The organism is Haladaptatus sp. ZSTT2 (assembly GCF_037081775.1).
Classification (GTDB): Archaea; Halobacteriota; Halobacteria; order Halobacteriales; family Halococcaceae; genus QDMS2.
In genome coordinates this window covers 1979047-2091175 of the sequence record NZ_JBAMHQ010000001.1, presented here as the reverse complement: position 1 = coordinate 2091175, position 112129 = coordinate 1979047, and the positions used below count along the sequence as shown (strand labels likewise).

113 protein-coding genes, 8 tRNA genes and 1 pseudogene (2 of these 122 running past the window's edge) are annotated in these 112129 nt (G+C 61.4%); 69 read left to right on the top strand and 53 right to left on the bottom strand.

Features of this window, described 5'->3' with window-relative positions; all coding sequences use genetic code 11:
* From V5N13_RS11475 to nucS, 4 genes are all read left to right on the top strand, one after another.
* Nucleotides 1–148: the final stretch of a winged helix-turn-helix transcriptional regulator gene (locus V5N13_RS11475; protein WP_336360868.1), read on the top strand. The gene continues 212 nt to the left of window position 1, outside the view; 148 of the gene's 360 nt are visible here — the last part of the coding sequence; the start codon falls outside the window, past its left edge; it ends in the stop codon at nt 146–148.
* Between the two features lie 58 nt (nt 149–206).
* Entirely contained in the window at nt 207–551 is a 345-nt protein-coding gene (locus tag V5N13_RS11470) for a thioredoxin family protein (protein ID WP_332898051.1), read from the top strand.
* 102 nt (nt 552–653) lie between these two features.
* Nucleotides 654–1160 (top strand): DUF6735 family protein, encoded by a 507-nt coding sequence (locus tag V5N13_RS11465; RefSeq protein WP_336360867.1) that lies wholly within the window; start codon nt 654–656, stop codon nt 1158–1160.
* 44 nt (nt 1161–1204) lie between these two features.
* Entirely contained in the window at nt 1205–1942 is a 738-nt protein-coding gene (gene nucS / locus V5N13_RS11460; RefSeq protein ID WP_336360866.1) for an endonuclease NucS, read from the top strand.
* Here nucS and mutS (V5N13_RS11455) read toward each other — a convergent pair whose 3' ends face one another.
* From mutS (V5N13_RS11455) to V5N13_RS11425, 7 genes are all read right to left on the bottom strand, one after another.
* A complete protein-coding gene (gene mutS, locus V5N13_RS11455; protein WP_336360865.1) occupies nt 1943–4486 on the bottom strand; it encodes a DNA mismatch repair protein MutS in 2544 nt (847 codons plus the stop codon).
* Between the two features lie 40 nt (nt 4487–4526).
* Entirely contained in the window at nt 4527–5627 is a 1101-nt protein-coding gene (locus tag V5N13_RS11450) for a M24 family metallopeptidase (RefSeq protein ID WP_336360864.1), read from the bottom strand.
* Nucleotides 5628–5722: 95 nt separating this feature from the next.
* Nucleotides 5723–6346 carry an SOUL family heme-binding protein gene (locus tag V5N13_RS11445; RefSeq protein ID WP_336360863.1) on the bottom strand — a complete coding sequence of 208 codons (624 nt, stop codon included), beginning with the start codon at nt 6344–6346 and terminating at the stop codon, nt 5723–5725.
* Nucleotides 6347–6388: 42 nt separating this feature from the next.
* A complete protein-coding gene (locus V5N13_RS11440) occupies nt 6389–7018 on the bottom strand; it encodes a DsbA family oxidoreductase (protein ID WP_336360862.1) in 630 nt (209 codons plus the stop codon).
* A gap of 78 nt (nt 7019–7096) precedes the next feature.
* Entirely contained in the window at nt 7097–8422 is a 1326-nt protein-coding gene (locus tag V5N13_RS11435) for a permease (protein WP_336360861.1), read from the bottom strand.
* Nucleotides 8423–8528: 106 nt separating this feature from the next.
* Nucleotides 8529–8903 carry an SHOCT domain-containing protein gene (locus V5N13_RS11430; RefSeq protein WP_336360860.1) on the bottom strand — a complete coding sequence of 125 codons (375 nt, stop codon included), beginning with the start codon at nt 8901–8903 and terminating at the stop codon, nt 8529–8531.
* Nucleotides 8904–9054: 151 nt separating this feature from the next.
* Nucleotides 9055–10044: a bile acid:sodium symporter family protein gene (locus V5N13_RS11425; protein WP_336360859.1), complete on the bottom strand. Its 990-nt coding sequence runs from the start codon at nt 10042–10044 to the stop codon at nt 9055–9057.
* 139 nt (nt 10045–10183) lie between these two features.
* Here V5N13_RS11425 and V5N13_RS11420 point away from each other — a divergent pair, with 139 nt between their 5' ends.
* Genes V5N13_RS11420 through thiD form a run of 3 tightly spaced genes read left to right on the top strand, consistent with a single transcriptional unit; the run spans nt 10184 to nt 13626 of the window.
* Nucleotides 10184–11194, top strand: a complete 1011-nt coding sequence (locus tag V5N13_RS11420; RefSeq protein WP_336360858.1) for an AIR synthase family protein — start codon at nt 10184–10186, stop codon at nt 11192–11194.
* 48 nt (nt 11195–11242) lie between these two features.
* A complete protein-coding gene (locus V5N13_RS11415; RefSeq protein ID WP_336360857.1) occupies nt 11243–12271 on the top strand; it encodes an AIR synthase family protein in 1029 nt (342 codons plus the stop codon).
* Nucleotides 12268–13626, top strand: a complete 1359-nt coding sequence (gene thiD, locus V5N13_RS11410; RefSeq protein ID WP_336360856.1) for a bifunctional hydroxymethylpyrimidine kinase/phosphomethylpyrimidine kinase — start codon at nt 12268–12270, stop codon at nt 13624–13626. Before V5N13_RS11415 ends, thiD begins: the two co-directional genes overlap by 4 nt.
* Here the strand turns inward: thiD and V5N13_RS11405 are convergent.
* On the bottom strand, nt 13623–14045 hold the full coding sequence (locus V5N13_RS11405) for an arsenate-mycothiol transferase ArsC (RefSeq protein WP_336360855.1): 423 nt from the start codon (nt 14043–14045) through the stop codon (nt 13623–13625). The genes thiD and V5N13_RS11405 overlap by 4 nt on opposite strands.
* 356 nt (nt 14046–14401) lie before the next feature.
* Here V5N13_RS11405 and mutS (V5N13_RS11400) point away from each other — a divergent pair, with 356 nt between their 5' ends.
* On the top strand, nt 14402–17029 hold the full coding sequence (mutS, locus tag V5N13_RS11400) for a DNA mismatch repair protein MutS (protein ID WP_336360854.1): 2628 nt from the start codon (nt 14402–14404) through the stop codon (nt 17027–17029).
* An 84-nt stretch (nt 17030–17113) separates the two neighbouring features.
* On the opposite strand, the gene V5N13_RS11395 is transcribed toward mutS (V5N13_RS11400), so the two are convergent.
* Nucleotides 17114–18868: a GMC family oxidoreductase N-terminal domain-containing protein gene (locus V5N13_RS11395; RefSeq protein WP_336360853.1), complete on the bottom strand. Its 1755-nt coding sequence runs from the start codon at nt 18866–18868 to the stop codon at nt 17114–17116.
* Entirely contained in the window at nt 18868–19971 is a 1104-nt protein-coding gene (locus V5N13_RS11390) for a hypothetical protein (RefSeq protein WP_336360852.1), read from the bottom strand. Before V5N13_RS11390 ends, V5N13_RS11395 begins: the two co-directional genes overlap by 1 nt.
* A gap of 359 nt (nt 19972–20330) precedes the next feature.
* Here V5N13_RS11390 and V5N13_RS11385 point away from each other — a divergent pair, with 359 nt between their 5' ends.
* Both V5N13_RS11385 and V5N13_RS11380 read left to right on the top strand, forming a co-directional pair.
* Nucleotides 20331–21107 (top strand): IclR family transcriptional regulator, encoded by a 777-nt coding sequence (locus V5N13_RS11385; RefSeq protein ID WP_336360851.1) that lies wholly within the window; start codon nt 20331–20333, stop codon nt 21105–21107.
* Nucleotides 21108–21262: 155 nt separating this feature from the next.
* Entirely contained in the window at nt 21263–22774 is a 1512-nt protein-coding gene (locus V5N13_RS11380; protein WP_336360850.1) for a class I adenylate-forming enzyme family protein, read from the top strand.
* A 16-nt stretch (nt 22775–22790) separates the two neighbouring features.
* On the opposite strand, the gene V5N13_RS11375 is transcribed toward V5N13_RS11380, so the two are convergent.
* Both V5N13_RS11375 and glpK read right to left on the bottom strand, forming a co-directional pair.
* Nucleotides 22791–23894 (bottom strand): hypothetical protein, encoded by a 1104-nt coding sequence (locus tag V5N13_RS11375; protein WP_336360849.1) that lies wholly within the window; start codon nt 23892–23894, stop codon nt 22791–22793.
* Nucleotides 23895–25436, bottom strand: coding sequence for a glycerol kinase GlpK (gene glpK / locus V5N13_RS11370; protein ID WP_336360848.1), 1542 nt, complete (start codon nt 25434–25436; stop codon nt 23895–23897).
* Nucleotides 25437–25645: 209 nt separating this feature from the next.
* Between glpK and glpA the strand changes: the two genes are divergently transcribed.
* From glpA to V5N13_RS11345, 5 genes are all read left to right on the top strand, one after another.
* Nucleotides 25646–27295, top strand: a complete 1650-nt coding sequence (gene glpA / locus V5N13_RS11365) for an anaerobic glycerol-3-phosphate dehydrogenase subunit GlpA (protein WP_336360847.1) — start codon at nt 25646–25648, stop codon at nt 27293–27295.
* On the top strand, nt 27292–28533 hold the full coding sequence (gene glpB, locus V5N13_RS11360) for a glycerol-3-phosphate dehydrogenase subunit GlpB (protein ID WP_442905070.1): 1242 nt from the start codon (nt 27292–27294) through the stop codon (nt 28531–28533). Before glpA ends, glpB begins: the two co-directional genes overlap by 4 nt.
* Nucleotides 28530–29798 carry an anaerobic glycerol-3-phosphate dehydrogenase subunit C gene (locus tag V5N13_RS11355; protein ID WP_336360846.1) on the top strand — a complete coding sequence of 423 codons (1269 nt, stop codon included), beginning with the start codon at nt 28530–28532 and terminating at the stop codon, nt 29796–29798. Before glpB ends, V5N13_RS11355 begins: the two co-directional genes overlap by 4 nt.
* Nucleotides 29799–29865: 67 nt before the next feature.
* Entirely contained in the window at nt 29866–30720 is an 855-nt protein-coding gene (locus V5N13_RS11350) for a hypothetical protein (RefSeq protein WP_336360845.1), read from the top strand.
* 106 nt (nt 30721–30826) lie between these two features.
* Nucleotides 30827–32236 (top strand): FAD-binding oxidoreductase, encoded by a 1410-nt coding sequence (locus V5N13_RS11345; RefSeq protein ID WP_336360844.1) that lies wholly within the window; start codon nt 30827–30829, stop codon nt 32234–32236.
* 3 nt (nt 32237–32239) lie between these two features.
* On the opposite strand, the gene V5N13_RS11340 is transcribed toward V5N13_RS11345, so the two are convergent.
* Nucleotides 32240–33547, bottom strand: a complete 1308-nt coding sequence (locus V5N13_RS11340) for a sodium-dependent transporter (protein WP_336360843.1) — start codon at nt 33545–33547, stop codon at nt 32240–32242.
* A gap of 240 nt (nt 33548–33787) precedes the next feature.
* Between V5N13_RS11340 and V5N13_RS11335 the strand changes: the two genes are divergently transcribed.
* Nucleotides 33788–35284 carry an outer membrane protein assembly factor BamB family protein gene (locus tag V5N13_RS11335; protein ID WP_336360842.1) on the top strand — a complete coding sequence of 499 codons (1497 nt, stop codon included), beginning with the start codon at nt 33788–33790 and terminating at the stop codon, nt 35282–35284.
* Nucleotides 35285–35469: 185 nt separating this feature from the next.
* Here the strand turns inward: V5N13_RS11335 and V5N13_RS11330 are convergent, their stop codons facing one another.
* Both V5N13_RS11330 and V5N13_RS11325 read right to left on the bottom strand, forming a co-directional pair.
* Nucleotides 35470–36075 carry a TetR/AcrR family transcriptional regulator gene (locus V5N13_RS11330; protein ID WP_336360841.1) on the bottom strand — a complete coding sequence of 202 codons (606 nt, stop codon included), beginning with the start codon at nt 36073–36075 and terminating at the stop codon, nt 35470–35472.
* A gap of 44 nt (nt 36076–36119) precedes the next feature.
* On the bottom strand, nt 36120–36341 hold the full coding sequence (locus tag V5N13_RS11325) for a hypothetical protein (RefSeq protein WP_336360840.1): 222 nt from the start codon (nt 36339–36341) through the stop codon (nt 36120–36122).
* Between the two features lie 163 nt (nt 36342–36504).
* On the opposite strand from V5N13_RS11325, the gene mutL reads away from it, so the two are divergent.
* The 6 genes from mutL to bcp all read left to right on the top strand — a co-directional run bounded on the left by mutL (nt 36505) and on the right by bcp (nt 43280).
* Complete coding sequence (gene mutL, locus V5N13_RS11320; RefSeq protein ID WP_336360839.1) at nt 36505–38520, top strand: DNA mismatch repair endonuclease MutL; 2016 nt, start codon at nt 36505–36507, stop codon at nt 38518–38520.
* Between the two features lie 42 nt (nt 38521–38562).
* Nucleotides 38563–39945: a dihydrolipoyl dehydrogenase family protein gene (locus V5N13_RS11315; RefSeq protein ID WP_336360838.1), complete on the top strand. Its 1383-nt coding sequence runs from the start codon at nt 38563–38565 to the stop codon at nt 39943–39945.
* A 156-nt stretch (nt 39946–40101) separates the two neighbouring features.
* On the top strand, nt 40102–41307 hold the full coding sequence (locus V5N13_RS11310; protein ID WP_336360837.1) for a hypothetical protein: 1206 nt from the start codon (nt 40102–40104) through the stop codon (nt 41305–41307).
* A 47-nt stretch (nt 41308–41354) separates the two neighbouring features.
* Entirely contained in the window at nt 41355–41492 is a 138-nt protein-coding gene (locus tag V5N13_RS11305; RefSeq protein ID WP_332898018.1) for a hypothetical protein, read from the top strand.
* Between the two features lie 39 nt (nt 41493–41531).
* A complete protein-coding gene (locus tag V5N13_RS11300) occupies nt 41532–42800 on the top strand; it encodes an MFS transporter (protein WP_336360836.1) in 1269 nt (422 codons plus the stop codon).
* A 24-nt stretch (nt 42801–42824) separates the two neighbouring features.
* On the top strand, nt 42825–43280 hold the full coding sequence (gene bcp / locus V5N13_RS11295) for a thioredoxin-dependent thiol peroxidase (protein WP_336360835.1): 456 nt from the start codon (nt 42825–42827) through the stop codon (nt 43278–43280).
* Here the strand turns inward: bcp and V5N13_RS11290 are convergent.
* The 4 genes from V5N13_RS11290 to V5N13_RS11275 all read right to left on the bottom strand — a co-directional run bounded on the left by V5N13_RS11290 (nt 43277) and on the right by V5N13_RS11275 (nt 45617).
* Nucleotides 43277–44053 carry a helix-turn-helix transcriptional regulator gene (locus tag V5N13_RS11290; protein WP_336360834.1) on the bottom strand — a complete coding sequence of 259 codons (777 nt, stop codon included), beginning with the start codon at nt 44051–44053 and terminating at the stop codon, nt 43277–43279. The genes bcp and V5N13_RS11290 overlap by 4 nt on opposite strands.
* Nucleotides 44054–44348: 295 nt before the next feature.
* Nucleotides 44349–44762 (bottom strand): hypothetical protein, encoded by a 414-nt coding sequence (locus tag V5N13_RS11285; RefSeq protein WP_336360833.1) that lies wholly within the window; start codon nt 44760–44762, stop codon nt 44349–44351.
* A gap of 2 nt (nt 44763–44764) precedes the next feature.
* Entirely contained in the window at nt 44765–45097 is a 333-nt protein-coding gene (locus V5N13_RS11280) for a hypothetical protein (protein ID WP_332898013.1), read from the bottom strand.
* 34 nt (nt 45098–45131) lie between these two features.
* Nucleotides 45132–45617 carry an Lrp/AsnC family transcriptional regulator gene (locus V5N13_RS11275; RefSeq protein WP_336360832.1) on the bottom strand — a complete coding sequence of 162 codons (486 nt, stop codon included), beginning with the start codon at nt 45615–45617 and terminating at the stop codon, nt 45132–45134.
* Between the two features lie 187 nt (nt 45618–45804).
* Here V5N13_RS11275 and V5N13_RS11270 point away from each other — a divergent pair, with 187 nt between their 5' ends.
* Nucleotides 45805–46737: a DMT family transporter gene (locus V5N13_RS11270; protein WP_336360831.1), complete on the top strand. Its 933-nt coding sequence runs from the start codon at nt 45805–45807 to the stop codon at nt 46735–46737.
* Between the two features lie 21 nt (nt 46738–46758).
* Here the strand turns inward: V5N13_RS11270 and V5N13_RS11265 are convergent, their stop codons facing one another.
* Both V5N13_RS11265 and V5N13_RS11260 read right to left on the bottom strand, forming a co-directional pair.
* A complete protein-coding gene (locus V5N13_RS11265) occupies nt 46759–47067 on the bottom strand; it encodes a hypothetical protein (RefSeq protein ID WP_336360830.1) in 309 nt (102 codons plus the stop codon).
* Between the two features lie 42 nt (nt 47068–47109).
* Nucleotides 47110–47688, bottom strand: a complete 579-nt coding sequence (locus tag V5N13_RS11260) for a DUF6663 family protein (protein ID WP_336360829.1) — start codon at nt 47686–47688, stop codon at nt 47110–47112.
* Nucleotides 47689–47766: 78 nt separating this feature from the next.
* Between V5N13_RS11260 and V5N13_RS11255 the strand changes: the two genes are divergently transcribed.
* Together V5N13_RS11255 and V5N13_RS11250 are read left to right on the top strand one after the other, a co-directional pair.
* On the top strand, nt 47767–48687 hold the full coding sequence (locus tag V5N13_RS11255; RefSeq protein ID WP_336360828.1) for an ABC transporter substrate-binding protein: 921 nt from the start codon (nt 47767–47769) through the stop codon (nt 48685–48687).
* Nucleotides 48684–49097 (top strand): desampylase, encoded by a 414-nt coding sequence (locus V5N13_RS11250; protein WP_336360827.1) that lies wholly within the window; start codon nt 48684–48686, stop codon nt 49095–49097. Before V5N13_RS11255 ends, V5N13_RS11250 begins: the two co-directional genes overlap by 4 nt.
* Here the strand turns inward: V5N13_RS11250 and ubaA are convergent.
* Nucleotides 49080–49901: an SAMP-activating enzyme E1 gene (gene ubaA, locus V5N13_RS11245; protein ID WP_336360826.1), complete on the bottom strand. Its 822-nt coding sequence runs from the start codon at nt 49899–49901 to the stop codon at nt 49080–49082. The two genes, V5N13_RS11250 and ubaA, sit on opposite strands and share 18 nt — an antisense overlap.
* Nucleotides 49902–49978: 77 nt before the next feature.
* On the opposite strand from ubaA, the gene V5N13_RS11240 reads away from it, so the two are divergent.
* On the top strand, nt 49979–50632 hold the full coding sequence (locus V5N13_RS11240; RefSeq protein WP_336360825.1) for a type 1 glutamine amidotransferase: 654 nt from the start codon (nt 49979–49981) through the stop codon (nt 50630–50632).
* Here V5N13_RS11240 and V5N13_RS11235 read toward each other — a convergent pair.
* Complete coding sequence (locus V5N13_RS11235; protein ID WP_336360824.1) at nt 50617–51954, bottom strand: cobyrinic acid a,c-diamide synthase; 1338 nt, start codon at nt 51952–51954, stop codon at nt 50617–50619. The genes V5N13_RS11240 and V5N13_RS11235 overlap by 16 nt on opposite strands.
* A 122-nt stretch (nt 51955–52076) precedes the next feature.
* Here V5N13_RS11235 and V5N13_RS11230 point away from each other — a divergent pair, with 122 nt between their 5' ends.
* Both V5N13_RS11230 and V5N13_RS11225 read left to right on the top strand, forming a co-directional pair.
* On the top strand, nt 52077–53195 hold the full coding sequence (locus V5N13_RS11230; protein WP_336360823.1) for a PGF-CTERM-anchored ABC transporter substrate-binding protein: 1119 nt from the start codon (nt 52077–52079) through the stop codon (nt 53193–53195).
* On the top strand, nt 53192–54076 hold the full coding sequence (locus tag V5N13_RS11225) for an ABC transporter substrate-binding protein (RefSeq protein WP_336360822.1): 885 nt from the start codon (nt 53192–53194) through the stop codon (nt 54074–54076). Before V5N13_RS11230 ends, V5N13_RS11225 begins: the two co-directional genes overlap by 4 nt.
* A gap of 49 nt (nt 54077–54125) precedes the next feature.
* Here the strand turns inward: V5N13_RS11225 and V5N13_RS11220 are convergent, their stop codons facing one another.
* On the bottom strand, nt 54126–54602 hold the full coding sequence (locus tag V5N13_RS11220) for a dihydrofolate reductase (RefSeq protein WP_336360821.1): 477 nt from the start codon (nt 54600–54602) through the stop codon (nt 54126–54128).
* A gap of 181 nt (nt 54603–54783) precedes the next feature.
* Here V5N13_RS11220 and V5N13_RS11215 point away from each other — a divergent pair, with 181 nt between their 5' ends.
* Nucleotides 54784–55158, top strand: a complete 375-nt coding sequence (locus tag V5N13_RS11215) for a VOC family protein (protein ID WP_336360820.1) — start codon at nt 54784–54786, stop codon at nt 55156–55158.
* Nucleotides 55159–55273: 115 nt separating this feature from the next.
* The gene (locus tag V5N13_RS11210) at nt 55274–56227 is read left to right on the top strand and encodes a 3-hydroxyacyl-CoA dehydrogenase family protein (RefSeq protein WP_336360819.1); all 954 of its coding nucleotides are present in this window, start codon (nt 55274–55276) and stop codon (nt 56225–56227) included.
* 172 nt (nt 56228–56399) lie between these two features.
* On the opposite strand, the gene V5N13_RS11205 is transcribed toward V5N13_RS11210, so the two are convergent.
* Both V5N13_RS11205 and V5N13_RS11200 read right to left on the bottom strand, forming a co-directional pair.
* Nucleotides 56400–56474, bottom strand: a tRNA-Ile gene (locus V5N13_RS11205).
* 158 nt (nt 56475–56632) lie between these two features.
* Nucleotides 56633–56735 (bottom strand) — tRNA-Asn (locus V5N13_RS11200).
* A 99-nt stretch (nt 56736–56834) separates the two neighbouring features.
* On the opposite strand from V5N13_RS11200, the gene cca reads away from it, so the two are divergent.
* On the top strand, nt 56835–58196 hold the full coding sequence (gene cca / locus V5N13_RS11195) for a CCA tRNA nucleotidyltransferase (RefSeq protein ID WP_336360818.1): 1362 nt from the start codon (nt 56835–56837) through the stop codon (nt 58194–58196).
* On the opposite strand, the gene V5N13_RS11190 is transcribed toward cca, so the two are convergent.
* From V5N13_RS11190 to V5N13_RS11175, 4 genes are all read right to left on the bottom strand, one after another.
* The gene (locus V5N13_RS11190; protein WP_336360817.1) at nt 58175–59188 is read right to left on the bottom strand and encodes a histone deacetylase family protein; all 1014 of its coding nucleotides are present in this window, start codon (nt 59186–59188) and stop codon (nt 58175–58177) included. The genes cca and V5N13_RS11190 overlap by 22 nt on opposite strands.
* The gene (locus V5N13_RS11185; protein ID WP_332897996.1) at nt 59185–59616 is read right to left on the bottom strand and encodes a histone family protein; all 432 of its coding nucleotides are present in this window, start codon (nt 59614–59616) and stop codon (nt 59185–59187) included. Before V5N13_RS11185 ends, V5N13_RS11190 begins: the two co-directional genes overlap by 4 nt.
* Nucleotides 59617–59682: 66 nt before the next feature.
* Nucleotides 59683–61074: a single-stranded DNA binding protein gene (locus tag V5N13_RS11180; protein WP_336360816.1), complete on the bottom strand. Its 1392-nt coding sequence runs from the start codon at nt 61072–61074 to the stop codon at nt 59683–59685.
* A 133-nt stretch (nt 61075–61207) separates the two neighbouring features.
* Nucleotides 61208–61699, bottom strand: coding sequence for a twin-arginine translocation signal domain-containing protein (locus tag V5N13_RS11175; RefSeq protein WP_336360815.1), 492 nt, complete (start codon nt 61697–61699; stop codon nt 61208–61210).
* A gap of 166 nt (nt 61700–61865) precedes the next feature.
* Here V5N13_RS11175 and V5N13_RS11170 point away from each other — a divergent pair.
* Nucleotides 61866–61938, top strand: a tRNA-Arg gene (locus V5N13_RS11170).
* A 209-nt stretch (nt 61939–62147) separates the two neighbouring features.
* Here the strand turns inward: V5N13_RS11170 and V5N13_RS11165 are convergent.
* The gene (locus tag V5N13_RS11165; protein ID WP_336360814.1) at nt 62148–62531 is read right to left on the bottom strand and encodes a hypothetical protein; all 384 of its coding nucleotides are present in this window, start codon (nt 62529–62531) and stop codon (nt 62148–62150) included.
* A gap of 231 nt (nt 62532–62762) precedes the next feature.
* Here V5N13_RS11165 and V5N13_RS11160 point away from each other — a divergent pair, with 231 nt between their 5' ends.
* The gene (locus tag V5N13_RS11160) at nt 62763–63245 is read left to right on the top strand and encodes an HTH domain-containing protein (protein ID WP_336360813.1); all 483 of its coding nucleotides are present in this window, start codon (nt 62763–62765) and stop codon (nt 63243–63245) included.
* A 34-nt stretch (nt 63246–63279) separates the two neighbouring features.
* A complete protein-coding gene (locus tag V5N13_RS11155) occupies nt 63280–63894 on the top strand; it encodes a DUF309 domain-containing protein (RefSeq protein ID WP_336360812.1) in 615 nt (204 codons plus the stop codon).
* On the opposite strand, the gene azf is transcribed toward V5N13_RS11155, so the two are convergent.
* Both azf and V5N13_RS11145 read right to left on the bottom strand, forming a co-directional pair.
* Complete coding sequence (gene azf / locus V5N13_RS11150; RefSeq protein WP_336360811.1) at nt 63891–64637, bottom strand: NAD-dependent glucose-6-phosphate dehydrogenase Azf; 747 nt, start codon at nt 64635–64637, stop codon at nt 63891–63893. The genes V5N13_RS11155 and azf overlap by 4 nt on opposite strands.
* A 61-nt stretch (nt 64638–64698) precedes the next feature.
* Complete coding sequence (locus V5N13_RS11145; protein ID WP_332897989.1) at nt 64699–65307, bottom strand: translation initiation factor IF-2 subunit beta; 609 nt, start codon at nt 65305–65307, stop codon at nt 64699–64701.
* A 97-nt stretch (nt 65308–65404) separates the two neighbouring features.
* Here V5N13_RS11145 and V5N13_RS11140 point away from each other — a divergent pair, with 97 nt between their 5' ends.
* Together V5N13_RS11140 and V5N13_RS11135 are read left to right on the top strand one after the other, a co-directional pair.
* The gene (locus V5N13_RS11140; RefSeq protein ID WP_336360810.1) at nt 65405–65740 is read left to right on the top strand and encodes a dihydroneopterin aldolase family protein; all 336 of its coding nucleotides are present in this window, start codon (nt 65405–65407) and stop codon (nt 65738–65740) included.
* 76 nt (nt 65741–65816) lie between these two features.
* Nucleotides 65817–66254 carry a DUF5790 family protein gene (locus V5N13_RS11135; protein WP_336360809.1) on the top strand — a complete coding sequence of 146 codons (438 nt, stop codon included), beginning with the start codon at nt 65817–65819 and terminating at the stop codon, nt 66252–66254.
* Here V5N13_RS11135 and V5N13_RS11130 read toward each other — a convergent pair whose 3' ends face one another.
* From V5N13_RS11130 to V5N13_RS11120, 3 genes are read right to left on the bottom strand one after another with little or no spacing between them, the layout of a single operon-like run.
* Nucleotides 66255–66980 (bottom strand): creatininase family protein, encoded by a 726-nt coding sequence (locus V5N13_RS11130; protein ID WP_336360808.1) that lies wholly within the window; start codon nt 66978–66980, stop codon nt 66255–66257. It abuts the gene before it with no gap.
* A 33-nt stretch (nt 66981–67013) separates the two neighbouring features.
* On the bottom strand, nt 67014–68927 hold the full coding sequence (locus V5N13_RS11125) for an ABC transporter ATP-binding protein (protein ID WP_336360807.1): 1914 nt from the start codon (nt 68925–68927) through the stop codon (nt 67014–67016).
* A 42-nt stretch (nt 68928–68969) separates the two neighbouring features.
* Entirely contained in the window at nt 68970–69482 is a 513-nt protein-coding gene (locus V5N13_RS11120; protein WP_336360806.1) for a DUF192 domain-containing protein, read from the bottom strand.
* An 84-nt stretch (nt 69483–69566) separates the two neighbouring features.
* On the opposite strand from V5N13_RS11120, the gene V5N13_RS11115 reads away from it, so the two are divergent.
* The 3 genes from V5N13_RS11115 (at nt 69567) to V5N13_RS11105 (ending at nt 71972) form a co-directional block, all read left to right on the top strand.
* Nucleotides 69567–69640, top strand: a tRNA-Val gene (locus V5N13_RS11115).
* Nucleotides 69641–70163: 523 nt separating this feature from the next.
* Nucleotides 70164–71525: a right-handed parallel beta-helix repeat-containing protein gene (locus V5N13_RS11110; protein WP_336360805.1), complete on the top strand. Its 1362-nt coding sequence runs from the start codon at nt 70164–70166 to the stop codon at nt 71523–71525.
* Between the two features lie 373 nt (nt 71526–71898).
* Nucleotides 71899–71972, top strand: a tRNA-Phe gene (locus tag V5N13_RS11105).
* A 186-nt stretch (nt 71973–72158) separates the two neighbouring features.
* Here the strand turns inward: V5N13_RS11105 and V5N13_RS11100 are convergent.
* A complete protein-coding gene (locus V5N13_RS11100) occupies nt 72159–72734 on the bottom strand; it encodes a low temperature requirement protein A (RefSeq protein WP_336360804.1) in 576 nt (191 codons plus the stop codon).
* Complete coding sequence (locus V5N13_RS11095) at nt 72724–73455, bottom strand: low temperature requirement protein A (protein WP_336360803.1); 732 nt, start codon at nt 73453–73455, stop codon at nt 72724–72726. Before V5N13_RS11095 ends, V5N13_RS11100 begins: the two co-directional genes overlap by 11 nt.
* A 200-nt stretch (nt 73456–73655) precedes the next feature.
* On the opposite strand from V5N13_RS11095, the gene V5N13_RS11090 reads away from it, so the two are divergent.
* Nucleotides 73656–73781 (top strand): hypothetical protein, encoded by a 126-nt coding sequence (locus V5N13_RS11090; RefSeq protein ID WP_336360802.1) that lies wholly within the window; start codon nt 73656–73658, stop codon nt 73779–73781.
* Nucleotides 73782–73833: 52 nt separating this feature from the next.
* Here the strand turns inward: V5N13_RS11090 and V5N13_RS11085 are convergent, their stop codons facing one another.
* Nucleotides 73834–75354: an aldehyde dehydrogenase family protein gene (locus V5N13_RS11085; RefSeq protein WP_336360801.1), complete on the bottom strand. Its 1521-nt coding sequence runs from the start codon at nt 75352–75354 to the stop codon at nt 73834–73836.
* Between the two features lie 346 nt (nt 75355–75700).
* Between V5N13_RS11085 and V5N13_RS11080 the strand changes: the two genes are divergently transcribed.
* From V5N13_RS11080 to V5N13_RS11070, 3 genes are all read left to right on the top strand, one after another.
* Nucleotides 75701–75895, top strand: a complete 195-nt coding sequence (locus V5N13_RS11080; RefSeq protein ID WP_332897978.1) for a cold-shock protein — start codon at nt 75701–75703, stop codon at nt 75893–75895.
* Between the two features lie 2 nt (nt 75896–75897).
* Entirely contained in the window at nt 75898–76092 is a 195-nt protein-coding gene (locus tag V5N13_RS11075; RefSeq protein WP_332897977.1) for a cold-shock protein, read from the top strand.
* A gap of 151 nt (nt 76093–76243) precedes the next feature.
* On the top strand, nt 76244–76651 hold the full coding sequence (locus V5N13_RS11070) for a nuclear transport factor 2 family protein (protein WP_336360800.1): 408 nt from the start codon (nt 76244–76246) through the stop codon (nt 76649–76651).
* A gap of 20 nt (nt 76652–76671) precedes the next feature.
* On the opposite strand, the gene V5N13_RS11065 is transcribed toward V5N13_RS11070, so the two are convergent.
* Together V5N13_RS11065 and V5N13_RS11060 are read right to left on the bottom strand one after the other, a co-directional pair.
* Entirely contained in the window at nt 76672–77076 is a 405-nt protein-coding gene (locus V5N13_RS11065; RefSeq protein WP_332897975.1) for a carboxymuconolactone decarboxylase family protein, read from the bottom strand.
* Between the two features lie 180 nt (nt 77077–77256).
* Entirely contained in the window at nt 77257–77691 is a 435-nt protein-coding gene (locus V5N13_RS11060) for a universal stress protein (protein ID WP_336360799.1), read from the bottom strand.
* Nucleotides 77692–77854: 163 nt separating this feature from the next.
* Between V5N13_RS11060 and V5N13_RS11055 the strand changes: the two genes are divergently transcribed.
* Nucleotides 77855–78280 carry an Hsp20/alpha crystallin family protein gene (locus tag V5N13_RS11055; protein WP_332897973.1) on the top strand — a complete coding sequence of 142 codons (426 nt, stop codon included), beginning with the start codon at nt 77855–77857 and terminating at the stop codon, nt 78278–78280.
* Nucleotides 78281–78521: 241 nt separating this feature from the next.
* Here V5N13_RS11055 and V5N13_RS11050 read toward each other — a convergent pair whose 3' ends face one another.
* Both V5N13_RS11050 and V5N13_RS11045 read right to left on the bottom strand, forming a co-directional pair.
* Nucleotides 78522–78710 (bottom strand): hypothetical protein, encoded by a 189-nt coding sequence (locus tag V5N13_RS11050; RefSeq protein ID WP_332897972.1) that lies wholly within the window; start codon nt 78708–78710, stop codon nt 78522–78524.
* 71 nt (nt 78711–78781) lie between these two features.
* The gene (locus tag V5N13_RS11045) at nt 78782–79768 is read right to left on the bottom strand and encodes a glutathione S-transferase family protein (RefSeq protein WP_336360798.1); all 987 of its coding nucleotides are present in this window, start codon (nt 79766–79768) and stop codon (nt 78782–78784) included.
* A 141-nt stretch (nt 79769–79909) separates the two neighbouring features.
* Here V5N13_RS11045 and V5N13_RS11040 point away from each other — a divergent pair, with 141 nt between their 5' ends.
* Both V5N13_RS11040 and V5N13_RS11035 read left to right on the top strand, forming a co-directional pair.
* On the top strand, nt 79910–80440 hold the full coding sequence (locus tag V5N13_RS11040; RefSeq protein WP_332897970.1) for a 50S ribosomal protein L16: 531 nt from the start codon (nt 79910–79912) through the stop codon (nt 80438–80440).
* A gap of 44 nt (nt 80441–80484) precedes the next feature.
* Nucleotides 80485–81345, top strand: coding sequence for an ATP-grasp domain-containing protein (locus tag V5N13_RS11035; protein ID WP_336360797.1), 861 nt, complete (start codon nt 80485–80487; stop codon nt 81343–81345).
* Here the strand turns inward: V5N13_RS11035 and V5N13_RS11030 are convergent.
* The gene (locus V5N13_RS11030) at nt 81342–81722 is read right to left on the bottom strand and encodes an Hsp20/alpha crystallin family protein (protein WP_332897968.1); all 381 of its coding nucleotides are present in this window, start codon (nt 81720–81722) and stop codon (nt 81342–81344) included. The two genes, V5N13_RS11035 and V5N13_RS11030, sit on opposite strands and share 4 nt — an antisense overlap.
* Nucleotides 81723–81764: 42 nt before the next feature.
* Nucleotides 81765–82778, bottom strand: coding sequence for a type II glyceraldehyde-3-phosphate dehydrogenase (locus tag V5N13_RS11025; protein WP_336360796.1), 1014 nt, complete (start codon nt 82776–82778; stop codon nt 81765–81767).
* Between the two features lie 114 nt (nt 82779–82892).
* On the opposite strand from V5N13_RS11025, the gene V5N13_RS11020 reads away from it, so the two are divergent.
* Nucleotides 82893–83867 (top strand): aminopeptidase, encoded by a 975-nt coding sequence (locus V5N13_RS11020; RefSeq protein WP_336360795.1) that lies wholly within the window; start codon nt 82893–82895, stop codon nt 83865–83867.
* 54 nt (nt 83868–83921) lie between these two features.
* Nucleotides 83922–84575 (top strand): HVO_0476 family zinc finger protein, encoded by a 654-nt coding sequence (locus V5N13_RS11015; protein WP_336360794.1) that lies wholly within the window; start codon nt 83922–83924, stop codon nt 84573–84575.
* Nucleotides 84576–84660: 85 nt separating this feature from the next.
* Here the strand turns inward: V5N13_RS11015 and katG are convergent, their stop codons facing one another.
* Nucleotides 84661–86799, bottom strand: coding sequence for a catalase/peroxidase HPI (gene katG, locus V5N13_RS11010; RefSeq protein WP_336361429.1), 2139 nt, complete (start codon nt 86797–86799; stop codon nt 84661–84663).
* 316 nt (nt 86800–87115) lie between these two features.
* On the opposite strand from katG, the gene V5N13_RS11005 reads away from it, so the two are divergent.
* Together V5N13_RS11005 and V5N13_RS11000 are read left to right on the top strand one after the other, a co-directional pair.
* The gene (locus V5N13_RS11005; protein WP_336360793.1) at nt 87116–88054 is read left to right on the top strand and encodes a class I SAM-dependent methyltransferase; all 939 of its coding nucleotides are present in this window, start codon (nt 87116–87118) and stop codon (nt 88052–88054) included.
* 22 nt (nt 88055–88076) lie between these two features.
* Nucleotides 88077–88808, top strand: a complete 732-nt coding sequence (locus V5N13_RS11000; protein WP_336360792.1) for a protein-L-isoaspartate O-methyltransferase family protein — start codon at nt 88077–88079, stop codon at nt 88806–88808.
* Between the two features lie 2 nt (nt 88809–88810).
* Here the strand turns inward: V5N13_RS11000 and V5N13_RS10995 are convergent, their stop codons facing one another.
* Nucleotides 88811–89260: a DUF7382 domain-containing protein gene (locus tag V5N13_RS10995; protein ID WP_336360791.1), complete on the bottom strand. Its 450-nt coding sequence runs from the start codon at nt 89258–89260 to the stop codon at nt 88811–88813.
* Nucleotides 89261–89335: 75 nt separating this feature from the next.
* Between V5N13_RS10995 and V5N13_RS17175 the strand changes: the two are divergent.
* A pseudogene (locus V5N13_RS17175) lies at nt 89336–90364 on the top strand (ATP-binding protein).
* Nucleotides 90365–90781: 417 nt separating this feature from the next.
* On the opposite strand, the gene V5N13_RS10980 reads toward V5N13_RS17175, so the two are convergent.
* Nucleotides 90782–90854: transfer RNA gene (locus V5N13_RS10980), tRNA-Asp, on the bottom strand.
* A gap of 323 nt (nt 90855–91177) precedes the next feature.
* Nucleotides 91178–91250 (bottom strand) — tRNA-Asp (locus V5N13_RS10975).
* Between the two features lie 208 nt (nt 91251–91458).
* On the opposite strand from V5N13_RS10975, the gene V5N13_RS10970 reads away from it, so the two are divergent.
* Genes V5N13_RS10970 through V5N13_RS10945 form a run of 6 tightly spaced genes read left to right on the top strand, consistent with a single transcriptional unit; the run spans nt 91459 to nt 99608 of the window.
* Nucleotides 91459–91686, top strand: a complete 228-nt coding sequence (locus V5N13_RS10970; RefSeq protein WP_332897960.1) for a DNA-directed RNA polymerase subunit H — start codon at nt 91459–91461, stop codon at nt 91684–91686.
* Nucleotides 91686–93245 (top strand): DNA-directed RNA polymerase subunit B'', encoded by a 1560-nt coding sequence (locus V5N13_RS10965; RefSeq protein WP_336360788.1) that lies wholly within the window; start codon nt 91686–91688, stop codon nt 93243–93245. The genes V5N13_RS10970 and V5N13_RS10965 overlap by 1 nt, the downstream gene beginning before the upstream one ends.
* A 1-nt stretch (nt 93246) precedes the next feature.
* A complete protein-coding gene (gene rpoB / locus V5N13_RS10960; protein WP_336360787.1) occupies nt 93247–95073 on the top strand; it encodes a DNA-directed RNA polymerase subunit B in 1827 nt (608 codons plus the stop codon).
* Nucleotides 95070–98006 (top strand): DNA-directed RNA polymerase subunit A', encoded by a 2937-nt coding sequence (locus tag V5N13_RS10955; protein ID WP_336360786.1) that lies wholly within the window; start codon nt 95070–95072, stop codon nt 98004–98006. The genes rpoB and V5N13_RS10955 overlap by 4 nt, the downstream gene beginning before the upstream one ends.
* Nucleotides 97999–99183, top strand: a complete 1185-nt coding sequence (rpoA2, locus tag V5N13_RS10950) for a DNA-directed RNA polymerase subunit A'' (RefSeq protein WP_332897956.1) — start codon at nt 97999–98001, stop codon at nt 99181–99183. Before V5N13_RS10955 ends, rpoA2 begins: the two co-directional genes overlap by 8 nt.
* Nucleotides 99183–99608 (top strand): NusA-like transcription termination signal-binding factor, encoded by a 426-nt coding sequence (locus tag V5N13_RS10945; protein WP_336360785.1) that lies wholly within the window; start codon nt 99183–99185, stop codon nt 99606–99608. Before rpoA2 ends, V5N13_RS10945 begins: the two co-directional genes overlap by 1 nt.
* 94 nt (nt 99609–99702) lie before the next feature.
* Here the strand turns inward: V5N13_RS10945 and V5N13_RS10940 are convergent, their stop codons facing one another.
* On the bottom strand, nt 99703–99957 hold the full coding sequence (locus tag V5N13_RS10940) for a hypothetical protein (RefSeq protein ID WP_336360784.1): 255 nt from the start codon (nt 99955–99957) through the stop codon (nt 99703–99705).
* Nucleotides 99958–100100: 143 nt separating this feature from the next.
* On the opposite strand from V5N13_RS10940, the gene V5N13_RS10935 reads away from it, so the two are divergent.
* From V5N13_RS10935 to V5N13_RS10925, 3 genes are all read left to right on the top strand, one after another.
* On the top strand, nt 100101–100529 hold the full coding sequence (locus tag V5N13_RS10935) for a 30S ribosomal protein S12 (protein ID WP_276245555.1): 429 nt from the start codon (nt 100101–100103) through the stop codon (nt 100527–100529).
* Complete coding sequence (locus V5N13_RS10930; RefSeq protein ID WP_336360783.1) at nt 100526–101140, top strand: 30S ribosomal protein S7; 615 nt, start codon at nt 100526–100528, stop codon at nt 101138–101140. The genes V5N13_RS10935 and V5N13_RS10930 overlap by 4 nt, the downstream gene beginning before the upstream one ends.
* A 111-nt stretch (nt 101141–101251) precedes the next feature.
* The gene (locus tag V5N13_RS10925) at nt 101252–101728 is read left to right on the top strand and encodes a hypothetical protein (protein ID WP_336360782.1); all 477 of its coding nucleotides are present in this window, start codon (nt 101252–101254) and stop codon (nt 101726–101728) included.
* Between the two features lie 6 nt (nt 101729–101734).
* Here V5N13_RS10925 and V5N13_RS10920 read toward each other — a convergent pair whose 3' ends face one another.
* The gene (locus V5N13_RS10920) at nt 101735–102262 is read right to left on the bottom strand and encodes a hypothetical protein (RefSeq protein ID WP_336360781.1); all 528 of its coding nucleotides are present in this window, start codon (nt 102260–102262) and stop codon (nt 101735–101737) included.
* 341 nt (nt 102263–102603) lie between these two features.
* Between V5N13_RS10920 and V5N13_RS10915 the strand changes: the two genes are divergently transcribed.
* From V5N13_RS10915 to V5N13_RS10905, 3 genes are read left to right on the top strand one after another with little or no spacing between them, the layout of a single operon-like run.
* Nucleotides 102604–103227: a DUF6230 family protein gene (locus V5N13_RS10915; RefSeq protein WP_336360780.1), complete on the top strand. Its 624-nt coding sequence runs from the start codon at nt 102604–102606 to the stop codon at nt 103225–103227.
* A gap of 5 nt (nt 103228–103232) precedes the next feature.
* Nucleotides 103233–103670, top strand: coding sequence for a DUF6114 domain-containing protein (locus tag V5N13_RS10910; RefSeq protein WP_336360779.1), 438 nt, complete (start codon nt 103233–103235; stop codon nt 103668–103670).
* Complete coding sequence (locus V5N13_RS10905) at nt 103663–105081, top strand: hypothetical protein (protein ID WP_336360778.1); 1419 nt, start codon at nt 103663–103665, stop codon at nt 105079–105081. Before V5N13_RS10910 ends, V5N13_RS10905 begins: the two co-directional genes overlap by 8 nt.
* A 2-nt stretch (nt 105082–105083) precedes the next feature.
* Here the strand turns inward: V5N13_RS10905 and V5N13_RS10900 are convergent, their stop codons facing one another.
* Nucleotides 105084–105845, bottom strand: coding sequence for a DUF5781 family protein (locus V5N13_RS10900; protein ID WP_336360777.1), 762 nt, complete (start codon nt 105843–105845; stop codon nt 105084–105086).
* A 262-nt stretch (nt 105846–106107) separates the two neighbouring features.
* Here V5N13_RS10900 and V5N13_RS10895 point away from each other — a divergent pair, with 262 nt between their 5' ends.
* The 6 genes from V5N13_RS10895 (at nt 106108) to V5N13_RS10870 (ending at nt 112024) form a co-directional block, all read left to right on the top strand.
* A complete protein-coding gene (locus tag V5N13_RS10895) occupies nt 106108–108294 on the top strand; it encodes an elongation factor EF-2 (protein ID WP_336360776.1) in 2187 nt (728 codons plus the stop codon).
* A 312-nt stretch (nt 108295–108606) separates the two neighbouring features.
* The gene (locus V5N13_RS10890) at nt 108607–109155 is read left to right on the top strand and encodes an amino acid-binding protein (protein WP_332897945.1); all 549 of its coding nucleotides are present in this window, start codon (nt 108607–108609) and stop codon (nt 109153–109155) included.
* On the top strand, nt 109152–110099 hold the full coding sequence (locus V5N13_RS10885) for a homoserine dehydrogenase (protein ID WP_336360775.1): 948 nt from the start codon (nt 109152–109154) through the stop codon (nt 110097–110099). The genes V5N13_RS10890 and V5N13_RS10885 overlap by 4 nt, the downstream gene beginning before the upstream one ends.
* Before the next feature lie 130 nt (nt 110100–110229).
* On the top strand, nt 110230–111498 hold the full coding sequence (gene tuf, locus V5N13_RS10880) for a translation elongation factor EF-1 subunit alpha (RefSeq protein WP_332897943.1): 1269 nt from the start codon (nt 110230–110232) through the stop codon (nt 111496–111498).
* A 6-nt stretch (nt 111499–111504) separates the two neighbouring features.
* Entirely contained in the window at nt 111505–111813 is a 309-nt protein-coding gene (rpsJ, locus tag V5N13_RS10875; RefSeq protein ID WP_332897942.1) for a 30S ribosomal protein S10, read from the top strand.
* Between the two features lie 139 nt (nt 111814–111952).
* Nucleotides 111953–112024 (top strand) — tRNA-Ala (locus tag V5N13_RS10870).
* Between the two features lie 65 nt (nt 112025–112089).
* On the opposite strand, the gene V5N13_RS10865 is transcribed toward V5N13_RS10870, so the two are convergent.
* Nucleotides 112090–112129: the 3' portion of a hypothetical protein gene (locus tag V5N13_RS10865; protein ID WP_336360774.1), read on the bottom strand. It continues 356 nt past the right edge of the window; the window shows 40 of its 396 coding nt (coding positions 357–396); its start codon lies beyond the right edge, outside the window — the gene reads right to left on this strand; it ends in the stop codon at nt 112090–112092.

The window sequence follows — 112129 nt, the reverse complement described above, 5'->3', positions numbered from 1 at the left end:
AAACCGCCGACTCGAAGAGGACGCGCCTGTGGCGACCTACTACAGCCTGACCGAGAAGGGCGCGTCGCTGTTTCCCGTGTTCGAGGAAATCGAACGCTGGGCAAACGAGTGGCTCGACACCTCGATTATCGAACCGGCCGACGACTGATGGTGCCACAGTTCGACCCACCAGATTCCCTAAATAGCGCCAGCCCGAAACCCTGCCAGTGACGACAGACGTTCCCACCGAGAAACCGCCCCGTCCCGTCCACCTCGAACGCGCAGCAGACCTCGACGCGCTCGTCGCCGCACACGACCTCGTGCTCGTTGATTTCTACACCAAGGGCTGTACGCTCTGTCAGAGCATCGAGCCGGTGCTCGGGACCGTCCACCGCGCGGGCGACGCCGTCGTCGCGCTCATCAATCCAATCACCGACATCCAACTGGTCGAACAGTACAACGTGAGAAGCGTGCCAACCCTCCTGCTGTTCAAAGACGGCGAAGTGGTGGGCCGTCTCGCAGAGGGGTTTCAGGGCGCAGAACAGATACTCGAGTTCATCGACGCGGCCTAAATTTTTTATCGGAATCCAGGGCCAGCAGGCCATGCAATGGTCTCCGTCCAGCCCCCCGCACGTACCGTCCAACAGCCACCCCAGAACGCGAGGTGGTAGCTCGTGGGACACCGCGCCCTCGTCGCCTACGAACAGCCAGATGGCACCTACACCCTCCACTACTCCCAATGGGGTGCCCTCGGCTTTCGACTGGTCGAAGCGATTACAGAAGCGACGCCCTTTGGCCCCCAAGAGGCAGTCGAACCCGCCCCGCGCGAAACGGGGCTCTCGCTCGCAGACATCCTCACCGAGTATCTCGATTTCCTCGCGCACGAAGCGTGCTACCTCGTCAGCCCCGATTTCAAGGTGACCGCCTACCTTCCCGTCTGGTTCGGCCTCGAAACCGGCGACGAAGTGGTCGGAAACGGCGCGCTCATCCCCGTCGTCTTTCGAGACGGCGAACCCGTTGACGTGGGCTACGTCGAAGGCTGGGTCGACGGCGCGAAAGCCTGTCTGTGCGCCCACAGTGAGGAGTGTGAGTTCACCGCAGAAACCAGCCAGACCTTCTTCGAGGCTGCGCTCCCCGAGTGGTTCGGCGAGAACTGTATCTTTCCACAGAAACGAGCGTGATCGCAACAGGCGATTTTTATGCTACGGCGCGCAAATCACCCGCAGTGACGACGACAGACGAGGATACCACCCCCCGCACGCTCACCGCCCCGACCGCGACCGCGGCCCGCGATTTCCTCCGCGCCGCCATCGAGCGCGGCGAGTTGTTGACCGTCTTCGGTCGGTGTACGGTCGAGTACGACGGTCGCGCGTCGAGCTATCTCGGTCCCGGCGACCGCCACGTCATGCTCAAACCCGACGGCTCGTTGCTCGTCCACACCGCAACAGGCCAAAAGCCGGTCAACTGGCAGCCACCGGGCTGTACGCACGAACCGAGCGTCTGTGATGACTCGCTACAGATTCGAAGCCTCCGCACGACGCCCGCAGAAGAACTCTGTGTCACCTTCGAAGCCGTCGAGCAACTGTCCGCGTTCAGCCTCAGCGACGAAAGCGACCTCGATGTTTCGGGCACGGAAGCCGACTTGAAACAGCGCATCCTTGATGACCCGTCGCTCATCGAACCGGGCTTCCAACCGCTCGCCACAGAACGAGAGACGCCAGCAGGCGCGGTGGACATTTTTGGGAGAGCAGCAGACGGCACGACCGTCGTGGTAGAGCTAAAGCGGCGGCGCGTCGGCCCGGATGCGGTTGGCCAGTTGGCGCGCTACGTCGATGCACTCAGACGCGACCTACATACAGACGCGACGATTCGCGGGATTCTCGTCGCCCCGTCGGTGACCGACCGGGCGCGCGACTTACTCGACGAGAACGGACTCGAATTCGTTGCCCTCGAACCCGAGTAGTCAGTCGAGCTCGTTTTTGAGATTGTGGAGGACGGTCATCGCCTCAAGCGGCGTCGTGTTTGCGAGGTCAACGTCTCTGAGCAGGGCTTCGAGGCGGTCGTCTGCGTCGGCTACAGATGACTCCGGGTGCGCGTGCGCTGACGCAGCATCGAGGAGTTCTCGTGAGCGTTCGACAACCGAGTCGGGTAGCCCCGCCGCGGTTGCTACCTCGACGCCATACGAAGCCGTCGCCGCCCCCGGCGAGAGGTTGTGCTGGAACTCGACGTCGCCGTCCGTTTGGGTGGCCTCGAAGTGGAGGTTGTGCACGCCCGAAAAGTCCGCAGCGAGCGCCGTCAGGTCGTGATGGTGGGTGGCGAACAGCGTTCGCGCACCGAGTTCGTCGTGGAGATGCTCCGTTACCGCCTGCGCGATGGCGAGGCCGTCGGTCGTACTCGTCCCGCGGCCCACCTCGTCTAGGAGGACGAGCGAGGAGTCGGTCGCTTCGCGGAGAATATCTGCGACTTCGGTCATCTCGACCATGAACGTCGAACGACCGCCCGCGATGTCGTCAGACGCCCCGACGCGCGTGAAGATGCGGTCTGTGAGTTCGATTTCAGCACCCGCGGCGGGGACGAAACTCCCGATTTGCGTGAGGATGGTGATGAGCGCGACCTGGCGCATGTACGTCGATTTCCCGCTCATGTTCGGGCCGGTGAGGATGGCGAATCGGTTCTCGCTATCGAGGTGCGTGTCGTTCGGGACGAACGACGGCTTGGTTCGCTCGACAACCGGGTGGCGACCGCCCTCGATGTGAATCCCATCACTCCCGAGGTCGGGGCGCGTGTAGCCGTGTTTCGCCGCCACGTCCGCGAGCGAGACGAGCACGTCGAGAGTGGCAAGCGTGTCCGCAACCGCCTGAATCCGCGCCGATTCGGTGGCGATGTCGGTGCGAATCTCGCGGAACAGTTCGTGTTCAAGTTCGTCTGCGCGCTGTTCGGCGCGGAGAATCTCGTCTTCGCGCGCTTTCAGGTCGGGCGTGTAGAAGCGCTCTGAGTTTTTGAGCGTCTGACGACGCTGGTAGTTCTCTGGCACCTTTTCGAGGTTCGGATTCGTCACCTCAATGTAGTAGCCGTGTACCTGATTGAAGCCGACTTTGAGCGAGCCAATGCCGGTGCGCTCGCGCTCTTTCGCTTCGAGAGCGCGTATCCACTCTTTGCCCGAGTGTTCAGTGTCTCTGAGGTCGTCTAAATCGTCGTCGTAGCCGGGTTTGATGACGCGCCCTTCGGTGATCTCGACCGGCGGGTCTTCGCGGATGGCTCGCTCTACGAGATTGCGAATCTCGGGCAGGTCGTCGAGGCCGTCTCGGAGCGACCCGAGTTTGTCTGTCTCGCAGTCACGCAAGAGGTCGCGCAGGTGGGGAACCACGTCGAGGGTCTGTTTGAGCGAGCGAAGGTCGCGGGCGTTCGCGCGACCACGGGCGATTCTTCCGATGAGCCGCTCGATGTCGTACACGTCGCGGAGGTGGTCGTGGGCAGCTTCTCGCGTCTGGAGCGCCGTCGTCAATTCAGCCACCGCGTCCAATCTGGCTTCGATGCGTTCTTCGTCAACCAGCGGGCGGCGGAGCCACGCCTTCAGCTTGCGACTGCCGAGCGCACAGGCGGTTTCGTCGAGAATGCCGACGAGGGTCGCGTCGCGCGCGGCGTGGACGGCGCGCGGTTCGAACAGTTCGAGGCTGCGCAGGGCAACGGGGTCGAGCAGGAGGTACTCGCGCGGGTCGTAGCGCGTGAGGTGGTTGAGGTAATCGAGATGGCCGTCTTCGCCGCCGCGAGTGTATTCGGCGTAGGCGAGCAACGCGCCACACGCCTGAATCTCGGCGCTTCCGGCGAGCAGGGCGTCTGGCGGGCCAAAGTATTCGGAGACTCGTTCGCGGGCGGCGTCGGTCTCGAAAATATCGTCAGAAACCGGCGTCACCATGCAGTTTGCGTCGAACAGGGCTTCGTCGACGCCGGGGCCGACGATGGCCTCTGCGGGCGAAAAGCGGCCGAGTTCGTCGCGGATGGCTTCGAGCGACCGCGCGCTCGTGGCGAGGAACTCGCCGGTCGAAACGTCGAGGAGTGCGAGCCCGTAACCCGCCGTCAGACAGGCGACGTAGTTGTTGTCGTCGGTTCGCAGCAATTCGTCTTCGGTGAGGGTTCCCGGCGTGATGATGCGCGTGACCGCGCGGTCAACGATGCCGGAGGTTTCTGAAGGGTCTTGGACCTGGTCTGCGATGGCGACGCGAAAGCCCGCGTCGAGCAGTTTTACGACGTAGGAGGCCGCGTTGTCGATTGGCACGCCGGCCATCGGATACCGGCCGGTGCTGTCTTCGCGGGCAGTGAGGGTGATGTCGAGCAGCCGTGAGATGGTCTCCGCGGCGTCACAGAAGGCTTCGTAGAAGTCGCCGACTTGGAACAGGAGAAGACAGTCGTCGTACTGACCCGTTAGCTCGAAATATTGCGCCATCATCGGCGTCAGCTCGTCTTCGTTTGCGGCCATCTGTTCGGGTGGCCCAAGCGCCCCATCCATATACGAACGAGTCGTCCCGTGTGTCAAAAAGGCTCTCGGCTTAGAACTCGCGTGGAGAATGGTTCAGCCGTTCGTGGCCGTCTTCGGTGACGACCACGAGGTCTTCGATGCGGATGCCGAACTCGCCGTCGAGATACACGCCCGGTTCGACGCTGAACACCATGCCCGGCTCCAGTTCCGTCTCGTTTCCGGAGACGATGTACGGGTCTTCGTGGACGTTGAGGCCGACCCCATGGCCCGTTCGGTGGATGAACTGCTCGCCGTAGCCAGCCTCGGTGATGATGTCGCGGGCAACGCGGTCGATTGACGCCGCGGTGACGCCGGGTTCGACCGCTTCGACGGCGGCTTCTTGGGCGGCTTTGACCGCGGAAAAGGCGGCTTCGAAGCCTTCGGGTGGCTCGCCTGCGAACACGACGGTTCGCGTCTGGTCGCTCGGATAGTGGGCTGCGAACACGCCGAAGTCGAGGACGACGGGGTCGCCAGATTCGATTTTTCGGTCGCCGTGGCGGTGGTGTGGCTTCGCCCCGTTCGGTCCCGACCCGACGATAACGTCGAACGAGAGCGCGTCGCCGCCGGCGTCGATACACAGATTCTCGATGTGGCGGGCGAGTTCGGCTTCGGTCATGCCGAGGGCGTCGTCGCCCAGTTCTCGAACCTGTTCGCTCACCGTATCAGCGATTTGCCCGGCGTGGCGCATCGCGTCGAGTTCTGCCGCGTCTTTTCGCATTCTGAGCGGTGCGAGAACCGTGCTTGCGAGGCCGAACGTCGCGCCGGGAGCCGCCCTGCGGAGGTCTTGGGTGAAGCGTGCCCACAGCTGGTCGTCGACGAGGAGGTCTCCGGCGACGATGTCGAGATCGATGAGGACGTTTTCGACGAGCTTTCGCGGGTCGTCGCCGTCCGCCCACGTTCTCACGTCTTCGACCCACGAGGCATCTCGAATCTGGCCTTCATACAGCTCCGGGGCGATGAAGATGGGGTCGCCCTCGCGCGCGAGAATGAAAAAGAGGTGGCGCTCCATCGGTTCGGCGTGAAATCCGGAGAGGTAGTACATGTTCTCGGCGGGAAAACAGATGAGGGCGTCCGCGTCCGCGGCAGCGAGTGCGTCCTGACAGGCGCGTGTGCGTCGCTCGAAAACGTTCATACGCGGAGTTTGCGGCGAGGGGCCAAAGTCGTACGGACTATGCACGACCGACACACGTCGGTGCCCGGCGAGAGGTGAGAGAGAAAAAAGCCGAGCTAGTCTTGCGGCGCGATTTCGACGGCAACCTCGTTCGTCCGCATGAACGGCGGCGTCCACGGGTCGTTGTACTGGAGCAAGAACGGTTCGCCGCGAACCTCGACTTCGTGGGCGGCGAGCGTTTCGAGCAGTGCGCGCTTTTCGCGGGCCGTCCGTTTCTCGGTCGCGTACAACGAAAACGAGCGGACTGCAAGGCTTCGCGGCACTTCGACCACCAACGAAACGGTTGGATTCGTCGGCTTTGGCACGGCCGCAGGCGTGTATTCACGGGGCAGGTAGAACCCCATCGTCACTAACTCCTCGTCGGTTGCAGCACGCGGTGGCGTGGTCATCGAGAGGGCGCTGGTGTGGGTTCTCACCGGCGTGGTCATCGAGAGTTTCGCCGCGCCCTGATTCTCGCCGGAGATGTATTCGAACAGCCGACGAAACGCGATGGTTTCGTTCGGTGCTCTGGTCTCTGCGAGGATGACTTCGGGATAGGAGCGGAGTTCGACGCCATCGACGGTTCGCTGTACGGTATACGTGACGCGGTCAGCCGACCGCTTGCTGTAGATGCCCCACGCTGCCCAGAGCGTGAGTGCGCAGACTGCAGACGCCGCCGCGAGTTTCGCCGTTCGGTTCACGACTGCTGTAGGCGTGGGGAGGCGATAAGTGCAGATGCCGATTCAGACGCCTTCGACGAGGCGGTCTAACTGCTCTGGGGGCACCGCACCGCGGGCGGCGTACCCGTCGTAGGCGAACGTTGGCACGCCCGTGACGCCGTATTCGTGAGCTTCTGAGAATTTCGCAAACACCTGCTCGCGCAGCGTCTCGTCCTCAAAGGCGAGTTCGAGTTCCTCCGGGTCGATTCCCGCGTCTGCTGCGAGCGACAGGAGCACGTCGCGGTCGCCAATGTCCTTGCCCTCCTCCCAGAGTGCGGTGAAGATGGCTTCGTCGAAGCCGAGCCACAGGTCTGGATACTCCTGTTTGACGTAGAACGAGGCTAGCTGCGCGGGCAGCGAGTCGATGTCCGTCGCGAGGTCAAGGGTCATCTCAACGTCGTATTTTTCCTGGAGTCGGCGGACGTTCTCTTTCGCCTGTGCGTAGTAGTCCTCGTCCTTGCCGTCATCGACAGAGAAGTCGATGGTGCCGTCTGGATTGCGCTTTTGGCTGCGCAAGTCGAACGGGTGCCAGTCGATATCGAGCGGTTCCTCACGCGAGTCTTGATACTGGCTGAGCGAGTGGCGGCCGAGATAACAGAACGGACAGACGTAGTCCGAAAAGACGGTGATGGATTCTCCTTGTTGCTGGCTCATCGTGTTCGTGGTCTAGGGAGGCACGCAAAAGAGGCTTGCCCGACTGTGCGCTGTCTCAGTGGAATGAGTTGTGCAGGGTTAATCAGCGGTGTGGGCCATCTCTTGGCTGTCGCTCCCGACCGAGTCGCGGCTGTGCAGCCAGTACAACACGATGAAGAACGCCGTGGCGAGCACGTTCAACACCAGCTTGTAGTTCATCTCGATTTTCACCTCTGCGACCTGCGCACTCTGTGGGTCGGGGATGATGCCGAGTCCGAGGAACAGGAAGTGGATGACGACACCCACGACCACCGAGGTGAGGAAGATGAGCCCCGAGAGAATCGCGGCGAATTTGGTGCCGTAGTACTCGCGGTAGGCGTCCATGATGGGCGGGACGATGAGGTCTGCGTAGATGTACGAGAGCACCGACCCGAACGGCAGACCGTTCGTCCAGAGGACGGTGCCGAAGGGGACGTTCCCGACCGAGCAGACGAACGTTGCGACGCCGACGATGGCTCCGAGCGCGGCCGTCCAGACGATGAATACGGGGGCGCCGTTCGCGCCGCCGGAGAAGATGCTCGTCCAGACGCTCTGGGGGATGAACCCGGCGATGAGGCCGGCGAAGATGAAGCCAATCGCAATCTCGTTCCAGAGCATGCCCCACTCTTTCCACTGCTTGTCGGCGAGGGCTTTCCACCCCGCGAGCGACGTGGCTTGCTCTCGAATGGTCGTGTTCGCTTCTGCGGGGTCGAAGCTCTCCTTACACGACTGCGAGCAGAAGTAGTAGGTCGTCCCGTCGTGGGTTACGCTGTACTCCGTCTCCTCCGGGTTGACCTCCATGCCACAGACCGGGTCTTCGGCTGTCGGCTCGCCGTCTTGCTGTGCGTTCTCGCGCGCCGTTTCGATGACCTCGTCTGGGACGAAATAGACGAACGCGGCCGCCATGAGGCCGATGAGGAGGAAGCCGCCGAGGAAGTCTGCGACCAGAAACTCCCAGCCGAGGAGAATCCAGATGACGGCACCGATTTCGATGACGAGATTGGTGGAGGCGAACATGAACGCTCCGAGCGCGGCGGCCGCAGAAGCGCCTTTCTTAAACAGGTTTTTCGCGGTCGCAATGGCGCTGTAGGAGCACGACGAGGAGACGAAGCCGAAAAAGGCACCAGCGCCGATTTCGCGGGCACCGTGTCCGGCGAGCAGGTCTGCAATGTCGTCAGAGTTGACCCACGCCTCGACGCCACCTGCGATGGCGAAGCCGATGACGAGCGCCCACCACGTAATCCACGCCATGGCCACCGTCGTCGTCGCGGCTGTGGTCGCGCTTTCTATGAAGAACGTGTCCAAGGGTTGGTTCGTGGTGACGACACCGATTCCCACCACGGCCAGTGCGATTGCGGTCAAGAGGGCGTATTCCCAGCGGTCCATGGTAGCGGTGTATCCATATGTTGGGGAGACTACCCTAATGCGGTTGTGGCTTCGAAAATAAATTAGAAGGGGAGATGTATGCTAGGTTCTAAACCCGTGAGTTGGCTTAGGGGCGATCTGTTTCGAGCCGCCGTTTTCGCTCGTCGTACTCCTCATCGGTCAGGTCGCCCCGTGCGTAGGCAAGTCTGAGTTCATCGAGGGCACGGTCGCTTCCCTGCGTCCCGGTCACCGCCCGCACGAGCAGGTAGCCGCCGGCGAGGATGGCGACGAAGAACAGGAGCTGCATCAGGAAGCCAGCGGCCACCATCAAACCGGGAACCGTTCCGCTGTTCATGCCAAAGCCGCCACCCCAGACGCCGCCCATCATGGGGCCATAGCCCATCAGTCCAAAGCCCATGAGGAGGGCCGGAAGGATGAGAAACGCGGCGAGAATGACGAGCGCCACCCAGAGCAGTTGTCGTTGTGAAGATGTTGTGGTCATAGGAATCACCAGTGTATGGTCTACAAGAGAAGATACGCGCGGATATTTCAATAGACTTACCCCTTCGATACGACGGGATTGGTGCCTGCAAATCTCGGATTCGAAACTGCAGTGCGTAAAAATCAGCCCACACCCTGGGAGAACGGGGAGGTTACTCGCTCATGGCGTGCGTTCGAGCTGCCTCCACGTCCGACTCCCCGCGCGAGAAGTAGCTCGCGAGCGCTGGGCCGGTGACGTTGTGCCAGACGCTGAACAGCGCCGGGACGAGCGCGGCGGTCGGGCTGAAAAACGCCGTGGCGAGCGCGACGGCCAGCCCGCTGTTCTGGAGGCCGACTTCGAACGTACAGGTGCGCACCCGGTCTTCGTCCATGCCCGCGAGGCGGCCAACGCCGTAGCCCGCGCCGAGGCCGATGGCGTTGTGGGCGACGACGGCGACGAGGACGGCCGCGCCAGCAGTCAGAATGTTCTCGACGTTCAGGCCGACGACGGCCGCGACGATGGCGACGATGGTGGCGACGCTCACGAGCGGGAAGATGTCGAGTCCGGCTTCTGCGACCTCGGGAGCCTTCTCATCCAAAATGTAGCGCAGCGCGAACCCGAGGACGACGGGGATGAAGACGATTTGGACGATGCTCGTAAACAGACTCATAAACGTCACGTCGAGCGATTCGCCCGCGAGGAGGACGACCCACGCAGGCATGATGAGCGGCGCGGCGAGTGTCGTCACCGTCGTGATAGCGACCGAAAGGGCAACGTCGCCTTTTCCGAGATAGGCCATCACGTTGGACGCCGTGCCGCCGGGGGCCGCGCCGACGAGGATGACGCCGATGGCAAGCTCTGGAGGCAGTGAGAGGGCGATGGTCAGTGCGTAGGCCGCAAGCGGCATCACAATCCACTGGGCGAGCGCGCCGATGGCAACGTCGCGCGGCTCTTCGGCGAGTCTGCGGAAGTCAACCGGACGCAAGGTGAGGCCCATGCCGAGCATGATGAGGCCAAGTCCGGGGGCGATGAGGCCACGACTCGCAATCCACGTAAACAGCGACGGTTCTGCGAGCGCGACACCCGAAAAGAGGAGCACCCAGAGGACGAAGTAGTCGCTTGCGAGGCCACTGATTCGACGGATTGCACCGAGAGCGCTCATCTGTAAACCACCAGACCGAGTCGAGACATGGTATGTCGTGACATATACATGTATCCACCCAGTGAACGGGTTAGGTGTATCGATTTTCCGACGCGATCACAGGAGGACGCCTTTTACTCACCAGCCTCCAAGTGCGCATATGACCGACCTCGGCAAGGTAGACCGCGCGTTTTTCGACGCCCACATCTACCCGCATCTGGGCGCGCCGCGCGAGGACGTGGCCCTCGGCCCGAAACACGGCATTGACTTCGGCGTACTCTCCGTGGGCGAGAAGGCCGTCGTCATCGCCACCGACCCCGTCTCGATTCTCCCGCAACTCGGCTTCGAGCAGGCCGCTCGTTTCGCCCTCCACATCGTCCTCGCAGACGTTGCGGTGTCTGGAATTCCACCCACACATCTCGCCATCTCGTTTTCCCTCCCGCCGGAGATTACCGACGAACAGTTCGCGACCATCTGGGAAACCATCGACGCAGAAGCCAAAGAGCTCGGCGTGAGCGTCGTCACCGGCCATACCGCCCGGTATGCGGGCATCGAGTTCCCGTGGGTCGGCGCGGCGACGGTGCTCGGCGTCGGCGACCACGACGACCTGATTCGACCCGACGGCGCACGCCCCGGCGACCGCCTGCTCATCACGAAAGGCCCGGCTGCGGAGGCGGTTGGCCTGCTCACGACGCTGTTTGGCGACCAGATGACCCTCCCCGATGACGTGCTCGAACAGGCCCGGTCACGCATGGCGGATACGACCGTGGTCAAAGATGCGCTCATCGCCGGAGCCACGGGCGGCGTCACCGCGATGCACGACGCCACCGAGGGCGGTGTCCACGGCGGATTGGTCGAACTCGCGCGCGGGGCGGGCGTCCGCATCGACTTCGACCCCGACGCTGTGCCGATGCTCCCCGGCGTGGAAGCCGTCTGCGACTACCTCGACATGAACCCGTGGGCTTCGACCAGCTGTGGGACGTTGTTGATGACCGCCAAGCCGTCAGCCGCAAATGCAGTCATCACCGCCCTCGAAGCCGAAGGCATCCGCGTCGCAGACGTGGGTGAAGTGAGCGAGGGTGAGGGCGTGTTCGCGGCGGGCGAGCGCATCGAACACCCTGCAGTTGACCCGTCGTGGGCGGTGTACGCCGAGTACGCAGAGAAGACGTAATTCCACCAGACCATTACTGACTAATAGTAATTAGTTGTAATCCCCACTATGGCAGACTTGGGGAAAATTGACGGCGACTTTTTCGACGAGTACATCTACCCGAACTTGGGTGCAGACCGGGAGGATGAGATACTCTCACCGCAACACGGCGTCGACTTCGGCGTCATTGACGTGGGTGGGAAAGCGGTGGCGCTTGCGACCGACCCCGTGTTCATCATGCCCTCGCTTGGCTTCGAGCGCGCGGCGTGGTTCGCGTTTCACATCCTGATGAGCGACGTGGCGGTCTCGGGCATGACGCCGACGCACCTCTCGATTGACTTCAATCTCCCACCTGAAATCACCGACGAGGAGTTCGCCACCATCTGGGAGACGTTCGACGCCGAGGCGAAGGAACTCGGCGTGAGCGTCGTGACGGGTCACACTGCCCGCTATGCTGGCTGTAACTACCCGATGGTCGGCGGCGCGACGGCCATCGCCGTCGGCGAGTTCGACGACCTCGTGAAACCGAACGGCGCGCAGGTCGGTGACAAAGTCATCATCACGAAAGGACCCGCAGTCGAGGCGACCGGCCTGCTTTCGATTCAGTTCGAACCGCTGATGGAGGGTGAAATGGACGCCGAGGCGCTTTCTGCCGCAAAAGACCGCTTCTACGACATGAGTCCGGTACAGGACGCGCTCGTCGCGGCGGCCGCAGGGCCGGTCACCGCGATGCACGACGCCACCGAATGTGGCATCTACGGCGGGCTCTACGAAGTCGCGCGCTCCGCTGGCGTCGGCATCGAACTCGAAACTGACGCCGTGCCCGTCCTGCCGGGCGTCAGGGAGACCTGCGACTTCTTCGACATCGAGATGTGGCACGCCATCAGCGAGGGAACGCTTCTGGCCACCGTCTCGCCGGAGGGCGTCGATGACGTGCTCGCCGCGCTTGACGCAGAAGGCATTCCGGCCGCAGAGGTCGGGGAAGTGGTCTCTGGCTCCGGCCTCGTCGTTGATGGCGAGCCGACCGACCACCCCGGAATCGACCCATTCTGGGGTGCGTTTGAGGAGAACATGGGCAAGCTTGCAGACCTGCAATGACCCGAACGCCAGCCCCCGTTGCGCCGCCCGTGTGCCTGACCATCGCCGGGAGCGATTCGGGCGGTGGCGCGGGCATTCAGGCCGATATCAAGACGATGGAGGCCCACGGCGCGTTCGCCACGAGCGTCGTGACGAGCGTGACCTCCCAGAACACCCAAGGCGTGACCGCCGCGTTCACCCTGCCCGTCGCGGAAATCGAGTCGCAGTACGACGCCGTCGTCTCGGATTTCGACGTGCGCGCGGTGAAAACCGGCATGCTCGCCAGCGCCGATGTCGTCGCGGCCGTCACCGAGCGTGTGGCTGACCTCGACGCACCGCTTGTGGTTGACCCCGTGATGGTCGCCACCTCGGGTGACCGCCTGTTCGAGCGAGAAGGCGAAGCCGCCTACCAGGAACTGATTGCGAAGGCCACGCTCGTCACGCCGAACGCGGATGAAGCGACCGTTCTGACCGGCATTGAGATTGAGACGACCGAAGACGCCATCGCCGCTGGTGAACAGTTGGTCGAAATGGGCGCGGACGCCGCGCTCGTCAAAGGCGGCCACGTCTCCGGCAAGAAAGTCGTGGACGTACTCGTAGCCGACGAGGTGGCGCGTTTCACCCACCAGCGCGTTGAAACGGACGCCACCCACGGCTCCGGCTGCACCTTGTCGAGCGCGATTGCCGCCCGCCTCGCGCACGGCGACGCGCTCACTGACGCCGTCGGCGCGGGCATTTCATTCATGACGCGCGCGGTGCGCTATCCGCTGGATGTGGGTAAGGGACCAGGCGCGGTCCACCACCTTGTCGGCCTCAGAAACAAAGCCGCCCGCGAGGAGACCGCGGAGGCGGTCGAGGGCATCGTTCAGCAGTTCGTCGAAGCAGACGTGCGCGCGCTCGTACCCGAAATCGGCATGAACGTGGTCGGCGCGACACCGTACGCGGAAGCAGTGTCTGAAACAGCGGCCGTCGAAGGGCGCATCACTCGTACGCTTTCGGGCGTGAAACCGAATCGAGGCGTCCGATTCGGCGCGTCGAGCCACGTCGCGCGCTTCCTGCTCGGCGCCCGCGAAGCCGTCCCACAACTTCGATTCGCGGTGAACTGCCGCTTCGATGACGACGTGGAAGCCGCGCTGAACGAATTGGGCTGGTCGCTCGCAGAGTTCGACCGCGGCGAGGAGCCAGACGACGTGAAAGCAGAAGAAGGTAACACGATGGGGTGGGGCGCACGCCGTGCCTTTAGTGGGGATGGCGAGACGCCCGTCGCGGTCATTGATAGGGGAGAAGTCGGTAAGGAGCCAATCGTGAAACTCGTCGCGGAGGATGCAGATACGCTCGCGGCGCGGGCGCTTGACCTGCTCACGGCGCTCGATTAGGCGAGTTCGTCAAACAACTCGCCAACTCGCCGCTCGATTTCGTCTCTAATCTCTCGAACTTCTTCTGGCAATTTTCCGTGTGGGTCGTCCAACGCCCAGTCGCGGCTCTCACCGCCCCAGCCGAAAGGACACACGTCGTTTGCAGCACAGCCCATCGTGATGACGTAGTCGTACTCCGCGAGGTCGTCGGGCGTGACTTCCCGTGGGTCGCGGTCTGCGATGTCGAGGCCAACTTCGGCCATTACCTGCGCCACGGTCTCGTGGACGTGGACGGCGGGGTTCGTCCCGCCGGTGAGTAGGGTGATGTGGGTTGCGTTTCGGCGGGTGCGTTCGCGTTCTTCGAAGGCAAACGCCATCTGACTTCGCCCGGCGTTCTGGACGCAGACGAAGGCGATTTTTGTGGAGTTTGTAGAACGCATGTGTTGGTGTGGTTGTGGTATCGAAAGGAGAGAAAGATGGCGTACGCAGCCCGCGGTGCGGTTGGATGGACGATTTGGACGGCCGGTTTTACGGTATCGAACGGTTCGACACGGTCTTCGAACGGTATGGCTGCAACCGGTGGTTGACAGTAACTGCCACCTGGATTGACTGGTTCGTGTGGGCTGAATTGCTGATGCCTGTCTGTGTCGTACGCCATCTGCACATTGTGTCATCGGGGGCAAATAACTCGCTATGAACCCTACAGAGAGCTATTGTGGCAGGGAGACGACTCCCCGAAACGCGGTGTCCGGACGAACCCACAGCGTTTTACCCTGTTTCGCAGAGAGTGCAAGGTATGACTGAGGCGACGGGCATCGTTGGCGAATTTCTCTCGCTCAAGGAGTCTACGGATGCCGATATTCTGGCGATGCAGTGTGGCGACTTCTACGAGTTTTTCGCAGACGACGCCGAACTCGTCGGCGACGAACTCGACTTGAAAGTCTCGCAGAAATCGAGCCACGGGTCGTCGTATCCGATGGCAGGCGTCCCGCTCAAAGAACTCACCCCGTACCTCAAGGCACTCGTCGAACGCGGCTACCGCGTCGCCGTCGCAGACCAGTACGACACCGCAGACGGTGGACTCGCCCGCGAAATCGTCCGCGTCGTCACCCCCGGCACGCTCCTCGAAACCACCTCCGCAGACGCCCAGTACCTCGCCGCCGTCGTCCAAGGTGACGAGAGGTTCGGCCTCGCCTTTGCCGACGTGACCACCGGCCAGTTCCACGCCACGGAAGTCAAGGATGAAGCCGCCGCCCTCACTGAACTCTACCGCTTTGCGCCCGCAGAAATCCTGCCCGGTCCGACGATTCGCGGCAACGAATCGTTCCTCGATTCGCTGCGCTCTCGAACCGACGCCTCGCTCTCGCTGCACGCCGCAGACGCCTTCGCACCGGGTCGTGCCCGCCACACCGTCTCAGAGCAGTTCGGCGACGAAGCACTCGCAAGCGTCGGTCTCGCAGAGGCAACAGCCGGGATTCAGGCCGCCGGGGCCGTCCTTTCGTATGTCGAAGCCTCCGGCGTGGGCGTCCTCCAGTCGATGACGCGCTTGCACCCGTATCACGCGGACGACCACGTCGAACTCGACGCGACGACCCAACGCAACCTCGAACTCGCAGAGACGATGGGCCTCGGCGGCCAGTCGCTGTTCGAGACGGTTGACCACACGGTGACGAGTCCCGGCGGCCGCCTGCTCAAGGCGTGGCTCCAGCGCCCGCGTCGCTCGACGCAAGTGTTAGAAACTCGCCAGCAGTGTATCGCCGCGCTCGCAGATGCCGCTCTCGCGCGCGAAGAACTTAGGGAAATTCTCGGTGACGCATACGACGTCGAACGGCTGGCGAGTCGCGCGGCCTCCGGCAGTGCTGGCGCGAATCAGCTACTCCAAATTCGAGACACACTCGCGTTGCTTCCGGACGTAGAGCGCGCGATTTCCGCCGACCCGATTCTCAGCGACGCACCCCTTTCAGACATCGTCGGCGAGCCAGACCGGGCGGCCGCCGCGCGACTCCACGACCGCCTCGAAGACGCGCTCGCAGACGACCCGCCCGCGACCGTAACCCAAGGCGGCCTGTTTCGTTACGGCTACGACGAGGAGTTAGACGAACTCATCACCCGACACGACGACGCCCTCGACTGGATAGAGAGCGTAGCAAGCCGCGAGAAGTCGAAGTACGGTATCTCACACCTGCAGGTAGACCGCAATCGGACGGACGGCTACTACATTCAGGTCGGCAAGTCACAAGTCGAGAAGGTTCCCGAGGAGTACCGCGAGATAAAGACGCTCAAGAACTCGAAACGATACACGATTCCCGAGCTTGAGGAGAAAGAACGCGACATTCTGCAAGTCGAAGAACAGCGCGGCGAGTTGGAGTACGAACTGTTTCAGGAACTTCGCGCCGAGGTCGCCAGCGAAGCGCCGCTGTTGCAGGACGTGGGGCGTACGCTCGCGAAACTCGACGTGCTCGCCAGTTTCGCCGCCCACGCCGCGAAGTACCGATGGGTGCGCCCGGAGTTAGCCGAGAGTGGGGCAGTCGAAATCGAGGCAGGCCGTCACCCCGTGGTCGAACAGACCACCGAGTTCGTCCCGAACGACGCAAGCCTGGATGACGACCACGCGTTCCTTATCGTGACCGGGCCGAACATGAGCGGGAAATCGACGTATATGCGCCAAGTCGCGCTCATCGTCTTGCTCGCACAAGTGGGCAGTTTCGTCCCGGCGAAGGCGGCGCGAATCGGCCTCGTCGATGGTATCTTCACCCGCGTCGGCGCGCTCGACGAGTTGGCCCAAGGCCGGTCTACGTTCATGGTCGAGATGCAGGAGCTGGCGAACATTCTCCACTCCGCCTCCGAGGATTCGCTCGTCATCTTAGACGAGGTGGGCCGGGGTACCGCAACCTACGACGGCATCTCGATTGCGTGGGCCGCGACGGAGTATCTCGTGAACGAGATACGGGCGAAGACGCTGTTCGCCACGCACTATCACGAACTCACGAGCCTCGCCGGTCGCCTGCCGACGGTGCACAATGTCCACATGGGCGCAGACGAACGCGACGGCGACGTGACCTTCCTTCGGACGATTCGAGACGGCCCGGCAGACCGCTCGTATGGGGTGCACGTCGCAGAGTTAGCAGGCGTCCCGCGCCCGGTCGTGACCCGCGCAGACGACGTGCTCGACCGGTTGCGAAAGGACAAGGCAATCGACGTGCGCGGCGGCGCAGGCGGGACGAAACAGGTCGTGTTTGATTTGGGGTCGGGACAGTTGCGCGACGAGTCGGAACCAGAACAAGCGCCTGAAACCGAGCCAGCGCCGCGCGACCGGGCGACCGAGGCGGTGCTCGAAGAGTTGCGCGGAACGAACGTCAACGAGATTTCCCCGGTCGAATTGATGGGGTTGGTCGAGCGGTGGCAGTCGCGGTTAGGCGAGTAGGGTGGGAAGAAGTGTGGGAGGCCGGGAAGATAAGTGAGGGTGTGGGGAAGGGAGGGGGTTGGGAAAAGGGAGTGAGGGTGGAACTTAGAAATAGAGGCTAGCGATTTTGTCGGCCGTCCGCAGGGCGAGCGCCTGACCCGTGTTCGTCGGGTTCGGGCCGCCAAGCCCGTTCGCGAGCGCGGAGTGGTCTGCGACGAACAGGCGGTCTACGTTCTTCGCCTCGGCGTTCGAGTCGAGCACCTTGCCCATCCGCATCGACGACTGCATGTGGAGGAGCAACGGCGGCCAGTCACACCGGTGGACGTGCTCGGCGCCGGCTTCCTTGTGGATGCGCGCGGCGATGCGACAGAGTTCGTCGCGTTTGGCGTCGTCGTCAGGGTGAGGCGACCACTTGACCTTTGGCACGGCCCCGTGTTCGTCCGAGAAGGTGTTGTCGAGCGAAACGCCGTTGTCCTGGCGCGGCAGGTCGTCGGTGAGGATGAGCAGCGCCTTCGTCTGGCGGTAATCCGACATCCGACGTTTCAGTTCCTCGCCGACGACGTAGCCGCGGGTGTCCCACGGTTCGTCGGGGTCAACTGGGGTGTCGAAGCTGTAGCCGGCCTGGCTGAACAGGTAGTCGGCGTAGGAGACGAGACCGGGGGACATCCCGATGTCTTCCATCCCGCCGACGCCCGGCTTGTCGAAGCGGACGGCAGAGTTCTGGCCGACGTAGGGGTCCATGTGCTCGCCCTCGGGGTTGATCTCCGCGACGGTTTCGTCGTCGTAGACGCCGACGACCCAGTCGAACCAGTGGGTGGTGAGGCCCTTGCCAACCCAGCCGTCGTCCGGCAGCCCGGAGTTGAGGTAAAGGCGTGGCGACTCGATACAACCGCCCGCGAGGACGACGGTATCGGCTTCCACGGTCTGTGTCTGGCCCGACCAGCTATCCCGGAAGGTGACGCCGCTTGCTTCGATGCTGCCCGGCCCGCCCGTCGTCTCAATGTTGGTGACGTAGGCGTTTGGCCGGATGGCGACGTTACCCATCGTGGGGTCGTTGTTCGTGTCCAGTGCAGGAGGCACGTAGCTCACGTTGCTCGATTTGCGGGCCTTGTCGCGGACGGGCGCGTCAACCGGCGTCGAGGAGCCTTGGAAATGGTCGCCAACGAGCGTGTCGCCGCGGAAGCCGTCGTCGTAACTGAACGACCCTTCGTAGTCGGCGTCGAGCGGTTGGCCGTTCGAGGTTTCGCGACCCGGCACTTCGACGGCGTTCGCCTGTGGCCGCCACCCGGTTTCGGTGACGTTTTTCGTGTCGATGAGCGGGTAGCCCGCGTTGGTTGCGCCTTCGATGAAGACCTCTTCTTTGCCCGTCATGGGTGCCTGCTGAGTGCTCGTCATCTCCTCGTTGAGCTGGTAATAGGGGACGAGTTCCTCGTAGGAGATGGGCCAGTGGTCTTGGGTGTCGATGGCGTAGGGGTAGGCCCGTGGATGGTTTGCGAAGTAGTGCAGCGACGTGCCGCCGACGGCGCTAATCTGCCAGATGAACGCGTTCTGGTGGAGGTTGCGGAACCACGGGGCCCGGGAGTGGTCTGCGGGGCCAACTCTGAGATAGCCCCACGTCGGGTCGTTCGCGTCGGCTTCGCGGTGGGTGAACTGCTCGTCTAAGAGTTTCCCGTCTAAGTCAGCGGGGTCGGTGCTCACGGTCCCGCCCGCGTCGGCGTGTGGCTGTGGCCAGTTTTTGTTGCCGTGCCACGCGCCGGCTTCGAGGATGAGCACGTCTAAGCCGTGGTCGGTTGCGAGTTTCCACGCCGCTGCCGGGCCGTCGGCTCCTGCGCCGATGACGATAACGTCTGGGTCGTTCATTAGTTTCCACCTCCGAGACCGTCGATGACGTCATCGCCAGCGAGGTCGTCGGGTAAGTTCAGATTCTTCGCTTTCGGGTCTTTGAACCCGCCGGGCACCGCGTGTCGCCAGTTTGCGGCGTAGCCGGGTGCGGGGCCGGGGTAGTCGGTCTGTTGTCTGCTCTGTACCTCGCCTGCGGGCACCTCCATCTCACGGTCGTTCGGTGTGGCCGTTTTCGTGCTGCCGTAACCAGACCACTCGGTGTAGTAGCCAAACCCATGGAGGCCGTTCACCGCCATCACGACGAACTTCAGGATGCCAACGTCTGGGATCATGGGCGAGAGGAGGTCGTCGAGCGCGTCGAGGACGCCGCCATCGACGATGGTCCACAGACAGCGCAGTCGGTCTTTCGGCGCGAGTTGCGTGAACGTCCCGCCAGCGGGGAATTTGTCGTTGGGGGCAGGCGGTTCGTGATTCTTTCCGGTTGCGAGAAACTCCGCCGCAACGAGGTCGAACGCGAGGGTGAACACCGGCGCGTAGGGGTAGTTCTGGAGCACTTGGTGGTACACTTCACCATCAGATTCGACGGTCAGGTCGAACGCAGCGACGCCCTCACGCTCCGTATCGAGGTCGGCAAACGAAACGTCAATGCTATCGAGCGCGCCGAAGGTGAGGAAGTCTTCGAGGGCGTCGGCGTCGAGGCCGCGGTCGAGTAAGTCGAGCAACGAGAGGTCAGCGAGGTCGAGGAGTGCGTCTAAGTCCGAGCCGAGGCCACCGGTGTCGAGGGTGAACTCGAACATGGCGCGGGGCATCCCGACGCCGGAACCGTCGAGGTTCTCGGTGACCATCTCAGAGCGAATCTCCTGGAAGTGGTTGAAGTCCCAGATGAGGAACTTCTCCAACTCTGCGTCCAGCCCGCCCGGGACGTGTTCCGGGCCGAGTTCGGCTTCAAGCTCGGGGGTTCGGGGAATGATTGCGTCCACGATTGACCGATAGGTGTCTGCCGTGTGGGGGTCACTGGGAAGTGGGTCGGTCAGTGCGGCCTGTGCATCTGCAAGTGTCGCGTTCGACATCGAAAGTGCGGCGATACCGCCGATGCCTTTCATGACGCCTCTGCGCGTCATAGAGCGTTTTTTGGTCATGGTTGTCACTGTACGAGGGCAATACCAACAACCGGCTGCCAACTGCTGGCGTATCCCGTATCAGCCAATATTGGGGTGGTTAAATAAATCTTGGTATTGACTGGTAAATTATAAATTTGAGCTAGTAGGTGGGATCGGCCCAATGGGTAACACGGCCAAATAGCCCTTCAAACACCAATTATTGGCAAATTAGCCAACAAGTGATGGTGAGAATATCTCGCAGAAGTAAATGCGTATTTTCTGGTAAGAACGCGCTTTCGAGAGGGTTCCGCGGGTCTGTCGAACCACGTTTGTCCCACATTATCGAACAGAACTAAGTGCACACACTGTGACACAGTGACATGGACGACCCGGCCGTACCCATCAACTCGGTGAAGCGCTCGTACGCAATCGTCGATGAGATTCGAGAGCGAGAAATCGCCGGGACAACTGAACTAGCCAACGCACTCTCGCTCCCGAAAAGCACCGTCCACAACCACCTTCGGACGCTAGAAGCACTTGGCTACCTCGTAAAACGCGGCGGTAGCTACCAGCTTAGTACACAGTTTCTCCGTCTCGGCCGGGAGTCGCGCAACAGCAACGACCTGTTCTTACACGGGCGCCAGGCGGCAAAATCGCTCGCAGACCAGACGAACACCTACAGTCAACTCGTCATCGAGGAAAACGGCCGAGGAGCAATCTTGCTCGCAACCCGCTGGGACTACGAGAGGCTCCCACCCTCGTCTCGACACGTCTATCCGACGCACGAACACCTCCACACGAATGCCCCGGGGAAAGCGATTCTCGCCCAATTCACAGCAAAGAGAGTGCACGAAATCGTAGCCCACCACGGACTGCCAGCACGCACAGACCGGACGCTCACGACCGAAGAAACCCTCACAGCTGAGTTAACGACCATCCGTGAGAGGGGCTATGCGGTCGATACCGGCGAGATGATTCAGGGCATCGTCGGCGTCGCGGCTCCCGTCGCCACCGACGAACAGGTGTACGGCGCAATCGCCGCCTACGGCCCCGCGAGCGACCTGCGGTCTGAACTGGACGGCGACCTCGCAACCATCGTCCGTGAGAAAGCGGAGAGCATCCGCGAGGACATCGTCTTTGCTACACTCTCTGACTGATCCTCGTGTCCCACATTATGGGACAGTTGGTGACGGCGAGCGTCGGCGAGGCGACCGGTTCAGCAGTCAGCCACCGCGGCGACCCCGTTGTGTCTCGTTGTTGATAACAAACAATCGTGGGAAACACAGATGGGCAACGAAACGAATCGTCGCGCATGAACTTCGCAAACGTCGTTGACCGCGCCGCTGGGAACGCCCCGGTCAAACCGGCGGTGAGCGATACGGAGTCGCTCCTCACCTACGCGACGCTGGCAGACCGGACGGGCGCGGCTGCGAACGCCTTCGAAACACTCGGCGTCTCCCCCGGTGAGCGCGTTGCCATCTGCCTGCAAAACAGCCTTGAGCTGCTGACCGCGCATCTCGGCGCGATGAAGTGCGGCGCGATTCCCGTCCCCATCAACACCCGGTTTCCTCCCTCAAAGATTCGCCACATCCTCGACGTGAGCGACGTATCGGTGTTCGTTACCGACGAATCGTTCACAGAAGTCGCAACATCCGTGGCCACGCCGATTTCCGTCGATGGAAGCGTTGGACACGCGTTTCCCGACCTGCTCGAAGCGGCGGAGACCGAATACGCGGTTCATCCACGGCGAAACGACGAACTCGCGGAGGTGTTCTACACCTCGGGGACGACCGGCCAACCAAAAGGCGTCCACCACACCCACGGGAACATCCTCGCAAACGCCCACGGCATCACCAACGCACTCGGCTTGACGCGCCAGACCGTCGGCCTCACCGTGTGTCAGTGCTTCCATGTGACCGGCCTCAACGTCACGACGACGCCACTCCTCCTCGCTGAGGCGACGAACCACCTTCTGTCTGAATTCGACACAGAGCGCGTCCTCGCCACCATCGAAAACGCCCGAGTGACCTACACCTTCCTGACCCCGAGCATGCTCATCGACCTCATCGACGACCCGCGCCTCGACCACTACGACAGCTCATCGCTCGAACTCGTCGGCGTCGGCGGGGCACCCCTCCCGAGAGGTCGATTCAACGAGGCTGAGTCGGTGCTCGACTGCGCCGTCCTCGAAGGCTACGGCATGACCGAAACGACGCCACTGGCCGCGTTCAACCGACCAGACCCCCACGAGCGAAAGGCCGGAAGCGTCGGTCCGCCGACGCGTGAAGTCGTTTCGCTACGCATCGAGGATTTGGAAACCGGCGAGCGCGTCGCGCAGGGAGAGCGCGGCGAGTTGCTATGGGCCGGCGACACCGTGACACCGGGCTACGAGCGCCCGCAAAACGACCGGAAATCCTTCGTCGAACGCGACGGCACGCGGTGGCTGCGCTCTGGAGACATCGGCTGGCTCGACGACGACGGCCACCTGTTCATCGTGGACCGACGCGAAGACATGTTCACGACGGGGTGTGCGAACATCTACCCGCGCGAAATCGAAGACGTCCTCTACGACATCGAGGGCGTGTCGGGAGCGGCCATCATCGACGCCCGAGACGACCTTCGAGGGGCCGTCGTGACTGCGATCATCACCCGGTCGAGCGACGACGTGACCCGTGAAGATGTGAGAGAAACCTGCCTGTCGAATCTCGAAGAACACGAAGTGCCCCAGCGAATCGAGTTCGTCGACGAGATTCCGAAAACGGTGACGGGTAAAATCAATCGAGTGTCACTGCGAGAAACGTTCGGGACAGAGTCGCGCAACTAGAAACGGTGTCTCGTCGCTACGGGTGGGGAATCCACCCGAACTGCGGGAACACACCCACAAAGGCGAGCACTGCGATGGCAAACGAGTTGACGACGATGGCGGCCGCGGGCGGGTCGAAGTGCGTGTCTGCGTGCGCGTAGAAGACACGCTGGATGACTTCGCCCGTGAGCGCGCCGCTTACGCCGAACAGCGCGCCAATCGCGAGCGCAGGCAGGATTGGCACCGTCGCAGCAGTCTCGGGGACGATGACCAGCGCGGCCGTACTCGCCGGAAGCGCGATGTGGTGAGTCACGGGAATCTGTTCGATACCGAGGGCGAGGAAAACGAGCGACGCCGCGCTGATGCCGAAAGCGAGGAAGAAACTCCCCGTTTTGACCGCGGTGTAGGCAGCTAGAATGCCCACGACGAGGCCAATCATCGCCACGTTCGTCCACTCGTACTGGTGGGGGAGCCATGGTTCGACTTTAAAGCGTCTCGTCGCGCCGCCCTCTGCGACCGGCTGGCCGCCGTCAGCGATGACTTTGCCGCCCTCTGCGGTCTGGCGCATCTCCTCGCGCTCGAACGGCGACATGTCGAGGAGCCCCCTGCCGCGGGCGTCTCCGATGACTGGGAAGCCGAGGACGAGGCGGTGGAAAATCGCCGAAAGGACGACGCCCATGGCGATGGGGTCCCACGGGAGGCCGAGGCCACCCGAGAGCTGGCGGATGACCATTCCCAAGATGCCGAACGCGCCACCGACGACGAGCACGTCGGGTTTCGTCCCGAGCGCGTGGGCGATGTTTTTCGCCTCGAAGTAGTCGAACCCGGTGTCCATGTAGCCTTTCCGCGCAGCGTAGGCGGCGGCTGCTGCCCCGCCCGCAAACGAGATGTGTGGACCGAACACCGGGCCGAAGGCAATCGACCCAGTGATGCCCACGTTGATGGCATCGGCCGAGGCGACGCCCGCCGCGCCGAGTTCGGCCTTGAGAATGTTCGCGGCCTCGCCGACCATGACCATGAAGCCGGTGAAGATGAATGCCGGGAGCGCACCGAGCGCCGCGCCGAACGCGCCGCCCGCGAACGCGGCGATGGCGAGGACGAGCCACGCTTCGAGTGAGTTGCCGAGCAGTTCGACCGCCATCTAGCTACCTCCGTCCCGCGCCCAGTCAAGCGAGCGTTCGACGGCGTCGTGCCAGCGGTCGTATTTCTTGTCGGCGTCCGCCGTTGCCATCTCCGGGGTGAATTCGCGGTCTACGTGCCAGTTGTCCCTGAGTTCGTCTACCGTCTCCCAGTAGCCAACGGCGAGTCCGGCGGCGTAGGCCGCCCCAAGTGCGGTGGTTTCGTCAACCTCGGGACGAACGATGTCCGTCTGGATGATGTCGGACTGGAGTTGGCAGAGGAAGTTGTTCTTCACCGCCCCGCCATCGACGCGGAGGTAGTTCATCTCGATGCCGGAATCGCTCTCCATCGCTTCGGCCACGTCGCGGGTCTGGTAGGCGATGGATTCGAGGGTGGCGCGCACGAGGTGTTCGCGCTTCGTCCCGCGGGTGATGCCGACGATGGTTCCGCGCGCGCGGCCGTCCCAGTGGGGCGCACCGAGGCCGGTGAACGCAGGGACGACGTACACATCGTCGGTGGAATCGACCGACCGGGCGAGTTCTGCGGTTTGGGCGGGGTCTGCGATGAGTTCGACGTCTTCTAGCCACTCGATTGCCGCGCCGGTGATGAAGATTGAGCCTTCGAGGGCGTACTGGACGGGTTCACCCGCACGCTGAAAGCCAATCGTCGTGAGCAGACCGTGGTCACTTTTCACGGCCTCCTCGCCGGTGTTCATGAGGAAGAACGACCCCGTTCCGTAGGTGTTCTTCGCGTCGCCCTCATCGAAACACGTCTGGCCGAACAGGGCGGCTTGCTGGTCGCCAAGCGCACCCGCGACCGGGATTTCCGCGCCGAGGAAGCCCTCCGCATCGGTGTACCCATAATACTCGTCGTCGCTGGAGGGGCGCACGTCGGGGAGGAGACTGCGCGGGATGTCGAACTCCGCGAGGAGTTCTGCGTCCCACGTCAAATCCCGGATGTTGTAGAGCATCGTCCGCGAGGCGTTTGTCACGTCGGTAACGTGCTGGCCGGTGAGTTTGTAGATGAGCCACGTATCCATCGTACCCATGCGGAGTTCGCCCGCTTCGGCGCGGTCGCGCACGTCCTCGGGGCGGGTGCGCTGAATCTTGATGGGGTCTGCGTTGTCGAGCAGCCACTCGGCTTTCGTCGCAGAGAAGTAGGCGTCGGCTTCGAGGCCGGTTTTCTCACGAATCCACTCGACTTTCTCGTCGGCTTCGAGGCGTTCGACGCGGTCGGTCGTCCGGCGGTCTTGCCAAACCAGCGCGTTGTGTACCGGCGTGCCGGTTTCTGCGTCCCAGATGACCGTCGTTTCACGCTGATTCGTGATGCCGAGGGCGGCGAGTTGGGTGGGTTCGATGTCGGCCTCACGGAGCGCTCGTGAGACGACGAGTTTGGTGTTCTCCCAGATTTCGACCGGGTCGTGTTCGACCCAGCCGGGATTCGGGTAGTGCTGTTCGTGGGTCTCGTAGGCGTTCGAGACGACCTGTCCGGCGTGGTCAAAGACCATGAATCGCGTGCCGGTCGTTCCTTGGTCGATTGCACCGACGTAGGTGTGTGCTGTCATTGGTAGAGGGGGAGACGACGAGTTGAGGAATTTCGCCGCCGATTGTGACTGAACAATAGTGACCCATTGGCCAGCCTATTGCCATAGGCTGGTCACGAACTGGCGATAAATCTTCGGGGCGAGTGACAGCTGGCCGATACGAATCGGCGCACATCCCACCAGAACGGCGAAAAACCTGAAGTCATCTCACTCGACAGGTGTACCATTGGATGGAGTCACAAACTGCGGTTCTCGTTATCGGCGGTGGTTCGACGGGCTGTGGCATCGCGCGCGACCTCGCCATGCGCGGGGTCGATGTCACCCTCGTAGAACAGGGCAACTTGACCCACGGCACGACCGGCCGGATGCACGGCTTGCTCCACAGCGGCGGGCGCTACGCCGTCTCAGACCAGAAATCCGCCCGCGAGTGTATCGAGGAAAACCGCGTCCTCCGCGACATCGCCGCCCACTGCGTCGAGGAGACGGGTGGGCTGTTCGTGAAACGGCCAGAGGACACAGAAGCGTACTTTCAAGAAAAGCTCGCCGGGTGTCGGGCCTGTGACATCCCCGCAGAGGTGCTCACGGCCGAGGAAGCCCGCGAGGTCGAACCGTATCTCGCGCCCGACATAGAGAAGGCGATTTGGGTTCCTGATGGGGCGGTTGACCCCTTCCGGCTGTGCGTCGCAAACGCCGCGAGCGCAGAGCAACACGGCGGGCGCGTCCTCACCCACGCCCCGGTCACCGACCTGGTGGTCGAAGCCGGTGAGGTCGTCGGCGCGAAAATCCGTCACGAGCGCAGTTCAGCGAAAAAAACCGAGACCATCTACGCAGACCACGTCGTGAACGCCACGGGCGCGTGGGCCGGTCGGCTTGGCGACATGGCGGGCGTGGACATTGAAGTCCGCCCCTCGAAGGGCGTCATGACCATCATGAACGTCCGGCAAGTGGACACAGTCGTCAATCGCTGTCGGCCAAAGGGCGACGCGGACATCGTCGTGCCTCACGAGACGACGTGCATTCTCGGCACCACTGACGAGGAAGTGAGCGACCCCGAAGACTATCCTGAAGAGCAATGGGAGGTCGATTTGGTCATCGACGAACTAACCAAACTCGTCCCGATTCTCGGCGAGGCGCGGACGATTCGCTCGTTTTGGGGCGTTCGCCCGTTGTACGAACCGCCGGAAGTCGGGAGCGACGACCCGACCGATATCACGCGCGATTTCTTCCTCTTAGACCACGCAGAGCGCGACGGCCTGCCCGGCATGACGAGCATCGTCGGCGGGAAGTTCACGACCTACCGGATGATGGCCGAGTCCATCACCGACCACGTCTGTGAGAAACTCGGCGTCCGCGCCGCCTGTGAGACGGCGGACGTGCCCCTCCCCGGAAGCGAGGATTTCTCCGTGCTCCGCGACTACATGGACGAGTTCGGGCTTCGCTCGCCGGTTGGCCGCCGGTCGGTCCAACGCCTCGGGTCGCGGGCCGACGACGTGCTCTCAACCGACGTGCCGAATCCCGTGCTCTGTGAGTGTGAGGCCGTCACCCGAGCCGAGGTGCAAGACGCACTCTCTGCGGTGGGCACTGACCTGAACGCCCTCCGCATCCGCACGCGGGCGTCGATGGGCAACTGTCAGGGCGGGTTTTGCTGTCACCGACTGGCGAGCGAACTGCACCCCGACCACGACGAGGAAGTCGCCCGCGGCGCACTCGATGAGCTGTATCAAGAGCGCTGGAAGGGCGAACGACATGCGCTCTGGGGCGAACAGCTTTCGCAGGCCGCGCTGAACCACGCGCTCCACGCGGCGACGCTGAACCGCGACGGCGACCCGGCGAAAACAGGGACACCAAACTGGGACGCCTTCGACGGGGGCAAGCCGTGATAGAAAGCGACGTCCTCGTCATCGGCGGCGGCCTCGCCGGAGCGACATCCGCGCTGGCCGCCGCCCGCGAGGGCGCATCGGTGCGCCTCGTCTCGCACAAAGAATCGACGCTCCGCCACGCGTCGGGCCTTATTGACATACTTGGCTATCACGACGGCGACCTGCTCGCAGACCCCTTTGCCGCGCTCGATGACTTGCCGGAGGGCCACCCCTACGAGCGCGTTGGCGAGAGGGCACTCAGAGAGGGGCTGGCGCTGTTCGACGAGGTGACGGGCGACCTGTACGCGGGCGACCACACCGAGAAAAACGCGCTCGTCCCGACCACCGGCGGGACGGTGAAACCGACCGCACGATACCCGAACAGCGTGGCCCCGGGGCTTGCGAGCGACACCAGCGAAATGCTCCTCGTCGGCTTCGAGACGCTCACCGATTTCGGCGCGCCACTCGCTGCCGCCCACCTTGAAAACGCGGGCGTCCCCTTTTCGGTTCGTGGCATCACCGCCCGCTTCCCGATGCTTCGAGCCGACGCGAAGGTGACGCGCTACGCGAAAGTGCTCGACACCGACGAGACGGGCATTCGCGGCCAACTTGTCAAGGCCATCGAACCCCACGTCGGCGACGCAGAACGAGTTGGCTTCCCGGCGGTGCTCGGCCACGACCATCCCCAACGCGTGCGCGAGGAACTCGCAGATGAACTCGGTGTGGACGTGTTCGAAGTGCCCGGCGGCCCGCCCTCGTTGCCCGGCATTCGCCTCGAAGCCGCGCTGTTCGACGCCCTTCGCGAGGCGGGAGTCGCCGTCGAAACGGGTAACCCTGTAGTTGGGTTCGAAGCAGCCGAAGGGTACATCGACCACGTCGAAGTCGAGCGCACCCACCAGCACATTCCCTACTACGCTGAGGAGTTCGTGCTGGCGACGGGCGGCCTCGTCGGGAAGGGACTCACTTCCTCGCGTGCAGGCGTGCGCGAACCGGTGTTTTCGTTACCCATCTCGCAGCCCGAAGACCGCTACGATTGGTTCGAAGACGAAGCGTTTGGCAACCACGCCTTCGCTCGGTTTGGCGTGGACGTGGATACGGAACTGCAGCCCTGCGACGAGACGGGTGCGGTGGCGTACGAGAATCTCCGTGCGGCCGGGGGCGTCCTCGGCGGTGCGGACTTTGCAGTGGAGAAATCAGGCAGCGGCAGCTCGCTTGCGACCGGTTGGGCTGCCGGACGCGGCGCAGGAGCAGACCTATGAGTGATTCAGAAAAGTTCCCCATCGACGTGTTTCCCGAGGCGGAGGAGATGGACCTCCGGCCCGGGGCGGACAGTTGCTATAAGTGCTCGACCTGCGACACCTCGTGTCCGGTCGCAGAAGTTGACGACGACTTCCCCGGCCCGAAATTTCAGGGGCCAGAGCAGTGGCGGCTCAAACGCAAAGACGACGTGAGCGTTGACGAATCGGTGATGAAGTGCTCGAACTGTATGCGCTGTGACGGGGCGTGTCCCTCCGAAGTGCCCCTCTCGCAGATGCACAACACCGCTCGCGGCGAGTACGTCACAGAGGAGATGTCGATGTTAAGCCGCGAATACTGGCGCAATCGCATCCTCGCAAACTACGGGACGCTCGCTCGCGTTGGCTCGAAAGTCCCGCGACTCACCAACTTCGTCATGGGCAATTCGGTGGTTCAACAGCTAAACGAGAAATTCCTCGGCATCACCGCAGAGCGTGAGTTCCCCGAATTTGCGACCGAGACGTTCGTGGACTGGTTTGAGGAGCGAGGCGGTGCAAAGATTCAGTCAGACGAAAAGCGCGTCGCCTACTTCCACGGCGATTACGCGAACTACAACACCCCGGAGGTGGCGAAGGCGCTCGTCCGCGTGTTCGAACACTACGGCTACGAAGTCGCCGTCCCCGACCAGCGGTGTTCGGGGACGCCGATGTTTGCAAACGGGATGCTCGACGACGCCCGGCGGGCGGCGAAGTTCAACGTCGAAACCTTCCACGACCTCGTGTCTGCGGGCTACGACATCGTCTGTTCGTGTACGTCGTGTTCGATGGCGCTGCGCCAAGAGTACCCTGAGTTGTTCAGCTTCGAGGGAACCGCTGAAGTCGCCGCCCACACCTACGAGGCGCTCGAATACCTCCGCATCTACGAAGACGTGGAAGGTGACCTGAAGGGGTCGAAACCGGACTTTCCCGACCTCGCCTATCACGCGCCGTGTCACGCCCGCAATCAGGGCTTAGACGGGCAGGCGGTGAACCTGTTTGCAGACTTAGACGGCGTCTCCGTCACGGACGTTGGCGATTCGTGTTCCGGCATCTCCGGAACCTACGGCTGGAAGGAGGAAAATTACGATACGTCAATGAAGATCGGCGAGGAGATGTTCGAGCACATGGACGACGCACCGGGGGAAACCGGCCTCACCGAGTGTCCGACCTGTGCGATGCAGATGGGCCACGGTTCTGGCTACGAGATTCGCCATCCGCTCGAAGTCGTCGAATCGGCGCTCGTGGAGTAGGCGAGCGCGGTCAGCGTGCAATTTAAAGACAAATATTTAACAAGTGTCGGCGGGAACAGCAGGAGCGATGCCCTCCTTTGGAACCCGTGTCATGGCTGGCTTGGGACGTGCACAGAAACACCTCTTGTTGGCGCTCGTCCCGCTCACTATGGCGTTGATGGAGATAGAGAAGATTCAGCAAATCGTTGCGCATCACGGCATGCACGTCAGTTTCAGAGTCAGTTTCCCCTCGGGCGTCATCACCCTCTGGACGTTCGTCGAAGGCCCCACGCAAGGACTTACCGTCGATTCGATAGCGCCGACGGTTAGCCCCATGGCCCTCGTGTTGCCTGGCTACATCGTGATACAAGCCGCCTTGACAGCCGGATACTTCGGTAGTCTCGCAGACGCGCTCGAAACAGGAGCGTACGACTTTTTCGCAAACGTCCGGCGGTACTTCGTCCAATTTCTCGTCTACACACTGCTTCCAATGGTTCTCATCGCGCCGCTCCTCGTATTCGATGGGCAACCGCTCAGTTCGTCGCTCACACTCTTCTTTGTGCTCTTCATCCCCATCTTTTTCGCCCTCACCTACCTCTTCTACGCGACGCCCTATCTCGTCGTGCTCCGGGAGACGGACATCATCTCTGCCGCCAAAGGAGCGTACGGACTCGCGCTCGACGGCGGCGCATTCTGGCGGTACACGCTGGGGTTCGTCGCGTTGTCGCTCCTCGCCTCCGCGTTCATTTCAGCGTTCGTCGTCAACCTCGGACTCGGTGGCATCATCTTCGGCGTCCTAATCCTCTCACCCGTGGGACTTGGGCTGAATTTCGCCACCATGCACCTCATCGCAGACATCGACCCACACTCTCCCTCGTATGGCTCGTGGGACGCTGCTGACGCCGGAGCGCGTTCGAAATCGGCAGACACGAATCCGAACTGAGCCGGGATCGCGTCTCGACTATTCAGCGACGGCGGACAGTCCGCCAAAATATCAGTTTGCATACTATTTCATTCTCTTCCCTCGCGTAGTCAGTAGGGGTGATAGCATGGCACTTACAGAGCGGCAGCCGTTTCCACTGGAGGCCGTAGATGAGTTACGAGGACTCGTCAGGGGAGGTGTTCTCCTGCCCGGGGAGACCGGGTACGACGATGCCCGCCGGATATGGAACGGGCTAATAGACTGCTATCCAGCGATTATTCTCAGAGCCCGCGGCGCAAACGACGTGATGCAGGGGGTTCGCTTCGCGCGCGAGTACGACCTCGAAATCGCCGTCAAAGGCGGCGGGCACAACGTCTCGGGGAGTGCGGTGTGCGACGGGGGACTGGTACTCGACTGCGCTGAGATGCAGTCGGTCAGAATCGACCCCGTGGCGAAAACTGCGCGCGTCGAACCCGGCGCGGTGCTCCACGACTTCGACGTCGAAGCGCAAGCCTACGGGCTGGTAACCCCCCTCGGGTTCATCTCGACTACGGGTGTCGCTGGACTCACGCTCGGGGGCGGTTTTGGCTACCTTTCGCGAAAGTGGGGGCTCACCGTAGACAATCTGCGATCGGTTGACCTCGTGACGGCCACTGGCGAACTCGTCCACGCGAGCGAAACCGAGAACCCAGCTCTGTTCTGGGCGATTCGCGGGGGTGGGGGCAACTTCGGCGTCGTGACCTCGTTCGAGTTCAGCCTCCACAAACTCGCCGGGCCGGTGCTCTGTGGGCCGATAATGTACGACCTGAAAGACGCCCCTGCAGTGGTGCGCGACGTGGTGGCGTTCATGGCGGACGCCCCCGACGAGGTGTCGTGTCTGGTCGGCCTGCGAAACGCGCCACCGGCACCCTTCTTGCCGCTTGCGTGGCACGGCAAGCCGGTGTTGGCCGTCACGCCGATTTACGTGGGCGATCCCGATACGGGGGAAGCCGCACTCGCCCCGTTGCGGGCGATTGGCGACCCAATCGTCGACGCGGTTGCGCCGCGACCGTACACCGTGTTCCAGTCGCTGTTCGACGCCGCTGGCCTGCCGGGCGTGCGTAACTACTGGCAGTCACACTACTTCGAGGAACTCACGGAGGAAGCCATCGACAGCATCTGTGCGCACGCAGCGCGCATTTCGACCCCCGAGAGCACCATCGGACTGCTCACGCTCGGCGGTGCCGTGGCTGACGTGCCTGCCGATGCGACGTCGTATCCACACCGCGAGGCGGCGTGGGTGGTGAACATCCAATCGCGGTGGAACGACCCCGAAACGGACGAGGCGCAGATGGACTGGGCGCGGTCGCTCTCTCTTGCCCTCGAACCTCACGCGACCGGCGGCGTCTACGTCAACTTCATCAGCGAACGCGATGACGAAACGCAGGTGCGCGCCGCCTACGGCGCAGACACTTACGACCGACTGGTCGACGTGAAGACAACGTGGGACCCAGACAACGTGTTCCACCTGAATCAGAATATCCCGCCTCGAACGTGACCGCTACAGGCTGCCGAAGAACTCGGTGAAACTCAACACGAGCGTCATGAGGACGGCGGCGAGCAGGCTGATTCTGACGTGCCAGAGCCAGAGGACGGGAAGGCGCTCTTTCGTGCCGCGGCTGAGTTCGACGATGGCCTCGCGGCCGTACACCCAACCAACGTAGAGGGTGGCGAGGAACACGCCGAGTGGGAGGAGCACGGAGCTGGCGATGCTGTCGTAGGTGCCGAGCGTGCCCGTGTTAAGCGCCGTTGGGATGCCAATGAGGAAGCTCGCAAACCCGAGTCCCGCAGACAACACCCGCCGGTCTACGTCGTAGTTGTCCACGAAGTAGGAGACGACGACTTCGAGCAAGCTGATGGCAGAAGAGATGGCCGCGATGAGCACGACGGCGTAGAACAGTGCGCCGAGCAGGTTGCCTGCAGGCAGCGATTCGAACGCGGTGGCGACGCTGATGAAAATCGCGCCGGGACCGGGGTCGCCGGGGTCGATGCCCTGCGCGAACAGAAGCGGGAACACGACGAGCCCGGCGAGGACGCCGATGAAGGTGTTCACCGTGACGATGGCGAGGCCGTCGGTAACGAGGCTCTCGTCGCCGTCAATGTACGACGAGTAGGTGATCATCGCACCCATCCCGAGCGAGAGGGTGAACAGCACTTCACCGACCGCCGCAGGAACGATAGACTGCCAGTTCGCCGCGAGGTGGCCAAAGTCGGGCTGGAGGAAGAATTCGTAGCCCGCACCCGCGCCGGGGAGGGTGGCCGCCCAAATTGCAAGCCCGACCATCATCAACACGACGGATGGAACCATGACGCGATTCCCGAGTTCGATGCCGCGTTCGACGCCGAGCGCGACGATGCCGATGACGATGGCGAGAAACAGTCCGGCGAAGGCGAGTGCGTCGTAGCCTGCTGCCACCGCACCGAAGTAGCCCGATGGATCTGTGAAGTACGCACCCGTGAGGCTCCCGACCAGATAGCGAATCACCCAGCCGCCGACGACCGAGTAGTACGATAAAATCCAGAAACCGGTGAACAGGGCGAGTGCGCCCGCGAGTTTCCACGCCCGGTGGCCGTCCAAGCCGTAGGCGTCGACCACGTTCTTGCGCGCCCGGCGACCGATGGAGAACTCGACCAGCATCGCCGGAAGGCCGATAGCGAGGATGGCGATGATGTCTACGAGGAGGAAGGCCGCGCCGCCGTTTGCGGCCGCCTCGTAGGGGAATCGCCAGATGTTCCCAAGCCCGACCGCGCTGCCGACGGCCGCGAGAATGAATCCGAGTCGTGACTTCCATTGCTCTCGTTCTGCCATTGCTGCCTGCTACTCGGCAAATATTGCTTATAGCAATTTTGGCCAAGGGATTGACAATCATGATGAATGTCACACAGTAGCACAGAACACAGTCGATACCGACGATACGATGGGCGAAGTTGGTATTAGTTCACACGGTTTTCCCAGTTCGACCGCGAAGAACTACCAGCACGCATAGTGTTAGCGAGGCCACAAGACTGTTACCCGGCTATTCTGAATTCGATTTCGAGGAACCCTCCAATGTCGAATCACAGCCGCCGCGACGTACTCAAAGCCGCGGGAATCGCAACCGGAATCGGGCTTTCTGGATATGGACTTTCGACCGTTGAAAATGGAACCGTCAGAGCCGCGGAAGCCGGCACATCTGGAACTTGGCCGATGGCTCGAAACAACGCACAGGGAACGAGATTCAACGACGGTGCAGTCAGTCCGGTCACGGAGTTAGAAACCGTTTGGACGTGGAACGGCGATGAGCAGGGTCTCGAAGCGCCACCGATTGTTGACGACGACACGGTGTACGTCGTCGAAGTCATCGATGACATGGATAGCGGTGTGACGCAGTTGCGCGCGCTCGATGCCGACGACGGTACGGAACGGTGGAGCTACGAATCGACGTTCAGCCGCGGCCCGCCAGCCGTCGCGGGCGACCTCGTGTATCATCAAACCGACACGCTCGCCGCGCTCGATAAAGCCGATGGGAGCGTCAGGTGGGAAGCGCCAGTCTACCTCGGCAACGACCCGATTCTCGACGGCGAAACGCTGTACGTAGATGGGTACGACACTGAGATGGAGACGAACGTCCTTCGCGCCTACGACCGGCGCAGTGGTGACGTGCAGTGGGAAATCGAAACCGAATACCAACCCAACACAACGCTGGTCGTCTCGAATGACACCCTCTACGTCCCGTGGGAGGACGGCCTGCGTGTGCACGATGGGGCGACTGGAGACGAACAGACCCTCATCGACCAGTACGGTGCTATCGATACAGTCGCAGTGTATGAGGGAAGCCTATTCCTCAACTCGGACAACGGACTCGTCGCCCTTGACGAAGCCAACCGCGAAGAACGCTGGACGCTCCCGGGCGAATACTTCGAAGCCATCGGCGAAGGACTCGTTTTCGGAAACCGCGAGGCAGACATCACTGCCTACGATGCGGAAACCGGTGAGGAGGTATGGGCGTTCGAGGGGATTTCTCGCAATGAGGGCGGTGAACCGACGGTTGCGAACGGCGCCGTCTATCTCACCGGTATGTATCCAAACGGTGGCCCCGACAATCTCCTGCTCTTAGTCCTCGAAGCGACCACCGGAACCGTCTACTCGAAAACGCCGGTCGGGAACCGAGAGGCGTTCGCCACCAGTGCAATCCCCGTCGATGACCGCGTCTACTTCGGTGAACACCACATCGGCTGGTCAGTTCGCGGTGGAAAAGACCTCTACGTGCTCGAAGGTCCCGCGGCGGAGAACATGCATGCTATCGAAATCGACAGCACGCCTAACCTCGACTCGACGGACTTCGACGAAGGCGATTCAGTCACGCTCGACGCCTCTGGGTCGGTTGACCCGAACGGCGAGATTGTGAAATTCGAATGGGACACCACCGGCGACGGCGAGTTCAATAGAAGCGGGCCGAAAATCGAGATGGACCTCTCCTACTGTGGCTACCAAGACGTGACCGTCCGTACCACCGACAACGACGGCGATTCGTTCACGAAGACTATTCGTATCTCTACGAAGTAATCCATCGTCACTGATGATTTTTCTAGCGTGACCGGGACGAAGAAACAACAAAAACAACAATTCTGAATGAACAGTCATTCAATACTGGGGCTGGCCACGCGTCATCTGCAGCGCTGAAAGCAACTGAAGGCAAGCCGAGTTCACTCGCAACCGCCAACTGACGCAGAAAGGTGAGAGCAGCCCGGTTAGTCTTGAAGGAGTTGGCTGTCGATGTACTCGTTCAACGCAGCCATCGTGGCATCTAACGCCTCTTCGTCCCCGGTGACGCGTTGGGTCATCGTGCCGATGAACATCGTCTGGAGGAGTGCGGCCGTCTCGTTCGCATCGACGTCTTGAAACACGCCTTGTTCGATACCGGAGCGAATGGTGTGGGCGATGTGTTTTCTGAAAAACTGGTCGCTTCGGGTGAAGTGCTCGCGGTAGGCGTCGTCGTGGGCGGCCTGCGCTCGCAGTTCGACCATCGCCCGCGAGAACGCCCCCTCTCCGTCCTCACCAGTTGGTGCGAACATGCGCTCGACAATCGCCCGGAGGTGGTCGCCCGCCCCGCCGTTTGCGTGGACGGGAAGCTGTTCGTCGAGGCTGTCGAGCATGAATGAGAGAAAGTCGAGCAACAGCTCGTCTTTGCTGTCGTAGTGGTGATAGAGCAGCGACTTGCTCTTCGAGAACTCGTCACCGATGCGCTGGATAGTGAGGTCTGCGTACCCGTGGGTACAGAGTGCGCGGTAGGTCGCGAGCATGATCGCCTCCCGGGTGTCCGCCGGGTCGATAGCGAACGGTGGCGTGTGGGTCATAGTTACTGAAATCGATGGTGGATAGTGATTCTTTCTTCGTGGCGTCAGTCGGCATCGCCATGGGCGAACGCACCCGACTGGCGCCAGAGTGAGAGACAAGTCTGACACCACTCGCGGTGGGCAGGCGGGTAGACCGAAAGCGGCTTTTCCGAAAAGTCGCCGGACATCGCACAGCGTGGGCCGCCATCGGCCGTGAGGTGGAGTCGGCCGCCACTCTTGCCGACCAGGACGGTCGTGGTCTCATCCACCGAGGGAGTTTGCCCCATGCAAAGAGAGTAGACACACCATCTAATAAAGCTGATTGAATGTTCAGTCAGAGGCGGTGCGACCAACACCGGATTGATAGGGTGGTATCGCGTCGATGTGGACAATGACCGACTGTCTCTGTACGCGGCGCGTTCGAACAGTCACCACACAGCCGGAGGGACGATGAGCGACCGGCCCGCCATCCGCCAGCTCGACGCGACCACCATCGAGCGAATCGCGGCGGGCGAGGTTGTCGAACGCCCGGCGTCCGTGGTGAAAGAACTGGTCGAAAACAGCATCGACGCAGACGCCACGCGCATCACCGTCGCCGTCGAACGCGGTGGCAAAGATGGCATCAAAATCACCGACGACGGCGTTGGAATGAGCCGCGACGACGTGGAACTGGCAATTCAAAAACACACCACGAGCAAGATTCGAGACGTTTCTGACCTCGAAGCTGGCATCGGCACGCTCGGCTTTCGCGGCGAGGCACTCCACGTCATCGGCGCGGTCTCGCGGCTTTCCATCCGCACGAAACCGCGCGGTGGCGACACCGGCACGGAACTGCGCTACGAAGGCGGGAGCGTCGAGCACGTAAAGCCCGCCGGGTGTCCGGCCGGGACGACCATCGAAGTCGAAGACCTCTTTTTCAACACGCCCGCTCGAAAGAAGTACCTTAAACAAGACGGGACGGAGTTCGCCCACGTGAACGCCGTCGTCACCCAGTACGCCCTCGCCAACCCCGACATCGCGGTGACGCTCACCCACAACGACCGGGAGGTGTTTTCGACCACCGGGCAAGGGTCGCTCGAAGCAACAATTCTCTCGGTGTACGGCCGCGAGGTGGCGTCGTCGATGATGGCGGTCGAACAGGTGCCGCCCGGCCCACTCGCAGACCTCTCAGGCGTCGTAAGCCACCCCGAAACCACCCGGAGCAGTTCTGAGTACGTCTCGACCTACGTCAACGGCCGGTACGTTACCTCGAAACCCGTCCGCAACGCGGTGGTCGAAGCCTACGGCTCGCAGATTGCCCCCGACCGCTACCCGTTCGCGGTACTGTTTCTCGACGTTCCCGCAGACACCGTGGACGTGAATGTCCACCCACGAAAGATGGAGGTGCGATTCGGTGACGACGCGGCGGTTCACGACCAGGTGAAACACGCCGTCGAAGGTGTGCTCATGCGCGAAGGGTTGGTCAGAACGTCGGCCCCACGCGGTCGCTCAGCACCCGAACAGACCGAAATCGTACCCGAGACTGAGCGTGAGGAAGCAACAGAGGAGGCTGCGGCCGACGCAACCGATGAACCGAGCACGTCTATTTCGCATCCCGCAACCCGCAGACGCACTCGGCGGCATTCTGACTCGCGCCCCGAACGACGGCGACGGTCGCGGCCTGCGGCGGCGTCACGACCGTCGGCCGAGCAGCCATCCGAAAGTGAGGAAGTCGCGAATCAGCCACAGCCCACGCCGGAAACAGCGCAGGGAAAAACACAACACAAAAACCCGGAACCACGCCGAAAATTCCGCTCCCAACCCGAACAGCAGACGCTGACCGGCGAGCCGACGAGCGAGGAAACCGGATACGACCGGTTGCCGTCGTTGCGGGTGCTTGGCCAGATCTCTGATACCTACATCGTCGCGGAGACGCCGGACGGGATGGTGCTCGTAGATCAGCATGCAGCCGACGAGCGCGTGAACTACGAACGTCTCAAACAGCAGTTTTTGGGCGACGTGCCCGCCCAAGAACTCGCTACGCCCGTCGCGCTCGAACTCACCGCTCGCGAGGCTGAGTTGTTCTCAGCGTACCGTGAAGCACTTGCAGAACTCGGGTTCGAGGCGACGCTCGAAGCAGAGCGCATGGTCGAACTGACCGCGGTTCCGGCGGTGGTGGCGGGGGCCGCAGACCCGGCGTTGCTCCGGGATGTGCTCTCCGAGTTCGTCTCCGCTGAGCGCCCCGCGGAGACGGTCGATGCCGTTCGCGAACATCTCCTCGGAGACTTGGCGTGCTATCCGTCGATTACCGGCAACACGTCGCTCACCGAAGGGTCGGTGGTTGACCTGCTCGCCGCGCTCGATGCGTGTGAGAATCCCTACGCCTGCCCTCACGGCCGTCCGGTCATCATCGAGTTTTCGCGCGAGGAAATCGAATCGCGCTTCGAGCGCGACTACCCGGGGCACGCGGGTCGGCGCGCCGAGTGAACGGGCCAAACGACTAACCGAGTCGCTTGCCTCGGGTAGGACATGACGCACGTCGCAATCATCGGCGCGTACGGGAGCGCCGGGGTCGCCGTCGCCCAGTCGCTCGCAGACGAGGCTGTAGACCTCACGCTCGTAGACGACGGCGAGCCGGGCGGCGGCCTCTGTATTCTCCGTGGCTGTATGCCCTCGAAGGAAGTGCTGTCTGCGGCTGCCCACCGCTTTCAAGCTCGCCACGACGACCGGCTTTCCGGCGTCCCCGAAGTGAACCTCGACCGAGTGGTCGAAACCAAAGACGTGCACATCTCGAACTTCGCCAAACACCGTCGAGAGGCCGTCCACCGGCTTGCGAAACGAGAGAACGTCGAGTTCATTCACGACACCGCAACCCTCCTCGGAGACCGCGTGGTCGAAGTCGGTGACAGAACCATCGAACCGGACTACCTCGTAATTGCCACTGGTTCGACCGTCAACGTGCCCGATATCGAGGGGATAGACGAGGTTGACTTTTGGACGAGCGACGACGTGCTCGATACACCCTCGCTCCCCGATTCGGGAATCGTGATGGGCTTTGGCGTCATCGGCCTCGAACTCGCGCCGTATCTGAGCGAGTGTGGCGTCTCGGTTACGGTCATCGAGCACGACGCCCGCCCGCTCGACGACGCGCCAGCCGAGTACGGCGACTGGATTCTCGATCTCTACCGCAACCAGTTCGACATCGAGATTCTGACGCACACCCACGAGCAGTCGGTCGAACAGACGGCCGAGGGCGTTCGGCTGACCGTCGAACGCGACGGTGAGGAGGAAATTATCGAGGCCGACGACCTGTTCGTGTTCACGGGACGGCGTCCGAACGTGGATGGTCTCGGGCTCGAAAACACCAGTCTCACGGTCGAACGCGGGTGGGTGAGCGAGACGATGCAAGCTGTTGAAGACGAGCGAACCTACGTCGTGGGCGACGCGAACGACAAAGAGCCGCTGTTGCACGTCGCCAAAGAACAGGGGTTCAAAGCCGCAGAAAACATCCTCGCAGACCGCGCGGGCGAGCCGGTCGAAGCGTACGAAAACTACCGCCACCTCGTCGTGTTCTCGGGGCTCGGCGTGTATCCCTACGCTCGGGTGGGCCACACCGAAAAATCGGCGCGCGAGGCGGGCTTCGACCCCATCACCGTCACCCGCGAGGCGTCGAGCGACGGCGTGTTCAAGACAAAAAATCACCCGGAAGGAACCGCCTCACTCGTTTGCGCGCGCGATGGCACCGTCCTCGGGTATCAGGGACTGCACTACCACGCGGACGTGATGGCGAAGACGATGCAAGTCGTCGTGGCGAACGAGATGGACGTACGCACGCTTCCCGACCGGGCGTACCACCCGACAACGCCGGAGATTCTCGATGGGCTGTTTCGCGCGGCAAAAGACGACCTATAGCGGCGTCAGACACCTCTTTGCGGTCAAACAGGTGGCCGGAAAATGGGATTTTCAACAGCCTCCGTTTGCGCAAAGATTCAGCCGACTGCACCCGTATCGGACACGGATGCGACAGTATAACAGAGATTTATAGTCTTCGGACATGAAGGGTACCCTATGAGAATTCGTGCGTTAATCGTCGCCCTCGTCATGCTTTTCTCAATTGTCGCAGGGCCAGTCGCCGCACAAGAAACCGTGACACTCACCGTAAGCGTCGTGGATGACTCGGGCAACGCCGTCGGCGGGGCGGAACTCACCGCGTCGTGGGACGGGGGAGAGACCACACGAACCACCGCCGGGAACGGCAAAGCGTTCCTCGACGTTCCCGAAGACGAGACCGTCACCGTCACCGTGTCGCACCCCGATTTTATCCGTAATCGTCCATTCGTCATCGAAGACGTGAGCGAACAGGAAGTCACCATCAACGTGGCGAAAAAAGGGTCTGCTGACATCAGCGTCATAGACGAAAACGGCCCCGTAGAGGGCGCGCGCGTCATCCTGTCGCAAAACGGCCGTGAGGTCGTCCGTGCGAACACCGACAGCGACGGGCTGGTCGAGACGGACACCATCGAACGCGGCGAGTACCGCATCAGCGTGTTCAAAGCGGGCTACTACACCGGCGGCGGGCCGCTTTCGGTGACCGGCGACATCAACCGCGAGTACGAACTCGAACGCGGTTCGGTGACCGTCCAGTTCGTCGTGGCAGACGACCACTTCGACCCGGCGCGCCCCATTGAGGATGCGCGCGTGACGGTCGGCGGCTCGACGGTCACGACGCTTGGAAACGGCGAGGCCACCCTACAGATTCCCGTGAACACGGCCATCAGCGCAACCGTTACCAAGGACGGCTACACAGAACGCACGGTCGATGTGACCATCCCCGAGCGCTCGCGGACGTACGACGTGAACATCAGACGCGAACCGTCGCTCCACGTCGAAGCCGCACAGAGCCGCATCGTCGTCGGTGAAAACGTGCGCCTCGAAGTCACCGACGAGTACGGCGACCTCGTCTCAGGGGCCACCATCACCCTCGATGGCGAAGCCGTCGGCGAGACGAACGAGCAAGGCGTGCTCGTGACGGCCATCGAAAGTGCGGGCGACCACGAACTGGTGGCGACGACCGACGGCCTCGAATCGGACCCAATCACCGTCGAAGGTATCGAAGCCAGCGAGCAGACGACGACGGCGCAGACGACGACCGAACAGATGACGACCGAGACCACAGAACAGACGACCACGAACGTCGGCCTACCGGGATTCACGGTGCTCACGGCCGTGCTCTCGGTGCTCGTGGTGTCGTTCCTGCTCCGCCGGCGCGTCTGACCTGTCTCAGAAGCTAGCTTTAGGACGTCCCGGCCCGTCTTTCACCCATGGACCTGAGCCTACTGGTCGTGGGGGCGTTTTTCGCCATTCTCGCCGTCCACCAGTGGCTTCGCTGGCGGTGGCGGGCAGCGTGGTTCGACCGCATCTGGCTCGAAGCGGACGACGAAGAGACGAGACGCCAGTAGCGTGAAAACCGCTATCGTGCTTGCGGCCTGACCTGTCGTATGGCAGGTGACGGCGTCCGTGAGACGCTCCGTGAGGTTGCAGGACTCGAACGCGACGTGCTCGTGTTGTCGGTTGCGATGCTCGCGTTCAGCCTTTCATACCAGATGACCGACCGCTACATCGCCGCCTACTTGCAGGCGCTCGGCGCGGGTGCGGGCGTCATCGGCGTGTTCGGGAGTTTCAAGCAGTTCATTGCGGCCGTCTATCCCTACCCCGGCGGGGCGATTTCCGACCGCATCGGGACGCGCCGCGCGCTCACGCTGTTCGGCGTGCTCTCAGTTGGTGGCTTCGTACTCTGGTTTCTCGCGCCCGGCCTCGGCGGCCCGCTTCCGGCATGGGCGTGGCTGTTCGTCGGCCTCGTGCTCGTCCAAGCGTGGAACTCACTCGGCCTCGGCGCGACGTTCGCGCTCGTCAAACAGAGCGTCGATGCGGCCCACCTCGCTCGCGGTTTTGCGGCCACCGAAGTGGTGCGCCGCGTCGGCTTCCTGCTTGGCCCGCTCATTGCAACGGCCATTTTCGCGGCCACGGTCGGTCTCCTCGACGGCTTTCAGGCGGTGTTGGTCGTCGCCATCGGCTTCGCCGTCCTTGCGACGGTTGCCCAGCGCGTCCTCTACGACCCGACTGGCGACACGATTGGCAAGGCGTGGGGCGGGCTTGCCTCGGTCCGTGAAGACCTCGCGGCGCTCCCGAAACCACTCCGGCCGCTGCTCGTCGGGGATACGCTCGTCCGGTTCGCAAACGGCATGGTCCACGTGTTTTTCGTCCTCGTCGTCGTCGACCAGTTGCAGGTGAGCGTGAGGCTCCCCGTCATCGGATTCTTGCGCCCGGAAGCCTTCTTCGGCGTCCTGCTCGCCGTCGAGATGGCGGTTGCCCTGCTCGTGATGCTCCCGAGCGCGTGGGTGGCAGACCGTCGCGGACTGAAACCGGTCGTTGCGACCGGGTTTTCGGTGTACGCGCTCACCCCGATACTCCTGATTTCGGTGCCCGCAGACGCCGCGCTCGTCGCGCTTGTGTTCGCCTTTTCGGGGCTGCGCTTTGCCGGACTCCCCGCGCACAAGGCGCTCATCGTTGGTCCCGCGAAAACGGGCGCAGGCGGGCGAGTGACCGGCGCCTACTACTTACTCAGAAACGCTCTCACCGTGCCCGGTGCGGCGGTTGGCGGGCTCCTCTACAGCCAGTCGCCAACGCTCGCATTCACGAGTGCAACCGTGGTTGGCCTCCTCGGAACGGGCTACTTCCTCGTCTTTGGCGTGGAGCCAACAGCATAATGTCGTGGCACCCGAAGCGACGGTATGCTCGAAATCGGCGACGACGCTCCGGACTTCACGCTCAAAAACCAAGATGGCGACGACGTTTCGCTCGCTGACTACGCTGGCAAGCACGTCGTGGTCTACTTCTACCCGCGGGCGGACACCCCCGGCTGTACCACCGAAGCGTGTGGGTTTCGGGACGCGTGGGACGCCTACGAGGAACGCGACGTGGCGGTGCTCGCCATCAGCGACGACCCGGTCTCCGACCTGAAGAAGTTCGAGGAGAAATACGACCTCCCCATTGAACTGCTGAGCGACGAGGACGGCGCGGTGGCCCGCGCCTACGACTCCTACGGCGAGAAGAACATGTTCGGCAAGACGTTCGATGGGGTGTTTCGCAACACGTACATCGTCGGGCCGGAGGGAACCATCGTCGAGGCGTATGAAAAGGTGTCGCCGGAGGGACACGCAGACGAACTCCTCTCCGCGCTCACCTAGGCGTTTACGAGGGTCGCGTTTTCTCGGTAGCGGTCGAACTGCGCGCGCCCCCACGCGATAGCCTCGGGGTCGTCGTTCGTGAGGAATGCGCGCATGTGATTTTGTTCGTCGTAGAGGCTCACAGTGAGGAACTCACGCGGCGCTTCGACGACCATGAGTTCGAACGGGAGTGGGTCGGTGGTTGCAAAAAAGCGGAACTCTTCGACGGTGAACACGTCCGTGAGCAACGCATCGTATTCGCTGAGCATGTACTCAACGACCTCGTCGGTAGTGAGGAGGTCTGCGGTGAGGTTTCCCGCGAGCAGTTCGTCAGAAAAGAGGTCGATGTAGCGCGACCGCGAGATGGGTGAAAATCCGAGGAGGTGGTCTGCGTCGTGGACAGTGCGTTCGAAAGCCGCGACGGGGCGGTCTGGGTCGTGTTCGGTGGCATGGACAACGGTTGCACCCGTGAGAACGTGCGTCGGAATGTCGACGTCGCGCGAGAGGGCAGAAAGCGACGGCTGGAGGTCACAGAGCCTTTCGAGGTCGTCGTAAAACGAAAAATAGGACTCAGCGACGGCCCGCCCAAACGTCGTCAACACGTACGACCCACCCACCTGTTTGATGAGACTGAGCGCCTCAAGCTCGCGCGTCCCCCGGTAGATGGTCGAGCGAGAGGCACCGAGTGCATCCACGAGGTCGCGCGTATCGTGTGGGTCGTCTTTGAGGCAGGTAACAATCCCACGCCGCTTCTCGATGGCAGTTATCGCTTCACGTGGAGTTGGCGGGCCCATTCCAAGTCAGTCAACTCTCGTCAGATGAATAAAGCGTTCGGATACCTGTTACTCGACTTCCAGCCGGGCGATTTCGGCTTGGCCACAATAGGGACACTCACTGAACGCAGACTCCACGGTTGTTCCACACTCTCGGCACTCGTAGACGACCGGATCGTCGTTGACGGTAAACACGGTTTTTACTCGATTAAACACTGATAATCTCCCCTGACCGTTATTCAGCTATTACAGGCATACCACTATAATTATGAGGTCACTATACAGGAAAATCAGTCGAAATGAACAGTCGCAATATTTATCTATAATCAACGGAGAGCGCATCGTCTGACGATGTTTCTGTTCGAGAGTAGGAAGGAGGCGACCGGCCAGCGACGCGGAATGCCTCGATGCGGATGACGAGTCGGCCCTCCGGGAGGGTCGCACGCAACACTGGCCCCGTACTGGTCACGATAACGTAGGGTGGGGCGGCAACCGACGGGGCTTGCAGGCGCTCACCACCGGCTTCGACGGCTCCGGCGAGCAATGTGGGATACTGGTCGAGGAGGCCGCGCTTTCCCAAGAGCGCGCGAAACGGTTTCACCACCTGCGCGCGGTCGGTCACCGTCTCGCCATCCCACGCCGCACGCACGGCGTCCGCACACCGGAGCGTCTCTGTGATGGTGTCGCCGTGGGTGTCGAGCAGGAAGCGTCGAACCGCTGCCGTATCCATCGTCAGTCCTCTACGGTGTTCAGGACGTACGTAGAGAAGCCGACTTCCGTGATGTCTTCTGCGTCTAACGCTTCGAGCCAGCCTTTTTCCACGTGCCACGTCCCGCGGAGGTCGCCGTCGGTGTCCGTGACGCGCGCCTCGATACGGCGTGGACGCTCGCTGTGTTCGCGGTAGACGGTGATGACCTGCCCGACGCTCTGTTGGGGGACGCCGGTTCCTGGCGCGACCGTCTCGTATTCGAGAGTGAGGGTGTCTGTGGTGACTGTGGCGTCGGTGACGTACACGCCAAAGCTCATCAGGTGGGTTTCGAGGGCGTCTGCGAGGGCCTCGCTCATGGCCGGATGGAGGGCGGGCAGACACATAATTTCCCTACTCTTCTGCGAGTTCTTCGAGGAGGGTTTCTAAGGTGTAGCTCTCAAGGGCGCGCTTGCTGTCGCGGAGCGTCGAGATGACGAACGTCGAGTTCGTGCGCTCGACTTCTGTTAAGGATTCGAAGTCCGTGATGAGCCGTTCGACCTTATCGGAGTCAGAGAGCTGGGCGATGACGATGAAGTCCGTCTCACCCATCGTGAAGTACGCCTTCGTCACGCCCTCGATGGCGAGAATCTTCTCTTCTACGTCCTGATGGGGGCCGTGGTAGTCGGTGAGCACTTCCGCGAGCACAGTGACGCCGAGACCGAGCGCCTCCAAATTGAGGTCGTAGAGGTCGTTCGTGATAACGCCGTTTTCCTTTAACTTGTTCAGTCGGTAGTGAATCGTTGAGACAGGGATGTCCGTCTCCGCGTGTAATTTCTCTGGACTCCCGGTTTCTAAGTCTGCGATTGCCTTCAAGAGCGTAATATCGCGCTCATCCATTGCTCTCACCGAGGTGAGCGAGCGGGTTGAATCTACCCCATCCCAAACGACCGTCCTTACACTCAAATTATCAGGATTAATCACCCGTGAAAAACAACTTTTCCAAATTCTATCAAATTTTTCTCTAACTCATTTCCCATTGTTTGTAGAAGAGTTTAAGAACGGCGAGCTTTTTGCTAGAGTTAACATGAACAAACGCATCCTCGCAATGTTCGCTCTCTTGGCGACGTTCTGGGGCACCTCCTTCGTCGCCATCGAAGTGGGGCTCCACGCGTTTCCGCCACTGCTGTTCGCCGCCCTGCGCTACGACGTCGCCGGGCTGATTATCCTCGGTTACGCACTCTGGACCACCGACCGGTGGCTCCCGCGGGCGAAAACCGAGTGGCTGCTCGTCGTCATCACGGGCGCGTTCATCATCGCTGCCTACCACGGCCTGCTCTACCTCGGTGAACAACACGTCCCCGGCGCGATTGCCGCAGCCATCATCAGCCTCTCGCCCATCCTGACGGCCGTCTTCGCAAGCGCGCTGCTTCCGAACGAGCGCCTGCGCCCGCTTGGGGTGGCTGGCCTGCTCGCCGGACTCGTCGGCGTCGTCATCATCGCAGACCCGAACCCGAACAACCTGCTGTCTGCGAGCATGCTCGGCATCGTCCTCATCTTCCTCGGCGGCGCGAGTTTCGCCCTCGGTTCGGTGCTCACCCGCCCGTTCAAAACGTCGCTCCCGCTTGCCACCCTTGAGGGGTGGGCCATGCTCGTTGGCTCTGGCATCCTCCACGTCGTCAGCTTCGCGCGCGGGGAGTCGTTCGCTGCCATCGAGTGGACGCTTCCCGCCGTCACGTCGCTCGCCTACCTGACGCTCATCTCAGGGGTCGTCGCGTTCTTGCTCTACTTCGAACTGCTCGACATCCTCGGGCCAATCGAAATCAACCTGATTGGCTACGCAGAACCCGTCGTCGCCACGGTGATGAGCTTCGTCCTCCTCGGCCACGTCATCGGGACGACGACCCTCACGGGCTTCGTCGCTATCTTCATCGGCTTCGCGCTCATCAAACGCGACGCCCTGCACGCGGTGATCACGGTTGCATCGACGCGGGCGCGACAGACGGCCCAGCGGTTCTAAGCCGTAAAAATCAGTGTGACACTACTCGAGTGACGCTTCTTCTTCGCCGTGTTCTGAATAGGCGGCGTAGCGAAGCAGGTTTAGGCTCCACTCCTCGGGGAGGTCTTCGATGAGGGCGGTCACGTCCTGTGATTCGTAGTCGCCGGAGAGGATTTCTGCGACGAAATCGGCGGCTTTGCCGTACGCGATGGACTTCCCGAGGGCTTCGCCCTCTTCTTCCGGCGTCCATTCGTCTGCGTGCTCAATAGTTTCGAGTTTGTGCGCCCCCGAGAGAATGCGCAAGCGAAGTCTGAGATTTTCGAGCGCCTTGCGGTCGGATGAATCTTGCATGGGTGTTGGCGTGTCGTAAGGCGTCCGGTGGTATAAAATCCGCTACCGCCGAGGGCAGTCGTAGGTGTCCCGAACCGTGTTTGCGAGCATCCCACCCTTGTCGAGACAGAGGTAGACCACGACGAACGGCTCGACTTCTGGATTGAGGACGAACACCTCGTAGGGCGGCGACGTCTGCTGTTCTAAGCGTTCGACGAGCGGTTCGAGCGGCGTGATGCCGTCTCTGAACTCGGAGAAGATGTCGCGTTCGCCCGCCTGTTTAGCGAAGGTGTAGACGACGCCGTTCGGATCGTTGTCGGTGCTGTAGGTGACGGTCGAGTTCATCCCCTCGCCCATGGATTCACCCTCCTGCCACGTGTCCTGTGCGGCCTCGAAAATGTTGGTCGCGCCGTCTACGAACTCGAACAGCGTTTCTGTGAGTACGGACACGTCCGTCACCCGCGGCGTGCCGTCGTCCCACTCGACTGTCGCCTCGATGGTGTAGCCCGGTTCGAGGGTTTCGACAGTCGCGTCAGCGGTCACGTAGGTCGGGTCATAGGAGTCCACGTCGAGGAGGAGCAGTTCTCCCTCAGCGCGCGTACTTTCGAGGACGCGAAACGTGCCGTTCGTCGTCACCTGCATGTCCGGCGGTAGGCCGGGGAGCCTCTTGAACCGCCCGTCTCGGGGATGGTTTACAAGTGCGCACGCTAAACCACCCACATGCGCATCGTCTCGTTGCTCCCCGCGGCCACCGAATGCTGTTACGCCCTCGGCGTCGAACCCGTCGGCGTCAGCCACGAGTGTGACTTTCCGCCCGCCGCGCGCGAACAGCCGAGCGTCGTCCGCTCTCAGGTTGACCCCGATGCCGACAGCGAAACCATCGACGCACAGGTACAGGCCGCCCTCGAAACCCACGGGAGCGTCTACGAACTCGACAGAGATACACTCCGCGAACTCGACCCGGACTACATCCTCACGCAGGGCGTCTGTGATGTGTGCGCGGTGGATACCGAACTCGTCGCAGACACCATCCGTGACCTCGAACTGGACGCCGAACTCATCACGACGGACGTTCACTCGCTCGCGGATTTGTACGGCGACCTGCGAAAAATGGGAGACACAATCGGCAAAGAACAGACGGCAGCGCGAGTCGTTGCAGACCTCAAAGCCCGTGTCTCCGAAGTCGAACGACGAGCCAGTGAGTGCGCTGAAACGCCCTCGGTCGCCGTTCTCGACTGGCTCTCACCGGTGATGGTCGCGGGCCACTGGATGCCAGAACTCATCGACCTCGCCGGCGGGACGTACCCACTTGCAGCCCCCCGCGACCAGTCCACACCCCGCGAATGGCAGGAGATTCGCGCCTGCGACCCGGACGTACTCGTCGCCGCACCGTGTGGATTCGGTTTGGCACAGGCACGAGAGGATGCACAGCTTCTTGCGGAAAAGCCGGGGTGGAGCGACCTCACCGCCGTCGCCACAAATCGTGCCTACGCCATGGACGGCCACCACCTCGTGAACCGTCCCGGCCCGCGCCTCGTGGACACGCTCGAACACCTCGCGTGCGTGCTTCATCCCGAGGAGTTTGGGGAGCCAGACCGTGCTTTCGTCGCAAATCTTTCGCACCCGACGCCGACCCAATGATACAGTTCACCCCCGAGAGCTACGACGCGCTCGTAGACCACGCTGAGAGGGGCGTACCAGAAGAAATCTGTGGCCTCCTCGAAGGAACTCGGGAGGATGGAACGGCGCAGGTGACGGCGATACACCCGATAGAAAACGTCGCCACCCACCGCGAGACGCGCTACACGCTCGAACCGGAGGCACAGCTCGCGGTGATGGAGGCAATCGAAGGGAAGGGGACTGACGTCGTTGGCTTCTATCACTCACATCCCACAGGGCCGCCGCATCCAAGTGCGACCGACGAAGCGCAGGCGACGTGGGCTGGCTATTCGTACGTCATTGTCTCACTTTCCGGCCGACCTTTCGTGGGGTCGTGGGAGTGGACTGGTGAAAAATTCGAGCAAGAACTCGTCTCAGTCGGCCGAGATTGAGCAGGTCTCTGCGTACTCCACGTCGTGGATGGACTCGATGGCCGGGTCGTCGCCGCAGACGGGGCAGCCAGGATTTTTCTGGATGGTGACTTCCTCGAAGGTCATGTCCATCGCGTCGTAAAAGAGGAGTCGCCCGGAGAGCGTCTTGCCCTTTCCCATCAGGTGTTTGACTGTCTCGGTGGCTTGGATGCAGCCCACAGTTCCGGGAAGCACACCGAGAACGCCTGTCGTCGCGCAGTCGGGAACCGTCCCGGCGGGTGGTGCTTCGGGGAAGATACACCGATAGCACGGTGCGTCGTCCTCACTGGAGAAGGTCGTCACCTGCCCTTCGAACCGGTAGATTGCGCCGTGGGAGAACGGTTTGCCCGCGAGCGTGCAGGCGTCGTTCACGAGATAGCGCGTCTGGAAGTTGTCGGAGCCATCGACGACGAAATCGTAGTCGGCGATGAGTTCTTCGACGTTTTCCGGCGAGACGCGAAGTTGGTGGGTTTCGACCGTCACGTCGGGGTTGAGGCGGGCGACGAATTCGGCCGCACTTTCTGCTTTTGGTTTGCCAATATCGGCGTCGGCGTGGATGACCTGGCGCTGGAGGTTGCTTCGTTCGACCACGTCGTCGTCTGCGATGCCGAGCGTGCCGACGCCCGCGGCGGCGAGATACTGGATAATCGGTGCACCAAGGCCGCCCGCGCCGATGACGAGGACGCGCGAGTCGAGCAGGCGCTGTTGGCCCTCTGGCCCGACTTCGTCCATGATGATGTGTCTGGAGTAGCGGTCGAGTTGCGTGGCGTCGAGGTCCAATCCCATGGCTGTCGGTTGGCGTGGGTGACGAATAAACGCCCGGGTGGTACACGCTTATTTTCCGGTGGTGCAAACTGCCGACAATGATTCTCATCCTCGAAAACGAGGTTGATCCGGCCTATCGCTACTTCGGGGAGGCGCTCGTCTCTCACCTTCCCGACGAGGTCGAAGTGTATGACTACCCCGCACGCGGCGGAACACCCCCGCTCGACGGCGTGGAGGCGGTCATCATCGGCGGCAGCACGGCCGGCGTGTACGAGGCCGACGACCACCCGTGGATGGACGACGAGAAGGCGTTCATCCGCAAACTCGTCGCAGAAAACGTCCCCACGCTCGGCATCTGCTTTGGTCATCAGATAATCAACGAAGCCCTCGGCGGGCGCGTCGAACACCGCACCACGCACAAGGAACTCGAACGGATAGCCCTCGCAGACGACCCGCTGTTCGAGGACGTAAACGACGTGATTCCGGCGGTACACGGCGACTACGTCGTCGAGCCCGGCGAGGGGATGGTGGGACTTGCCGCCGCAAACTACTACGAGTATTTCGGTACCCGCCACCGCGACGCGCCTGTGTGGACGGTGCAGTTCCACCCCGAGTTCACCGAGGAGTTGCGCGCACCCATCGAGCGAGACTTCGGGTGGGACGAGAACGACCGGTCGTTTGCAGACGTGAACGCGGTCAAAACGCTCGGCAATTTTCTCGCGCTGGCCACGAGCCGTCAGGTACGAAACTGACGCGCGTCCACTGCATCGAGAAATCGGTCGAATGCGCCGCTTTCTGCGTGAACGTGGGCGTACGTCCCGAGCGTCCGGTACTCCGTCAGGCCCTCGTTGCCGTCGATGCCGGTACCGCGTTCGACGTCGAAGGCAAATCGGGCGTCCGCGGCGGGCGTGGCAGCCGAGTAGTGGAACTCGTGGCCGCGGAGCGTGTCCCCTCGATTCGCCGTCAGTGTGTCTCCGGTCGCCCGTAACTCGACGTGGTCGAGCGCCTGATAGCGCTCGTGCATCGTCACGGCTGCAGGGAGGATGCCCGCCATCTCGTGGGTGGTCCCGTCGGTGGTGGTGAGCGACTCGGTGAGTGCCATGAAGCCGCCACACTCACCGAAAATCGGAAGCCCCGCTGTGGCTTGCGCGGCGAGCGCAGCAAGCGTGTCACTTTCTGAGAGCGGATCGGCGTGGCGCTCGGGATAGCCCCCGGGCAGATAGACGCCATCACACGGCGGCAGCGGGTCGCCGTCGGTGGGAGAGAACGTGACGACGGTCGCCCGCTGGCGGAGGCGTTCGAGCGTCGCCGGATAGGTGAAACAGAACGACCGGTCGCGGGCGACGGCGACGGTTGGCGCGTCGGAAGGGGTGGAGGGCGCTGGCTCTTGGTCGTGTGCCGAACGTTCTGCGTCGTACCACGTCGGTTCGCGGGCAATCTCCGCCAGCTGTTCGGTGCGAATACCGGCTGCGGCGGCCGAAAGTGCGTCTGCAGAAAGCGGCGCTTCCTCGCCCAGATACAGCCCGAGGTGGCGCTCAGGGATTGTGAGGTCGTCGCGTGGCGGGATGAAACCGAGAAACGCGAGAGAGTCGGGAAGCGCCTCTCGGATGCCCTCGACGTGGCGGCCGGGATGGGCACGGGTTGCGAGGATGCCGACCACCTCAATCGGTGTGCCCGCCTGTTCGGCGTACTCCTTAAACCCGAGAGCGGTGGCGGCGACGCTCTGCATCCCAGCGCTCGCGTCCACCACGAGTACAACGGGCAGGTCGAGGTCGGCGGCGACCCGTGCGGTCGAGGTGTCGCCGTCGTAAAGGCCCATCATGCCTTCGACGACGCAGATGTCGCCCGTCCCGCGTACGTAGTTTCGGCGCATTCCTGAACGACCCTGTAACCAAGAATCGAGCGTCCGTGAGGGGACGCCGAGCGTGGCGTGGTGTGACGGGTCGATGAAGTCCGGCCCTGCTTTCGCCGGTTGGACGGCGTAGCCCGCCTGCGAAAGCGCCCGGCACACCGCGAGGGTAGCGACCGTCTTCCCGACGCTCGACGCCGTTCCAGCGAGAACGACCCCGCGCATCAGCGCCGCCTCGGCTCGTTCGACCGTCGTCTCTGGTGGCAACCGACACAGATGTAGCTCATCGTGAACAAATTCAATTTCATTAGATAAAGTTTTATTGTATTACGCACGACGGCGTACTCGTGAACGAACGCTTTGCGACAACCGTTGCCCTCGCGCTTCTCGTGACCGTGACGCTGGTTCCAGCCGGTGTGACGGGGCAAACCACGAATCCGGGCGCGATGACCGCCGACGAATGTAGCTTCCCGGTGACAGTCACCGATGCAACCGGGACGGACGTGACGCTCTCTGCAGAACCGGAGCGCGTCGTCACGCTCAGCCCGAGTGCCGCCCAGACGATGTGGGAGATTGGCGAGCGCGAGAAAGTCGTTGGCCTCACCAAGTACGCGGCGAACCTCAACGGTGCAGAAACCCGCACGAACGTCTCGACCAGCGAGAGCATCGTCAACATCGAGACGGTCGTTGGCCTCGAACCCGACCTCGTGCTCGCCCCGAACGCGACCTCGAAGGACACGATTCGGGCCCTGCGCGCCGCCGACGTGACGGTGTACCACATTCACCGTGCAGAAACGCTCGCTGACATCGAACAGAAGGTGACGAACGTGGGTCGACTCGTCGGCGCCTGTGACGGTGCCGCGGACACGGTGGCGACGATGCAACAGAACCTCTCGATTGTTGACGCGGCGACCGAAGGCGAAGACCGGCCAAAAGTGCTCTACAGTTTCTACGGTTACACCGCCGGGAAAGACACCTTCATCAACACGATAATCGAGCGCGCAGGCGGCAGAAACGTGGCCGCAGAAGCCGGAATCGAAGGCTATCAGGTGGTGAATCCGGAGTTCATCGTCGGCGCGAACCCCGACTGGATTATTCGGAACACGGACACGCCAGACGTCCCGAAAACCGACGCCTACAACCAGACGATCGCGGTGAAAGAAGGCAACGTCGTCGTGATTCAACTCGAATATCTGAATCGCCCGGCTCCACGCACCGTCAGAGCGGTGTCGACGCTTGCTGAAACGCTCCATCCAGACACCTACGCCGAAGCCAAGGCGAACGCGAGCGCCGAGTCGGCGGTGAACACGACCACGGCGGCCACTGAGCAATCGAACACAACGCAGGCCACAACGACGGCCACGGAAACGACCGAAACCTCCGGCCCCGGATTTGGGTTCGTGAGTGCGTTTGCCGCGCTCGCAGTGCTCTCAGTTGGCGCACTGTTCCGTCGAGGGCGGAGATGAGCGACGCGCTCTTTCCGGACGAGCCGACCGCTGAACCGAGAGTGGTTTCGACGTCGCCCTCTGGAACCGAGATTTGCTACGCGCTCGGCATCGAGCCGGTCGCCGTCTCCCACGCTTGTGATTTTCCCAAGCAAGTCGAGTCCGTGCCGATCATCGACCGCTCGCGGGTGACGGGCGAATCGAGTGCCGCACGACACGACTCGGTCGCCACCGCACGACGCGGCGGCGGCGTGTACGAGCTAGACGAACAACTGCTCGAAGCCTGTAACCCAGACCTCATCCTCAGCCAGTCGGTGTGTGGCGTCTGTGCCGTCGACGAAACGGTCGTCCGCGACACGCTCGATGAGTCTGCAGCCACCGTCCTCGGCCTCAGCGCGAGTACCCTCTCCGACGTGTTCGAGTGTGTGGCACAGGTCGGCAGAGAGACGGGAACCGAAGCGAGAGCAATCGAGGTGGTCAGCCAGTGCCAGCGGCGGCTTGCAGAGATTGCAGCGTCAGCGCCAGACAGCCGACCGCGGGTCGTCGTCATCGAGTGGATGGAACCGCTCCACGTCGCGGCGAACTGGGTGCCAGAAATCGTCGCGGCTGCTGGCGGTGAATACGGGCTCGCAGCCTCCGGCGACCGAAGCGTCACCGTAGACTGGGCGAAGATACGCGAGTACGACCCGGACGTGCTCATCGTCGCACCCTGTAGCTTCGAGCCAGCCGAAACCCGTTCACGGTTGGGTGAACTGACGAACCGACCCGGCTGGGAGTCGCTCTCTGCCGTCCAGAAAGACCGAGTTCACGTCATGGACGGCACGGTACTCAACCGCTGGACGCCGCGGCTCGTTTCGCTCACCGAGGAGCTTCAAGCACGCCTGCATCCACCGTCGAACTGACCGAGTGGCCGCCCACCTGAGTGCAGGTGACTGCGCGGACGGGACGCGACTACACTCGAACCCACTCTTGGAGCGTGAAGTCATCGTACGCCGTCTCAGATTCGAGCGTCCACTCGTCTTCGTCCCACTCGGGATAGTACGCATCGCCCTCGTACTCGCCGGGTACGTGGCTCAGCACCATCCGGTTGAGGTGGGGTTGGAACAGCTCGTAGATTTTCCCGCCGCCGATGACGTACACCGTCTCGTCACCGAGCGATTCTGCGATGTCGATGGCTTCCTCGACCGTGAACGCGTGGTGAGCTGTTTCGACATCGAACTCGCGCTCGCTTCGGCTCAACACGATTTGGGCCGTGCCCGGCAAGTCCTCGCGCATCGAGTCGAACGTCTTGCGCCCGAGGATGATGGGATGGGCTGCGATGCGGGCTCGATACTGCTGTTTGTCTTCGGGGATGCTCTCCCACGGAATCTCGCCATCCTTCCCGATGACGCGGTTCTCTGCGAGGGCGGCGACCGAAACGAGTTCCATACGGGGAGTGGAACAGCATGGCAAAAAAGCGTATGCGAAGCCCTCCGACGGTCTCTCACCGGACGAATGGAGGTATGTTATTCACGTAAACCGGTTGCACCCATACCTAGGATAGCCATCCCAGCGAGGCAGTTCCTACTGGTATACTGAGTTTTAAGCCCGCCAATGGTAATCGAAGGAAATGGACGTTATCCACACAGCAATCTGGGTTTCTGACCTCGAAGAAACACGAGCCTTCTTCGTAGACGCACTCGGGCTCGAAGAGAACTGGTCGTTCACACTCGACGGCATCGAGAACGTCTATATCGGAGGCGAACATGGGGAAATCCAATTCCGCTATGCCCCAGACCACGCCACGCCTTCCACGGATCGCGAGACCATCGACCACATCGCGGTTGCCGTCGACGACGTTGACGCCGAAACAGCGCGAATGGTAGATGAGACCGGTTGTGCGGTCATCGACGGCCCACTGACCGTGGACGTGGCAGACGCCCGCGTCTCATTCATAGAAGGCCCCGACGGCTACGTTGTCGAACTTGTCGAAGACATAAGCTGACCGGGCAAATCGGGTTCTCTCCGGTGGCTCATACCAAGCCAGAATTTCACGAACACCAACCCGCAGTACTACGGTTCACCCGTATCTTTATCGTCCGTCTGCGACAGTGAGTGGCATGGCAAATCCACCGTCACACGTGGCAATCGTTGGTGCGGGCAATATGGGCGCTGGGCTCGCGGTTCAATTCGCACGTCATGGGACGTCGACAACGCTCATCGACCATCGGCAATCGAATCTCGACACGGCCCGCGAGTCGGTCACGGATGCACTCACCTTCCTGCAAAAAGAGGACTTGTTGGCAGGAGACCACGCGACCATCCGTGAATTGATTGACTACACACTTGAGACAGCCACTGGCGTTGCCGACGCAGACCTCGTGTTGGAGACGGTATCCGAAAGTCGCGAGGTCAAGCGGGAGGTGCTTGAAACCGTCGCCTCAGCCACGCCCGACGATACAATTCTCGCGTCCAACACATCCGGGATTCCAATTACCGAACTCGGTGAGTTCGTTCCCAATCCCGAGCGACTTGTCGGCTGCCACTGGTGGAACCCACCCTACTTGCTCCCGCTCGTCGAGGTTGTTCGAGGCGAGCAGACAGCCGCTGAAACCGTCGCTCGAACAGTGGACTACGTTGAAGCAGTCGGACGCGACCCAATCGTCGTCGAGCGGGACGTTCCCGGCTTCGTCTGGAACCGAATCCAGTTCGCGGTTCTCCGAGAGTGCACCCATCTGGTCGCAGAAGGGGTCGCCTCGCTCGATGACGTAGAGCGTGCGGTACGAGATGGCTACGCCCTCAGAACCGCCGCCGTTGGCCCGTTCGAGACCGCAGATCTCTCTGGAGTAGACCTGTTCCGCGATATTGCCAATAACCTGTACCCAGAGCTATCCACTGCCACTGAAGCCGGGCCCGTGTTCGAAGACCGCATTGCAACGGGCGCTACCGGTGTCGCTTCTGGCGCTGGCTTCCACACCTACGAAGAATCACTCGCCGAAGCAATCTTGCGCCGTGACGAACGCGTTGCAGCCATTCAGCGTGCACGTAACGAAACCAGCGGACGCAAGGACTAGACGAACGGGTGAAGGTTTGAACGGGTAATCCGAGAACAATGTTCGCCTCACCGTCGTTGCAAAATTGATGGGCTCTGCAGGATTTGAACCCCAGTCGCTCACTGCGTTCGCTCCTTACTGCAAATCCTTCGGGATAGATGATTCTCCGCTCACAGTGTTCGCGGAAGAATCATGGGCCCTGCAGGATTTGAACCAGCGCTCACCCGGTTATGAGCCGGGCGCTTTAACCAGACTAAGCTAAGGGCCCTCTGTTGGCCAATTTTCTCGTCTGCGTATTTAGACTATCGCTTGCGATGGCAGGATTGGTTGTAACCACGAGAGTTGAAACCCCGTGTCGAATTTTTCAAAAGCAACTCTCTGTAGTGTTCGGAACAGGAGTTCCTCACGGGTTGAGAGTTGAAGAAGCGCCGTCGCCAGGGCTCGAACCTGGGACCACCTCGTGTCTGCGGCCCACAGAAGAACTGCGAACCTTAACAGCGAGGTGCTCTACCATCTGAGCTACGACGGCTTACGACTGCGTTTTCTGGTAGTGGGAGTTGCATGATATGGCTTTCGTTTTTTCCCTCGCATCGACACGCTTTCACTACCCCGCCGTCAATCCATTTCAATGACCGAGCGAGACGAATACGAGCGGGTGTTCAAGGGCGTCCGGGAGTGGGTCGAACCCGACGCAGACGAACAGACCCGGCTTCGGGCTGCAGCCGACGCACTCCTCGACCGCACGCAGGACGCCATCGACGACCTCGCCGTCGAGGCCGACACCGTCCTCGTCGGGAGCACCGCCCGCGGGACGTGGATTAGTGGCGACCGAGACATCGACGTGTTCGTCCGTTTCCCTGCCGACCTCCCCCGCGAGAAGCTCGAACGACTGGGGCTTCAGATTGGCTCGGAGGTGCTCCCGGACGGCCACGAGGAGTACGCAGAACATCCCTACACGAAAGGTGAGTTCAACGGCTTCAGCGTCGACCTCGTTCCGTGTTACGACGTGCCGACGGCGTCTGATATCAAGTCGGCCGTTGACCGAACGCCGTTTCACACCGCGTATCTCAACGACCACCTGACGCCAGAACTCGCGGGCGACGTGCGCCTTGCAAAACAGTTTCTGAAGGGCATCGGCGTCTACGGCAGCGATTTGCGGACGGAGGGCTTCTCCGGGTATCTCACCGAGCTCTTGATTCTCGAATACGGGAGTTTACTCGCGTTGCTCGAAGCGGCCGCCGACTGGAAGCCGCCGGTGAAATTCGACCCCGAGAGCCACGGCCACCGGAGTTTCACCGACCCGCTCGTCGTCATCGACCCGACCGACCCACTTCGCAACGTCGCGGCGGCCGTCTCGCCCGACAACGTCGCCCGCCTCCAACACTATGCTCGGGCGTTCCTTGCTGACCCGAGCGAAGCGTTGTTCGTCGCCACCGCGCCCGACCCGTTCACGGAAGACCAGGTTCGAACGGCCATCGAGCACCGCGAAACCGTCCCGGTCGCCGTCCGTTTCGAGACGCCAGATATCGTCGAAGACCAACTCTATCCACAGCTACGCAAGTCTGTAGACGGCATGGCCAGCGAGTTGAACCGCCGCGGATTCGACGTCCTCCGGTCGGCCACGTTCGCAGCCGACACGGCAGTGTTGTTCGTTGAACTCGAAGTCGCAACCCGACCCGCTGTCGAACGCCACGAAGGCCCACCCGTCCACGTCAAAGCGCACGCAGCGGGCTTCTTCGAGAAGTACGCAGACGACCCAGCCGTGTTCGGGCCGTTCGTAGACGGCGACCGCTACGTCGTCGAACGCGACCGGGAGTTTACGACGGCGAAAGCGTTTCTAGAGAGTGACGCGCTCTTCGACGTGGCCCTTGGGGCAAGCGTCCAACGACACATAGAACAGGAGTACGACGTGCTCGTTGGCGACGAGGTGGCCACGCTCGCCGCCGAGTTTGGCGAAGTGCTTGCGCGCTACTTCTCGCCAAGACCGTGAGCTTTCACGGCCTGGTCGATGATGAGTTGGGCGCGCTCTGACGCGTCGCCCTCGGGTTCGACCGGTTCGCGCCCGTCGAACACCTCGTGTACCATCGTGATGCTTTCTGCGAGCGTGTCGAGCCCGTAGCCACCTTCGAGGACGAAACCGAGTGCGGCATCCAAATCAGAGGCAAGCGTTCGAACCCGGTCGGTGAGCACGCCGTAGCCTTCCGTCGAGACGCGCATTCGGGAGATGGGGTCGTGTTCGTGGGCGTCGAATCCCGCACTCACGAGCAGTAGGTCTGGTTCGAACTCGGTGAGGGCGGGGACGAGCAGTTGCTCGAATGCACCGGCGTACTCTGCATCGCCGCTTCCAGACGGAAGCGGAGCGTTGAGGGTCATGCCCTTCCCGTCGCCTTCACCGACTTCTTCGACTTCGCCAGTGCCGGGGTACAATCCGGCTTCGTGAAACGACGAGTAGTGGACATCGCCGCGGTCGTAGAAGATGTCCTGGGTGCCGTTGCCGTGGTGGACGTCCCAGTCGAAGATAGCCACCCGGGAGGCGTCACCGCTGTCGAGTGCCGCCTGGGCGGCGACGGCGGCGTTGTTGATGAAACAAAAGCCCATCGCGTTGTCGTAGACGGCGTGGTGACCCGGTGGGCGGCCAATCGAGAACGGCGTGTTCCGGCCGTCTTCGCCGTTGAGGGCGGCGCGCGCGGACCATTCTGCGAGGCCGGCGCTCTCGAGGGCGGCGTCCCACGTCGCTTCGACGGCGATGGTGTCGGGGTCCCACTCGCCGCCGCCATCGGCACAAAACTGCTTGACGCGGTCTATGTAGTCGTCGTCGTGGACGGCGCGGACGGTGGCTTCTGAGGCGGGGTCAGCCTCGATGTACGAGACGCCGTGTTGTTTTGCGAGCCCGCGGCGAATCGCGCGGAGACGGTCTGGACTCTCGGGATGGCGAACCCCCGTGTCGTGGTCCAGACAGACCTCGCTGTAGCCAAATTTCATTCAAAGAGTTCGAAATAGGTCTGGATGTCTTCTGCCTTGATGGTGCGGCGGTTTGCGTGGCGGGCGAGCGTCGCGGCGGCGAGCGCGATGTTCTCTGCGTAGTCTTCGAGGATGTCGGCAAGCGCGATGCGCGCGTCCATCGCCACGCGATATTTGTTGTCGATGCGGAGGCGTGCAATGCGGTCTACGGGCGCAATCGGCAGGGTCAGCGAATCCTTATCGATGGCCTGTTCGACACCAAAATCCTGTGCCATCAGGGTTTTTCGACCATCCGCCGTCGCGTGCTCTGCCGCGTCAATCGCGAGCATCGCGCCGTGTCCTTGAATCCGGCGCGCAAGCTCTTCTGCGGCGTCAGCGCTCACGCGAAGGGAGCCAGCATTGCGGCGTATGATGGTGTCTACCGGGGCGAACGGTAGCTCTACACTCATACCACAGAAGGGGTTTGAGTGCCCCATAAGAGTTTCCGTCGGTCACGCTACAGGGCGTTGCGTCGCTTAGAAGATGTCTGTGGCGTTGAGACGGCCGTCTTGCAATTGGCCACGAACTGTAATCTCTTGGCCGAGCTGGACGGTCTGGGAGGTTTCGACGCTCATCGTCTCTTTGCCATCGTCGAGGACGACCGGGTTCCCGGCTTGGACGACCGTCCCGGTGAACTCGACCGTTTCGCCGTCTGTGTCGTCAGACTCGCCGTCGTCAGTGTCGGGTTTGTTACCGTTTGCGAACGCAGAGAGGCCCGTGTCTTTGGCGTCGTCTAAAGAGCTGGTTTCGACCTCGCGGTCGGTGTCTTGTGTGACTGAGATGGTCGTCCGCCAGCCAGCCGAGGCCTCCATGTCCTCTTGCCAACCGTCTTTGATTTCCACGTCCGCGAGGTGAACCTCGTCGCCGGGGCCAATCTCGTAATCTGCTTTGTCGCCCCAGAGTGCGACGCGGATGTCGCCGGTCGAATCCTGGACGCGGATGTTTCGAACCTGCCCCTCGGAGCCGTCGTCGCGGTCGAACGTGCGCTTTGGGTCCGCAGACCGAACGACACCGCCGATGTCCGCGTTCATGCCGATTTCGAGGTCAGCGATTGGCGTGGACTCGGGGACGTACTCAATGTCTTCGTCGATTTCTTCGACCTTGCCGCGGCTGCCGACGTGGAGTTCTAAGCTGCCGTCGCGCTCGCGGACGTAGCCATCGACGATTTCGACCGACACGCCAGCGCTGAGTTCTTCGGCGCGATTGGCTTGCTCGTCCCAGAGCGTGATGCGGATACGGCCGGTCGGGTCGCCAAGCGTGAGGTTCGAGACGCGTCCCTCGGAGCCATCGTCGCGCGAGAACGTGCGGACGGTGCCGGTGTCGAGCACTTTACCCTGCAGGTTCACGTCGGAGAGGCCGAGTGAGAGTTTCTCGATGGTATGGGTGTCGAGCACCTCAACGTCGATATCGACCTCGTCGTCGGGTTCTGCTTGGTCGACGCTGACTTCGACGCCGTTGAAGCCCTCTTTCGGACGGCCTTTGATGCGCAACACGGTGCCGACTTCGAGCTGGTCGCTCGCGATGGCCTCTGCCTGCTCGTCCCAGAAGCTGATGCGGATGCTCCCGGTTTCGTCTGCGACTTCGACGTTGATGACGCGGCCGTCTTCGTCCTCGCCGTCGCGCTCGAAGGTGCGCAGGTCCCCGATTTTCATGACCTTCGCGAGGAACTTGACCTCGTCTTGGCCGGGCTTGATGTCCGCGATGCCCTCGACCTCGCCGTCCGCGAGTTCGTGCGCGATGAGCATGGCTGCCGTTTCCTCGTCTGCAAGCCCGCCCATCTGCTCGACCTTTGCAGCCACTGCTTCTCGAAACTCCTCCTCTGAGACGTCGGCCTCAAGGTCCCCATAGATGTCCTCAATATCGCCCATAATCGTACAATTCACCAAGTTATGGCCGCGCTTAAGCGTTGTCGTTGGCCGAGTAGACGCCTCTCGTCTGCCGATTTCGTTTGGTCACAGTTCGGATGCATGACGCACACTTGTGCCGCCTTCTGTCTTGAACCTACGCCGACTGCGATGCGCGGGCGACTTCGTGGTCTTCGCCGCCCGTGGTGTGGGTCACGACCACAGTTTCCGGCAACCCATTTTCGAAGCCAATCGACGCTTGGTACTGAATCTCCTGAATGCACTGGGCGCACATCGCGTCCTCGTCCGGTTGCTCGGTAACGACGTGGATGTTCAGAGTATCGGACTCGCCGTCGTAGGTTGCGGAATCAAGTTTCCCGGTATAACACGCGCTCGGGCCGAAGATGGTGCCCGAGACCTGCACCTGTGACTGGTCTGGCTGAAACGAAACAGATGCCTCGCTCACCTCGTTGCCACAGTCTTCAGACACCACCGTGAACGACTTGTTCGTGAGCGTGGGTGACTGTTCGGTCGGCGAGTCGTCGGTCGTCGTCTCGCCACCAGTTCCGGGATTCGTCGAACTTACACAACCTGCAACCCCTGCAACGCCGCCAACCGCGACGGCCGTGAGGAATGTTCGCCGGTTCATACCAGCTCGTAATCCGCATGTAATAAAGGTCGTTTGGTAGGTTCAAACGGCTCTTTCACCTATCGGACAACCGGGCGCGCGAGTGAGTCACACCCGCGAAATCGACGGACGGGAGAAGGGCGAGAATCGTAACCCCTTTAACTCCGCCGGGGGTACGTGTAGATGAGTCCTGATAGGGTAGTGGACTATCCTCCTGGCTTGCGGAGCCAGGGACCGGAGTTCAAATCTCCGTCAGGACGTTTCTGTCGAGCACAACACCGAGGAGCGGAGCGAGTCGTCAGTTCTGAAAAAACGAGTACACGGAGATTTGAGCAGGGAGCGATAGCGACCGAGTTCAAATTTCCGTGAGAACGCAATTCTCACGTGCCTCACACTGGCGTGTGAGACTCCGTCAGGACGCTTCATTTCAACATCCGAGACATAGTCGCCAATTTTCATTGGCTGCCGTTCAACTCGAAACCGCCGAATCCCGCGTATAGAGTAGGTACCCAAGCGCGACGAGGAGGAGCACTTGGACGGCCTTATCGAACACGCCAATGGTTAAGTACGGCATTCCAGCAAGTAGCCAGATGGCGATTTGTCCGGCGACGAAGGGGATGCCGATTGCGTAGACGAGGCGGCGATAGATGTTCAGGAACATGGCGAGAATCGCGGCGAAGAAGATGATTCCCCCGAACAGGAACGGCAGCGTTCCGTTGAGCGTGTAGATGTAGACGTGGACGAGACCGGTTATCGCGGCGAGGGCGGCGGTGGCCCAGTGAAGCCAAGTGAGCGAGTCCATGCGGAAGCCAAAGCCCTCCTGTGAGAGGGTACGAGATGGTTGGGTTGCCATGCGGTGTCTGAAGTAGATTCTCTCGCCCAGCACATTGCTATAGTAGCGTTAATCGCGAACGACCGGGCGACTCTGGCTGCCCACTCGGCGTGACGATGACCCGGCAAATCGCCTGCAGCGCGCCCGATTGGAAGTAGTATCACGCCAATGTTGCAAAGTCTGAATGTCTGGGCAGAGGCCACACATCTATTTGTAACGGAAGTGCCTACTCCCGGCCACGGGGAAGGGGATATGACCAACCAATCAGAGACGCGACTCGAATTATACGTCCGCTCGCTCGCACCCGGTGTCGCACGCGAGCAACAAGACCGCGTTATCGCGCAGTTAAAGAACCTCAAAGACGCCGCCGCCATCGACGACTACACCATCGAAGTCTGGGGCAAGGAAGTGTGTGCCACCACCGAAGCCGCCCGCACCGACACGGGCAAGCAGGTGCTCGAAAAAATCGCGGAGTTAGAGCAGTGGGCAGCGCAAAACGACCGGTCGCTGTCGTCGGTGTTCGAAGTCCAAGAAATTGATTCAACCATCACGGGCGACCAGTACACGAGCATCGTCCTCCCACTCATGGTGCTTGCAGAGTATCACGACGACGACCTCGTAGGGGTTGCACCGTGTGCCTACGAAGGTGCACCCGTGACGATAGACGAAATTCTGGCGACGCTCGATGAGCAAACCGACCGTCCCTTAATCGCAGCCGGGCACGCGGGTCAGTAGCGACACTTTTCCGTCTCGCTCGCGTCTTTTGCGTATGGATGACAGCCTCAGAGCAGGCATCGCCATCTACAACGCAGGCGAGTTCCACGCCGCCCACGACGCCTGGGAGGACGAATGGCTCGAACTCGAACCCGGCAGCGACGACGAGCGCCTGCTCCACGGGCTGATTCAATTCACCGCCGCCGTTCACCACGCCACACGCGAGAACTGGGAGGGAATGGCGGGGCTGGTCGCAAGCGCACGCGAGTATCTCACGGCCCTCCCTGCAGACTACCGCCGCGTGAACGTCGGGGAGGTTCGAGCCTATCTTGCAAAATTAGAGACGTCACCGAGAAGCATCGACCTCGATGCGCCGTTGGTGGTGACCTACGACGGGGAGCCGTGTCAGCTCCACCACCTCGACTTCCCCGCCGCCGCCATCGCCGCTCGTATCCTGGCCGACGAGTTGGGGTACGATGACGACATCGTCGCACAGGCCGTCGCCTACGCGAGCGAAGCAATCGAGAAAAACGAGACGAATCAGTTCATCACGCTCGTCATGGACTTCGCTGCAAACGAGACGAATCGGCCTCTCGTGTTCGAGCGGCTCAGCCAGCACGTCGCCCAGCGGAACGCAAAAGTACGCGACGTCGAAGGCCTGTTCGATTAGTCGTCGAAGTGCGCGGAGTTGTCCTGTGGGTCGTAGCCGAGCACCTCTTTCGCGCGCTCGATGGAGTAGTATTTTCGGTCGTTGTCGGAGATACCGTAGACGATTTCGTAGTCGTAGTCGGCCTCGACACACCGGTCGAACAGGTGCGCACAGTCACGGTACGAGAGCCACATCGCCTGCCCACGCTCGTAGTCGATTGGCGGGTGGTCTTTGGTGAGATTGCCGATGCGCACGCACACCACGTCGATGTCGTAGTGGTCGTGATAGTACCGGCCGAGCACCTCGCCAGAGGCCTTGCTGACGCCGTAGAGGTTGCTCGGACGGGGGAGTTCCGTCCCGTCGAGGCGGAACTCGTCGTGGGTGCGGTAGATGTCGGGTTTTCGCTCGTCGGTCTCGAATGCGCCGACCGCGTGGTTCGAGGAGGCGAAGGCGAACTTCTCTACGCCCGCGTCCACGGCCGCTTCGAGGATTGTCTGTGTGCCGTCGATGTTGTTCTGTAAGACGCTGTCCCAAGGAGCCTCGGGGCGGGGGTCGCCCGCGAGATGGATGATTGCGCCGACGCCCTCGACTGCCTCGCGGATAGCCTCTTCATCCGTGATGTCGGCGACGACGTACTCGTGGTCAACCTCGCCGGTAGGGGGTTCGCGGTCGAGGAGTCGCCACTCGTACTTGTCGGCAATGCCGCCCAGGATGGCCGTGCCGACGCGGCCCGCAGCGCCCGTGAGTAAGACCGGGTCGTCCATTCAGATGCATCTCCGGGCGGGGACAGTAAGTAACGTGCGATTCAGAAAAGCCGTCTGCAGATTAGGCGAGCCGCGCGAACGCCAGCGTGCCGGAGATGTTTTCGATGTAGATGTTCACCACGTCACCCTCCTGTGCGCCGGGGACGAAGATGGTGTACTTGCCTTTCTCAGCGACACCGTCGCCCTTGCGGCCGGTGTCGGTGATTTTGACTTCGTACGTCTTGCCCTCTTCTAAGACGGCACGATTCTGCGTCGTGGTAGTCTTCGTGCGCTTTGCGACCGGACGGAAGGCACCACAGGCCTCACAGCGGAGCATCTGCGTGCGTCCTTCCATCGTCAGGCGGGTGTCGGGGAGGCCACACTCAGAGCAGATGACGAACTCTTCCATGTAGCTCTCGATGGCTGCCTCGAAGTCAGAGGCCGAAAACGACCCGTTGTAACGCGCCCAGTTCTCGTCGATTTGGCCGTTGGTACCGAACTCGCGCTGGATGGCGCTGTGGAGGTGTTCTGGCTTGCGCGAAAGGGCGTCCGCAATCGCATTCAGGTTTGTCAGGCGGGTGAATGCCCCGTCTTTTTGCGCCTGCGCGTCTGGCACGCGAAGTCGGTCTTCGCTGCCCCGGAAGTCGGGCACAGACTCCATGGCCCGATCTAAGCTGGCTTCGTAGTCCATGGTCGGAAAAGGAGTTGGGGGCGTAAAGGAGTTGCGTGATTGGTTATCGCGCAGTGGCACACGAAGAGGTAAACTGCTCGCACGTCGAGACACAGCTATGGAACCGACCGACGCAGAGACGGCCTGTTTCGAGGCGGGCATCAAGTTCGGCACGCTGTACCACCAGTTCGCGGGCACCCCAATCAGCCCCGAGAGCGCAGACAGCCTCGCACGCGCGATGGAGGAAGCTATCTTGAACCAGCCTCACTGCGAGGACGTGACGGTCGACATCCGCAAAGACGACCTCGAAGCGGCCATCGATCACGGCTACACCGAACTCACGGGCAAGTTCATGGATGTGGAGATGCGCATCGCCTACGAGGGTGTCACCGTGCACACGCGTATGGCGATGGAAGACGGCTATCCAATGATGCGCGTCGTCGATGTCGAGTGAAACCCCCAGCCTGCACGCGATTTTCACTTTCAGTTTCGGGCAATAGTATAAAAGGAATGCCAACGAATACCGTGCTATGAGTCAAGCGACGCTCAACGATGACGAACTGTTCGGCGAAGCGGCAAGCGAAATGCGGGCCGACGTCGAGTCGCATCTCCAGCAAGCATACGAGTCGCTCCCCGCCGCAGACGACGTGTGGGACGTGGAAGCCGAGAACACCCTCGGCGTGCTCAACTCCCTGCGCTCTGCGCTGAACCCCGGCGACGCAGAAGAACACCTGCGTAACGCCAAAAAGTGGTACACGATGGGCGTGCGTGCCGACGCCTTCGAGGACGCAGACGACTTAGAAGAGCAAATCGAGGAACTCACCGAACTCATCGAGGACATCGAAGACGCCCACGAGAAAGTCGGCGGCCTCACCTCGACGATTCCAAAGCTCCGCAAATCGCTCGAAGCGATGGGCGAGGAAGCCGAGGCTGACGACGAGGAAGAAGACGAAGAAGAGGAAGAATAACTATCGGTGGGCGGGCCGCGACACGTCTCGCTCGCTGACTGCCTCTAACAGCTTTGCAAGCGCCGTGCCAGCGTCCGCGAGCAGCGCCTCGCCGCGTTTTGCGTCGCCTGCACTCGGGTCGCCGACCACGCCGTTTTCCGTGAACTCAGCCGAATCCACCGCGAGGTTTACGCGACTCGTCCAGTCGCCCCACCGCTCTGCTGCGCCCTCGCGGGCCTCCTCGATGCGGTTTTCGTGGACGAGGTCGGGGTTCGTGTGGCGGAGCAGGGCGGTTTCGAGCGGCCCGCCGTGGCCCATCTCGCTGTTTCCGGTGAACCACGTGAAGGGGACGGCGAAAGCGTCGTCGTGGCGGGTGATGGTCTGGCAGATTTCTGCGAGCGCGTTGATGTTGCCGCCATGGCCGTTCACAATGACGACGCGATCCCACCCGTGAGAGGCGAGGCTCTGGACGGTTTCGCGCACGTACTGGCGGAAGGTGTCGTCTGAGACCCAGAGCGTGCCCGTGAACTGGCGGTGTTCTTCGGCGATACCGACGGGGATGGTCGGGGCGACGACCACCTCATCGTCGTAGGCGTCGTGTCCGGCGGCGGCGACGGCTTCTGCGGTGAGGATGTCGGTTCCGAGCGGGGCGTGTGGCCCGTGCTGTTCGGTGCTTCCGACGGGGAGCAATGCGAGCGACGTGTCGAGGGCGTCCGCGTCCGTCCACGATTCCTCGGCGAGGTACATGGCAGACCCATGTGCCTGCCTGACCTTAATGTGTCAGTCTGTGGATTCGGTTCGCGCCTGTCTGCGGGCGGCGCGCTCGATGAACTCCTCGGGGAGTGAGTCGATTTCACCGGCTTGGACGCCCCAGAGGTGGGCGTAGAGGCCGTCCGCGGCGAGCAGGTCGTCGTGGGTGCCGCGTTCGACGATTTTCCCGGCTTCGAGCACCACGATTTGGTCTGCGTCCTTGATGGTCGAGAGGCGGTGGGCGATGGCGAACGTCGTCCGGTCTGCGGTGAGTTTGTCGAGGCTGCGCTGGATGAGCATCTCCGTCTCGGTGTCCACGTCGCTCGTTGCCTCGTCTAAGATGAGGATGTCCGGGTCGCGGAGGATGGCACGGGCGATGGCGATGCGCTGGCGTTGGCCGCCCGAGAGTTTCACGCCGCGTTCGCCGACCATCGTATTGTAGCCCTCCGAGAGGTTCTGGATGAAGTCGTGGGCTTCTGCGGCTTTCGCGGCTTCGATTATTTCCTCGTCAGTCGCGTCGAAGGTGCCGTAGGCGATGTTCTCCATGACAGTCCCGTAGAACAGGAACGTGTCCTGACTGACGTAGCCAATCGAGTTGCGGAGACTGGAGAGGGTCACGTCGCGGATGTCGGTGTCGTCCACCGTGATGGCTCCCTCGTCTACGTCGTACATCCGGAGGAGGAGTTTGAGGAAGGTCGATTTGCCTGCACCGGTTGGGCCGACGAGTGCGAGGGTTTCGCCGCCCGCCACGTCCACGGACACGTCTTCGAGGATGGTGTCCTCGCCGTAGCCAAAGGTGACGTGGTCGTAGGCGACGCTGCCGTCTTCGACGTTGAGGTCGATGGCGTCGGGTGCCTGTTCGATGCGCGCGGGTTCGTCCATCAGCCCGAAGATGCGGGCGCTGGAGGCGCGAGCGCGCTGGTACATATTGATGATCTGGCCGAACTGCGCCATCGGCCAGATGAACCGCTGGGTGTAGATGATGAACGCGACGAATTGGCCTGCGCTCAGCGTGCCAGAGAGCGGGCCCGGCGGGCCGTTGAGCACCCAGAGGCCGCCAACGGTGAACGTGATGACGAAGCCGATGCCGGCGAGGACGCGAAGCGCGGGGAAGAACTTGATTCGCGTCGTGATGGCGTCCCAGTTGGCGTCGAAGTAGTCCATCGACACGTCATCGACGCGGTCGGATTCGTAGGGTTCGGTGTTGCTCGCCTTGATGACTTGGATGCCACCGAGATTGTTTTCGAGCCGTGAGTTCACTTTCCCGACCGACGAGCGCACGTCTGCGTATTTCGGCTGGATGATGTTGACGAACTTGTAGGTGAAAAACGCGATTGCGGGCACCGGAACGAGCGCGATGACGGCGAGTTGCCAGTTCATCGCAAACAGGATGATGGCGATGCCGACGACCATCACCGAGAGGCGGAACGCGGAGTTCATCCCGTCGTTCAAGAATCGCTCTAATCGGTTGACGTCGTTCGAGAGGATAGACATCATCTCGCCGGTCTGTTTGTCGGCGAAGAAGTCCATGTTCAGCCGCTGCATCTTGTCGTAGGTGTCTGTGCGGATGGCGTGCTGGATGTTCTGGGCGAAGTCGTTCCACCCCCAGTTGCGGAGCCAGTGGAAGCCAGCGCCGCCGAAGAAGGAGACGCCGATGATCCCAGCCGAAAACCACAATTGGCCAGTTCGGGTGGTCGGCAGCCACGCCTCGGGGACGAGCCAGAGGCTAAACGACGCCGTCTGGAAGAAGATGGCGTCGATGGCAACGGCGAGGATGAGCGGGGGCAAGAGGTCTAAAACACGAGCGACAACACTTCCGAAAAGGCCGACGGCAAACGAGCGTTTGTTAGAACTACCGTACTGCGTGAACAGACGCAACATCGGGTTCTCGACGCGTTCGCGCTGGGCTTCGAAGGGGTCGTCCTCGTCTGCGGGGACGTCCATTGCCCTGAATCATGGGAGGGAGACGGAAAAGGATATTCCCAGTCACTCAGTGACAGTGACCGTATCACCGACCGAAACGCCGTGGTCGGTCGTCCAGCCCCGGTTCACTTCAAGGATGTACTGCCCCGTGCCGGGATAGCGCGTGAGGTCGCTGTTGTTGGTTCCCTCAGGTGGGACGGGCGCGTGGTAGATTTTGGTAATCGTCCCGTTCGCATCGACGAAAATGATGTCGAGCGGGAAGTCCATATCCCGCATGACAAAGGTGTGTTCCCCCTCCGAGTCGTAGGTGAACAACATTCCCTCATCTGCGGGCATCGAGGTGGTGTTCGAGAGTCCGGTGTAGCGTTTGGCTGGCGTATCTGCGATGCGGGCGGTGACGACGCCGAGCTGCTGGCCGGTTTCGTCGGTGACCGTCACTTCCGTCCAGTTGTAGTCGCCGTCTGCGGGCGGGGCGGGTGGGCCGATGAGCCCGAAATTGAACGCGAGAAGGGCGACAACCCCGATGATGAGAAACGGGATTGGGCCTTTGAGGAGGGTTCGAGCCGAGAGGTCCATGGCTGTGAGGAGGCGCGGCCACCCGGTAAGGGTTCCGGACGAGAAAGTAACTGTTATTCTTGGGCAGTGGTTTGGTTGGGGTGCGGGCTCGTGGTCTAGTTGGTTATGACGTGGCCTTTACAAGGCCGAGGTCGGTGGTTCGAATCCGCCCGAGCCCACTAATTCTGTGCGAGCGACAGCGAGCACGAATTCGTGCCGAGAGGCCGATTCGAAGTAGGGAACGAACGAGCGAAGCGAGTGAAGTTCGCGTGGTTCGAATCCGCCCGATTCGACACACACCAGCCCAATCCCACTCAAAAAACAAGTTCTGCACATCTGTCCCAAACCTGTGTGTTAACAATTAACTCTTACTTTCGTGATAGACAAGGTAAAAGATTATGTCCTCGGAGAGGGTATGGTAAGGTGGCCTAACTGGAGGGCCCCCAAAATCCAGTGTGGAGTCATTTGTAAGCGAATGAGTCCACTTTCCCCCAGGGTCGCTGATGCTCCCCCACTTGCATCAGCGGTCCCCCATCTGTTTACTACTCAAGAGAGAAATCGCTACGCTCAAAGGGTGTGGCGGTGAATTTTCTGTTGTTTCACACGTTGATTGAGTGATGTTTTTGCCCAATTTCTGTTGTTTTATCGCCTTAGCGCGTTCATAATAAACACACTCAGCCACTGAGTTGTGCCTACACCGCTATGTCAACACAGGCTGCAGTGTTTGGAACTTTACTCGTCCTCCTTTCTACAACAGCGGGTGGGACCGTGATCGGGGGCGCGCAGGCTGAGGTCGTTACAATCGACGAATGTCAGACGATTTCTGCCGGTGGGGAGTACCGACTTGGACAAAACATCTCGAACGAGGGCCGCGAGGCGTGTATGCAGGTGACCGCGAGCGACGTGTCCATCGACGGGGCGGGGTACACGATTGACGGCCCGGCACAGGGTGCGGCAATCCTCGTTGAGGGCGAGGGGACGCTCACCGACGTGACCATTGAGAACCTCTCGGTCCAACGGCGCAGTGGTGGCATCCAGCTCCACGGCGTCGATGGCGGGGCCGTGCAGGACCTCACACTCAAACATGGTGACGTGACCGGAGCAATCTACCTCGATAACACGACGGACGTGACGGTTGGGAACAACGACATCTCCCACAGTATGTTCGGCATCGTGCTCAACAACGCAGACGAGAACACGGTGGTCGGAAACGACTTCAGCGAGAACCACCTCGCTCAGGAGACGCTCGTCGTCGACGATTCGTCGGACAACGACATCAAGAACAACGTGTTCGTGGAGGGAACGGTCGACGTGCGGCCCGATGCCCCCGGGAACACCATCGTCGGGAACACCTTCCGGACGGACGGCAGAATCTACCAGAGCACGGCGTTTCTCATCCGGAGCGATAACAACGTAGTTGCAGACAACAGCATCAAGAACGTCGAAACCGGGATTGCCGTCACTGGTTCGAACAACAACGTCCACGACAACCACATCATCGGCGCGACCGAGTTTGCCATCACCGCGAGTGCAACCGGCCAGACCATAGAAGAGAACACGCTGGTCGGAAGCGGCGAGGGCATAGACATGGCGGGCGGGGGCATCCAGCTCAACGGCGGCGACCACGTCGTGATGCGAAACATCCTCACCGACAACGTCCACGGCATCGAAGTGCGTTCGGTCAGTGATTCGATGACCATTGAGCGCAACCGATTTGCCAGTAACAACATCGGCATCGAAATCCACGAGACGGCACTCTGTGGCGCGGGCGGCGAGGGCGCAGAACTCGTCGAGATTCACGAGAACGATCTCGTCAACAGCCACGCCTACGGTGTCGTGAACCACGACAGCGACGTGGTCGATGCGACGAACAACTACTGGGGGTCATCTGATGGCGTCTCCTCGCACGAAAGTGCCGCAGGAACGGTCGTCGACCCCGTGAGCGGCACGGAAGCAGACGGCTCCGGTGACGCCGTCTCCGCGCGCCGTGGGACGAACACCGCCAGTGTGCAGTTCGACGGGTGGCTCGACTCGCCCGTGTTCGAAGCCACGGCAGACGCATAACGGAAATGAACAGGCGAGAGACGGGTGCCGTGTCTGTCAATTTAGTAACTGGATAATACAGTATTCTGGGCGAATGTTTCTGCGTGGTTACTGATGCCACGAAGTACACGGCACACGGTTCTGAAAGCACTTGGCCTCACCGCCGGTGTCGCCGGAAGCGATATGTGCCACCACACCCCATTCTGTGCAATGGCAAAATCGTGTCCGAAGTGCAGCGGCTACGTCAAATCCGCGGGCGGGACTGACTATGAGTGCGTAGACTGTGGAACAACGTTCGACGTGGCCGACCTGTTTTTGCCCTGACTCTGCCGCCGCCTTTCGAAATCCTTTTTTGTGCCGTCACCCTCCGTCCGATTGCACACAAGCGACGTGCGCCGCCTTAGCTCAGCCTGGGAGAGCACTCGACTGAAGATCGGGCTGTCCCCGGTTCAAATCCGGGAGGCGGCATTTTCTGATTTCAACACCTCCAGCGAGGCGTCTCGTCGCCGAGCAACTCGGTTGAGATCTGTAACTGCGAACCGAGCGGATTTGAGCCAGACGAGTCGCAGCGCCGAGTGAAACGAGGCGACCGTCTCGGCGTGGTTCAATATCCGGGAGGCGGCACCACAGTTCCGAAAGTCCACCCCCTCGGCGTCACGTTTCCATCGCAACCGCCTGTTCTTGAAGATACGCCCGAAAGCCCTCGAAGGCGCTCAATCCAACCAACAGCACGGCGACTAGCCCGACAAGCGTGAGCGGGCCGATTTCAGGCGCGAGAAACGCCACGAGTATCAATAGAGCGGTTGCAGTCAATCGCACGGCGAGTACGTGGTTGTGGGGTGGTTCGGGTGTGGTTCGGTGGACGAGGCTGGTGCCGAGGAGGAAGATGGCGACACCACCGGCGACGGCGGCGGTGGCGCTCGGTTCGAGTGTGTGACTCTCGATTGCGGCTTCGATGGCGAGTGCGATGCCGACGCCGGTCGTGATGATGCCAATGAACACGACGATGTGGCCGATGACGTGGGCGAACGACACTTCGCGCTCGCGCGACCACGCGCCCGAGTTCGTCCGGTACATCCGGTCTACGAACCACTCGTCTACGTGGCGGAAGTAGGTCCACCAGAACGAGACGGCGATGAGAAAGCCAGCGATTGCAGTGAGCGCAGAGCCGACGGCCCAGTCGGTGCCGGAGGTGCCAACGGCGACGGCGAGGACGGTTTCACCGAGCACGAGGATGGTAAACAGGCCAAGCCGTTCTGAGAAGTGCGAGGTGGGTCGGGGGATGGTTTCGAGGCCGACGGTAGCCTCGGACGGTCAAGACGATGCTCACGACGAACGAGAGGCCCCAAATTGCAAAGCGAGTGGGTTCTGGGAAGAACAGCGAGACCGCCCAGACGCTTGCGCTGAGTGTGGTCGAGCCAATGACGAACGCGGAGAACTGCCGATACTCGGGGACGTTGAGCCACACGCGAAAGTACATCCCGATGTAGAGGGTGCGCAAGAGCAGGTAGGCGAGGGCGAAGGCGAACGACCCGCCGTGAAGCGCGCTGGGAATCGTCCCCGTGAGGACGATGACGCCGAACATGACGGCGACCATCCCGACCCGGTGGACGATGTCGTCGGTATCGAACTGGTCTGCGTAGGTTGAGAATCCGAGCCACGTCCACCAGACGATGACGAAGAGGCCAGCAAAGCCGAGAAAACCCGTGAGCGAGTGGTTTTCGTGGAGCAGGCCGCCGAGTTCTGCGACGGCGACGACGTACACGAGGTCGAAAAACAGTTCCAACCACGTCGCATGGCGGTCACCTTCTCGGTTGTAGAGCGTCGGCGGACGTCTGGCTGCCCGCAGAAAACGCGTCGAGTGGTGGACAACCCCCATGCTGTCGCGTCCGCGGACTGGTGGCTCTCCGCGTGCCTCCCCCACGCCGTCTGTTGCCGTTCTCTCAACCACCAGTTCCCTCCCGCGTTTCGACGCCGAACACCGAATGCGTCGCTCTAGAACTACGCTGGGGTGCAGAATAAAGCCGCTAGCGCGGGCGAGGGGTGTGAGGAAGCGATCCATCCGAGCCTGCAAGGACCATCTAACGAGACTGGCTCCGGAGATTTCGACTGGCCACAAGCGGTAACCGTGGCACACGAAAATTCACAGGCATGAAAACCTCAACACTCATTTTGGCGTTCGGCGCGGGATTGTTCGTGCTGCCGATTCCGGGGACGTTTATCGGCGGCGCACTGGTGTTTCTCGCTGGCCTACTCGTTCGGTGGCTTGGAAATTAACACGGGTGAAAAGCGAAAGCGAGGCGGGAGATACCGAAAATTAGGGTGGGATTCAGCGAAGCGAGATGTCGATGCTTTTGGTCTGCATGTAGTGGTAAACGGTCTCTCGAGCGCGCTCGCGGCCGATTCCGGACTGTTTATAGCCGCCAAACGGCATCCCGTCTGGGAAGTCGTTGTACTGGTTGACCCAGACCGTGCCTGCCTGCAGGTCGCGGGCAGCTTTGTTTGCGTTCGTGAGGTCGTCGGTCACGACACCGGCGGCAAGGCCGTAGTCCACGTCGTTTGCGAGCGCCATCATCTCGTCGTAGTCGTCCCACTCGAACACTTCGAGGACGGGGCCGAAGATTTCCTCTTGGACAGCCTCGTGGTCGTGGTCGAGATTCGTGATGAGCGTCGGCGAGACGAAGCTGCCCGCGGCGAGTGCGTCGTCGTCCGGTGCGGAGCCACCCGTGAGAATGGTCGCGCCCGCCTCGCGGGCCTTCTCGACGTACGAAAGCGTGCGTTCTGCTTGCTCTTTCGAGACCTTCGGCCCCATGCGCGTGTCGTCAAGCAGTGGGTCGCCAAGGGCGAGGCCTTCTGCGGTTTCGGTGAGTTTCTCCAAGAACTCCTCTGCGATATCTTTGTGGACGAACAGGCGCGAGCCTGCCGTACAGCACTCGCCGGTGTTGTAGAAGATGGCGATGTTCGTAATCGCAACCGCCTTTTTCAGGTTGGCGTCGGGGAAAATGACGAGCGGGCTCTTGCCGCCGAGTTCGAGCGTGACGTCCGCAACGCGGTCTGCGGCGTTTTTCATGACCTGCTTGCCGATTTCGGTCGAACCGGTGAAGGCGAGTTTCCGCACGTCCGGGTGCGTGGTGAGCGGTTCGCCCGCGTCGGGGCCGAATCCGGTGACGACGTTCACGACGCCGTCGGGGAGCACGTCGTCAATTTCGGCCATCAGCTTGAGCGCGGTGAGCGGCGTCTCCTCTGCTGGCTTGAGGACGATGGTGTTGCCCGCAGCGAGCGCGGGAGCGAGTTTCCACGACGCCATCAGGAGTGGGAAGTTCCACGGGATGATTTGGCCGACGACGCCAAAGGGCTCGTGGACGGTCTGAATCTGGCGCGGGCCGTCGGACGGGACGGTTTCGCCTTCGAGCGAGCGCGTCACGCCCGCGAAGTAGCGAAAGTGTTCTGCGGCGAGGTAGACGTCTGCACGGGCTTCGTTGATGGGTTTGCCGTTGTCGAGCGTTTCGAGTTGCGCGAACGCCTCGCGGTTGGCCGAGATGCGGTCTGCGATGGTTTCGAGCAGTTTCTGGCGTTTGGCGGGACCGGTCTGTTTCCACTCTTCGTCGAAGGCAGTCTGGGCGGCGCTCACGGCGCGGTCTACGTCGGCTGCGTTTCCGGCTTGGATATCTGCGAGCACCTCTCCGGTGGTCGGGTCGCGCGTCTCGAACGTCTCGCCGGAGGCGCTTTCGACCCACTCGCCTCCAATGTAGAGGCCAAGTTGGTCTGGGACGACCTCCGCGGCCGTGTCGGCGTGGCGGTCGCTAATTGTCTGTCTGTCCTCTGGTACGTCTCCAGACTCAGTGGTCATCGTAGCTGGAAATGGTCGGTCACCCGGCTTAAGTGTGAATCCGCACATGGGCGGAGAGAAACCAATTGTGGTTACACTTCGTCGGGTACGGCCTGGAATAGACAGAAAATGGTTACATCGTGTGTCGCGTAACCACGTCGCGAGCGCCACACCTCGATGAAACTGCCAAGACCAACAGAGTAGCGTGGCGAACTGACGAATACGCACAATATTTTGTAAAATTGCGCAAGTACGAGCAATAAGTAGCCATTTGTCGTCCGATAGTCGGTATATTTCTCATAGATTTTCAAATCTTGAAACTACATTCAGAAGACTTAACAGTGGCAAGTCCCTCGAACCAAAGGTAATGGCGAAAGGTAACGTTGATTTCTTCAACGACACAGGCGGTTACGGTTTCATCAAGACGGACGACGCAGACGACGACGTGTTCTTCCACATGGAAGACATCGGCGGCCCAGACCTCGAAGAAGGGCAGGAAGTCGAGTTCGACATCGAGCAGGCCGACAAGGGTCCCCGCGCAACGAACCTGGAGCGTCTGTAATCATGGCGAAAGGTAAAGTCGACTTCTTCAACGACACCGGCGGCTACGGTTTCATCAAGACGGACGACGCAGACGACGACGTATTCTTCCACATGGAAGACGTCGGCGGCCCTGACCTCGAAGAAGGAACCGAAGTCGAGTTCGACATCGAGCAGGCCGACAAAGGCCCTCGCGCGAAGAACGTCACCCGCCTGTAAGTCGGGTTTCTCGTTCAGCAACTAACTAAACTTTCTCAGAGTATTTTACGGCCAAGAGCGCCGCGTGCAGAAATAGAGAGACGCATCCACGGTATGCCCGGCGAGTGACCGCCACACAAACTTACTTCCCTCACTCCTTCGAGGGTGAACCATGGCATCATCTGTCGAAGACTACCTCGAAATCAGTCAGCTCAAACATGAATACTGCTATCTCATCGACGACCACGAGTACGACGCGTGGGTCTCGTTATACACCGAAGACGGCTCCTTTGGGCGCGCCGGTGACGACCGTGCAGAAGGCGTCGAGGGGCTCCAGTACTTCGCAAACCAGATTTTCGACGAAATGTACGAGCAGACCGCCCACCTGCTGATGAATCCCGTCATCAACGTGGCGGGCGACGAGGCGACCGGTCGCTGGTACGTGTTGCTCATGTACACCGATAGCGAGGGTGAACAACGATGGATGCAGGGGCGCTACGAAGACGAGTTCGAGCGCGTCGACGGCGAGTGGAAGCTGTCTGCGGCGACCGTCGTGCCGCTGGCTAGTGGGTCGCTCTAACCAAAAAAATACTCGCGGGACTAGCTTCCCGAAAGGTGTTCACCGATTTGCTCGAACTCTTGCATGAACGTATCCATGTCGTAGTGCTGTGCGTGCAATATGGCGCTGTAGCGGGCCGTGTAGCTCGCAAGCGTGAAGAGTTCAGCCATTTCGGCTTCGGTCGCACCATTCATCTCCGCGGCACCCTTGTGGAACGCCTGACAGTACGGACATTTAATGTTGGCTGCGACTGCAAGACCGATCAGTTCACGATACTTTGCTGGGATCTCCGTCTCCTCGACGGCATATCGCTTGAAAGTAGGCCATTCTGCGATAACATCGTCTTCTGGCAGAGCTTTGAACCACCCCGGTACGATGCCGAGCGTCGCTTCGATGTCAGCGAGTGTTTCGTCGTACGATGGCCCCTGTTTGCCTGTTGTTGCCATGTGTTTTCCTCAGTTGTCGATACAGTGTGGGACCCAATTGTCGGAGAGAGTCACACACAGGACAATCCACCCCACGGTGATCCGGTCTGTTCAGACGATCACCATAGAAACGTACGTTCGATAGGGGGAAAATTGTACCCCTACCCACTGGAAAAACGGATATTCACGAAGTGGTGTGGCTCAGTCGTCCGTCTCGGTCATGCGGACGGTGAGACAGGGAACCGACGAACTGCGGACGACTTTTTCGGTAACACTCCCGAGGAGATAGCGGCCGAGTCCTTTCCGTCCATGGGTTCCCATCACGACGAGATCGATGTCGTTGTCGTCGATGTAGCGTAAGATTTCGCGGTGGGGCGACCCACTCTCGATGGTCGTTTCGGTGACGATGCCCGCTTCGACTGCTTGGTCGTTTATCTCCGCGAGGGCGTTCTTGCCGTTTTCTTCGAGGGTGTCGATGATGAGGCCCACGTCCACTTCCGGGGCGAACGCTGCGGTGTCGATGACGTAAAGGGCGTGGAGCGTCGCGTCGTAGGTCGCAGCGAGGTCGAGCGCCTGCTCGATGGCTTTTTGCGTCCCAGCACTCCCGTCAGTGGGGAGTAAAATGTTTTGGTACATACAGGAGTTACAACCGGTGGGATAATAGTAGTACGCCCCGATTCCAGCGAAATAAGATTCACTTCAGGTAAAGGAACTCCTTTCAGGCGATTTTCCGCTTGCTATCACGGGTGACGCTACGTTTAATATCTCAAAGCGCTTATAAGGATGTCGGTAACCTACCATGCGAATCAACGACCGCTTTGACGAAATGGACCGCCTGATGGAACAGATGCGCGAGCGAATGATGCGCTCGCCCTTTGGTGGGATGGAGTGGAGCGACTTCACCCCCGAGTTCCGCCACGCGGGGAGCAACATGACCCTCGAAACAGACGAGGAGGGTTACGTTGTTCTCGCGGACATGCCGGGCTTCGAGAAGGAAGAACTCGACGTTCGCTTCGACAACAGCGTGCTCACGATTACGGGCACCCACGAGGCAGAAGACGACTACACCTCCCAGCGCCGCCAGGTCCACGAGCAGATGACGATTCCCGGTGAGATTCGGGAAGCCGACATCACCGCATCGTACCGCAACGGCGTCCTCGAGATTCACCTTCCAACCGAGGAAACGATGGACGACAGCAGCCACCGCATCGAGATTAGTGACTGAGGAACGCGCAGAGCGCGTTCCGAAGGTTGGAGAGGTGTTTCTCTCCAGAGCTGAGCGAAACCGTTAGGTTTCGCGAAGGTTGGCAACCATGTTGCCAGAACTGAGAACCGTTGGTAGAGAGGGACCACGGGCACCGAACGCGATTCAAGCGTCGTTGCGAGAGTGTCCCCTTGCAGTTTTTCGATTTTTACAGACACACAGCGGGAGCTAGCGCCTGCAGCAACACTAAAAAAGTGTGGAGTTATGCGTCGATGGACTCTCCGTCATCAAGCAAGATATCTTCGAGGGAGACGTCTTCTACGTCTTCTTCGAAGTCTTCGAGTTGTTGGTCTTCGTCGACCACTGCCAGTTCCCGTTCAGCCTCAGCCGCGAGCAGTTGTTTCTCCTTGCGAAGCCCCTTCTTCTCTCGGCCACGTTTTGCATCTGGCATAGACGAATGCTATACGTTACCAAAGTACTTGAATCTGCGTTGCCGGGCAAAAAACGATCGACGTGTAGGGTTTACTGAATGAGCGCGCCCGGTGGGCCACCCGCGAGCCGGTCGCGGTCGTGGGGTGCCTCGAAGTCGAGCACTGGTCCCTTCGGGATGATACCCTTCGGATTCAGGCTCTCGTGGGTCGTAAAGTAGTGTTCTTTGATGTGTGCGAGGTTCACCGTCTCCGCGACACCGGGGGTCTGGTAGAGGTCTTTGAGGTAGTTCCAGAGATTCGGGTAGTCAACGATACGCCGGAGGTTACATCGGAAGTGGTTGACGTACACCGGGTCGAAACGCACGAGCGTCGTGAACAGACAGATGTCCGCCTCGGTCAGTTTGTCGCCCGCGAGGTAGCGCTGGTCTGCGAGCACATCCTCCCAATGGTCGAGCGCGGCAAAGAGGTCGGTGACGGCGTCCTCGTAGGCCTGTTGTGAGTCTGCGAAACCGGCGCGATAGACGCCGTTGTTGATGGGCGCGTAGATGGCGTCGATGGCATCGTCTATTTCCCCACGGTAGCCTTCGGGGTAGAGCGTCACGTCGTTCCCAAAGTCAGCGAAAGCGGTGTCGAGCATCCGGAGGATTTCTTCGGATTCGTTGTTGACGATGGTTTCCGTTTGCGTGTCCCAGAGAACCGGAACGGTCACGCGCCCGGTAACGTTCGGGTCGGCCGCGCGGTAGGTCTCGCGCAGGTAGTCGAAGCCGTTGATGGAGTCTGGGGTACAGCCCGCCTTTTCCGGCGTGAACTGCCAGCCACCTTCGTCGCGGTAGGGGTCGACGACGTCCATCGAGATGACATCCTCGAGGCCGCGAAGGCTTCGGATGAGTGCGGTGCGGTGGGCCCACGGGCACGCCCACGAGATGTAGAGGTGATAGCGCCCGGCCTCGGCGGGGTAGTCGGCGTCGGGGTCAGCTTCCACCCAGTCGCGGAACATCGTGGACTGGCGCTCGAACTCGCCGTCCTCGTTCGTCGACTCGTAATGATGGCCCCACTCGCCATCGTTGAACATCTTCATGGGCGGTGCATGGGAGTGAATGCGTATAACCGCACGCAATCGTGTGAGCGATTCGCACGAAATCGGCCGCGTGAGGCCCATCTGTTGCCGTCGGTTCGAAGGGTTTATTGACGCGGTAGGCGTCAGCCTCCAGTAGTAACCATGGCCGACAAACCTGCCTCGATGTACCGGGACATCGACAAGCCGTCGTACACCCGACGCGAGTACATCACCGGAATCCCCGGTTCCAAAGTCGCACAGTACAAAATGGGTGCCGTGGACGCAGACCCTGACGACTATCCAGTCCAGATTTCCCTCGTCTTAGAGGAAGCCTGCCAGATTCGTCACGGCTCGCTCGAAGCAGCACGCCTGAGCGCGAACCGCGCGCTCATCAAGCAGCTCGGTGAGGGCAACTACAAGATGATTCTTCGCAAGTTCCCACACCAAGTGCTCCGCGAGAACAAACAGGCAACCGGCGCGGGTGCAGACCGTGTTTCTGACGGGATGCGCCTCGCCTTCGGGAAGCCAGTCGGCACCGCCGCACGCATCCCGAAAGGTGAGCGCCTGTTCACCGCGTGGTGTAGCGTAGACCAGGCACCGATTGTGAAGGACGCCCTTCGCCGTGCCTACAACAAGGTCTCCCCACCATGCCGCATCGTCGTCGAGCGCGGTGAAGAACTGCTCGTCGCCTAATCGGCCACGGACCATTTTTACTGCTGCCCGCGCTCAGTGAGCGTATGCTCCGTCTCGCGGTTGCGACGAACAAGGAAACCTACGACCGGATGCAAGCGCCGCTCGAAGCGCGGGGGATTCTCGCAGAATACGTCGAAACGAGAGAGCGGACGCTCTCGCTCACCGAACCCTGGCACGGCTTCGACGTGGGCTTTGTCTACCCCACGCGTATCATGGAAGGCGGCGTCGCAGACGCCCTTCTCAACGTTCCGTGGTTAAACGACCGGGAAGCGATTCTCACCTCTCGAAACAAGGCCGGGGTCATCGCCGCCCTCGCCCGTGAGGGACTCCCCGTCCCGGAAACGACGATGGTCTCGAATCCCACCGACCGCAGGGACCTCGAAGCCGTCTTCGAGGCGTTCGAGCGGCCCGTCGTCGTCAAGCCGAACTCCACGACACGCGGCACGGGCGTCGTCAAAGTCCACGATGCAGACTCGTTTCTCGGTGTCTCTGACTATCTCTCGCTCATTCACGACTACCGTGCGACCGGCGACAAGTCATTTCTCGTCCAAGAGTACCTTTCAGATGCACGAGACTACCGCGTGATGGTGTTAGACGGCGAGTACGTCGGTGCGGTAGAACGCCGCTTACCCGAAGACAGCGACCACTGGAAGCACAACGTCCACCGAGGCGCAAAAGCGACGGGCATCGACCTGCCCGACCATCTCAAGGAGCTTGCAGAGCAGACTGCTGCGGTGCTCGACATTCCGCTTTTAGGGGTTGACCTGCTCGTCACCGACGACCGCGCGGTGGTAAACGAGACGAACGCGCGGCCCACGATTGACGACCCGAAGAAGTACGAATCCGGATTCTACGACCGGCTCGCCGGTGTGATTCGAGAAACCGCAGAAGAGAACAGAGATTAGTTGACGCTGATGTCAGCGGAGTCCTCTGCGCGCTCCAGGGTCACTTCAAGGACGCCGTTGTTGTAGGTGGCCGTTGCGGAGTGCTCGTCTACGCGCACGGGAAGCGAGACGTGTTCGTCGTACTCACGGGTCTCGCTCTCCGCGGCGATGGTCAGCGTTTTGCCGTCGCATTTCAAGTCGATTTGGTCTTTGTCGACGCCGGGGAGGTCAGCGATGACGCGAACGACATCGTCCTCCTCGTACACGGAGACGTGGGCGTTGCCCGCTTCGTCGCGTTCGACGTTAACGTCCACGTCATCCCCAATCACGTCATTCATCATCCGCTCGATTTCCCGGAACAGGTCGTCGAACGGGTCGCGGTCATCTCGTCGTTTCATTGGAATTGAGTAGGTGTGTTGAGGGCAAAAGACTTGGGTCAGTTAGATACCCATGCCCATCGCTTCGTTGGTCTTTGCGACGCTCTCTGCGGCGTCTGCGGTGCCGAGGACGGCGCGAATGGCGTCTACGTTCTCGGGGACAACGTCCGATTCCTGGTGGATGGCCTGGAACAGGTAGAGGTCGTTGCCTTCCATGCTGATGGACTCACGCCAGATGCAGTTCTCCCAGAGGTCACCACGCGGGCGGCCGATGTCGTGGGCGAGCTCCTTGAGTTTGCCCGCGCCGTCGATGTTCATGTTCTCGTGGATGAGGAACAGGCGCGACTCCTGTTCTAAGAGGTCGCGCACTTCGTCCGCGGTTGGCTCGGATTCGAGCGAGACGTTCACGCTGTGGGTGTGCATGAGCGTCGCGGGAACCTTCATACCGAGCGTGTCAATCGAGAGGTCGGGGAAGATGGTCTTCACGTCGGGACCGTGGTGAGACGGGAGCGTAATCGGGTTCGGGAGGATGTCGTTGATGGGGCCACGGGAGGTCTGGCCGGGGTCGCCGCCGCGGCGGACGAGCGTGACGCGCATCTTTTCGATGCCAAATTCCTCTTCGAGCGGGGCGGCCAGTCGGGAGAGGCCGGTCGTGTTACACGAGACGACACGGACGTGGTCTGCGCCCTCAGCCTGCGCGTAGTTGCCGCGGGCGTTGAAGCTCACGTCGACGAGGTCTGCGTCCTCGCCACCCTGGTAGAGCGCGGGGGTTTCGTACTCGTCGTAGAGTTCCTTGTTCTGTGCGCCGATGCCGGAGGGCGTCGCGTCGACGATGATGTCTGCGGCGTCGATGAGCTCTTCGACCATCCCGGCGAGTTCGAGCCCGGATTCCTCGAATAGCGGGGCGCGCTCTTCGATGGCGGCATAAAGTGGATAGCCCTTTTTCACCGCGGTTTCTGCCTCGAAGTTCGGTCGCGTCTTTGCGACGCCGATGACTTCCATGTCGTCTTGGGCGCGGACCGCATCTGCCACGCGCTTGCCAATTGTACCGTAGCCGTTAATCCCGACTTGTATCATATGTGGCGGTGGTTTTGCTGTCTGCATAATCGTTTCGGGCAACCGTGTGTGTCGTCAACGCGCGACAGAGCGCAGATGAGAACTGCTAATGGCCCCGGCCACCACACCTGATTCATGACAACTCGCGCGACCGACGCGGAACTCGCCGCCGCCGCAGAAACCGCCATCGGCCAGTGTCTCAACCTCCAAGCTGACGAAAGCTGTCTCATCGTCACCGACGACGAACGCGAGCGCATCGGCGAGGCGCTCTACGCCGCCGCCCGGGACGTGACCGCAGACGCGACCATCATGCGCTACCCGCCGCTCAGCCAGCACGGCGAAGAGCCCGCTGCCACCGTCGCCGCTGCCCTGCGCGAAGCCGACGTGTTCCTCGCGCCGACCACCAAAAGTCTGAGCCACACCCGCGCCCGCGGGAACGCGAACGACGCCGGGGCGCGTGGTGCGACCCTGCCGGGCATCACCGAGGAGGTGTTCACGACCGGTCTCGACGCCGACTACGAGAACATCAAGCAGACCTCCTACGAGACGATTGCGAAGGTCGAAGACGCAGACGAAGTGCGCGTCACCTCCCCCCAAGGGACGGACATCACCTTCGCGTTCGGCGACCGCAAATGGCTCGCAGACACCGGCATCGTCCACAAGCCGGGCCACTTCTCGAACCTGCCCGCAGGCGAGGTGTTCATCAGCCCTGTCACCGCGACTGGGAAATTCGTCGTAGACGGGACGATGATGCCCTACGGGCTGCTCGACGAAGGGCAGGAACTCTCCTTTACGGTCGAAGACGGCTACGTGACCGAGGTCAGTGACGATGACATCCGCGGGCAAATCGAGACCGCCGCAGAAGAAGTCGGACAGGACGCCTACAACCTCGCGGAACTCGGCATCGGGACGAACGTCGCGGTCGCAGACCTCGTCGGCTCCGTCCTCTTAGATGAGAAGGCTGCCGGGACGGTTCACATCGCCATCGGTGACGACGCGGGCATCGGCGGCGACGTGTCCGCCCCGCTCCACTTAGATGGCATCCTGCGCGAGCCGACCGTGTACGCAGACGGCGTCGAAATCGACCTGCCACAGCCAAAACAGGCCTGAGCGGACTGACGAGAATCGCCACGCACTTTTAGGCTCGACCGGTTAGAGGTGCCCATGAGTACTCATTCAGACCGCGTCGCCGTGGTCTGCCCCTCGTGTTCACCGAAACTCGAAACCGTCCACGAGGTTCTGAAGCCCGGAAGCGGACAGGTCACCGTCCGCTGTACGGAGTGCGACCACGTCCACAAGACAACCATCGAAATCGAGTCCACCGTCGAGAAGATGGTGGTCGTCTCACAGGACGGCGACTCGTTCAAAGCAACCGTCAGCGCCCCGCCAACCGAGAAGAGCGCAGTGGGCGAAGAGTTCATCGTCGAAACCGACGAGGCCATCCTCACCGTCCGCATCACGAGCATCGAACTCAACGGCGGCCAGCGCGTCGAGGAAGCAGAAATCAAGGACATCAAGACGTTCTGGACGCGCGCAGTTGACAACATCAGCGTGAACGTCACGATGCACCCGAAAGACGGGCGGCGCGACGAAACGAAAAGCCTCAAATTGCAGGTTCCCGGCGACTACGAGTTCACCGTGGGCCGCAAAGAGGAGTTAGACGGCGAGGAGTTCACCGTCGAAGGCATCATGATTCGTGACGACGCAGAGGGCTACGACCGCGAGCAGTTCGACTTCGGCGGCGACACGGCGACCGCAAAGGACATCAAACGGCTCTACGTCCGCGACGAGAGTTCGACCGCCTGGTCGGCTTGGTAGCGACTCAGTTTTCTAGACGCGACGCGGCGCGCTGCGCGTTCGACAGCAGAACGAAGCCAAAAAAGAAAACCAGTGAGCGGCGCGTTTAGTCGAGGTCGAACCGGTCGAGATTCATGACCTTGTTCCACGTCTCGACGAAGTCGTGGACGAACTTCTCCTCTGCGTCGTCGGTTGCGTACACTTCCGCGAGGGCGCGAAGCCGGGAGTGCGACCCGAAGATGAGGTCGGCACGCGTGCCTTTCCACTTGCGTTCACCCGTCTCGCGGTCGCGGCCTTCGAACACAGTTTCAGCGTCGGTGACCGGTTCCCACTCCGTCTCCATGCCAAGCAGGTTGACGAAGAAGTCGTTGGTCAGCGTCTCCGGCTGGTCGGTGAACACGCCGAGGTCAGACCCCTCGTAGTTGGCGTCGAGCGCCCGCATCCCGCCGACGAGCACCGTCATCTCGGGTGCGGTCAGGTTGAGCAGGTCTGCTTTGTCCACGAGCGCCTCCTCTGCCGGGCGGTCGTGGCCGTCTTTCTCGTAGTTCCGGAAGCCGTCTGCGTCCGGTTCGAGCACGGCGAACGAGTCCACGTCGGTCTGCTCTTGGGAGGCATCGACGCGCCCCGGTTCGAACGGAACGGTCACGTCGTAGCCCGCGTCCTGTGCTGCCTGTTCGACGGCCGCACAGCCACCGAGCACGATGAGGTCAGCGAGCGAGACCTGCGTCCCGTCCGACCGAGCGCTGTTGAAGTCCTCTTGGATACCTTCCAGCGTTTCGAGCACCGTCGCCAGCTGCTCCGGTTCGTTCACTTCCCAGTTCTTCTGCGGTGCGAGGCGGATGCGCGCGCCGTTTGCGCCCCCGCGTTTGTCGCTGCCGCGGAACGTCGAGGCCGACGCCCACGCCGTCGAAACCAGTTGCGAGACAGACAGCCCTGAGTTGAGAAGCTCCGCTTTGAGCGCGGCGATGTCTTCCTCGTCGATGAGGTCGTAGTCGGCTTCGGGGAGCGGGTCTTGCCACAGCATCTCCTCGTCTGGAACCTCCGGGCCGAGGAATCGGGATGGTGGCCCCATGTCGCGGTGGGTCAGCTTGTACCACGCCTTCATGAAGGCGTCTTTGAGCTGGTCTGGGTTCTCGTGGAACCGCTCTGCAATCTCCCGGTAATCGGGGTCGCGGATGAGCGCGATGTCCGTCGTAAGCATCATCGGCGTTTGCTCTTTTGACGGGTCGTGAGCATCCGGCGCAGCGGCGACTTGGGACTCGTCGGTTGGCTTCCACTGCCACGCGCCGCCGGGGCCTTTGTGCGGTTCCCACTCGTAGTTGAGCAGGTTGTCGAGGTAGCCCATGTCCCACTGGATTGGCGAGGACGTCCACGGGCCTTCGATGCCGCTCGTGATGGTGTCTGGGCCTTTGCCTTCGCCGTAGCTGTTCTCCCAGCCGAGACCCTGTTTCTCGATTGGGGCGGCTTCTGGCTCCGCACCGAGATGGTCGCCGGAGGCCGCACCGTGGACCTTTCCGAAGGTGTGGCCGCCTGCGATGAGCGCGAGCGTCTCCTCGTCGTTCATCGCCATGCGGTCGAACGACTCGCGGATGTTCTTCGCTGACGCAATCGGGTCGGGTTGTCCGTCAGGACCTTCCGGATTCACGTAGATGAGGCCCATCACGGTCGCCCCGAGTGGTTTCAAGAGTTCGCCGTCGTCGCTGAAGCGGTCTGAGGCTTCCATCTCGTTTTCTGGTCCCCACCAGACGGACTCGTCAGGCTCGAACATGTCTTCGCGGCCGCCCGCGAAGCCGAACGTCTCGAAGCCCATCGACTCTAAGGCGACGTTTCCGGTCAGAATCATCAGGTCTGCCCACGAGAGTTTTTGGCCGTATTTCTGCTTGACCGGCCAGAGCAGGCGACGGGCCTTGTCGAGGTTCGCGTTGTCCGGCCAACTGTTAAGCGGGGCAAAGCGTTGTGCGCCACCGCCTGCACCGCCGCGGCCGTCGCTGGTGCGGTAGGTGCCGGCGCTGTGCCACGCCATCCGGATGAACAGCGGTCCGTAGTGGCCGTAGTCTGCTGGCCACCAGTCCTGTGAGGTCGTCATGACCTCCTCTATGTCCGCCTTTACCTCGTCTAAGTCGAGCGAGAGGAACTCTTCTGCGTAGTCGAATTCCTCGCCCATTGGGCCGACAGAGCGAGCATTCTGGTCGAGAATGTTCAGGTCTAACTGGTTTGGCCACCAGTCGTGCTCTTTTCGTTGCATCATTAGGTGCGCACCTCCGTGAGTATGTCCGGCACCTGCCCGCCGGAGTTGGTTGTCTGTGTGGGTCGGTCTACGGTCGTCTGGGAATGGTCTGTGTCCCCCATCCCACGTTTGGGCATCTCATCGGACATAGGTAATCAAAGTACGTTCGAAGGGTTCGTGCCAGTCGCGAAAAAAGGTAGCGGAGACGGCAGGTAAGAAGGTGGCAAAACCGACACGACTCACACAGGTTTGCCTACGTGGAAATCAACACACGGTGGACACGCGGCTTTTTTACGACCCATCCCCACCTGCCGCACATGACGGAGGGACGCTGATGCCGACCCGAGACGCCGCGCGAGCCCACGAGTTCCGCGAGCTGCTCGTCCTCTGGGCGGCTCGTAAGGCAGGAATTCTCGATGCGGTGATGACGAAAGCCGGGACCCCGGAGACCGTCGCCCGCGAAGCAAACGTAACCGAGCGCGCCGCGCGTATCACCATCGAGGCGCTCGCCGAGCGCGGCTTTCTCAAACAGGTAGGTGAAGCGTACGAGCCAACGAACCGTGCGCTTGGGTTCTTCGCAAAAACCGACCTGAACTCAATCGGGCAGCTCTCACACGAACTTGACGCGCTCGACCGCTGGGTGGCGCTTCCTGAGGCGATGCGAACCGGTGAGCAGACACCCGAACCCCCAGAGTGGACGGTGAACAAGCTCGGCGCGCACGCCGCGATGGACGAGGCGACCGTGCGGGCGGTCGTGACCGCCGCCGTCCACTACCACGACGGTGGCACGCGCGTCCTCGACGTGGGCGGTGGCGCGGGAACGTACGCGCTCGAATTCGCCCGCCGAGGCTACGACGTGACGCTCTGTGACACGTCGGAAGTCATCGAACGCGACCGCGCACAGTTGCGCCACGAAGCCGTATCGTTGGTCGAAGGCCAGTTTGGAGCGCCGATTTCGGGGACGTACGACCTCGTCTTCGCCGGGGGCGTCGCCCACTGGCACGGCCCCGAGACTGTACAATCATTCATCGAACATGCACACAATGCGCTCGATGCAGGGGGTTCGCTCGTGCTCTCAGAGTTCGTACGTGGCCACGCGCAGAACCCCGCCCTCGTCGGCGCGCATATGCTCGCCCAGAGCGAACGCGGTGACACGTACACCGAACAGCAGTTCAGAACGTGGCTGTCCGCGGCTAGCTTCAAGGAGGCTCGCGTCGAATCCATCCCCGGAACGGATTTGCAATTAGTCGGCGGCAGGCGCGCCATTGATTAGTTGTGGCGCACTGTTCTGCAATATGGATCTCGCGGTGCTCCGCGACGATATGGTCGCGAGCCTCGAACACGAGAGTAAGCAGTGTGTGTATAGCGAGGCAGTTAGCATCGCGATGCGCACCGTTCCCCGTCACTGTTTCATCGATGACGCGCGCGGGGCGTACACAGACCAGGCGTTCGACCACCGCGGAACCACCATTCTCGCCCCGAGCACGGTTGGCCGACTCGTCGAAGCGCTCTGCCCAGCAGAAGGCGAGTCGGTGCTCGTCGTCGGTGCCGGAATCGGCTACACGGCTGCCGTGCTCGCAGCCATCGTCGGCCCCGAAAACGTCCAGGCGGTGGACATCTCGCGCCAACTCGTCTACGACGCGCGCAGGTGCCTCGCGAAAGCGGGCTACGAAACCGTCTACGTAGACCAGGGCGACGGCGCACGCGGCCTCCCGGCGTACGCACCCTACGACAAGATTCTGGTCGAAGCCGCTGCCGTGCGACCGCCGCGGGCACTGCTTGACCAACTCGCCCCCGACGGACGGCTGGTAATGCCACTCGGTGTGGGTAAGCAAACGCTCGTTGCCTTCGAAGACGGCGACGTGGTCGACCACTATGGCTCCGTGCTGTTCCGGCCGCTGTTGGTCGATGGCGAACAGGCGGGCACGATCGAACGCAACCGCACCGCGCGCGAAGACTTCGAGCACATGGTGCGCGAGTCAGAGTCCCGCCACGGCTGGGAACACGAGTGGATTGACTGGGACTAACCTTACTCTCGCACCACCAGAATTGCCGTATTCTCTCTGCGGTCGGCGAACGAACTGCCAGCTGGTGGCTTGACCGAGAGTATGAGTGTGCCCGTGTCTCGGTTCGCGCCCAATCGCGGATTGAGTGAGATGGTTGCCTGTCCCGAGGCGTCTGTGCGCACCGTTTTGACGCCGTCGATGGAGGCGGTTCCGCTTCTCACGACCACGGTCGCGTTCGAGACGGTGGTGCCGTCTGCATCGACTACGTTGAGGGTCACGTCTTGAGAGCCGGGGCTGACGACTTCGGGCTGTGGACGCACGTCGAGTTCCGAGACGGCGAGTCCCTGCACGCCAGAGAGCATGTTCATCATCACGCTGAGGCTCGCTACGCCCACGACGAGGGCGATGACGAGACGAATCGGAAGGCCCTCGATGGCGCGGTAGGCTGCGAACAGTCGCTTGAGTGCGGACATACCCCGCGCTGGTTCCGGCTTCGTTGATAAACGCTCGGCCGAGAGTTGAAGTGAGAAGCCACGGCGAGAGGGCGCATGGACGTACTCGGACGGCGAGATGGCAGTGGGCCGGTTGCGAGTCTGGGGCATTTTCGAGCACGCGACGGGAGCCGCGGTGGGGCAGTTGGCCTCGACCTGAACCGACCGCACGCGGCGCTCGTCGTGGGCAAGCGCGGGTCAGGAAAGTCCTATACACTTGGCGTTCTCGCAGAGGAGTTGGCGCGCTGTCCCGGAATCGCACCTGTCATCATCGACCCAATGGGCGCGTTCACGACGCTTGCAAACGCAGACACTGGGATTGAAGCGACAGTCGAGTCTGACCCGACGATTTGCGCGGATACGCTCTCGGCGCGGTCGTGGTGTGGATTGTTCAATCTCGACCCGGCTGGCGCTGTTGGGAGTCTGCTCTGGCAGGCCGCAAGCGCGACAGCGAGTCTCGACGCGATGGAAACGTTCCTCGAAAAAGCCACCGTGGACGACGCGACGCGACGAGCAGCCCAAAATCACCTCGCGCTTGCACGCGAGTGGGACATCTTCAGTGACGACGGCCTCACCGCAGGGCAGCTGTGTTCTCCCGACGTGACCATCCTCGACTGTTCGGGACTGGCCGACCCGCCGATGAACGCGGTGTGTCGGGCGGTTGCAGAGACGCTCTACCGCGCGCGAATCGACGGGACAAGCTAGTGGCTGCCGTGGTTGCTCGTAGACGAGGCACACGTCTTTTTCGACGGTGTGGCTGGCCCTTCACTTCGCACGCTGCTCACGCTCGGACGACAACCCGGCGTCAGCCTCGTCGCGGCGACCCAGCGCCCCGGTGCGCTCCCGTCGGTTGCGCACTCGCAGGCAGACCTCCTCGTTGTTCATCGAGTGACGAACGAAGCAGACCGGTCGGCCCTCGAAGCGGCGCGCCCGACGTATCTCGACGGCTCGTTTGCCAGTCGGATGCCGACCGCCCCGGGCGAGGCGCTCGTCGTGGACGATGTCACAGAGCGCACGCACGCGGTGAAAGTTCGACCCCGGGAAACACCCCACGGCGGTGAAACTCCTCGTGTGAACGGCCGCTGAAAGAGAGATGGCCAGCCACAACCGGGCAGGTGTGGCTGGTCGAAATTGTCAGAGGCACGTATCGAGTCCGGGCATGGCTCGACCGCACCATATCATGGATTCTTGCGAACGGGCATATCCCCTTGGCATGAATATCCAAGCCGTTTACTAAGGCGTGAGACTAAATGAAACTAATCGAGCACGGGAGTGAAATTAGATAATATTCGGAGAATACGTGGCGATTCGTGAGAGAGTGCGATGCGCTCCGGCGAGTGCAAATCACACCATTTCGTGCCGGCGGTTACGAGCAGCGAACTCACGGGATTGGTATGACACGAAATTGAATGAACTGACAACTTGTTGTGAGATTTGCCGTCGAGACTCCCGAGAGTACGAGCACACGCTACGCGGTGCTCAACGGTTGGGTTCTGTAGAAAACGCCCGAGCCGGGATTTGAACCCGGGTCACAACCGTGACAGGGTTGTATGATAGGCCACTACACCACCCGGGCGGGTGACGCACTTACCCGTAACGGGGTGTGGGTCTTAAGACTTACTAGCTTGGGATGAGCGCGAATCGGAAGCTGGTGAACACACGCCGCGGTGCTCAACGGTTGGGTTCTGTAGAAAACGCCCGAGCCTTACAGTGCCGACGGCACTGTGGATTTGAACGCCAGTCGCATTGAATCACCTCCGGTGCATCAGGCTCTCGTTCACTTTGTTCACGAGAACAGGCAAGCTGCTCCTTTGTTCAAATCCCTCAGTGGTCGTTTTACAACTCACGAGAGTACGAGCACACGCTACGCGGTGCTCGTGTGGTAGTTCGTTGGAAAAACGCCCGAGCCGGGATTTGAACCCGGGTCACAACCGTGACAGGGTTGTATGATAGGCCACTACACCACCCGGGCGGGTGACGCAACTAATCGTAACGGGGTGTTAGGCTTAAGGCTTTTCAAATCGGTGGACGACGGCGGGTGGTAGCGTGTGTCTCGCCCTCTCGCGGGCGTGCCACGCGTGCACGCCCGTAGACGAGGTTAACAACCCTTAAATGGAACGCGCCAGTACTGGCCTGTAGTATCTCGTGAGAGCCGCTTCTCCCACTGGCCAGAGGCAAACATGGTAGACGTAAGCCAACACAAACTTGTCCCGGACCATCTCGTGCTCGACGACGAGTCAGTCGAGGAGGTTCTGGAAGAATACGACATCAAACGCACCGACCTTCCAAAAATCAAACGCACCGACCCCGCACTCCCGGACGAGGCGGAAGTGGGTGACGTCATCAAAATCGTGCGAAACTCCCGAACAACTGAAACGGCGGTCGTATACCGCCTTGTGGTGGAATAATGAATACGGACGATAGACGCGCAATCTCAAGACAGTACTTTTCGAGGGAACGACTCGCAGAACACCACTTCCGCTCGTTCAACGCGTTCTTAGAACGCGGGATGCAGGAAGTCGTCGACGAAAAGGCGACCATCGAGACGGACATCGGCGACAAAGAGGGCGAAGAGCCGGTGTACGTCGAACTCGGCAACGTCCGCGTGGTCACCCCGCGTGTACGCGAAGCCGACGGTAGTGAGGAACTCCTGTACCCACAGGAAGCCCGTCTGCGCAACATCACCTACGCCGCCCCGGTGTTCATGGAAATGTCCATCATCAAAGGCGGCGAGGAAGAAGAAGAGCGAGTCGTCGACCAAGCCGAGACGAAAGTCGGTCGCATGCCAATCATGGTTGGCTCCTCCAAGTGCAACTTAAACGGCTTCAGCCACGACGAACTCGTCGAAATCGGTGAAGACCCCGCAGACCCCGGTGGTTACTTCATCGTCAACGGATCTGAGCGCGTGCTCATGACGAGCGAAGACCTCGCGCCGAACAAGATCCTCGCCGAGTACGACACGAAGTACGGCGACGAAATCCAGGTGGCAAAAACGTTCAGCCAGCGCCGCGGCTACCGCGCGCTCGTGCTCTGTGAGCGGAATCGTGAAGGCCTCCTCGAAGTCTCCTTCCCGTCCGTTTCCGGCAGCGTGAGTTTCGTCACGCTCGTCCGTGCGCTCGGACTCGAATCCGACGAGGAGATCGTCCACCGTGTCTCCGAGGACCCGGAGGTTGTGAAGTTCATGCTCGAAAATCTCGAAGCTGCCGAGGTCCAATCGACCGAGGAAGCCATCGAGACGCTCGGCAAGCGCGTCGCCAGCGGCCAGGGCAAAAACTACCAGCTGAAGCGGGCCAACTACGTCATCGACCGCTACCTCCTCCCGCACCTCCACGAGGAAGGCGTCGACGAAGAAGAAGTCCGCATCAACAAGGCGTACTACCTCTGTCGCATGGCCGAGGCGTGTTTCGAACTCGCGCTCCACCGCCGCGACTCTGACGACAAAGACCACTACGCCAACAAGCGCCTCAAGGTCAGCGGTGACCTGATGAAAGACCTGTTCCGGACGGCGCTCAACAAGCTCGCACGCGACGTGAAGTACCAGCTCGAACGGGCGAACATGCGCAACCGGAAACTCTCGGTGAACACCGTGGTTCGCTCCGACGTGCTCACCGAGCGCTTAGAGCACCCGATTGCGACGGGCAACTGGGTCGGCGGTCGCTCTGGGGTGTCCCAGCTCGTCGACCGCACCGACTACATGGGTGTGCTCTCTCACCTGCGCCGACTGCGCTCGCCGCTGTCGCGCAGCCAGCCGCACTTCGAAGCCCGCGACCTGCACGCGACCCAGTGGGGTCGCATCTGTCCTTCTGAAACGCCAGAGGGGCCGAACTGTGGACTCGTGAAGAACTTCGCACAGGCGATGGAGCTGTCACAGAACATTCAGGACGAACAGGAACTCAAACGCGAACTGGCGTCGATGGGAGTCGAGGGTATCCCGGGTCTCGAAGGCGTCGAACCAATGGCGGACTAATATGAGCCAGGGAAGAGAAGCAAAAGTCTACGTCAACGGCAGTTTGGTTGGGACGCACCCCGACCCCGAACAGCTTGCAAACCAGGTCCGAGAGGCCCGACGACGCGGCGACGTCAGCGAGATGGTGAACGTCTCGGTGAAAGGTCGCACCCGCGAAGTCATCATCAACGCAGACGCGGGCCGCGCCCGCCGTCCGCTCCTCATCGTCGAGAACGGCGAACTGCTCGTCTCAGACGAGGAAGTCGAGAAAGTCTCGGCCGGTGAACTCGAATTCGACGATCTCGTCGACCGAGGCTACGTCGAGTACATCGACGCAGAGGAAGAAGAGGACATCTACGTCGCGGTCGACCCAGAGGAGATTACCGAGGACCACACGCATCTGGAAATCGACCCACAGCTCATCTTCGGTATCGGTGCAGGCATGATTCCGTACCCGGAACACAACGCCTCACCGCGGATTACGATGGGGTCGGGGATGGTCAAACAGTCGCTGGGGATGCCAGCGGCGAACTACCGCATCCGTCCCGACACGCGCCAGCACCTCCTGCACTACCCACAGCTCTCGATGGTCAAGACGCAGACCACCGAACAGATTGGCTTCGACGACCGCCCGGCGGCACAGAACTTCGTCGTCGCGGTCATGAGCTACGAAGGGTTCAACATCGAGGACGCGCTCGTCATGAACAAGAACTCGGTCGAGCGCGCGCTCGGCCGCTCGCACTTCTTCCGCACCTACGAGGGCGAAGAGCGCCGGTATCCAGGTGGTCAGGAAGACCGCTTCGAGATTCCGGACGACGAAGTGCGCGGCGCACGCGGCGAAGAAGCGTACACGCACTTAGACGAAGACGGCCTCGTCAACCCTGAAACCGTCGTCTCCGAAAACGACGTGTTGCTCGGCAAGACGAGTCCGCCACGCTTCCTCGAAGAACCGGACGACATGGGCGGTCTCTCGCCACAGAAGCGCCGTGAAACCTCCGTCACGATGCGCTCTGGCGAAAACGGTGTCGTCGACACCGTCACGCTGATGGAGGGTGAAGACGGCTCGAAACTCTCGAAAGTGAAGGTCCGCGACGAGCGGATTCCCGAACTCGGAGACAAGTTCGCCTCCCGTCACGGGCAGAAGGGTGTCGTGGGCCACATGGCACCGCAAGAAGACATGCCGTTCACGGCAGAGGGCGTCGTGCCCGACCTCGTGTTGAATCCACACGCCCTGCCGTCGCGCATGACGGTGGGCCACGTTCTCGAAATGCTCGGCGGCAAGGTCGGCTCCCTTGAGGGCCGCCGCGTTGACGGGACGGCCTTCACCGGCGAGAACGAAGAGAAGATTCGCCAAGCACTGCTCGACCAGGGGTACAACTCTGCGGGCAAAGAGGTCATGTACTCCGGCGTGTCCGGTGAGAAGATTGACGCCGAGATTTTCGTCGGCGTGATTTTCTACCAGAAGCTCTACCACATGGTCTCGAACAAGATTCACGCGCGCTCGCGCGGTCCGGTGCAGGTGCTCACGCGCCAGCCGACCGAAGGGCGTGCGCGTGAAGGTGGGCTTCGTGTCGGGGAGATGGAGCGCGACGTGCTCATCGGGCACGGCGCGGCCATGGCGCTCAAAGAGCGGCTGCTCGACGAGTCCGACCGGGAGTTCATCTACGTCTGTGGCCACTGTGGCATGAGTGCGGTCGAAAACGTCGACCAGCACCGCGTCTACTGTCCAAACTGTGGCGAGGAGACGGACATCCACAAAATCGAGATGAGCTACGCGTTCAAGCTCCTGCTTGACGAGATGAAGGCGCTCGGCATCGCTCCACGCCTCGAACTGGAGGACGCAGTATGAGTTCCAACAACACACCCAAAGAGATTGGCTCTATCAGCTTCGGCCTGATGAGCCCCGAGGAGTACCGAGAGATGAGCGCGACGAAAATCATCACCGCAGACACCTACGACGACGACGGGTTCCCCATCGACATGGGCCTCATGGACCCGCGTCTCGGTGTCATCGACCCCGGCCTGCAGTGTAAGACCTGCGGGAAACACTCCGGGTCGTGTAACGGCCACTTCGGCCACATCGAACTCGCCGCGCCCGTCATCCACGTCGGCTTTACAAAACTCATCCGCCGCCTCCTGCGCGGGACGTGTCGCGACTGCTCGCGGCTCTGTCTCACCGAAGAAGAGCGCGACGAGTTCCGCGAGCAACAGAAAGTCGCCCGCGAACTCGGCAACGACCTGAACGACGTGACGAAAGCCGCGATTCGACAGGCCCGCAAGGCCGATGCCTGTCCGTTCTGTGGCGAGACGCAGTACGACATCCAGCACGAGAAGCCAACGACGTACTACGAAGTCCAGGACGTGCTGGCCTCCGACTACGCAGAGCAAATCGCCGCGGCGATGCAGCCAAACGAGGAAGAAGACCGTGCGGGTACCTCCCCACAGGACCTCGCAAACAAGACGGAAATCGACATCTCGCGCATCAACGAAATCCTCTCGGGCGAGTTCCGCCCGCGTGAGATGGACCGCCGCGCCTTAGAGAAGGCGCTCAAAATCGACCTCACGGTCGAGGACATGAACAAGCTGATGCCCTCTGACATCCGCGACTGGTTCGAGGACATCCCAGACGAAGACCTCGATGTACTCGGCATCGACTCAGAGCGCTCGCGCCCAGAGTGGATGATTCTCACCGTGCTGCCGGTTCCGCCGGTCACCGCACGCCCCTCGATTACGCTCGACAACGGCCAGCGCAGTGAGGACGACCTCACGCACAAGCTCGTGGACATCATCCGCATCAACCAGCGGTTCATGGAGAATCGTGAGGCTGGTGCCCCACAGCTGATTATCGAGGACTTGTGGGAACTGCTTCAGTACCACGTCACGACGTTCATGGACAACGAGATTTCGGGAACGCCACCGGCCCGCCACCGCTCGGGTCGCCCGCTCAAGACGCTCAGTCAGCGTCTCAAGGGCAAGGAAGGGCGCTTCCGTGGCTCGCTTTCAGGAAAGCGTGTCAACTTCTCTGCGCGGACGGTCATCAGTCCGGACCCGACCCTCTCGCTCAACGAAGTCGGTGTCCCAGACCGCGTCGCAAAGGAGATGACCCAGACGATGAACGTCACCGAGCGCACCTTAGAGGAAGCGCGAACGTACGTTCGAAACGGTCCGGACGGACATCCCGGCGCGAACTACGTGCGCCGCCCTGACGGCCGACGCCTGAAGGTCACGCACAAAAACTGCGAGGAGCTCGCAGAGAAAGTCGAGGTTGGCTGGGAGGTCAACCGCCACCTCGTCGACGGTGACATCGTCATCTTCAACCGGCAGCCATCGCTCCACCGGATGTCCATCATGGCCCACGAAGTGGTCGTGATGCCGTACAAGACGTTCCGCCTGAACACGGTTGTCTGTCCGCCGTACAACGCCGACTTCGACGGCGACGAGATGAACATGCACGCCCTCCAGAACGAGGAGGCGCGTGCCGAGGCACGCGTGCTGATGCGTGTCCAGGAGCAGATTCTCTCGCCACGCTTCGGTGAGAACATCATCGGCGCAATCCAGGACCACATTTCGGGTACGTACCTGCTCACCCACGAGAATCCGAAATTCAACGAGACGCAGGCACTCGACTTGCTCCGTGCGACGCGCGTAGACGAGCTGCCAGCGCCGGACGGCGAGGACGACGAGGGCATCCCGTACTGGACGGGTCACACCATCTTCTCGGAACTCCTGCCGGGCGACCTGAGCCTCGAGTTCACGTCCTCGACCGGCGACACCGTCATCATCGAGAACGGCCAGCTGCTCGAAGGCACCATCGACGAGGACGCAGTCGGTGCGTTCGGTGGACAAGTCGTGGACACCATCATGAAGGTGTACGGGGCAACCCGTGCGCGCATCTTCATCAACGAGATTTCCTCGCTTGCGATGCGTGCCATCATGCACTTCGGGTTCTCGCTCGGTATCGACGACGAGTCCATCGAGAAGGAAGCCGAAGAGCAGATCGACGAGGCAATCGACAACGCCTACGAGCGCGTCCAGGAACTCATCCAGACCTACGAGAACGGTGACTTAGAGTCCCTGCCGGGCCGGACGGTTGACGAGACCCTCGAGATGAAAATCATGCAGACGCTCGGCAAAGCCCGTGACTCTGCTGGTGACATCGCAGAGGAGCACTTCGCAGACGACAACCCGGCGGTCATCATGGCCGAATCCGGGGCGCGTGGCTCCCTGCTCAACCTGACGCAGATGGCCGCGTGTGTTGGCCAACAGGCAGTGCGCGGCGAGCGCATCAACCGCGGCTACGAAGACCGCACCCTCAGCCACTACCAGAAGGACGATCTTTCGGCGGACGCCCACGGCTTCGTCGAGAGTTCCTACCGGAAGGGCCTCAGCCCGCGTGAGTTCTTCTTCCACGCGATGGGTGGCCGCGAGGGGCTTGTGGACACGGCAGTCCGCACCTCGAAGTCCGGGTACCTCCAGCGTCGGCTCATCAACGCCCTTTCGGAACTCGAAACGCAGTACGACGGCACGGTGCGCGACACGAGCGACACCATCGTCCAGTTCGAGTTCGGTGAGGACGGCACGAGTCCGGTGAAGGTCTCCTCGTACCAAGACTACGACATCGACGTCGACCAGATTGCAGACCGCGTCCTCGATGCAGAGTTCGAGTCCGAACGACGCAAAGAGGAGTATCTCGGCCTCAAGCGGCCGCCAACGAACCTCTCCGAGTACGCAGACTCACGTGAAGCAGCGTACAACGATACGGGGGTAGAATCCGATGACTGATTACGACGTACCCAAGGCCATCCAGGAGCAGGTCGAAGCGACCGAACTCCCAAAGCGCCTCAAGACGAAACTCTACCAGACGTTAGAAGAGCGCAACGTCACCGACGAGCAGGCCAAAGAAATCGTCATGGCGGTCGAAAACCGCTACATCGAAACCCGCGTTGACCCACTCGACCCCGTTGGCACCGTGAGTGCCCAGTCGATTGGTGAGCCGGGGACGCAGATGACGATGAACACGTTCCACTACGCGGGTGTGGCAGAAATCGACGTGACCCAGGGGCTGCCCCGGCTCATCGAGCTGGTGGACGCCCGCAAGACGCCGGACACGCCGATGATGACGGTCTACTTAGAAGACGAGTACGCCACCGACAAGGAACTCGCCCACCAAGTCGTCTGGAACGTCGAAGCGACGCGCATCCTCGCGCTCGGTGACATCAGCACGAACGTCGCGGACATGCTCGTGCAGGTGAATCTGAATCAGGACACGCTCTCAGAGCGGGGCCTGACCGCAGAGGACGTCGCGGGCATCATCGAGGACAAACTCGGCGTGAAAACCGTCCAGAACGGCACGTCCATCGAGTTCGGTCCAGAGAAACCAAGCTATCGCGACCTCCTGCAGCTCGTAGAAGAGCTGCGCGAAATCGTCTTCAAGGGTATCGAAGACGTGCGCCGTGTCGTCATCCGCAAGGAAGACTTAGACGGCGAAGACCAGTTCGTCCTCTACACCGAAGGGTCGGCCTTCGGTGAGGCGCTCACCATCGAAGGTGTCGACGCCTCCCGGACGACGTGTAACAACATCCACGAGATTCACCACACGCTCGGCATCGAAGCGGCGCGTGAGGCAATCATCGAGGAGACGATGAACACGCTCGAAGAACAGGGGCTTGGCGACGTGAACATCCGCCACATGATGCTCGTTGCAGACATCATGACCAACCGCGGCGAGATCGAGTCCATCGGTCGTCACGGCATCTCCGGCAGCAAGGAGTCCGTGCTCGCCCGTGCAGCGTTCGAGGTGACGGTGAACCACCTGCTCGACGCGGCCATCCACGGCGAGATTGACGACCTGAACGGTGTCACCGAGAACGTCATCGTTGGGAAGCCAATTCGACTCGGTACCGGCGACGTCGACCTCAGAATGGGGTCGATAAACCGGGGTGCGGAGCAGGCAGACTGATGAAAGTCACCCTCTCGGACCAAGCGCGCCAGTTCATTGCCCTCTTCGAGGACGTGACCGGCGCGAGCGCCCGCGACTGCGTGGTCGATGAGGAAAACGACCGCGTACTCATCCTCGTCGGCGCGGGTGAGATGGGCCAAGCGATAGGCCCCGGCGGGGCGCACGTCCGAGAGGTCGAAGACAAACTTGGCCGCGACATCGAACTTATCGAAAACGCGGACACGCCCGAGGCGTTCGTCGCGAACGCGCTCGCACCCGCCGCGGTGTATCACGTCACCATCAGTCGGAACGACGACATGGTGGCTTACGCCGAGGTGGCACAGGAAGATGTGGGCGTGGCGATTGGCAAAGGCGGGCGCAACATCCACGCGGCGCGCCTGTTTGCAAAGCGCCACCACGACATCGACGACATCCAGTTAACCTGACCCGCACGCGCGAGGCGGATTTTCTGTGGCGACCGACGACCGACAGCGGTCGCTCTGTGCGTCTGTGAACCGTGGGATACCTGAAAAATGCGACTTACTCGAGTGCCTGGCGAATCAGCGAAAGGCCACCTATGATGACGATGGCGAGCGCAAGGAGGACAGAGAGGCTCCAAGACATGCCAACGACGATGCCGGTAAAGGAGTTCGGTGCGCCGAAGGTATCGATGAGATAGCCAAAGACAAACAGGCCAACGACGATGCCGATGAGCTTCAACACGAACGAATACCGAAACAGAGTTTCTAAGAACTCCTGGCCCGAGGAAGGTTCGGTGTTCGGAGGGGTGGACATAGGCAAATGTAGACGCGAAAACCGTAATAATCTTTTTATCGACCCCGGGCGCGTGATACCACGAGCCACATTCGCCACAGAGCGCCCGTCTGCGGGTGCGAAAAGGGAGGCTTAAGTAGCTCCATCAGGTACGAAAGCGTACTATGGCGAACGGCAAGTACGCCGCGCGGAAGCTCAAAAAGGACCGTCAGTCACACCGATGGTCCGACTCTGAGTACGCGCGGCGCGCCCGAGGGCTCGGCGTCAAGTCTGACCCTCTCGAGGGCGCACCGCAGGCCCGAGGTATCGTCCTGGAGAAAGTGGGCATTGAGGCAAAACAGCCCAACTCTGCAATCCGAAAATGTGTCCGTGTTCAACTCATCAAGAACGGGAAGCAAGTCACCGCCTTCTGTCCTGGTGACGGCGCAATCTCGTTCATTGACGAACACGACGAAGTCACCATCGCCGGCATCGGCGGCGCGAAGGGTCGCGCAATGGGTGACCTTTCGGGTGTCAACTACAAGGTCGAGAAGGTCAATGGCGTGTCCATGATCGAACTCGTCCGTGGCAACAAGGAGAAGCCAGTCCGATGAGCGACGAGGAAGCTCCAGAGCCAGACCAGCCAGTCGACGCAGAAGAGGCAAGCACCGTCGCTGAGCTGTTTGGCAAGTGGGACGTGTCGGAAATCGAATACACGGACCCGAGCACCAAACGCTACATCACCGTGACGCCCATCGCCCACACGATGGGACGCCACGCGAACAAGCAGTTCCAGAAGAGCGAAGTCAGCATCGTCGAACGGCTCATCAACCGTCTGATGCAGACCGAGGAGAACACGGGCAAAAAACAGCAGGCGAGTTCCATCGTCCGCGACGCGTTCGACATCATCGCAGAGCGCACCGACGAGAACCCCGTCCAGATTCTCGTTCGCGCCGTCGAGAACTCCTCGCCCCGTGAAGAGACCGTCCGTCTCAAGTACGGTGGCATCTCGGTTCCACAGGCCGTCGACGTTGCGCCACAGCGCCGTGTCGACCAAGCACTGAAGTTCATCGCACAGGGTGCGTACAGTGGCTCCTACAAGAAGCCAACCAGCGCCGCAGAGGCGCTTGCATCCCAGCTGATGGGCGCAGCAGACTACGACGTCCAGTCGTACCCGATCGGGCAGAAAGAAGAGAAAGAGCGCGTCGCCGCCGCCGCTCGGTAACCGTTCCCTTCTCTCACATTTCACACGTCGCGAGCGACGGCGTTCGCCCGTATAAACACCCGTGTGTTCCCGCCAGCAGCCTTTTTGAGAGCTACAGAGTCGCCTAGGTGAATGACAGAGACAGACACTCGCGTTCCAGTCTCCAGAGATGGGCTTCCCGACGTTGAGTTCTCGATACCGGTGCTCGTCGGCGCGTCAACGGTCGGGGTACTCGTCAATCTGAACGCCCTCATCATTCCCATTCTCGGTATCGTTGGCGGCGGGGTGCTCGCCGGGTTCGTCGCAGCCTACGCGGCAGGTGGCGGGGTTCGCGGCCTTGCACACGGGCTTGTCGTCGGAGCCATCACGGGCTTTGCGGGTGGGCTCGTCGTCATACTGATTGGGAGCCTCATTGGCCTCTACAGCGAGCCGCCATCGGTGTTGCTGAACGCCGTTGGCCCGGTGAGTCCGTGGTACGACCACATGGGTGGAACCGGACACCTACTCATCTTGCTGACGATACTGGTGTTCATCACCCTCGAATCGGTGGGTGGTGCGTTCGTCGGGGCCGCGGTGCGGCGGGCGGTAGACCGGGTTCTCGGTCGGTAACGCCCGTTAGTGGTCGCGGATGAGTCCGTACACCAGCCCCATCATGCCGCCGTAGGTCGCCCAGCTGAAGAGCGCAACGGGGTCGAAAACAGGGGTTGCAGTGGAGTGCCCGAGGACGGCGAGCCAGCCGGGTACGAAAAGACTCCAGAACAGAAGACCAACGACGATGCCGTAGCCCTGCCCGAGCGCGAACAGCGTCGCGCCGAGCGGTGAGCGGCTCAACAGTGGGTCGAGGAGTTTTTCGAGGACTGCGTTGCGACGCGAGAGTGCGGTGAAGGTGGTGACGAGGGTGTCAGCCGACCCGGAGACAGCCGCGGTGAAGGGAACACCGAATAAAACGCCGTAGCCAAACAGCGCCAGCCAGCCACCGTTCAGTGACGCCATCCCCACGGTTGCGCCAATCTCGCGGATGGCATCCGGATTCCAGAGCTGGAGAAGCAGTCCGCCTTGAAACGCGCCGAACAGGCCACCGGCAACGGCGGCTTCTACCTGTTCGCCGGTGATATCGACGGCGAGCGTGCGAGTCTCTGTCATGGCACGCAGTTCGACCGACCGTGTGAAAAACGTCGTGCAGTCTGCACCCGGGTGTTTATAGGCACCGAGGGTACGTGCATGAAAACCGGACAGGTCGAGTAAAATACTAGTTTTTCAATTAATAGTAGAAGTGTAAAGTTTCTATTCCACACAATTTATCATAAAAGCCCGGGTTATCCCGGGGAAACTGTGACATGGAGTTCTGGCCTTGCACGTGGTATGTGACGACAGGTCACGCGCGGGTTCCCAACAGTAGGGATAGTCACTCGACGCGTGCCCCGCCACACCCGTCGTCATCCTCAGTGATACCCATGTACAGAAAAGCACTCCTGGCGAAAGGAATGAGCGCATCGTTCGGAACCCTCCTGCTCGTGGGCGTTCTCGTAATGTCCACGGGAACGGCCTACGCCGCGCCGCTCGCAGGCATCGGCGGGTTTACGATTCAAGCAGACGAGATTCGAGCCGATTCAGCCGTTATCTACCCCGGCTCCGACGACACAAGCGAGCAAGGGGCCTACCCCATGGCGGTCGTCGAGCAGAAAGGGGTCGAAATCGACGGGATGAAACTCATCAAAGAACTCGACGTCGATTCGATACCCGGCCTCAGCGGGAACGCGCGCATCGTGATGACCTCTAGTGAGACGGTCGAAGCAGATCAGCAAATCATCAAGGTGAGCAACATCCAAGCCGAGCAGGCGACGTTCAACCACCAGCTCATCGATGAACACGACTCCGACGATCCGACCAGAAAGTTCGACATCAAGTCGGGATCTGCGACCGAAGACATCGAGGGACGGACGGTCAGCATCGACAGCGACGGCCCTGCCCAGGTGCTGAAAAACGCCAAGATTAACACCCACTATCTGGCGACCAACACCATCAGTCTGCCCGGGCTGGAACTCGACATCCAGTACGACGCGGACGGCGACGGACAGTACGACGAAACCAGCGGCGACGGAGAATGAGACCCATGGCGTCTGAGCAGACCAACACCACCATGATTCCGGGAATAGCTCCCCTCAGACGGCGACACAACCAGTTTACCGCGTGGCGAGTGAAGCGACCGTTCCTCGGTGGCGTGTTGCTCCTCCTCGCCGGCCTCATCATCGGCTACGTCCCGCTGCAGTTCGCGGGCGAACTCATCTTCATCGGTGGGACGTTCACCATCATCGGGCTAGTGTTCGCCACATTCGTTTTCCTTACGGGCGTGGGCGCACTCGCCATGCCGGAACACGCGACCATCTTCGGCGTGGCGGGCGTGGTGCTCTCGATTCTCTCACTCATGGGCGCGCTCGGTGGCCTCCTCATCGGCATGCTCATCGGCATCATCGGCGGGAATCTCTGTGTTGCGTGGGAACGCAAGCGCAAAACAGGCGACGACACAAGCGCCGGTGAGGCCAGTGCGTAGCGTTCTGGCAGTCGTCGCCGCGTCGCTCGTCGTAACGAGTGTCGGCGTCGGCTTTCTCGCAACCGACGTGGCGAGCGCGGCCCCCGAAGAAGTCGAGGACCGCGAATCGTTCACCGTCGAAACCGGTGCCATCGACTTAGACGAGAATGGCGGTCTCATCTGCGCAGAGAAACAAGCACCTGACGTGAACAAGGTCACGGTGACGAAGGCGACGATGAAGGACGTGACCATCTACATGAACGCCAGTTCCATCCAGAAGCGAATTGAGATGGAAGAGAGTCGGGTAAACCAGTCGCTCGTCATGTACACCAACGGCGAGAACCAGCTGGTGAACACGCTCGCCACGCTGCACGCGTGCATCCCGCTCGATCAAGACTCCCCGACCGTCGTCGAGGCGTACTACCTGTCTGCTGACTCGCTCGACTCACAGAACATGGAGCTGATAGCCGGCCCCGATGCGGCAGCAGACGCCCCCGAACCCGGCGGCTTGGAGCTGCCACCAGACCTCCTCAACAACTCCTCGAACTCGGAAAGCCCCACGCCCGACCTGAACGAGACGACCGATGTGGTGGACGAGACGACGGATGACGCCACCGAGACGGTGGACGACACGACGGAGGACGTGCCAGACGTGGTGAACAACACCACCGACACCGTAAACGAAACACTCGACAACCCGGTTGATACGGTCGATGAGACCACCGACAACGTCACAGACTCTGTTGATGACACCACCGACACCGTGGACGACGTCATCGAGAATCCAACCGAGACGATAGAGGAAGGTGTGGACAACACGACCGGCACGATAGACGATACAGTCAATGATTCAACGGAGACGGTGGACAACACCACCGACACCGTCGGAGACACGACTGGCGACGCGACGGACACAGTAGACAACACCACCGACGACACGACGGATACCGTGGATGAGACGGTAGACGACACAACAGACCTCGTTGACGACACCACCGGCGGGGCGACGAACGACACCTCAGAGACCGTTGATGAGACGGTGAACGACACGACTGAGACGGTGAACGATACTACCGATACGGTTGACGAAACGGTCACTGACACGTCAGGGACCGTCGAAGAGACGACTGAAACAGTCGAAAACACCACCAACACCACCGAGGAGACCGTTGACGACACCGCCGAAACAGTCGAGAGTACAACCGAAGAGACGACTACGACAGTCGATGAGACGACAAACACCACCGAGGAAACGGTTGACGATACCGTCGAAACGGTCGATGAGACGACCACCGAAACGACAGACCTCGTCGAGAACACCACCGATACCACGGGGACGGTGCTCGACGACAATACGACGAACACCACCGACAGCGATGGGTCTGATGGGTCGTTACTCGACGTCGCCTTGCAGACCGTCGGGCTGGCGTAGGCTCAGTCGGCTGCCGCGTCGCCCGCACCGCCGGTGTGCATGGCATATTTTCTCGTGATATCCACGAGCGCCTTGCGATACTCGCTCGTATTCGTGTCGCGTGAGAGCGTGCGGAATCGGCGCTTGAACGAATCTAAATTGACGTTCGGTGCGTCTGCGGCCGCGATGGCGGCGAGTTCGTAGAGGCGGTGGTCTGGTTCGATGAGGTCGTGGCGCTCGGCGAGGCCGAGTGCGAACGCGGCGTTTACGGCGGTGATATCCGGGTCTGCGGCCGGGGTGTGGCGGACGGCTCCGGGCCGGTCGATAGGCCGGTTTGCGACGGCGGTTGCGAGGCTGGCTTCTAAGAACGCGAGGAGTTTCGTCGCCGGGTACACGTCGAGAGTGATATCGTCGGCGTAGATGTCCTTCATGTGATTCGCAATCTGATAGCAGTGGGTGAGCTTTCGCTGCTCGACCTGTCGCCCGGTGAACGCGAGGACGAGCGCTTCTGCGGTCGATTGGAGGTGGGAGGGGTGGCCCTGCTCGTAGCGGTACATGTGCGCGTACTCGTGGAGCACGAGCTCGCGGGCCATCGCGCTCGATGCGGCCTGTCTCGAAATGTTGAGCAAGTGGTGTTCGACGTAGTGTGCCGTCCACGTGCGCTCGTCGGGGTTGTCGCGAACCGTGACGATGACTGGCCAGTCGAGGTCGTATTCGGTCTCAAAGAGGTACTGTGCCCCGAGAAACGGGTCTTGGGACACGCCTGCTGGCACACGGACATCCATGTGTATACATACCAAACGGCAGGGTGAGAGAAGTATTTTGTGGGGATTGTTGACATACAGGTGGCAGAGACGGTTTGCGGCGATTTCGAGCGACGTACGCCTCGTTTTCTCGGTTTGGGAGCTGAATAAAGGCAGAGGTGTGGTTTAGAGAGAAAACACCTCCTGAGCGGGTTTCGCCAGGATATTCGGCAGAATTGATGTGTCAGCGCTGGCTCGCACGAAACACTATCCTTTTGAACCTCCTGCCGGAAGGTTAGCCCATATGGGCCGACGAAAGAAGATTGTCCAGGAATGTGAACGCCTGATGGACAAGCCGGAGCACATCCGGAACATGGCCATCGCGGCGCACATCGACCACGGTAAAACAACCCTGACCGACAACCTGCTCGCGGGGGCAGGTATGATCTCCAAGGACCTTGCAGGCCACCAGCTTGCGATGGACACCGAGGAGGACGAGCAGGAACGTGGCATCACCATCGACGCGGCAAACGTGTCGATGACCCACGAATGGGACGGTAAAAACCACCTCATCAACCTCATCGACACGCCCGGCCACGTCGACTTCGGTGGCGACGTGACGCGTGCGATGCGCGCAGTCGACGGTGCGCTCATCGTGGTTGACGCAGTCGAAGGCACGATGCCCCAGACTGAGACGGTTGTCCGCCAGGCACTCCGCGAGGGTGTCAAGCCAGCACTGTTCATCAACAAGGTCGACCGCCTCATCAACGAGCTGCAGGAAGGCCCACAGGAGATGCAACAGCGTCTCCAGAAGGTCATCCGCGAGGTCAACGAACTCATCCGCGGCATGGCAGAGGAGAAATACGAGGAAGACGGCTGGAAGGTCTCCGTCGAGAGCGGGACTGTCGCCTTCGGTTCTGCCCTCTACAACTGGGCAGTCAGCCTCCCATCCATGCAGGAGACCGGCATCGACTTCGGTGACATCATCGACTACAACCAGAACGACAACACGGAAGAGCTCAAAGAGCTCTCGCCGCTCTCGGACGTCGTGCTGGACATGGTCGCAGAGCACTTCCCGAACCCAATCGAAGCGCAGCCACGTCGTATCCCGACCGTCTGGCGTGGTGACCCAGAGAGCGAAATCGCGATTCAGATGCGTGACGTCGACGACGACGGCGAAGTCGTCTTCATGGTCACGGACATCGCCATGGACCCACACGCAGGCGAAGTCGCATCCGGTCGCCTGTTCTCCGGGACCATCGAGCGCGGTCAGGAACTCTACGTCTCCGGGACTGCGGGCAAAAACCGCATCCAGTCTGTCGGCCTCTACATGGGTGGCGAACGCGAGGAAGTCGAGCGCGTCCCTGCAGGTAACATCGCAGCCGTGACGGGCCTTCGCGACGCCATCGCTGGCTCCACCGTCTCCTCCGTGGAGATGACGCCGTTCGAGTCCATCGAGCACATCAGCGAACCCGTCATCACGAAGTCCGTCGAGGCAAAGAGCATGGACGACCTGCCAAAGCTCATCGCGACGCTTCGCCAGGTCTCCAAAGAAGACCCCACCATCCAGATTACGATTAACGAGGACACCGGCGAGCACCTCATCAGTGGGCAGGGTGAACTTCACCTCGAAGTCATCACCCAGCGTATCGAACGCAACCAGGGAATCCCTGTCACGACTGGTGAGCCTATCGTTGTCTACCGTGAGAAGCCGCGCAAGGCCTCCCAGACGGTCGAAGGCATCTCGCCAAACCGCCACAACCGCTTCTACGTCCGCGTAGAGCCACTCTCGGAAGAGATCGTGGAGCTGCTGAAGCTCGGTGAAGCGACGATGGACATGCCAGAACTCGAACGCCGCGAGGCGCTCATGGAAGCCGGCATGGACAAGGACACCGCCCAGAACGTCGAACACATCTACGGGACGAACATCCTCATCGACGACACGAAGGGTATCCAGCACCTGAACGAGACGATGGAACTCGTCATCGAAGGTCTCGAAGAGGCCCTCGACGACGGCCCACTCGCAAAGGAGCCAGTCGCAGGCGCACTGTTCCGCCTCGAAGACGCAAAGCTCCACGAGGACGCCATCCACCGCGGTCCAGCACAGGTCATCCCGGCAACCCGCGACGCCATCCACCGCTCGCTCATCGCTGGTGAGATCTCGCTGCTCGAACCGATCCAGAACGTCCGCATCGACGTGCCGACCGAGCACATGGGTGCCGCCTCCGGCGAGATTCAGGGTCGCCGTGGCCGCGTCGACGACATGTACCAGGACGGCGACGTCATGGTTGTCGAAGGCGTTGCCCCAGTGCAGGAGATGATTGGATTCGCATCCGACCTCCGCTCCGCGACGGAAGGCCGCGCCTCCTGGAACACGGAGAACGCAGGCTTCCAGGACATGGCTGACAACCTCCAGCCAGAGACCATCCGCGAAATCCGCGAGCGCAAGGGCATGAAACTCGAACTGCCCGAGTCGATCAACTACTTCTAAAGCGCACCTTTTTCATCGTCGGGTTCGCCGCAGGCGAACCCCTCCTTGAAAAACACGCCTGAAAAAGGCCGAACGCGCCTTCCGGCGGGTTCGGGTGCGACTCTATCTTTCTTTCAGCAGACCGAGAGCAACGCAGTCAGCTCACCATGTGACAGTGCGGCGAATTTTACCAACGGTTGCATGTTACATCAGGCTTTTATCGTCGCACGAGTGAGTGGAACGCATGATTCAGGCCTTTTGCATCGAACATCGTTCGGTGGCCCGCCCTACGGCGGCTTGCGCCTCGCCGACGCGCGTCGTCGGGTGGTCTAGATGAGTGAGCAAGCAACGACCGACGGCGGGCAGTACACACGGGCCTACATCGTCCGACTCGAACTCACCGATGAGCCCGGTGAACTGTTGGCCGCGCTCGAACCAATCGCAAACAACGGGGGGAACCTTCTCTCTATCTTCCACGAGCGCGGGTCGATTACCCCACGCGGGCGCATCCCCGTCGAAGTCGATTTCGAGGCGACCCCAGAGCGCTTCGAGACCATCGTGGGCGCGCTCAGAGAAAACGGTGTGAACGTCACCAAAGCTGGCCCCGAGCGCTACGGCGAGGAGATGAACATCGTGCTCATCGGCCACTTGGTCGAGACGGACCTCTCTGATACGCTCACGCGGCTCGAAGAGTGTACGAGTGCCTCGGTCGCAGATGTGTCGCTAACCGCGCCAAACGGCACTGACGAGGTGTCGTGTGCCCGGATGCGGCTTGCCACCCAACGCGGGAAGGCAGAGCGCGTGCTCGAAACCGTGCGGGGGATTGCAGCAGAAAAGGGCTTAGAGGTCGTTGAACCGCTTCTCGACGGAGGCGACCAATGAAACTCGCCATCCTTGGAGCCGGTGCTGTTGGCCGCTCGGTCGCGGAGTTGGCCGGCGAGTACGGCCACACCGTCACGGCGCTCGCGGACTCACAGAGCGCGGCCATCGACGCGTCTGGCATTGACGTTGCCCACGCGCTCGACCGCAAAGAGCGCGGGAAAGCAGTCGGTGCTGAGAGCCCGGAAACCGTCCTCTCTGGCGACTACGACGTACTCGTCGAGGCGACGCCGACGACGCTCGGCGACGCAGAGCCGGGGTTCAGCCACGTCAGGGCCGCCCTCGAAGCAGACTGCGACGTCGTCCTCGCGAACAAAGGGCCGGTTGCAGAGCGCTACGCCGACGTGCGCGCGCTCGAACGCGAAAGCGAAGGTGAGGTGCTATTCGAAGCAACTGTGGCCGGAGCCATTCCTGCCCTCTCTACTATTGCGGACATGGGGTCGCGCAACATCACCGCCGTTCGCGGCGTGTTGAACGGGACGGCGAACTTCATCCTCACGCGCATGGCCGCGGAAGGCCTCGGGTACGAACACGTCCTCGCAGAGGCCCAAGACCTCGGCGTGGCCGAAGCAGATCCGACCTTCGACGTGGAGGGAACCGACGCCGCGCTCAAGTGCGTCATCCTCGCGAACGTCCTCGCGGAGGGTGCGCGCGAGTACACGCTGGCTGACGCGGAGGTGCGGGGCATCTCCTCGATTCCGCCAAGCGCGCTCGACCTCGCCGCAGAAGACGGCGAGACGATTCGACTCATCGGCGAGGTGTCGGACGGTTCGGTGCGCGTCGGGCCACGACTCGTGCCCGAACACGGTGCGCTCGCGGTGAGTGGCACGCGGAACATCGTCCAACTGGAGACAAAGCACGCGGGACGACTCAATATCAGTGGTCGCGGGGCCGGTGGCCCGGAGACGGCCACCGCCGTACTGGCTGACATCGGCCGACTGCGATAGGGTGGCACAACCGTGCCATGGGTTGTCAAAACGCCCGACGGCGGCGGTGTGACGCGAGCAGCGTTCCGAAATTGTTTTAACCGCAACTCCCAAAAGAACCCGATATAGCGCCTCTGTGCGTGAGATACCAATGAGCGAAGACAAACCGCACCAGAACTTGGCCGTCATCGGCCACGTTGACCACGGAAAGAGTACGCTGGTCGGGCGACTCCTCTACGAGACAGGGAGTGTACCCGAGCACGTCATCGAACAGCACCGCGAAGAGGCAGAGTCCAAAGGCAAAGGTGGCTTCGAGTTCGCCTACGTGATGGACAACCTCGCAGAAGAACGCGAACGCGGTGTCACCATCGACATCGCCCACCAGGAGTTCGACACGGATGAATTCTACTTCACCATCGTCGACTGTCCTGGTCACCGCGACTTCGTGAAGAACATGATCACGGGCGCGTCCCAGGCAGACAACGCCGTCCTCGTCGTCGCCGCAGACGACGGTGTTGCGCCACAGACCCGTGAGCACGTGTTCCTCGCCCGTACGCTCGGCATCAACGAGCTCATCGTCGCCATCAACAAGATGGACGTCGTCAACTACGACGAAGACGAGTACAAGGCAGTTGTCAAAGAAGTCAAGAACCTCCTCAAGCAGGTTCGCTTCAACACGGAAGACGCGAGTTTCATCCCGATTTCCGCATTCGAGGGTGACAACATCTCCGAAGAATCCGACAACACGCCATGGTACGACGGTGAAACCCTGCTCGAAGCACTCAACTCGCTTCCAGCACCACAGCCACCGACGGACGCACCACTGCGTCTCCCAATCCAGGACGTTTACACCATCTCCGGCATCGGTACGGTCCCAGTCGGCCGTGTCGAGACCGGCACCCTCGACGTCGGCGCGAACGTTTCGTTCCAGCCGTCCGACGTCTCCGGTGAGGTCAAAACGATCGAGATGCACCACCAGGAAGTCCCACAGGCAGAACCAGGCGACAACGTCGGGTTCAACGTCCGTGGCATTGGCAAAGACGACATCCGCCGCGGTGACGTCTGTGGTCCAGCAGAGGACCCACCAAAGGTCGCAGAGACCTTCCAGGCTCAGATTGTCGTGATGCAGCACCCATCCGTCATCACCGCCGGTTACACGCCAGTCTTCCACGCCCACACGGCACAGGTCGCGTGTACCATCGAGTCCATCGACCAGAAACTCGACCCAGCCAGTGGTGAGGTCGCAGAGGAGAACCCGGACTTCATCAAGAACGGCGACGCAGCAGTCGTCACCGTTCGCCCACAGAAGCCACTCAGCATTGAGCCGTCCTCCGAGATTCCGGAGCTCGGTTCCTTCGCAGTCCGCGACATGGGTCAGACCATCGCGGCCGGCAAGGTCCTCTCCGTCAACGAACGGTAAACCACAATGCAACAAGCACGCGTCCGGCTCGCGGGCACCAGCCCCGTGGACCTCGACAAAATCTGCAGCGACGTCCGCGAAATCGCGGAGAAGACCGGTGTCAACCTGAGCGGTCCGGTGCCGCTCCCAACGAAAACGCTGGAAATCCCCACCCGCAAGTCCCCTGACGGCGAAGGGACGGCAACGTGGGAGCACTGGGAAATGCGCGTCCACAAGCGGCTGATCGACCTGGACGCCGACGAGCGTGCACTCCGTCAGCTGATGCGCATTCAGGTTCCCAACGACGTCAGCATCGAGATCGTCCTCGAAGACTGACTCCGGCGCATCCGCGCCTTTTTCGAACACGCACAGAGGGAACAGCATCCCGGCCCCCTCTCGGGGTTGTGAGCGTGTCACTCGCACGGACGAAAAACGAAGCTTCAAATAACGACACCGGTTACGTAAAACCGCGTTCGGGCTTGTAGATCAGCGGCAGATCGCTTCCTTCGCAAGGAAGAGGCCCCGGGTTCAAATCCCGGCAAGTCCATACATTTTGACGACGCAACACGGCAAGCGAAGCGAGTCGATGGATACGATTGAGACAAACGCACGTCATCCCTCAACCATCTCAACTAACTCAGGGTGGAACGCG

Coding starts and splice junctions, on each gene's coding strand:
- V5N13_RS10965 (WP_336360788.1), top strand. CDS start 91,686: ATGAATACGGACGATAGACGCGCAATCTCAAGACAGTACTTTTCGAGG.
- V5N13_RS11215 (WP_336360820.1), top strand. CDS start 54,784: ATGGACGTTATCCACACAGCAATCTGGGTTTCTGACCTCGAAGAAACA.
- V5N13_RS11285 (WP_336360833.1), bottom strand. CDS start 44,762: ATGGATACGGCAGCGGTTCGACGCTTCCTGCTCGACACCCACGGCGAC.
- V5N13_RS11435 (WP_336360861.1), bottom strand. CDS start 8,422: ATGGACCGCTGGGAATACGCCCTCTTGACCGCAATCGCACTGGCCGTG.
- V5N13_RS10935 (WP_276245555.1), top strand. CDS start 100,101: ATGGCGAACGGCAAGTACGCCGCGCGGAAGCTCAAAAAGGACCGTCAG.
- bcp (WP_336360835.1), top strand. CDS start 42,825: ATGCTCGAAATCGGCGACGACGCTCCGGACTTCACGCTCAAAAACCAA.
- V5N13_RS10925 (WP_336360782.1), top strand. CDS start 101,252: ATGACAGAGACAGACACTCGCGTTCCAGTCTCCAGAGATGGGCTTCCC.
- V5N13_RS11395 (WP_336360853.1), bottom strand. CDS start 18,868: ATGAACGACCCAGACGTTATCGTCATCGGCGCAGGAGCCGACGGCCCG.
- V5N13_RS11180 (WP_336360816.1), bottom strand. CDS start 61,074: ATGGGCGATATTGAGGACATCTATGGGGACCTTGAGGCCGACGTCTCA.
- V5N13_RS10890 (WP_332897945.1), top strand. CDS start 108,607: ATGAGTGAGCAAGCAACGACCGACGGCGGGCAGTACACACGGGCCTAC.
- ubaA (WP_336360826.1), bottom strand. CDS start 49,901: ATGGGATTGGACCTCGACGCCACGCAACTCGACCGCTACTCCAGACAC.
- V5N13_RS10915 (WP_336360780.1), top strand. CDS start 102,604: ATGAGCGCATCGTTCGGAACCCTCCTGCTCGTGGGCGTTCTCGTAATG.
- V5N13_RS11385 (WP_336360851.1), top strand. CDS start 20,331: ATGGACGACCCGGCCGTACCCATCAACTCGGTGAAGCGCTCGTACGCA.
- V5N13_RS11120 (WP_336360806.1), bottom strand. CDS start 69,482: ATGGACCTCTCGGCTCGAACCCTCCTCAAAGGCCCAATCCCGTTTCTC.
- V5N13_RS11015 (WP_336360794.1), top strand. CDS start 83,922: ATGAGTACTCATTCAGACCGCGTCGCCGTGGTCTGCCCCTCGTGTTCA.
- V5N13_RS11160 (WP_336360813.1), top strand. CDS start 62,763: ATGACCAACCAATCAGAGACGCGACTCGAATTATACGTCCGCTCGCTC.
- rpsJ (WP_332897942.1), top strand. CDS start 111,505: ATGCAACAAGCACGCGTCCGGCTCGCGGGCACCAGCCCCGTGGACCTC.
- V5N13_RS11255 (WP_336360828.1), top strand. CDS start 47,767: ATGCGCATCGTCTCGTTGCTCCCCGCGGCCACCGAATGCTGTTACGCC.
- V5N13_RS11130 (WP_336360808.1), bottom strand. CDS start 66,980: ATGTACCTCGCCGAGGAATCGTGGACGGACGCGGACGCCCTCGACACG.
- glpA (WP_336360847.1), top strand. CDS start 25,646: ATGGAGTCACAAACTGCGGTTCTCGTTATCGGCGGTGGTTCGACGGGC.
- V5N13_RS11210 (WP_336360819.1), top strand. CDS start 55,274: ATGGCAAATCCACCGTCACACGTGGCAATCGTTGGTGCGGGCAATATG.
- V5N13_RS11235 (WP_336360824.1), bottom strand. CDS start 51,954: ATGCGCGGGGTCGTTCTCGCTGGAACGGCGTCGAGCGTCGGGAAGACG.
- V5N13_RS11190 (WP_336360817.1), bottom strand. CDS start 59,188: ATGAAATTTGGCTACAGCGAGGTCTGTCTGGACCACGACACGGGGGTT.
- glpK (WP_336360848.1), bottom strand. CDS start 25,436: ATGACAGCACACACCTACGTCGGTGCAATCGACCAAGGAACGACCGGC.
- V5N13_RS11330 (WP_336360841.1), bottom strand. CDS start 36,075: ATGACCCACACGCCACCGTTCGCTATCGACCCGGCGGACACCCGGGAG.
- V5N13_RS11125 (WP_336360807.1), bottom strand. CDS start 68,927: ATGGACGTCCCCGCAGACGAGGACGACCCCTTCGAAGCCCAGCGCGAA.
- V5N13_RS11310 (WP_336360837.1), top strand. CDS start 40,102: ATGAGAATTCGTGCGTTAATCGTCGCCCTCGTCATGCTTTTCTCAATT.
- V5N13_RS10940 (WP_336360784.1), bottom strand. CDS start 99,957: ATGTCCACCCCTCCGAACACCGAACCTTCCTCGGGCCAGGAGTTCTTA.
- V5N13_RS11405 (WP_336360855.1), bottom strand. CDS start 14,045: ATGCGTTCTACAAACTCCACAAAAATCGCCTTCGTCTGCGTCCAGAAC.
- V5N13_RS11275 (WP_336360832.1), bottom strand. CDS start 45,617: ATGGATGAGCGCGATATTACGCTCTTGAAGGCAATCGCAGACTTAGAA.
- V5N13_RS11390 (WP_336360852.1), bottom strand. CDS start 19,971: ATGACGCGCAGAGGCGTCATGAAAGGCATCGGCGGTATCGCCGCACTT.
- V5N13_RS10955 (WP_336360786.1), top strand. CDS start 95,070: ATGAGTTCCAACAACACACCCAAAGAGATTGGCTCTATCAGCTTCGGC.
- V5N13_RS11265 (WP_336360830.1), bottom strand. CDS start 47,067: ATGCAAGATTCATCCGACCGCAAGGCGCTCGAAAATCTCAGACTTCGC.
- V5N13_RS11220 (WP_336360821.1), bottom strand. CDS start 54,602: ATGGAACTCGTTTCGGTCGCCGCCCTCGCAGAGAACCGCGTCATCGGG.
- V5N13_RS11240 (WP_336360825.1), top strand. CDS start 49,979: ATGATTCTCATCCTCGAAAACGAGGTTGATCCGGCCTATCGCTACTTC.
- V5N13_RS10895 (WP_336360776.1), top strand. CDS start 106,108: ATGGGCCGACGAAAGAAGATTGTCCAGGAATGTGAACGCCTGATGGAC.
- V5N13_RS10945 (WP_336360785.1), top strand. CDS start 99,183: ATGAAAGTCACCCTCTCGGACCAAGCGCGCCAGTTCATTGCCCTCTTC.
- V5N13_RS10995 (WP_336360791.1), bottom strand. CDS start 89,260: ATGTCCGCACTCAAGCGACTGTTCGCAGCCTACCGCGCCATCGAGGGC.
- azf (WP_336360811.1), bottom strand. CDS start 64,637: ATGGACGACCCGGTCTTACTCACGGGCGCTGCGGGCCGCGTCGGCACG.
- V5N13_RS11420 (WP_336360858.1), top strand. CDS start 10,184: ATGACCGACCTCGGCAAGGTAGACCGCGCGTTTTTCGACGCCCACATC.
- V5N13_RS11355 (WP_336360846.1), top strand. CDS start 28,530: ATGAGTGATTCAGAAAAGTTCCCCATCGACGTGTTTCCCGAGGCGGAG.
- V5N13_RS11440 (WP_336360862.1), bottom strand. CDS start 7,018: ATGAGCCAGCAACAAGGAGAATCCATCACCGTCTTTTCGGACTACGTC.
- V5N13_RS11315 (WP_336360838.1), top strand. CDS start 38,563: ATGACGCACGTCGCAATCATCGGCGCGTACGGGAGCGCCGGGGTCGCC.
- V5N13_RS11340 (WP_336360843.1), bottom strand. CDS start 33,547: ATGGCAGAACGAGAGCAATGGAAGTCACGACTCGGATTCATTCTCGCG.
- V5N13_RS11055 (WP_332897973.1), top strand. CDS start 77,855: ATGCGAATCAACGACCGCTTTGACGAAATGGACCGCCTGATGGAACAG.
- mutS (WP_336360865.1), bottom strand. CDS start 4,486: ATGGATGGGGCGCTTGGGCCACCCGAACAGATGGCCGCAAACGAAGAC.
- V5N13_RS11415 (WP_336360857.1), top strand. CDS start 11,243: ATGGCAGACTTGGGGAAAATTGACGGCGACTTTTTCGACGAGTACATC.
- V5N13_RS11425 (WP_336360859.1), bottom strand. CDS start 10,044: ATGAGCGCTCTCGGTGCAATCCGTCGAATCAGTGGCCTCGCAAGCGAC.
- tuf (WP_332897943.1), top strand. CDS start 110,230: ATGAGCGAAGACAAACCGCACCAGAACTTGGCCGTCATCGGCCACGTT.
- V5N13_RS11380 (WP_336360850.1), top strand. CDS start 21,263: ATGAACTTCGCAAACGTCGTTGACCGCGCCGCTGGGAACGCCCCGGTC.
- V5N13_RS11430 (WP_336360860.1), bottom strand. CDS start 8,903: ATGACCACAACATCTTCACAACGACAACTGCTCTGGGTGGCGCTCGTC.
- V5N13_RS11050 (WP_332897972.1), bottom strand. CDS start 78,710: ATGCCAGATGCAAAACGTGGCCGAGAGAAGAAGGGGCTTCGCAAGGAG.
- V5N13_RS11025 (WP_336360796.1), bottom strand. CDS start 82,778: ATGATACAAGTCGGGATTAACGGCTACGGTACAATTGGCAAGCGCGTG.
- V5N13_RS11300 (WP_336360836.1), top strand. CDS start 41,532: ATGGCAGGTGACGGCGTCCGTGAGACGCTCCGTGAGGTTGCAGGACTC.
- rpoA2 (WP_332897956.1), top strand. CDS start 97,999: ATGACTGATTACGACGTACCCAAGGCCATCCAGGAGCAGGTCGAAGCG.
- V5N13_RS11005 (WP_336360793.1), top strand. CDS start 87,116: ATGCCGACCCGAGACGCCGCGCGAGCCCACGAGTTCCGCGAGCTGCTC.
- V5N13_RS11290 (WP_336360834.1), bottom strand. CDS start 44,053: ATGGGCCCGCCAACTCCACGTGAAGCGATAACTGCCATCGAGAAGCGG.
- V5N13_RS11065 (WP_332897975.1), bottom strand. CDS start 77,076: ATGGCAACAACAGGCAAACAGGGGCCATCGTACGACGAAACACTCGCT.
- V5N13_RS11165 (WP_336360814.1), bottom strand. CDS start 62,531: ATGGCAACCCAACCATCTCGTACCCTCTCACAGGAGGGCTTTGGCTTC.
- V5N13_RS10970 (WP_332897960.1), top strand. CDS start 91,459: ATGGTAGACGTAAGCCAACACAAACTTGTCCCGGACCATCTCGTGCTC.
- V5N13_RS11305 (WP_332898018.1), top strand. CDS start 41,355: ATGGACCTGAGCCTACTGGTCGTGGGGGCGTTTTTCGCCATTCTCGCC.
- V5N13_RS11110 (WP_336360805.1), top strand. CDS start 70,164: ATGTCAACACAGGCTGCAGTGTTTGGAACTTTACTCGTCCTCCTTTCT.
- V5N13_RS10930 (WP_336360783.1), top strand. CDS start 100,526: ATGAGCGACGAGGAAGCTCCAGAGCCAGACCAGCCAGTCGACGCAGAA.
- V5N13_RS10885 (WP_336360775.1), top strand. CDS start 109,152: ATGAAACTCGCCATCCTTGGAGCCGGTGCTGTTGGCCGCTCGGTCGCG.
- V5N13_RS11020 (WP_336360795.1), top strand. CDS start 82,893: ATGACAACTCGCGCGACCGACGCGGAACTCGCCGCCGCCGCAGAAACC.
- V5N13_RS11225 (WP_336360822.1), top strand. CDS start 53,192: ATGAGCGACGCGCTCTTTCCGGACGAGCCGACCGCTGAACCGAGAGTG.
- katG (WP_336361429.1), bottom strand. CDS start 86,799: ATGCAACGAAAAGAGCACGACTGGTGGCCAAACCAGTTAGACCTGAAC.
- V5N13_RS11090 (WP_336360802.1), top strand. CDS start 73,656: ATGAAAACCTCAACACTCATTTTGGCGTTCGGCGCGGGATTGTTCGTG.
- mutL (WP_336360839.1), top strand. CDS start 36,505: ATGAGCGACCGGCCCGCCATCCGCCAGCTCGACGCGACCACCATCGAG.
- V5N13_RS10920 (WP_336360781.1), bottom strand. CDS start 102,262: ATGACAGAGACTCGCACGCTCGCCGTCGATATCACCGGCGAACAGGTA.
- V5N13_RS11350 (WP_336360845.1), top strand. CDS start 29,866: ATGCCCTCCTTTGGAACCCGTGTCATGGCTGGCTTGGGACGTGCACAG.
- V5N13_RS11270 (WP_336360831.1), top strand. CDS start 45,805: ATGAACAAACGCATCCTCGCAATGTTCGCTCTCTTGGCGACGTTCTGG.
- V5N13_RS11335 (WP_336360842.1), top strand. CDS start 33,788: ATGTCGAATCACAGCCGCCGCGACGTACTCAAAGCCGCGGGAATCGCA.
- V5N13_RS11175 (WP_336360815.1), bottom strand. CDS start 61,699: ATGAACCGGCGAACATTCCTCACGGCCGTCGCGGTTGGCGGCGTTGCA.
- V5N13_RS11135 (WP_336360809.1), top strand. CDS start 65,817: ATGAGTCAAGCGACGCTCAACGATGACGAACTGTTCGGCGAAGCGGCA.
- V5N13_RS10910 (WP_336360779.1), top strand. CDS start 103,233: ATGGCGTCTGAGCAGACCAACACCACCATGATTCCGGGAATAGCTCCC.
- V5N13_RS11375 (WP_336360849.1), bottom strand. CDS start 23,894: ATGGCGGTCGAACTGCTCGGCAACTCACTCGAAGCGTGGCTCGTCCTC.
- V5N13_RS11140 (WP_336360810.1), top strand. CDS start 65,405: ATGGAACCGACCGACGCAGAGACGGCCTGTTTCGAGGCGGGCATCAAG.
- V5N13_RS11040 (WP_332897970.1), top strand. CDS start 79,910: ATGGCCGACAAACCTGCCTCGATGTACCGGGACATCGACAAGCCGTCG.
- V5N13_RS11325 (WP_336360840.1), bottom strand. CDS start 36,341: ATGGGGCAAACTCCCTCGGTGGATGAGACCACGACCGTCCTGGTCGGC.
- V5N13_RS11085 (WP_336360801.1), bottom strand. CDS start 75,354: ATGACCACTGAGTCTGGAGACGTACCAGAGGACAGACAGACAATTAGC.
- mutS (WP_336360854.1), top strand. CDS start 14,402: ATGACTGAGGCGACGGGCATCGTTGGCGAATTTCTCTCGCTCAAGGAG.
- V5N13_RS11035 (WP_336360797.1), top strand. CDS start 80,485: ATGCTCCGTCTCGCGGTTGCGACGAACAAGGAAACCTACGACCGGATG.
- V5N13_RS11250 (WP_336360827.1), top strand. CDS start 48,684: ATGATACAGTTCACCCCCGAGAGCTACGACGCGCTCGTAGACCACGCT.
- V5N13_RS11000 (WP_336360792.1), top strand. CDS start 88,077: ATGGATCTCGCGGTGCTCCGCGACGATATGGTCGCGAGCCTCGAACAC.
- V5N13_RS11345 (WP_336360844.1), top strand. CDS start 30,827: ATGGCACTTACAGAGCGGCAGCCGTTTCCACTGGAGGCCGTAGATGAG.
- thiD (WP_336360856.1), top strand. CDS start 12,268: ATGACCCGAACGCCAGCCCCCGTTGCGCCGCCCGTGTGCCTGACCATC.
- V5N13_RS11155 (WP_336360812.1), top strand. CDS start 63,280: ATGGATGACAGCCTCAGAGCAGGCATCGCCATCTACAACGCAGGCGAG.
- V5N13_RS11030 (WP_332897968.1), bottom strand. CDS start 81,722: ATGAAACGACGAGATGACCGCGACCCGTTCGACGACCTGTTCCGGGAA.
- V5N13_RS10900 (WP_336360777.1), bottom strand. CDS start 105,845: ATGGATGTCCGTGTGCCAGCAGGCGTGTCCCAAGACCCGTTTCTCGGG.
- V5N13_RS11260 (WP_336360829.1), bottom strand. CDS start 47,688: ATGCAGGTGACGACGAACGGCACGTTTCGCGTCCTCGAAAGTACGCGC.
- V5N13_RS11075 (WP_332897977.1), top strand. CDS start 75,898: ATGGCGAAAGGTAAAGTCGACTTCTTCAACGACACCGGCGGCTACGGT.
- rpoB (WP_336360787.1), top strand. CDS start 93,247: ATGAGCCAGGGAAGAGAAGCAAAAGTCTACGTCAACGGCAGTTTGGTT.
- cca (WP_336360818.1), top strand. CDS start 56,835: ATGACCGAGCGAGACGAATACGAGCGGGTGTTCAAGGGCGTCCGGGAG.
- V5N13_RS11280 (WP_332898013.1), bottom strand. CDS start 45,097: ATGAGCGAGGCCCTCGCAGACGCCCTCGAAACCCACCTGATGAGCTTT.
- V5N13_RS11145 (WP_332897989.1), bottom strand. CDS start 65,307: ATGGACTACGAAGCCAGCTTAGATCGGGCCATGGAGTCTGTGCCCGAC.
- V5N13_RS11185 (WP_332897996.1), bottom strand. CDS start 59,616: ATGAGTGTAGAGCTACCGTTCGCCCCGGTAGACACCATCATACGCCGC.
- V5N13_RS11060 (WP_336360799.1), bottom strand. CDS start 77,691: ATGTACCAAAACATTTTACTCCCCACTGACGGGAGTGCTGGGACGCAA.
- V5N13_RS11045 (WP_336360798.1), bottom strand. CDS start 79,768: ATGAAGATGTTCAACGATGGCGAGTGGGGCCATCATTACGAGTCGACG.
- V5N13_RS11070 (WP_336360800.1), top strand. CDS start 76,244: ATGGCATCATCTGTCGAAGACTACCTCGAAATCAGTCAGCTCAAACAT.
- V5N13_RS11450 (WP_336360864.1), bottom strand. CDS start 5,627: ATGAACGTTTTCGAGCGACGCACACGCGCCTGTCAGGACGCACTCGCT.
- V5N13_RS11080 (WP_332897978.1), top strand. CDS start 75,701: ATGGCGAAAGGTAACGTTGATTTCTTCAACGACACAGGCGGTTACGGT.